Annotated in this window: 100 protein-coding genes and 2 riboswitches (2 of these 102 cut by a window edge); of the genes, 46 read left to right on the top strand and 54 right to left on the bottom strand. The window is 40.7% G+C overall.

Features of this window, described 5'->3' with window-relative positions:
- The 4 genes from ppsA to J2W55_RS16070 all read left to right on the top strand — a co-directional run.
- Positions 1-2,060 carry the 3' portion of a phosphoenolpyruvate synthase gene (ppsA, locus tag J2W55_RS16085; protein ID WP_310097678.1) on the top strand. The gene continues 559 nt to the left of window position 1, outside the view, so the window shows 2,060 of its 2,619 coding nt (coding positions 560-2,619); its start codon lies off the left edge, out of view; its stop codon occupies positions 2,058-2,060.
- A 134-nt stretch (positions 2,061-2,194) separates the two neighbouring features.
- Complete coding sequence (locus tag J2W55_RS16080; protein ID WP_310097676.1) at positions 2,195-2,716, top strand: DinB family protein; 522 nt, start codon at positions 2,195-2,197, stop codon at positions 2,714-2,716.
- A gap of 210 nt (positions 2,717-2,926) precedes the next feature.
- Positions 2,927-3,388, top strand: coding sequence for a DUF4268 domain-containing protein (locus J2W55_RS16075; RefSeq protein WP_310097674.1), 462 nt, complete (start codon positions 2,927-2,929; stop codon positions 3,386-3,388).
- 152 nt (positions 3,389-3,540) lie between these two features.
- Complete coding sequence (locus J2W55_RS16070) at positions 3,541-6,003, top strand: glutaminase family protein (RefSeq protein WP_310097670.1); 2,463 nt, start codon at positions 3,541-3,543, stop codon at positions 6,001-6,003.
- A 66-nt stretch (positions 6,004-6,069) separates the two neighbouring features.
- Here the strand turns inward: J2W55_RS16070 and J2W55_RS16065 are convergent, their stop codons facing one another.
- Entirely contained in the window at positions 6,070-6,735 is a 666-nt protein-coding gene (locus tag J2W55_RS16065; protein ID WP_310097667.1) for a hypothetical protein, read from the bottom strand.
- A 428-nt stretch (positions 6,736-7,163) separates the two neighbouring features.
- Here J2W55_RS16065 and J2W55_RS16060 point away from each other — a divergent pair, with 428 nt between their 5' ends.
- The 7 genes from J2W55_RS16060 to rplT all read left to right on the top strand — a co-directional run bounded on the left by J2W55_RS16060 (position 7,164) and on the right by rplT (position 13,678).
- Positions 7,164-8,483: an MFS transporter gene (locus J2W55_RS16060; protein WP_310097664.1), complete on the top strand. Its 1,320-nt coding sequence runs from the start codon at positions 7,164-7,166 to the stop codon at positions 8,481-8,483.
- 12 nt (positions 8,484-8,495) lie between these two features.
- Positions 8,496-9,224 carry a (Fe-S)-binding protein gene (locus tag J2W55_RS16055; protein WP_310097661.1) on the top strand — a complete coding sequence of 243 codons (729 nt, stop codon included), beginning with the start codon at positions 8,496-8,498 and terminating at the stop codon, positions 9,222-9,224.
- Between the two features lie 210 nt (positions 9,225-9,434).
- Positions 9,435-9,968, top strand: coding sequence for a DinB family protein (locus J2W55_RS16050; protein ID WP_310097657.1), 534 nt, complete (start codon positions 9,435-9,437; stop codon positions 9,966-9,968).
- 441 nt (positions 9,969-10,409) lie between these two features.
- Positions 10,410-12,335: a threonine--tRNA ligase gene (gene thrS / locus J2W55_RS16045; protein WP_310097654.1), complete on the top strand. Its 1,926-nt coding sequence runs from the start codon at positions 10,410-10,412 to the stop codon at positions 12,333-12,335.
- Between the two features lies 1 nt (position 12,336).
- Entirely contained in the window at positions 12,337-12,903 is a 567-nt protein-coding gene (gene infC / locus J2W55_RS16040; RefSeq protein WP_310097652.1) for a translation initiation factor IF-3, read from the top strand.
- Between the two features lie 144 nt (positions 12,904-13,047).
- Complete coding sequence (rpmI, locus tag J2W55_RS16035; RefSeq protein WP_310097649.1) at positions 13,048-13,248, top strand: 50S ribosomal protein L35; 201 nt, start codon at positions 13,048-13,050, stop codon at positions 13,246-13,248.
- 85 nt (positions 13,249-13,333) lie between these two features.
- Positions 13,334-13,678 carry a 50S ribosomal protein L20 gene (rplT, locus tag J2W55_RS16030; RefSeq protein ID WP_310097646.1) on the top strand — a complete coding sequence of 115 codons (345 nt, stop codon included), beginning with the start codon at positions 13,334-13,336 and terminating at the stop codon, positions 13,676-13,678.
- Between the two features lie 77 nt (positions 13,679-13,755).
- Here the strand turns inward: rplT and J2W55_RS16025 are convergent, their stop codons facing one another.
- Both J2W55_RS16025 and J2W55_RS16020 read right to left on the bottom strand, forming a co-directional pair.
- Positions 13,756-14,493 carry an SRPBCC family protein gene (locus tag J2W55_RS16025; RefSeq protein WP_310097644.1) on the bottom strand — a complete coding sequence of 246 codons (738 nt, stop codon included), beginning with the start codon at positions 14,491-14,493 and terminating at the stop codon, positions 13,756-13,758.
- Positions 14,494-14,553: 60 nt separating this feature from the next.
- Positions 14,554-15,816, bottom strand: coding sequence for a serine hydrolase (locus J2W55_RS16020; RefSeq protein WP_310097641.1), 1,263 nt, complete (start codon positions 15,814-15,816; stop codon positions 14,554-14,556).
- Positions 15,817-15,862: 46 nt separating this feature from the next.
- A riboswitch (cobalamin riboswitch) is annotated at positions 15,863-16,071 on the top strand.
- Positions 16,072-16,179: 108 nt separating this feature from the next.
- Between J2W55_RS16020 and J2W55_RS16015 the strand changes: the two genes are divergently transcribed.
- From J2W55_RS16015 to J2W55_RS15995, 5 genes are all read left to right on the top strand, one after another.
- Complete coding sequence (locus J2W55_RS16015) at positions 16,180-18,198, top strand: TonB-dependent receptor plug domain-containing protein (RefSeq protein WP_310097638.1); 2,019 nt, start codon at positions 16,180-16,182, stop codon at positions 18,196-18,198.
- Between the two features lie 10 nt (positions 18,199-18,208).
- The gene (locus J2W55_RS16010) at positions 18,209-19,291 is read left to right on the top strand and encodes a DUF5074 domain-containing protein (RefSeq protein WP_310097636.1); all 1,083 of its coding nucleotides are present in this window, start codon (positions 18,209-18,211) and stop codon (positions 19,289-19,291) included.
- 57 nt (positions 19,292-19,348) lie between these two features.
- Positions 19,349-19,927, top strand: coding sequence for a DUF6580 family putative transport protein (locus J2W55_RS16005; protein WP_310097633.1), 579 nt, complete (start codon positions 19,349-19,351; stop codon positions 19,925-19,927).
- A gap of 77 nt (positions 19,928-20,004) precedes the next feature.
- The gene (locus tag J2W55_RS16000; protein ID WP_310097630.1) at positions 20,005-20,697 is read left to right on the top strand and encodes an SIR2 family NAD-dependent protein deacylase; all 693 of its coding nucleotides are present in this window, start codon (positions 20,005-20,007) and stop codon (positions 20,695-20,697) included.
- Between the two features lie 26 nt (positions 20,698-20,723).
- Positions 20,724-21,440 carry a Dph6-related ATP pyrophosphatase gene (locus tag J2W55_RS15995; RefSeq protein ID WP_310097628.1) on the top strand — a complete coding sequence of 239 codons (717 nt, stop codon included), beginning with the start codon at positions 20,724-20,726 and terminating at the stop codon, positions 21,438-21,440.
- Between the two features lie 225 nt (positions 21,441-21,665).
- Here J2W55_RS15995 and J2W55_RS15990 read toward each other — a convergent pair whose 3' ends face one another.
- From J2W55_RS15990 to J2W55_RS15980, 3 genes are all read right to left on the bottom strand, one after another.
- Entirely contained in the window at positions 21,666-21,914 is a 249-nt protein-coding gene (locus J2W55_RS15990; protein WP_310097625.1) for a hypothetical protein, read from the bottom strand.
- Positions 21,915-21,921: 7 nt separating this feature from the next.
- Entirely contained in the window at positions 21,922-22,620 is a 699-nt protein-coding gene (locus tag J2W55_RS15985; protein WP_310097623.1) for a DUF3291 domain-containing protein, read from the bottom strand.
- A 346-nt stretch (positions 22,621-22,966) separates the two neighbouring features.
- The gene (locus J2W55_RS15980) at positions 22,967-23,323 is read right to left on the bottom strand and encodes a hypothetical protein (RefSeq protein ID WP_310097620.1); all 357 of its coding nucleotides are present in this window, start codon (positions 23,321-23,323) and stop codon (positions 22,967-22,969) included.
- Positions 23,324-23,523: 200 nt separating this feature from the next.
- Here J2W55_RS15980 and msrC point away from each other — a divergent pair, with 200 nt between their 5' ends.
- From msrC to J2W55_RS15950, 6 genes are all read left to right on the top strand, one after another.
- Positions 23,524-24,000 carry a free L-methionine (R)-S-oxide reductase MsrC gene (gene msrC, locus J2W55_RS15975; RefSeq protein ID WP_310097617.1) on the top strand — a complete coding sequence of 159 codons (477 nt, stop codon included), beginning with the start codon at positions 23,524-23,526 and terminating at the stop codon, positions 23,998-24,000.
- The gene (locus tag J2W55_RS15970; protein WP_310097613.1) at positions 24,000-24,647 is read left to right on the top strand and encodes an alpha/beta hydrolase; all 648 of its coding nucleotides are present in this window, start codon (positions 24,000-24,002) and stop codon (positions 24,645-24,647) included. The genes msrC and J2W55_RS15970 overlap by 1 nt, the downstream gene beginning before the upstream one ends.
- Entirely contained in the window at positions 24,644-25,246 is a 603-nt protein-coding gene (locus J2W55_RS15965; protein WP_310097610.1) for a DNA-3-methyladenine glycosylase, read from the top strand. The genes J2W55_RS15970 and J2W55_RS15965 overlap by 4 nt, the downstream gene beginning before the upstream one ends.
- Before the next feature lie 170 nt (positions 25,247-25,416).
- Positions 25,417-26,691: a kynureninase gene (kynU, locus tag J2W55_RS15960; RefSeq protein ID WP_310097607.1), complete on the top strand. Its 1,275-nt coding sequence runs from the start codon at positions 25,417-25,419 to the stop codon at positions 26,689-26,691.
- Positions 26,692-26,755: 64 nt separating this feature from the next.
- A complete protein-coding gene (locus tag J2W55_RS15955; protein ID WP_310097603.1) occupies positions 26,756-27,610 on the top strand; it encodes a bestrophin family protein in 855 nt (284 codons plus the stop codon).
- A gap of 6 nt (positions 27,611-27,616) precedes the next feature.
- Positions 27,617-28,519, top strand: coding sequence for a histone deacetylase family protein (locus J2W55_RS15950; RefSeq protein ID WP_310097601.1), 903 nt, complete (start codon positions 27,617-27,619; stop codon positions 28,517-28,519).
- Here J2W55_RS15950 and J2W55_RS15945 read toward each other — a convergent pair.
- From J2W55_RS15945 to J2W55_RS15930, 4 genes are read right to left on the bottom strand one after another with little or no spacing between them, the layout of a single operon-like run.
- Positions 28,516-29,895: an MATE family efflux transporter gene (locus J2W55_RS15945; protein WP_310097598.1), complete on the bottom strand. Its 1,380-nt coding sequence runs from the start codon at positions 29,893-29,895 to the stop codon at positions 28,516-28,518. The two genes, J2W55_RS15950 and J2W55_RS15945, sit on opposite strands and share 4 nt — an antisense overlap.
- A 53-nt stretch (positions 29,896-29,948) precedes the next feature.
- Positions 29,949-30,572, bottom strand: coding sequence for an RNA-binding domain-containing protein (locus tag J2W55_RS15940; RefSeq protein ID WP_310097595.1), 624 nt, complete (start codon positions 30,570-30,572; stop codon positions 29,949-29,951).
- 23 nt (positions 30,573-30,595) lie between these two features.
- The gene (locus J2W55_RS15935) at positions 30,596-31,057 is read right to left on the bottom strand and encodes a GNAT family N-acetyltransferase (RefSeq protein ID WP_310097592.1); all 462 of its coding nucleotides are present in this window, start codon (positions 31,055-31,057) and stop codon (positions 30,596-30,598) included.
- A 9-nt stretch (positions 31,058-31,066) separates the two neighbouring features.
- A complete protein-coding gene (locus J2W55_RS15930) occupies positions 31,067-31,543 on the bottom strand; it encodes a DUF4442 domain-containing protein (RefSeq protein ID WP_310097589.1) in 477 nt (158 codons plus the stop codon).
- Positions 31,544-31,746: 203 nt separating this feature from the next.
- On the opposite strand from J2W55_RS15930, the gene J2W55_RS15925 reads away from it, so the two are divergent.
- Complete coding sequence (locus J2W55_RS15925; RefSeq protein WP_310097587.1) at positions 31,747-31,941, top strand: coproporphyrinogen III oxidase; 195 nt, start codon at positions 31,747-31,749, stop codon at positions 31,939-31,941.
- A gap of 87 nt (positions 31,942-32,028) precedes the next feature.
- Here the strand turns inward: J2W55_RS15925 and J2W55_RS15920 are convergent, their stop codons facing one another.
- The 9 genes from J2W55_RS15920 to J2W55_RS15880 all read right to left on the bottom strand — a co-directional run bounded on the left by J2W55_RS15920 (position 32,029) and on the right by J2W55_RS15880 (position 43,066).
- A complete protein-coding gene (locus J2W55_RS15920) occupies positions 32,029-33,810 on the bottom strand; it encodes an erythromycin esterase family protein (protein ID WP_310097584.1) in 1,782 nt (593 codons plus the stop codon).
- Between the two features lie 416 nt (positions 33,811-34,226).
- Entirely contained in the window at positions 34,227-35,495 is a 1,269-nt protein-coding gene (locus tag J2W55_RS15915; RefSeq protein ID WP_310097581.1) for a tetratricopeptide repeat protein, read from the bottom strand.
- 3 nt (positions 35,496-35,498) lie between these two features.
- Positions 35,499-36,587 carry a tetratricopeptide repeat protein gene (locus J2W55_RS15910; RefSeq protein ID WP_310097578.1) on the bottom strand — a complete coding sequence of 363 codons (1,089 nt, stop codon included), beginning with the start codon at positions 36,585-36,587 and terminating at the stop codon, positions 35,499-35,501.
- A 33-nt stretch (positions 36,588-36,620) separates the two neighbouring features.
- Positions 36,621-39,191, bottom strand: a complete 2,571-nt coding sequence (gene gyrA, locus J2W55_RS15905) for a DNA gyrase subunit A (RefSeq protein ID WP_310097575.1) — start codon at positions 39,189-39,191, stop codon at positions 36,621-36,623.
- 163 nt (positions 39,192-39,354) lie between these two features.
- Complete coding sequence (locus tag J2W55_RS15900; RefSeq protein WP_310097572.1) at positions 39,355-39,753, bottom strand: hypothetical protein; 399 nt, start codon at positions 39,751-39,753, stop codon at positions 39,355-39,357.
- A 10-nt stretch (positions 39,754-39,763) separates the two neighbouring features.
- The gene (hemF, locus tag J2W55_RS15895) at positions 39,764-40,678 is read right to left on the bottom strand and encodes an oxygen-dependent coproporphyrinogen oxidase (protein ID WP_310097567.1); all 915 of its coding nucleotides are present in this window, start codon (positions 40,676-40,678) and stop codon (positions 39,764-39,766) included.
- Positions 40,679-40,747: 69 nt separating this feature from the next.
- Positions 40,748-41,980: an MFS transporter gene (locus tag J2W55_RS15890; protein WP_310097563.1), complete on the bottom strand. Its 1,233-nt coding sequence runs from the start codon at positions 41,978-41,980 to the stop codon at positions 40,748-40,750.
- A 111-nt stretch (positions 41,981-42,091) separates the two neighbouring features.
- Positions 42,092-42,289: a cold-shock protein gene (locus tag J2W55_RS15885; RefSeq protein WP_310097560.1), complete on the bottom strand. Its 198-nt coding sequence runs from the start codon at positions 42,287-42,289 to the stop codon at positions 42,092-42,094.
- A 141-nt stretch (positions 42,290-42,430) separates the two neighbouring features.
- Positions 42,431-43,066 (bottom strand): peroxiredoxin, encoded by a 636-nt coding sequence (locus J2W55_RS15880; RefSeq protein ID WP_310097557.1) that lies wholly within the window; start codon positions 43,064-43,066, stop codon positions 42,431-42,433.
- Between the two features lie 164 nt (positions 43,067-43,230).
- Here J2W55_RS15880 and J2W55_RS15875 point away from each other — a divergent pair, with 164 nt between their 5' ends.
- Positions 43,231-45,015: a glycoside hydrolase family 15 protein gene (locus J2W55_RS15875; protein WP_310097554.1), complete on the top strand. Its 1,785-nt coding sequence runs from the start codon at positions 43,231-43,233 to the stop codon at positions 45,013-45,015.
- A 34-nt stretch (positions 45,016-45,049) separates the two neighbouring features.
- Here J2W55_RS15875 and J2W55_RS15870 read toward each other — a convergent pair whose 3' ends face one another.
- The 3 genes from J2W55_RS15870 to J2W55_RS15860 all read right to left on the bottom strand — a co-directional run bounded on the left by J2W55_RS15870 (position 45,050) and on the right by J2W55_RS15860 (position 48,927).
- Positions 45,050-47,248: a bifunctional alpha,alpha-trehalose-phosphate synthase (UDP-forming)/trehalose-phosphatase gene (locus tag J2W55_RS15870; RefSeq protein ID WP_310097552.1), complete on the bottom strand. Its 2,199-nt coding sequence runs from the start codon at positions 47,246-47,248 to the stop codon at positions 45,050-45,052.
- 162 nt (positions 47,249-47,410) lie between these two features.
- Positions 47,411-47,890, bottom strand: coding sequence for a hypothetical protein (locus J2W55_RS15865; RefSeq protein WP_310097550.1), 480 nt, complete (start codon positions 47,888-47,890; stop codon positions 47,411-47,413).
- Positions 47,891-48,117: 227 nt separating this feature from the next.
- Positions 48,118-48,927 carry an SDR family oxidoreductase gene (locus J2W55_RS15860; RefSeq protein ID WP_310097545.1) on the bottom strand — a complete coding sequence of 270 codons (810 nt, stop codon included), beginning with the start codon at positions 48,925-48,927 and terminating at the stop codon, positions 48,118-48,120.
- Between the two features lie 158 nt (positions 48,928-49,085).
- On the opposite strand from J2W55_RS15860, the gene J2W55_RS15855 reads away from it, so the two are divergent.
- A complete protein-coding gene (locus J2W55_RS15855) occupies positions 49,086-50,093 on the top strand; it encodes a glycoside hydrolase family 19 protein (protein WP_310097543.1) in 1,008 nt (335 codons plus the stop codon).
- Here the strand turns inward: J2W55_RS15855 and J2W55_RS15850 are convergent.
- The 4 genes from J2W55_RS15850 to J2W55_RS15835 all read right to left on the bottom strand — a co-directional run bounded on the left by J2W55_RS15850 (position 50,090) and on the right by J2W55_RS15835 (position 53,383).
- On the bottom strand, positions 50,090-50,839 hold the full coding sequence (locus J2W55_RS15850) for a menaquinone biosynthetic enzyme MqnA/MqnD family protein (protein WP_310097541.1): 750 nt from the start codon (positions 50,837-50,839) through the stop codon (positions 50,090-50,092). The two genes, J2W55_RS15855 and J2W55_RS15850, sit on opposite strands and share 4 nt — an antisense overlap.
- Positions 50,840-50,852: 13 nt before the next feature.
- Positions 50,853-51,473 carry a histidine phosphatase family protein gene (locus J2W55_RS15845; RefSeq protein WP_310097539.1) on the bottom strand — a complete coding sequence of 207 codons (621 nt, stop codon included), beginning with the start codon at positions 51,471-51,473 and terminating at the stop codon, positions 50,853-50,855.
- Between the two features lie 66 nt (positions 51,474-51,539).
- Positions 51,540-52,736, bottom strand: coding sequence for an aminofutalosine synthase MqnE (gene mqnE / locus J2W55_RS15840; protein ID WP_310097537.1), 1,197 nt, complete (start codon positions 52,734-52,736; stop codon positions 51,540-51,542).
- 125 nt (positions 52,737-52,861) lie between these two features.
- Positions 52,862-53,383, bottom strand: coding sequence for a hypothetical protein (locus J2W55_RS15835; protein ID WP_310097534.1), 522 nt, complete (start codon positions 53,381-53,383; stop codon positions 52,862-52,864).
- Between the two features lie 92 nt (positions 53,384-53,475).
- Here J2W55_RS15835 and J2W55_RS15830 point away from each other — a divergent pair, with 92 nt between their 5' ends.
- The 4 genes from J2W55_RS15830 to J2W55_RS15815 all read left to right on the top strand — a co-directional run bounded on the left by J2W55_RS15830 (position 53,476) and on the right by J2W55_RS15815 (position 58,892).
- On the top strand, positions 53,476-54,591 hold the full coding sequence (locus J2W55_RS15830; RefSeq protein WP_310097532.1) for a trans-sulfuration enzyme family protein: 1,116 nt from the start codon (positions 53,476-53,478) through the stop codon (positions 54,589-54,591).
- A gap of 241 nt (positions 54,592-54,832) precedes the next feature.
- Positions 54,833-54,942: riboswitch (SAM riboswitch) on the top strand.
- Between the two features lie 255 nt (positions 54,943-55,197).
- Entirely contained in the window at positions 55,198-56,523 is a 1,326-nt protein-coding gene (locus tag J2W55_RS15825) for an O-acetylhomoserine aminocarboxypropyltransferase/cysteine synthase family protein (RefSeq protein WP_310097529.1), read from the top strand.
- A gap of 75 nt (positions 56,524-56,598) precedes the next feature.
- Complete coding sequence (locus tag J2W55_RS15820) at positions 56,599-57,654, top strand: homoserine O-acetyltransferase family protein (RefSeq protein ID WP_310097527.1); 1,056 nt, start codon at positions 56,599-56,601, stop codon at positions 57,652-57,654.
- Positions 57,654-58,892 (top strand): homoserine dehydrogenase, encoded by a 1,239-nt coding sequence (locus J2W55_RS15815; RefSeq protein WP_310097524.1) that lies wholly within the window; start codon positions 57,654-57,656, stop codon positions 58,890-58,892. The genes J2W55_RS15820 and J2W55_RS15815 overlap by 1 nt, the downstream gene beginning before the upstream one ends.
- 53 nt (positions 58,893-58,945) lie before the next feature.
- On the opposite strand, the gene J2W55_RS15810 is transcribed toward J2W55_RS15815, so the two are convergent.
- Together J2W55_RS15810 and gpmA are read right to left on the bottom strand one after the other, a co-directional pair.
- A complete protein-coding gene (locus J2W55_RS15810) occupies positions 58,946-59,431 on the bottom strand; it encodes a hypothetical protein (protein ID WP_310097521.1) in 486 nt (161 codons plus the stop codon).
- A gap of 96 nt (positions 59,432-59,527) precedes the next feature.
- Positions 59,528-60,265 (bottom strand): 2,3-diphosphoglycerate-dependent phosphoglycerate mutase, encoded by a 738-nt coding sequence (gene gpmA / locus J2W55_RS15805; RefSeq protein ID WP_310097518.1) that lies wholly within the window; start codon positions 60,263-60,265, stop codon positions 59,528-59,530.
- 38 nt (positions 60,266-60,303) lie between these two features.
- Between gpmA and J2W55_RS15800 the strand changes: the two genes are divergently transcribed.
- Together J2W55_RS15800 and J2W55_RS15795 are read left to right on the top strand one after the other, a co-directional pair.
- Positions 60,304-60,894 carry an acetate uptake transporter gene (locus J2W55_RS15800; RefSeq protein WP_310097516.1) on the top strand — a complete coding sequence of 197 codons (591 nt, stop codon included), beginning with the start codon at positions 60,304-60,306 and terminating at the stop codon, positions 60,892-60,894.
- A 23-nt stretch (positions 60,895-60,917) separates the two neighbouring features.
- Positions 60,918-61,301 carry an SRPBCC domain-containing protein gene (locus tag J2W55_RS15795; RefSeq protein ID WP_310097514.1) on the top strand — a complete coding sequence of 128 codons (384 nt, stop codon included), beginning with the start codon at positions 60,918-60,920 and terminating at the stop codon, positions 61,299-61,301.
- Positions 61,302-61,382: 81 nt separating this feature from the next.
- On the opposite strand, the gene J2W55_RS15790 is transcribed toward J2W55_RS15795, so the two are convergent.
- From J2W55_RS15790 to J2W55_RS15770, 5 genes are all read right to left on the bottom strand, one after another.
- A complete protein-coding gene (locus J2W55_RS15790) occupies positions 61,383-62,759 on the bottom strand; it encodes an OmpA family protein (protein WP_310097511.1) in 1,377 nt (458 codons plus the stop codon).
- 482 nt (positions 62,760-63,241) lie between these two features.
- Positions 63,242-64,078 (bottom strand): maleylpyruvate isomerase N-terminal domain-containing protein, encoded by an 837-nt coding sequence (locus J2W55_RS15785; protein ID WP_310097507.1) that lies wholly within the window; start codon positions 64,076-64,078, stop codon positions 63,242-63,244.
- Positions 64,079-64,104: 26 nt separating this feature from the next.
- On the bottom strand, positions 64,105-64,536 hold the full coding sequence (locus J2W55_RS15780; RefSeq protein WP_310097504.1) for an OsmC family protein: 432 nt from the start codon (positions 64,534-64,536) through the stop codon (positions 64,105-64,107).
- Positions 64,537-64,626: 90 nt separating this feature from the next.
- Entirely contained in the window at positions 64,627-65,043 is a 417-nt protein-coding gene (locus J2W55_RS15775; protein WP_310097501.1) for a DUF3052 family protein, read from the bottom strand.
- Positions 65,040-65,474 (bottom strand): DinB family protein, encoded by a 435-nt coding sequence (locus J2W55_RS15770; RefSeq protein ID WP_310097499.1) that lies wholly within the window; start codon positions 65,472-65,474, stop codon positions 65,040-65,042. Before J2W55_RS15770 ends, J2W55_RS15775 begins: the two co-directional genes overlap by 4 nt.
- Positions 65,475-65,558: 84 nt before the next feature.
- On the opposite strand from J2W55_RS15770, the gene J2W55_RS15765 reads away from it, so the two are divergent.
- The 3 genes from J2W55_RS15765 (at position 65,559) to J2W55_RS15755 (ending at position 68,911) form a co-directional block, all read left to right on the top strand.
- Positions 65,559-66,797, top strand: coding sequence for a spore maturation protein (locus J2W55_RS15765; protein ID WP_310097495.1), 1,239 nt, complete (start codon positions 65,559-65,561; stop codon positions 66,795-66,797).
- Positions 66,798-66,980: 183 nt separating this feature from the next.
- Positions 66,981-67,613, top strand: a complete 633-nt coding sequence (locus J2W55_RS15760; protein WP_310097493.1) for an RNA polymerase sigma factor — start codon at positions 66,981-66,983, stop codon at positions 67,611-67,613.
- Positions 67,610-68,911, top strand: coding sequence for a hypothetical protein (locus J2W55_RS15755; protein ID WP_310097490.1), 1,302 nt, complete (start codon positions 67,610-67,612; stop codon positions 68,909-68,911). The genes J2W55_RS15760 and J2W55_RS15755 overlap by 4 nt, the downstream gene beginning before the upstream one ends.
- A gap of 23 nt (positions 68,912-68,934) precedes the next feature.
- On the opposite strand, the gene J2W55_RS15750 is transcribed toward J2W55_RS15755, so the two are convergent.
- On the bottom strand, positions 68,935-69,603 hold the full coding sequence (locus J2W55_RS15750) for an NAD-dependent epimerase/dehydratase family protein (RefSeq protein ID WP_310097487.1): 669 nt from the start codon (positions 69,601-69,603) through the stop codon (positions 68,935-68,937).
- Positions 69,604-69,751: 148 nt separating this feature from the next.
- On the opposite strand from J2W55_RS15750, the gene J2W55_RS15745 reads away from it, so the two are divergent.
- The 7 genes from J2W55_RS15745 (at position 69,752) to J2W55_RS15715 (ending at position 78,243) form a co-directional block, all read left to right on the top strand.
- Positions 69,752-70,639 carry a glycosyltransferase family 2 protein gene (locus J2W55_RS15745; RefSeq protein ID WP_310097484.1) on the top strand — a complete coding sequence of 296 codons (888 nt, stop codon included), beginning with the start codon at positions 69,752-69,754 and terminating at the stop codon, positions 70,637-70,639.
- Between the two features lie 14 nt (positions 70,640-70,653).
- On the top strand, positions 70,654-72,069 hold the full coding sequence (locus J2W55_RS15740; protein WP_310097481.1) for an oligosaccharide flippase family protein: 1,416 nt from the start codon (positions 70,654-70,656) through the stop codon (positions 72,067-72,069).
- A gap of 75 nt (positions 72,070-72,144) precedes the next feature.
- Positions 72,145-73,827 (top strand): hypothetical protein, encoded by a 1,683-nt coding sequence (locus J2W55_RS15735; RefSeq protein ID WP_310097478.1) that lies wholly within the window; start codon positions 72,145-72,147, stop codon positions 73,825-73,827.
- Complete coding sequence (locus tag J2W55_RS15730) at positions 73,817-74,779, top strand: glycosyltransferase (RefSeq protein WP_310097475.1); 963 nt, start codon at positions 73,817-73,819, stop codon at positions 74,777-74,779. The genes J2W55_RS15735 and J2W55_RS15730 overlap by 11 nt, the downstream gene beginning before the upstream one ends.
- Positions 74,772-75,845 carry a glycosyltransferase family 4 protein gene (locus J2W55_RS15725; RefSeq protein ID WP_310097472.1) on the top strand — a complete coding sequence of 358 codons (1,074 nt, stop codon included), beginning with the start codon at positions 74,772-74,774 and terminating at the stop codon, positions 75,843-75,845. Before J2W55_RS15730 ends, J2W55_RS15725 begins: the two co-directional genes overlap by 8 nt.
- 128 nt (positions 75,846-75,973) lie before the next feature.
- Entirely contained in the window at positions 75,974-77,296 is a 1,323-nt protein-coding gene (locus J2W55_RS15720) for an O-antigen ligase family protein (protein ID WP_310097469.1), read from the top strand.
- Between the two features lie 26 nt (positions 77,297-77,322).
- Positions 77,323-78,243, top strand: a complete 921-nt coding sequence (locus J2W55_RS15715; RefSeq protein WP_310097467.1) for a hypothetical protein — start codon at positions 77,323-77,325, stop codon at positions 78,241-78,243.
- A gap of 40 nt (positions 78,244-78,283) precedes the next feature.
- On the opposite strand, the gene J2W55_RS15710 is transcribed toward J2W55_RS15715, so the two are convergent.
- The 6 genes from J2W55_RS15710 to J2W55_RS15685 all read right to left on the bottom strand — a co-directional run bounded on the left by J2W55_RS15710 (position 78,284) and on the right by J2W55_RS15685 (position 84,977).
- Entirely contained in the window at positions 78,284-79,204 is a 921-nt protein-coding gene (locus J2W55_RS15710) for a hypothetical protein (RefSeq protein WP_310097464.1), read from the bottom strand.
- A gap of 171 nt (positions 79,205-79,375) precedes the next feature.
- On the bottom strand, positions 79,376-80,194 hold the full coding sequence (locus J2W55_RS15705; protein WP_310097461.1) for a class I SAM-dependent methyltransferase: 819 nt from the start codon (positions 80,192-80,194) through the stop codon (positions 79,376-79,378).
- A complete protein-coding gene (locus tag J2W55_RS15700; RefSeq protein WP_310097457.1) occupies positions 80,191-81,663 on the bottom strand; it encodes a B12-binding domain-containing radical SAM protein in 1,473 nt (490 codons plus the stop codon). Before J2W55_RS15700 ends, J2W55_RS15705 begins: the two co-directional genes overlap by 4 nt.
- 2 nt (positions 81,664-81,665) lie before the next feature.
- Positions 81,666-82,715, bottom strand: a complete 1,050-nt coding sequence (locus J2W55_RS15695) for a radical SAM protein (RefSeq protein ID WP_310097455.1) — start codon at positions 82,713-82,715, stop codon at positions 81,666-81,668.
- A gap of 2 nt (positions 82,716-82,717) precedes the next feature.
- Complete coding sequence (locus J2W55_RS15690) at positions 82,718-83,443, bottom strand: class I SAM-dependent methyltransferase (protein WP_310097453.1); 726 nt, start codon at positions 83,441-83,443, stop codon at positions 82,718-82,720.
- A 34-nt stretch (positions 83,444-83,477) separates the two neighbouring features.
- Positions 83,478-84,977 (bottom strand): B12-binding domain-containing radical SAM protein, encoded by a 1,500-nt coding sequence (locus J2W55_RS15685; RefSeq protein WP_310097451.1) that lies wholly within the window; start codon positions 84,975-84,977, stop codon positions 83,478-83,480.
- A gap of 238 nt (positions 84,978-85,215) precedes the next feature.
- Between J2W55_RS15685 and J2W55_RS15680 the strand changes: the two genes are divergently transcribed.
- From J2W55_RS15680 to J2W55_RS15670, 3 genes are read left to right on the top strand one after another with little or no spacing between them, the layout of a single operon-like run.
- Positions 85,216-85,956, top strand: coding sequence for a class I SAM-dependent methyltransferase (locus tag J2W55_RS15680; RefSeq protein WP_310097449.1), 741 nt, complete (start codon positions 85,216-85,218; stop codon positions 85,954-85,956).
- Entirely contained in the window at positions 85,957-87,126 is a 1,170-nt protein-coding gene (locus tag J2W55_RS15675) for an amidohydrolase family protein (protein ID WP_310097447.1), read from the top strand.
- A gap of 2 nt (positions 87,127-87,128) precedes the next feature.
- A complete protein-coding gene (locus J2W55_RS15670; RefSeq protein WP_310097445.1) occupies positions 87,129-88,241 on the top strand; it encodes a glycosyltransferase family 4 protein in 1,113 nt (370 codons plus the stop codon).
- On the opposite strand, the gene J2W55_RS15665 is transcribed toward J2W55_RS15670, so the two are convergent.
- From J2W55_RS15665 to J2W55_RS15655, 3 genes are all read right to left on the bottom strand, one after another.
- Positions 88,227-89,282, bottom strand: a complete 1,056-nt coding sequence (locus J2W55_RS15665) for a glycosyltransferase family 4 protein (protein WP_310097443.1) — start codon at positions 89,280-89,282, stop codon at positions 88,227-88,229. The two genes, J2W55_RS15670 and J2W55_RS15665, sit on opposite strands and share 15 nt — an antisense overlap.
- Positions 89,279-90,859: an ATP-binding cassette domain-containing protein gene (locus J2W55_RS15660; protein WP_310097441.1), complete on the bottom strand. Its 1,581-nt coding sequence runs from the start codon at positions 90,857-90,859 to the stop codon at positions 89,279-89,281. Before J2W55_RS15660 ends, J2W55_RS15665 begins: the two co-directional genes overlap by 4 nt.
- A gap of 213 nt (positions 90,860-91,072) precedes the next feature.
- Complete coding sequence (locus J2W55_RS15655; RefSeq protein ID WP_310097439.1) at positions 91,073-91,606, bottom strand: OmpA family protein; 534 nt, start codon at positions 91,604-91,606, stop codon at positions 91,073-91,075.
- A gap of 638 nt (positions 91,607-92,244) precedes the next feature.
- Between J2W55_RS15655 and J2W55_RS15650 the strand changes: the two genes are divergently transcribed.
- Positions 92,245-92,565, top strand: coding sequence for an RICIN domain-containing protein (locus J2W55_RS15650; protein WP_310097438.1), 321 nt, complete (start codon positions 92,245-92,247; stop codon positions 92,563-92,565).
- A gap of 226 nt (positions 92,566-92,791) precedes the next feature.
- On the opposite strand, the gene J2W55_RS15645 is transcribed toward J2W55_RS15650, so the two are convergent.
- Entirely contained in the window at positions 92,792-93,055 is a 264-nt protein-coding gene (locus J2W55_RS15645; protein ID WP_310097436.1) for a DoxX family protein, read from the bottom strand.
- A 126-nt stretch (positions 93,056-93,181) separates the two neighbouring features.
- Between J2W55_RS15645 and J2W55_RS15640 the strand changes: the two genes are divergently transcribed.
- Positions 93,182-94,159, top strand: coding sequence for a GlxA family transcriptional regulator (locus J2W55_RS15640; protein WP_310097434.1), 978 nt, complete (start codon positions 93,182-93,184; stop codon positions 94,157-94,159).
- An 87-nt stretch (positions 94,160-94,246) separates the two neighbouring features.
- Here J2W55_RS15640 and J2W55_RS15635 read toward each other — a convergent pair whose 3' ends face one another.
- From J2W55_RS15635 to J2W55_RS15590, 10 genes are all read right to left on the bottom strand, one after another.
- Positions 94,247-95,419, bottom strand: coding sequence for a hypothetical protein (locus J2W55_RS15635; RefSeq protein ID WP_310097432.1), 1,173 nt, complete (start codon positions 95,417-95,419; stop codon positions 94,247-94,249).
- Between the two features lie 31 nt (positions 95,420-95,450).
- On the bottom strand, positions 95,451-96,209 hold the full coding sequence (locus tag J2W55_RS15630; protein WP_310097430.1) for an SH3 domain-containing protein: 759 nt from the start codon (positions 96,207-96,209) through the stop codon (positions 95,451-95,453).
- Positions 96,210-96,314: 105 nt separating this feature from the next.
- Positions 96,315-97,631: an ATP-binding protein gene (locus J2W55_RS15625; protein ID WP_310097429.1), complete on the bottom strand. Its 1,317-nt coding sequence runs from the start codon at positions 97,629-97,631 to the stop codon at positions 96,315-96,317.
- Positions 97,632-97,646: 15 nt separating this feature from the next.
- On the bottom strand, positions 97,647-99,401 hold the full coding sequence (locus J2W55_RS15620; protein ID WP_310097427.1) for a hypothetical protein: 1,755 nt from the start codon (positions 99,399-99,401) through the stop codon (positions 97,647-97,649).
- A gap of 40 nt (positions 99,402-99,441) precedes the next feature.
- Positions 99,442-102,612 (bottom strand): eCIS core domain-containing protein, encoded by a 3,171-nt coding sequence (locus tag J2W55_RS15615; RefSeq protein ID WP_310097425.1) that lies wholly within the window; start codon positions 102,610-102,612, stop codon positions 99,442-99,444.
- Positions 102,613-103,869: an eCIS core domain-containing protein gene (locus J2W55_RS15610; protein ID WP_310097424.1), complete on the bottom strand. Its 1,257-nt coding sequence runs from the start codon at positions 103,867-103,869 to the stop codon at positions 102,613-102,615.
- A 12-nt stretch (positions 103,870-103,881) separates the two neighbouring features.
- The gene (locus tag J2W55_RS15605; RefSeq protein WP_310097422.1) at positions 103,882-105,429 is read right to left on the bottom strand and encodes a contractile injection system tape measure protein; all 1,548 of its coding nucleotides are present in this window, start codon (positions 105,427-105,429) and stop codon (positions 103,882-103,884) included.
- A gap of 33 nt (positions 105,430-105,462) precedes the next feature.
- Positions 105,463-108,777 (bottom strand): hypothetical protein, encoded by a 3,315-nt coding sequence (locus J2W55_RS15600; protein WP_310097420.1) that lies wholly within the window; start codon positions 108,775-108,777, stop codon positions 105,463-105,465.
- Between the two features lie 3 nt (positions 108,778-108,780).
- A complete protein-coding gene (locus J2W55_RS15595) occupies positions 108,781-111,840 on the bottom strand; it encodes a contractile injection system baseplate wedge protein (RefSeq protein WP_310097418.1) in 3,060 nt (1,019 codons plus the stop codon).
- Positions 111,833-115,343: the 3' portion of a baseplate J/gp47 family protein gene (locus J2W55_RS15590; RefSeq protein ID WP_310097416.1), read on the bottom strand. It continues 278 nt past the right edge of the window; 3,511 of the gene's 3,789 nt are visible here — the last part of the coding sequence; its start codon lies off the right edge, out of view; the stop codon is at positions 111,833-111,835. The genes J2W55_RS15595 and J2W55_RS15590 overlap by 8 nt, the downstream gene beginning before the upstream one ends.

Below are 115,343 nucleotides of genomic sequence, written 5' to 3'. Positions count from 1 at the left end.
TTCCGCAGGCGGCAGGTATTTTGTTTACCGCCGACCCTGTCACTGCTAACAGGAAAGTGTTGTCTATTGATGCTGGGTTCGGTCTCGGCGAGGCCCTGGTCTCCGGTTTGGTGAACGCGGATAATTATAAAATTCGGGAAGGCAGGATCACTGATAAAAAAGTATCTGCTAAAAAACTGGCTATTAATGCAGTAAAAGGCGGCGGCACGATAACACAGGAAATAGAACCGGAACAGCAGACAATGCAGGTACTGACAGACGAGCAGATGCTACAGCTTGAGCGCATCGGCCGGAAGATAGAAGAGCATTTCGGCAGTCCCCAGGACATCGAATGGTGTTTGGCCGGCGATACATTTTATATTGTCCAAAGCAGGCCAATCACTACATTATATCCCATCCCTGTAGCAGACGATGAGGAGAACCATGTCTACATATCTGTAGGTCATCAACAAATGATGACCGATGCCATGAAACCGTTAGGCCTGTCATGCTGGCTCTTAATAACGCCTGCACACATGCGTATAGCCGGTGGACGGTTGTTCGCTGATGTTACACAGATGCTGGCTTCACCCGGTAGTCGGGATACCATAATAAATACGCTGGGGAAATTCGATCCGCTTGTAAAAGACGCGTTAACCACCGTTATGGAGCGGGGAAATTTTATAAAATCGACACCGGATGATAAAAAAGAACCCAGCCCGGGTAATGGTAATAAAATTGCGCCGCTTCGGAACTATGAGGCATTAAACGAATACGGTCCGGCAGTCGTTTCTGACCTGATCGGGCATAGTCAAACATCAATAGCGGCATTAAAACAAAACATCCAGACCAAATCCGGACCGGATCTGTTTGATTTTATCCTGAACAACATCCAGGAGTTAAAGAAAAGTATAGGTGAGCAGCAAAACATGGGCGTAATTATGACTGGTATGAACGCGGCCTCATGGATTAATGAAAAAATAGAACTGTGGTTAGGCGAAAAAAACGTAGCTGACACCATTTCTCAATCCGTGCCTAACAATGTCACCTCCGAAATGGGGCTCGCGCTATTAAACGTCGCAGATGTAATTCGCCCTTACCCTCAGGTAATCAACTATTTGCAACAGACAAAGAATGATGACTTTTTAGATGAACTGGTTCAATTTGATGGCGGACAGGAAACCAGGGATGCTATCAATGCTTTTCTGGAAAAATACGGCATGCGGTGTGCCGGCGAAATTGACATTACCAGAACCCGCTGGAGCGAAAAGCCTATTACGCTTGTGCCCATCATTCTTACAAATATCAAAAACCTTGAGCCTGGCGCCGCCAGTCAGAAATTTGAGCAAGGCCGGCAGGAATCTTTAAAAAAAGAGCAGGATTTATTAGATAAATTGAAGCAATTACCGGATGGTGAACAGAAAGCGAAAGAAACAAAACGAATGATCGACCTGGTTCGGAATCTTGCCGGTTATCGCGAATATCCTAAGTACGGTATCGTCAGTCATTTTTTCATTTATAAGCAGGCTTTACTCAAACAGGCCGCGCAGCTTGTGCAAGCGGGTGTTATTCATGAAAAAGAGGATATATTCTATCTTAGTTTTGAAGAGTTTCGCCAGGTAGTAGGCACAAATAAGTTGGATTACAAGCTCATCAGCCAACGAAAAGAAGAGTTCAGATCATATGAGAAACTAAATCCGCCACGTGTGATCACGTCTGATGGTGAAACTGTTTCGGGAAGGTACAACCGTGAAAATATCCCGGCCGATGCCATTGTAGGGCTGCCTGTTTCTTCCGGCGTTATTGAAGGACGGGCACGTGTCATTCTGAACATGGAAGATGCGGATATAGAAGACGGGGATATATTGATCACGCCCTTTACCGACCCCAGCTGGACACCTCTATTTGTATCCATCAAAGGTCTGGTTACCGAAGTGGGTGGGCTGATGACTCACGGTGCGGTTATCGCGCGCGAATATGGCCTGCCCGCAGTTGTAGGAGTGGAGAATGCTGTCAGGCTGATCAAAGACGGACAGCGGATCCGCGTAAATGGGACGGACGGATATATTGAAATACTATAAACAGCGATTTTTCGTAAGTGAAGCAAAAGAAGCAGACGATTAAAATTTATTTCCAACCTTCTTTTTTCCTGCTGACATAGGGTTGTCATCGCCCATCAGTTTCTTTGTTTTATAATCAAAAAACAACAGGAACCATGGAAACAACTTCAATTGATCAGGAAATAAACGCTTCAGAGCAGATCATTTCGCCGGAAGCTTTATTAACCCACTGGCAGGGGCACCGTAAATTAACCAGGAAAGTTATTGAAGCTTTTCCGGAGGATAAATTATTCAGCTATGCAGTGGGAGGGATGCGCCCTTTTGGCGAAATGCTTATCGAGATCATGGATATGGCCAATGATGGTATGGATGGTATTGTTACCGGTAAATGGAAAGCCATCCATGATCTTGATCATGCCTCAGGACTGTCGCCGGTAAAAACCAAAGATCAGGCTTTGCAGTTATGGGATCAGGTCACCGAGCAGATCAACCAGGCCTGGCCGCAAATTTCGCCACAGCGTTTTTTGCAGGTAGAGGCGGCTTTTGGCGCCTATGAGGGAAGGATTGTTGATACTATTTTTTACTTTATTGATAACGAGATCCATCACCGGGCGCAAAGCTATGTATATCTGCGTACGCTGGGTATTGAGCCACCTGCATTTTGGGATAGATATTAAACGCTGTTTACGCTCAAAAAAGCAGCCCCGGGAACAGGCTGCTTTTTTTATCTCATTTTAACATTATAAAACAACATTTCAATTTAAACCATGAATGACCAGCACCAAATTATTAAAATCATAGTCCTTATTCTTATTCATTTGCTGAGCGGCGCTACCGGTATTTTTCCTAATTTTGATGCCTTGTAGATAATTAATCCAAACAAACAATTGTATTCAAAAGATCAGGCATCACAGATGAGGCAGGCATTCTGGGCCGCGTTTGGGCGGTACATAGCCCCGCAGTTATCCGCCGACGGCCTGAAAACAAACTGGATAAATTATAAAACGGGTATAAAGCACTTGAACTTTAAAATGCAGGCCGATAACCGGTCGGCATACATTGCTATTGAAATTGCTCACCCCGATGCCGGTATACAGGAACTAATTTTTGAGCAGTTTAAGGAATTAAAAAACGTGCTGCATACCAGTCTTAACGAAGAGTGGGAATGGCAACTGCACACCCATGACGAAAACGGAAAAACCGTTAGCCGTATAGTAAAGACCATGCCTGGTGTAAGTATTTTTAACCGCGACCACTGGCCCGCGCTCATTTCATTTTTTAAGCCACGGATAATTGCCCTCGACGAGTTTTGGAGTGTTGCCCAATATAGTTTTGAGCTGTTTAAATAAATGCGCTGTCTGAAATCTGCACATCCTTCTACATATCGTATCAATTAATCGTCAATTCGACGCTTTTTTTAAATGCCGGGTGGTTTTACAAAGAAAATACAAATATTTACGGCGCTGTAATTTGTAGTATTGTATTAACCACTTATAAACACATGAAAAGGTTTCCATTAGTTGCCGGTTTGTTGCTAACCGGTTTTTTTGCGAGGGCACAGGCTGTAAAAGCGCCGGCCTATCCACTTATCACCCACAATCCTTATTTTAGTATCTGGTCATTCTCTGATGATCTGAGCGAGTCAACCACACGCCACTGGACAGGTAAAGACCAATCGTTACTGGGCTTAATAAAGGTTGATGGCACCGTTTACCGCTTTATGGGTAAAGAGCCGGTTGAACATAAAACCGTTTTGGCAGCCGCTAACGAAACACCTTACACCTGTAAGTTTACCGAAAGCGAACCGGCTAAAGACTGGGCCGATCCTAAATTTGACGACAACAACTGGAAAACCGGTACAGCGCCGTTTAGTGACGATAAATCAGCAGCTAAAACGCTGTGGACAAGCAGGGACATCTGGGTGCGCAGAACCTTTACCATTAACGATCTTAACCTTAACAAACTTTCGCTCAGGCTGCACCACGATGATGAGGCAGAGGTTTACCTTAACGGCGAAAAAATAAACGAGCAGGGCGGCGCCAATGGCGACCTGCAATATTTTACGCTTAGCGATGCAGCGATAAGCAAATTAAAAAAAGGCGAAAATGTGCTGGCCCTGCATTGTACCAATACAGGCGGAGGAGCCTGGCTTGATGCAGGCCTGGCCGATGAGCTAAAACCAGCCGGACATGATGCCCTGCAAACAGCAAAACAAACAAGTGTAACCCTTAACGCTACACAAACCATTTATAACTTTAAATGCGGCAAAGCCGATCTGCAGCTTACATTCACCTCGCCGCTGCTGATGAATAATCTGAGTGTTTTATCAAGACCGGTATCCTATATTACTTATAAGGTAAAGTCAAACGACGGTAAATCGCACGATGTGAAGGTTTATTTAAGCGCATCGGCCGATATTGCCCGCAACACGCCCGACCAAAAAGTAACCACGCAACAATCATCAAGCAATACCTTATCCATTTTAAAAGCAGGTACTGTTGAGCAACCCATGCTGCAAAAAAGAGGCGACGACCTGCGTATTGATTGGGGATACATGTACATTGCAGTGCCCAAAACAGCCAAAGCCACACAATTTGTGAGCAGTAATAAAGAGGCGGTTGATTTATTTTTTAGCGGGAACAGCAGGTCGACAGTGAAAGAGGGAACTGGTGTGGCGTTAAATACGGTGATACCATTTGGCGCTGTAGGCAAAACCGCGGTTGAAAAATTTATAGAGTTAGGTTATGATGATATTAACCCCGTTCAATATTTTCATACCAATTTAAAACCCTGGTGGAAGACCGCGCAAACCAATACTTTTGAACAATTGCTTGCAAAAGCGGCCTTGGATTACCCTGTAGTATTAAAAAAATGTGCCGTTTTCAATGCTTCCATGTATAAAGATGCTCAAAATGCCGGGGGCGAAAAATATGCCAAACTATGTGTTTTGGCTTATCGTCAAAGCATATCGGCTCATGCGCTGGTAAAAAGCCCGCAGGGCGAAACCTTGTTTCTGTCAAAAGAGAATTTCAGCAACGGTTCCATCAATACGGTTGATGTTACTTACCCTTCGGCACCTTTGTTCCTGCTTTATAACCCCGAGTTGATGGAAGGCATGCTTAACGGTATCTTCTATTTTAGCGAAAGCGGCAAGTTTGCACATGATTTTGCAGCACATGACCTGGGTACCTATCCTTTGGCCAACGGCCAAACCTATGGCGAGGGTATGCCGGTTGAAGAATCGGGTAATATGCTGGCATTAACCGCCGCAATAGTAAGGGCTAACGGTAATAACCCGGCCTATGCCAAAAAACACTGGAAAATACTAACCACCTGGACAAACTATTTAGTTAAAGAAGGCCTTGATCCGGCAAACCAGTTATGTACCGACGACTTTGCTGGCCACCTGGCGCGCAACGCCAACTTATCGGCAAAGGCTATTGTTGGTATTGGCTGCTACGCGCATTTAGCCGATCTGCTTGGCCAAAAAGCTGTGGCAACAAAGTATAAAGCCATAGCCAAAGAAATGGTTGCCAAGTGGATGCAAATGGCCGACGCCGGCGATCATTACTCTTTAGTATTTGATAAAAAAGATACCTGGAGCCAGAAGTATAACATAGTTTGGGACAAGATATTGGGTTTAAACCTGTTCCCGCAGTCTGTGTATGACCGCGAGATTAAATATTACCTTACCAAGCAAAAAGAATTTGGCTTACCGCTTGACAGCCGTAAAACCTATACCAAATCAGACTGGATCATATGGACCGCTACCCTGGCAAAAGACCGTGCCGATTTTGAGGCCCTGGCCAACCCGGTTTATAAATACGCTATGGAAACCCCAACCCGGGTACCGTTGAGTGACTGGCATGAAACAACCAATGGTAAACAGGTAGGCTTTCAGGCCCGCAGTGTGGTAGGGGGCTACTATATAAAACTATTGCAGCAAAAATGGAGCGCTAAATAATTAGTATATTTCTGTATAGAAGGCCAGGGTTAACTATAACCCTGGCTTTTTTGTATCAGGGTTATTCTATATGCTGGCAGGCTCGTCCCAACTGTCGGCGTTAAATGACGGATTGATCTCAAAACTGTCATATTGGATGCCAAGTTTTTGTATGCCTGTAGTTACCACCTCATTAAAAGGGATTACGATGCCGTTTACCGTGCGCAGGTCTGACAAAACCGATACCGAAGTTCTGCCGGATGTTTTATTAGCTTCGGCCACAAGCTGGTTTTGATGATTTATGGCAAAAATATAATCGTTACCATCAAGCTTGCACAAAACGGAGTATATGCTGTTGAGTTGCTGCATGTTCACTACCTCCATTTTATTTATAGCGGGTTTTCGCAGGCCAAGCAAGCCGGAATAAAACGTGCTTTTCATCTCCGCTACCCGTTCAACAGGCATTGGTGCTTTGGTATTATTAAACCAGCGCCAGCCTTTATCAGCCTCTAATTGTTCAATAGAGGTCATGGTGTTGTTATCCCAAAGTTCTATGCGCATCCTGTCGTCAGGAATATCAATATATGATATCGCTTTTACGCCCATAATAGCGGCCGAAAAGCGCATTGTTTTGATCTTGTCGAGCTTATTTCCCCCGTGAGCCGCATTTGCCTTTAAAAGCAAGTCCCTCGCACCGGTGTTATCCGTTAGGTATGTATTTTGTGAAGTATTTGTTGTTCTGGTTTCATTCATAGTTAAAAACATACTGATATTGTGGAATTCGCCCCACAAACCATGCCATTAGCGCATTCATCTATTGGGCTACACTTTAACGGGTAACCCACGCGCAAAATTACTATTTGCAATACAATGTTCACTACTTATGGGATCCGTAGGAATACGGATCACAGGATATGCTATCCTTCCCGGGCCTGTGTCCCCACAGACTCTTTTATCCCCAGGGTCGGTGTTTTTGCTTGTTTACTTAAGTGATCCGTGGGGCACGGATCACAGGATATGCTATTCTACCTGGACCTGTGTCCTCACAGGCTCTTTTATCCCCCCGGGGATGTGTCCTTATTTGTTTATCTTATTTCCATAAGTACTAAAATTAACACGCGCTTAAAATACGATAGTCGTCGATTTTGCAAATACCAAAATTTGCATACTTTTATTGTTCAATGGAAATCAAAAACAATAAGAGAACCATAAGGGCCTGGGCTATGTTTGATTGGGCCAACTCGGCTTATAACCTGGTCATCACTTCAACCATTTTTCCTGCCTATTATGTGGCTATTACGGCAAATGACAAAAATGGCGACAGGGTAACATTTTTTGGAAAAAGCTTTATCAATACCGCTTTATCCAACTACGCGCTTGCAGCGGCCTATCTTATCATGGTTTTTCTTTTGCCCATATTATCATCCATAGCTGATTATAGGGGCAATAAGAAAATATTCATGCAGTTTTTTACCTGGTTGGGTTCTATGTCGTGCTGCGGCCTGTTCTTTTTTGGGGCCGATAACCTGGAGTTTGGTATCATTTGCTTTGCCCTTGCGGCTATTGGCTATAGTGGCGGTTTCGTTTTTTATAATTCCTATCTCCCCGAGATTGCTACCCTTGATATGCAGGATAAAGTAAGTGCCAAAGGTTTTACCTACGGCTATATTGGCAGCGTTATTTTGCAGGTAATTTGTTTGGTTTTTGTGCTTTCGCCCAAAACATTTGGCCTAAGCAACGGAAAGGCTGCCCAATTGTCATTTTTATTGGTAGGCATCTGGTGGATAGCGTTTGCCTATATACCCTTTGTTGTATTGCCCAAAGGAAGCCCTAACGCCCAAACCCACCACCAGCATATTATAAAAGGCGGTTTTATTGAACTGCGCAAAGTTTGGACAAAGGTTAAAACCATGCCACTATTAAAAAGATTCCTGCCTGCATTTTTCTTTTACTCCATGGGCGTTCAAACCATTATGCTGGTTGCCGCCAGTTTTGGGGCCAAAGTATTAAAAATGGAAACAAGCGGCCTTATCGAGATCATCCTGATCATACAACTTGTGGCCATAGGCGGGGCTACCTTAATGTCGCGTTTATCGGCAGTTTACGGTAACGTAAAAGTTTTGCTCATGGTGGTTATTATATGGGTTGGGGCTTGTATTGCCGCTTATTTTATAACTACTGTTCCGCAGTTTTACATGCTGGCAATAGTGGTAGGCTTAATTATGGGTGGTATACAGTCGCTTTCAAGGTCAACCTATTCCAAGTACCTGCCTCAAAACATTCCGGATACGGCATCGTTCTTTAGCTTTTATGATGTTACCGAAAAGCTGGCTATAGTAGGAGGTATGTTCAGTTTTGCATTTATTGAAGAGTTAACCGGCAGCATGCGCAATTCGGCATTGGCACTATGCGGTTTTTTTATAGTGGGGATGATATTATTGCTTTCTTTGCTTTCGGCAGAAAAAAACATTAAGAAAAATACTGAATTTAGCGCCGTGTAATTTGTGTAAGAGATGAAGATAGAGTTATTTGTACCATGCTTTGTTGACCAGTTATTCCCGGATACTGCTTTTAATACCGTAAAAGTGCTTGAAAAAGCGGGTTGCAACGTTAGTTTTAATCCTAACCAAACCTGCTGCGGCCAGCCTGCTTTTAATGCCGGTTTTTGGGACGATGCCAAAGCGGTGGGCAGTAAGTTCCTGAACGATTTTTCGGACGACAGCGTGATCGTAACACCATCGGCCTCTTGCACAGGTATGGTTAAAAACTATTATAACGACCTGTTTACCAATACCGCGGTACATAACAAATGCCGCAGCATACAAGGCAATATCTACGAGCTTTCGGATTTTTTGGTGAACATACTGCAGTTTGATTACTTCGGAGCCGAGCTGGATGGTAAGGCTGTTTATCATGACAGTTGTGCCGGTTTGCGCGAATGCAAAATAAAGAATGAACCAAGACAGCTGCTTTCCAAAGTACTCGGGCTCGAACTACTTGAACTGAAAGATAATGAAACCTGCTGCGGGTTTGGCGGTACCTTTGCGGTTAAGTTTGATGGCATATCAACCGCTATGGCCCAGCAAAAGGTTGATAACGCGCTGGCAGCCGGGGCAGAGTTTATCATATCAACAGATGCCTCATGCCTGCTGCACCTGCAAAGTTATATCGACAAAAACAGCCTGCCTATAAAAACCATGCACCTGGCCGATGTATTGGCATTGGGATGGGGAAATGTGTGATTTTTAATTTTGGATTTGGGATGTTCGATTTGGGATTTGTTGTATGGAGTAACTGAAACATGGCGATCATCTTTTGTTCTCTCAAGGTCCCGGAAGAAGAAGCCGGTTAATAATGAATTTCGAATATCCAATACCGAATTTTTACCTTTTGTCCCCTCAGGGTCCCTTGCAGGGAGACCCTGAGGTTGTCGAATTATAATTATTAAATTAATGAGAATAATACAACCACCACAACCCGGCGAGTACCCACCTTATGCCATTATGTATATGAAGCTGCTGCCCGCAGACGGCCTGATACTAAAGCACCTGCAGGATAATTTTGATATGGTAAAGCGACTCATATATTCGTTGCCCGAAAATGTTCTGTATCACCGCTATGCGCCCGGTAAATGGAGCATCAAAGAAACCCTGGTGCATATTATTGACGATGAACGGATTTTTGCTTGCCGGGCCCTGCGTTTTGCGCGCAATGAAAAAAATAACCTGATCGGTTTTGACCAGGACGCTTATGCCATTTACTCGGATGCTGATAACAGACCGTTAGATAATATTTTTGAAGAATATGAAGCGGTAAGAAGATCGACCATCGCCTTGTTCAACGGCTTGCCCGATGATGCCTTTGGCCGGATGGGGCATGGCACCGGAACCGCCAATGATGCCACAGTAAGGGCTTTGGCCTACCACATAGCCGGGCATGAACTGCACCATATTAATATTATAAAAGAAAAATACCTGGCGTTGTAAATAGCAATTATAAAAGCGGAACAGGTTATTGAATTTGCCTGTTTTATCAAAAAATTGTATCTTTATGATAATAAACAGCCCGCTTCTCTATTCAATGGAGAAGCGGGCTGTTTTGTTAAATATAAAACCGTTTTTAAAGCATATTATTGATTTTAACGCTTTGTGGTTTAACTAATTGAGACTTTTTAAATTAAAAGAAAACCTGCTAAAAAATGTTAAAATTGATATTTTTTTAATGGTATGCAACTGGTTTTAATCGCTTGTGATCCTCTTTTGAAGCTGTTTTTCATTAAAATTTAGCTTTAAAAAGTTTCTTAAGCCGACAAAGGAATTTGAAAATTCAAATCAAAATAAAATTGTATTTTCGTGCCTCAAATAAAGATCACTTTGTAGGTGATTGATAAAACGTAATTTTTATAAAAATTTAAATCATAGTTGTAGATGATTAGTATTACACTTCCTGATGGTTCTGTCCGTCAGTATGATAAGGGAATCACTTCCATGCAGATCGCACAGTCGATCTCCGAAGGATTAGCGCGTAACGTATTAGCAGCCGAAGTTGACGGCCAGGTTTGGGACGCAAGCCGCCCCATTGAACAGGACGCGCACGTTAAATTATTAACCTGGAACGATGCTTCGGGTAAGTCAACTTTCTGGCACTCATCGGCACACCTTATGGCCGAAGCTTTGGAAGCTTTATACCCGGGTACCAAGTTTGGCATAGGTCCGGCTATTGAAACCGGTTTTTACTACGATGTTGATTTTGGCGACCGTGAATTTTCGTCAGACGAGTTTAAACTAATTGAGGATAAGATCATTGAGCTGGCCAAAACCAAAGAAGAATATATACGCAAGCCCGTTAGCAAGGCCGATGCCATAGAATATTTTACTGAAAAAGGCGACGAATACAAACTTGACCTGATCAAAGACCTGCCCGATGGTTCCATCACTTTTTATACACAAGGCAATTTTACTGATCTGTGCCGCGGGCCACACATCCCCAATACAGGTTTTATAAAAGCTGTTAAGCTAATGAGCGTTGCCGGTGCCTACTGGCGCGGTGATGAAACACGCAAGCAGCTTACCCGTATTTATGGTGTTACTTTTCCTAAAGCGAGTGAGCTTTCCGACTATCTGCATATGATAGAGGAAGCTAAAAAGCGCGATCACCGCAAACTGGGTAAAGAACTTGAGCTGTTCACCTTTTCTGAAAAGGTAGGCATGGGCTTGCCGTTATGGTTACCTAAGGGCACTGCTTTACGTGAACGCCTTACTAACTTTTTACAAAAGGCACAGGTTAAAGCCGGATATGAGCAGGTAATTACTCCGCATATTGGTCATAAAAACCTGTATGTAACATCAGGGCACTATGAAAAGTATGGAGCCGATTCATTTCAGCCGATAAAAACACCACAGGAAGGCGAGGAGTTCTTTTTGAAGCCGATGAACTGCCCGCATCATTGTGAGATATATAAAACCAAACCGCGTTCATATAAAGATCTGCCGGTGCGTTTAGCAGAGTTTGGTACTGTTTATCGTTATGAACAAAGCGGAGAGTTGCATGGTTTAACCCGTGTACGCGGTTTTACGCAGGATGACGCTCACTTATTTTGCCGCCCCGATCAGGTGAAAGATGAGTTCAAGAAGGTAATAGACCTGGTATTGTATGTATTTAAGGCCCTGGGGTTTGATAATTATACAGCGCAGGTATCATTACGTGATCCTGAAAATAAGTCAAAATATATAGGTACCGACGAAAACTGGGCCCTGGCAGAATCGGCTATCATTGAAGCTGCCGAAGAAAAAGGGTTAAGCACTGTAGTTGAGCTTGGTGAAGCCGCGTTTTATGGCCCTAAGCTTGATTTTATGGTGAAAGATGCGCTTGGCCGCAAATGGCAATTAGGCACCATACAGGTTGATTATAACCTGCCCGAGCGTTTTGAACTGGAATATACAGGAAGCGACAATTTAAAGCATCGGCCGGTGATGATACACAGGGCTCCGTTTGGCTCGCTGGAACGTTTTGTTGCGGTATTAATTGAGCATTGTGCCGGTAATTTTCCGCTGTGGCTGTCGCCTGAGCAGTTCATTATCTTACCTATATCAGAAAAATATGAGGAATATGCAAAAAAACTTTCTGATGTGTTAAAAGATTCCGATATTTGCGGGCTGATTGACTTTAGGGATGAAAAAATAGGGCGGAAGATACGCGATGCTGAAGTCAAAAAGATCCCTTATATGCTGGTCGTAGGTGAAAAAGAAGCCGCCGAAGGTATGGTTTCCGTGAGGAAACATGGTCAGGGCGATTTAGGCAGTATGAGTATAGAAGATTTTAAAGAACAAATAATTAAAGAAATAAAAGTATAACTTGGCATTAAACAAACCTTTCAATAGAGGACCAAGGCTTCCTTTTAAGAAAAAAGAAGCTGAACACAACATTAACCAATTCATCAGGGCTCAGGAAGTTCGTCTGGTAGGCGACAACGTTGAGCAGGGCGTTTACTCTTTAAGAGATGCACTGGCAATTGCGCAGGAGCAGGAATTGGACCTGGTTGAAATATCTCCAAACGCGGTTCCACCGGTTTGTAAAGTAACGGACTATAACAAGTTCATTTACGAACAAAAGAAAAAGCTGAAAGAGATTAAGAACAATGCCAAGCAAACGGTTATAAAAGAGATCCGTTTTGGACCGAACACTGATGATCATGACTTTGAATTTAAATTAAAGCATGCCATCAAGTTTTTAGAGGCGGGCGAAAAGGTGAGAGCCTACGTGCACTTTAAAGGTCGTGCCATTGTTTATAAAGAACAGGGCGAAATATTACTGCTTCGTTTTGCGCAGGCGCTTGAAGAAGTAGGTAAAGTTGAACAATTGCCAAAGCTTGAAGGAAAAAGGATGTTTTTAACCCTGGCTCCAAAAGCGGTAAAAAAATAAATAAGAGATGTTAGATATGAGATTGATAAAATCCCATACCTGACATTTTAATTAAAATAAACGTGAAATATGGGGTTCAGATGCCAGGAGATCATTAGTCTCACATCTCAAATCTCATATCTAACATCTAAATAAATAATAGTTATGCCAAAAATGAAAACCAATTCCAGTGCTAAAAAGCGTTTTAAGCTTACTGGAACCGGTAAAATCGCAAGAAAGAACGCATACAAAAGCCACATCTTAACCAAGATGTCGACAAAACGTAAGCGTGCCCTTGGTCAAACCAGCTTAGTGTCTGAAGCTGACTTAGGAAACGTAAAACGTATGCTTTGTATCGGAAAGTAATTCACAAATTTTTTTAACCAGGTATTAGAGTTTTAAGTTCTGTTATAAAAAAGAAAGCAGGCACTCACTACCAAAATCAAACAAGATGCCACGTTCAGTTAACGCAGTAGCGTCGAGAAGACGCAGGAAAAGGATCATGAACCTCGCCAAAGGTTATTGGGGTTCAAGAAGCAAGGTTTATACCATTGCAAAAAACACAGTTGAAAAAGGTTTACAATACGCTTATCGCGACCGTAAAACCAAGAAAAGAGAGTTCAGAGCTTTGTGGATACAGCGTATTAACGCCGGTGCCCGTCAGCATGGAATTTCTTATTCACAGTTAATAGGTAAATTAGCAGCAAAAGAGATCGGTTTAAACCGTAAAGTACTGGCTGATTTAGCAATGAATCATCCTGATGCTTTTAAAGCCATCATTGATGCAGTAAAATAATACAAAACGCTCAGCGTTTTATGGAAAAGGCCGCTAATAGCGGCCTTTTTTGTTTTTAATTACCGAAGCAACTGCATTTACTCGACCGCTGTAACTTCTGTATAAAAATCATCAGCATCGTTTTCAATATCCATGTATTGTTTAAAGTTCTGCACGTCCTTATCAACCATATTCTTAAATATGGGATTCAATATTTTAGCGATACCAGCACCAAGTCCGCCCGCCGGTGGCTGATAGCTGATCACCACATCAACCACAGTACCCGCACCATCAGGCGTTTCCTGAAAGCGTACTTTACCGGCGTTGCTGATTATAGAGTCGGGGAGTGAGCTCCAGCTGATCATTTCATCTGGTATATCCTTTACAATTTCGGCATGCCAACTTACGGTAGCCATATCGGTAGGTAGCTTCAAAACCCAAAAGGAGAATTTTTCATCAATCGTTTCCACACTTTCCAAATGTTTCATGAACAAAGGCAGGTTATCCAGCCTCCGCCAAAAGCTATAAACCGTATGCCTGGGTTTATTTACGGTAAATGACGACCGGATATTTACATTGACCGGATTGGTTGAGAGTTTACCAATGCGTTTATACAATTCACAATGCCCGGTAATGCCTCGGTTTAAAAGATACCCACCTGCGCTAATTTTAATGACGCTGCTTAAAGGGTTTGAAAAGATATTTTTAAAACCCGAAATTCCCAGCTTAACACCTCCTATGATGGATGTATAACGCTCTGGCCAGTTAATATTTACCCTGTCATCACCATAAAGTACCGGATAGTTATCGGTATATTTTACTATTGTAGTTGCCATAGTATTATTTAATAAGTGTAAGAATTAAACAGTATATACTACGGTAAGTTTTGAGTTAAGTTAATTTTGTTTAACTGTTTTGTAATTAAATTTAAATTTAGTTAAATCTGGCAAGTGTTTTTTGGGCCTTTTCAATTCATACTGATAAATAACACGCCCCAGGTTTTTTAAAAATGGCAGGCAAACGGTAGCATATTCATATTTATTGTCGTTATAAATGCCGTCTTCATTTGATTGCACTACGGCAGTGAGCATAAACTCCGTTTTAGTTTTAAAATCAACAATATAAGCGTTGTCAATATCATAGCCATAACTATCGCCCACTTTATTAAATATCCTGATGCCGGGTTCAGGGGTTGCCGTACTGTCGCCGCCATAGAACAGGAATTTACAGTAGGCCGGGAAAAATTCAGGCCTGTTATAAGTGGGCTTTATATTTTCGGTAGGAAACATGCTCATATAACGGTATATAAAACTATAATCGGCCTGGGTTAAGTTATAACGCTGCTCCTTTGGAAAAACTTCCGGGAAGAGCAGCCGCTTCAATACCTGTTGCTGATCGGCAATGGAGTACACATTCTTTTGGCTAAAATCAAACGGCTTGTTCACCAGCCGGTTGCTACTGTCTAAATAAGCTTTACCCTGTATCAAATTTTCCAGTTGCATGGGGTAATTTAAACTATCGTACATCGCCACCTTTTTATAAATTACATTACCCTTGTTATAAAAAGTTATTGGGTTGGTGTGCCTGGTACTTTCTCCGGCATCGCCAACGGCCAGCCTGCCAATTATGCGGGTGTTATATAAGCGGTATTTTTTTAATTTACGGTTGATCTCGGCACGACCAACAAACTCATAAAGGCGATTAAAAGCATCATTATCGCTTACCAGCAGTATTTTTTTTATATAGTTCTCAATACTTGGCAGACCATCGGCTGATGAGGTATCCGTTGTTACTTTGGTTTGCCCTGTAAACGCGCTATCTGTTATCATTGCTGATTGTTTATTCAATCCGGTAATGCGCAGTTCGTTTAGCTTCTCAAGCGCGAAAATAGCAGTTGGTAGTTTAACCGTGCTTGCCGGGTAAAAGTAATGTTTAGCATTAAGTCGGTAACTGTATGATTTAAAGTGCGGTACGTTATTTTTATCCCGGTTAATTTGCGTGTATAGAATCTGTATCTCGTTTTGGGTAGGATGGTTCAGTATGCTTCCAAATAACTCCGGGTGGCTTTGAAAAAGTTTTTTCAGGAAAACGGTGTCGGGTTGCTGGGCAAAACAGGGGATGCTGCTTAATAGCAATAATAGGATACTATATAATTTCATCTGCATAAATATAGTGATTGTTAATTTGCAGTTATTAATACTTATCCTACTTTTGCTGTGCTTTTGGTTTCATACAGTGTATTTTGCTGTAAACGAATTAAAAGGGAATACGGTGAAGATCCGTAACTGTCCCGCAGCTGTAAGCTCTTTAACCATTGTCCATTCTTATTGTCACTGTCCGGAGATATAATCGGGACGGGAAGACAGGGCACATGGGGAGTAAGTCAGAACACCTGCCAAAGCGCTGTTGTTATTCATAGCTTTCGGGGATTGAGGCTTGAATGTGAAATCATCTTCATTTGCTTGTAGTGTGTTTTCATTTCAAAGTTCTGTTCCTTAGCTTGATGTTTTGGGCTTATCAGGATGAAAAAAACTTTACGCTGTTTTTATAAATGCATATTGATTTCAGGGGCTTGCGGTACTATACTTATCGCATTGCCTGGCAGCGCATGGGCTCAAACAGACACTTTGAAAAAAATAAAAGAGGTAACCGTTTCGGCATCAGGCATCCCCCAAATACAAACCATTAACCCGGCACAACAGGTTTCAACAATTGATTTTACCCGCCAAAGCGCTTTTACCGTGGCCGACGCCATCCGGAATTTTGCAGGGGTGAACATTAAAGATTACGGCGGCATAGGAGGACTAAAAACCGTGCTGGTACGCAGCCTGGGAGCCAATCATACGGGCGTGTTTTATGATGGGGTGCAATTAAATGATGCGCAAAACGGTCAGATAGATCTGGGGAAACTTAATTTGAATAACGTTCAGTCAATAACGCTATATAATGGGCAGCCCGATGATATTTGCCAGCCCGCACGGGCTTTTGCTTCGGCAAGTGTATTGTATATAAAAACCATAAGGCCTTCGCTTAACGATGTCAAACCTTACCAGGCCCTTGTTGGTATCAAGGGAGGGTCATTCGGTTTAATTAATCCATATGTTCAATGGCAGCAGCGTATTGGCAAAAATTGGTCGGCAATTGTTAATTCCTATTTTGAAAAAGCTAACGGTCAGTATAAATATAAAGTTAACGGCGACGGATCTGATACTCTGGCTACTCGACGCAATGGAGATATAAAAGCACAACAGGCAGATGCTGCTTTATATTGGGCAAAATCAGACAGTAACCAGTTTAATCTCCACTTAAATTATTACAACTCAGACAGGGGCTTACCAAACGCCGTGATCTATTATAATCCTTACTCCAAACAGCGGGTACACAATCGTGATATGTTTATGCAGGCCGGGTATGAAAAAATATGGAACAGCAGCCTGCACTTGCTTATAAATACAAAACTTTCCAGACTTTACACGCACTATACCGACCCTGACTTTTTAAACAATGCAGGCGGATTAAATTATACTTATATTCAAAAGGAGGTGTATCAGTCGGCCACGTTAGCTTATCATATACAGAGTAACTGGGAAATATCCTACGCAACAGATTTTGCATACACCAGGCTGGATGCAAATGTTAACAACTATGCTTATCCATCCAGAAGTACGTTGCTTAATGTATTTGCTTCAAACCTGGTGGTTGGGAAATGGCGTTTTCAGGGGAGCTTGCTTAACAGCTACATCAGCGAGTCAGTTAAAGCAGGCAAGTCATCCGGTTCGCGTTCGGTATATTCACCTACTTTGATGGCGAGTTTTAAGCCGTTTGAAAAATCAGGATTTCAATTAAGGGCATTTTACAAAAGCGCGTTCAGATACCCTACATTTGATGAGTTTTATTATTTCGCAACACCGGTAAGAAACCTTCGGCCGGAGTTTGCCAAACAATTTGACCTGGGTGCAACGTATTCCAAATCACTCAATTCATGGCTTGATTATGTTACTTTTACAGCAGATGCTTATTATAACAATATAACAGACAAGATATTATCCATACCTAATCAAAACCCTTACATATCATCTATCACCAACCTGGGCAAGGTAGATGTAAAAGGTATTGACATCGGTGTAAAAACACAATCAAAGCTTAACAACGGGTGGAGGGCCTTATTTACCGCAAATTATAGCTTTCAAAAGGCAATTGATGTGACCGATCCATCAGCTTCGGTTTACCTGGAGCAAATTCCGTATACCCCCAAGCATACTGTAGCTTTTAATGCAGGTATTGATTATAAAAAGCTGGGCCTTTATTATAACCAGGTAATATCCTCATCGCGTTATTATAGCGGCGAAAATTTACCTGAAAACCTGGTGCCTGGTTACGCTGTTAGTGATTTATCGGCTGTTTACAACTTTACAATCCATAATAACACATTAACAACCTCATTAGAGGTAAATAATTTATTTAATACCAATTACGCCGTAATCAGGAGCTTTCCCTTGCCCGGCCGTTCTTACAGACTTACCGTTCAAATAAAAATTTAATCTGACAAATATGAAACAACTCAAACTCAAAAGCTTATTTATCGGCCTTACAGCTGTGATCTCATTTACATCATGCCATAAGGACAAGAAAATAGAACCCGACGACACAACAAATCCCCCTGTAAATGAAGTAGCTGGTATATATGTACTTAATCAAGGTAAATTTAATAGTAACAACAGTTCGTTAACTTATTATGACGTAACCAGTAAATTGCTGGTGGCCGACCAGTACAAAGCAGTGAACGGAAGCGGTATTGGCGATACAGGTAATGACCTTAAAGTATATGGCTCTAAAATGTACATTGTGGTAAATGTATCAAGTACGGTAGAGGTAGTGAACGCTAAATCGGCAAAGCTGATTAAAAATGTAAGTTTTTTTAACGGGGCAGTAGCCCGCCAGCCCCGGTCTGTCGCATTTTATAAAAACAAAGCTTACATCACATCTTATGACAATACCGTTGCTGTAATGGATACCGCTACGTTAGAGGTTAGTAAATACATAACTGTTGGCCGTAACCCAGAGCAACTGGTTGTTTCAAACGGCAAGCTTTATGTGGCCAACTCCGGTGGTTTGGATTTTGGAAATCCTGATAAAACAGTTTCGGTTATTGACCTGGCCACAGATGCAAAGATCAAGGATATTCCTGTTGGACTTAACCCAATTACGGTAGCAGCCGACAGTTATGGCGATGTATTTGTGGTAGGCTTTGGCAATTTTGGCGATGTACCTACTTTAACAATTATCAACAGTACTACTGATCAGGCAAGTGCACCGGCCCCTTTCACGGCTGCTTTTGCCACGCCTATGGCCATATCAGGTGATTTTGCATACTTCATAACCTCTGATAACAAAATACAAAAGTATGACGTGAAAGCGAAAACTATAGTGAGCGGCAACTTTATAACTGATGGTACCGTAATAACTACGCCCTATGGTATTAAGGTAAATGACCTAACCGGCGAAGTATTTGTAACCGATGCTAAAGACTATCAATCAAACGGAAAATTGTTTGCTTTTGACAAATCAGGCAAATTAGAGTATTCTATCAATACTGGTATCAGCCCGGGTGCTGTTGCCTTTATTTATAAGTAATATTAACCGTTTTTATTTAATACATTTATAAGTAATTTTACTGCATAAAATTTGATCATGAACACAAAAGACAATACTACCCGAAATATCGTCATCATTTTAATGATCGTGGCGGCTGCCGCTTTCAGGCTGCTCGCGTTTAAATACAAGGACCTCAGTAATTTTAACCCGGTAGGTGCCATTGCGTTATTTGGCGGGGCATACTTTGCCAGCAAATGGAAAAGTTATGCAACCGTACTATTTACCTTGTTTACAACGGATATTGTTTTGAATTATTTATATACCTCAAAGTTTTCCATGGGATATGATGGCATCATAGGAGTTTATTTAAGCTTTGCCCTGATGGTGCTTTTAGGCAGTATGATAAAGAAAGTAAATGTGCTGAATGTAGTCTTAGCTTCTCTGGGGTCAGTTTTAATACACTGGCTGGTAACTGATCTGCCATGGTTTTATACCACGCTTAACCTTTATCCGCATACCTGGGCTGGTTATATGACATCATTAGCTGCGGCTGTTGACTTTGAAAAAAACATGGTATATGGTACCCTGGTATTTAGTATATTGATGTTTGGCGGCTTTGAATTCGCTAAAAGCAAATTCACCTTTTTGCAGCCCAAAAAACAACTGGCACTTTAGTTAAAGATATTAATACAAAAAAGCGATTTGCCTTGTGGCAAATCGCTTTTTTTATGGACTTATAATTTACAAATGACATGAAAAAACTGGTAGTGCTAACCGGTGCAGGAATCAGTGCCGAAAGCGGCTTAAAAACCTTTAGAGATAGCGATGGGCTATGGGAAGGTTATAATATACATGATGTGGCAACGCCCGAAGCATGGCAGCGTAACCCGGAACTGGTACAGCAATTTTATAACGAACGCCGCAAATCTGTGCTCGAAGCAAGTCCCAATGCGGCTCATTATGCGCTGGCCCGGCTGGAAGAGCAATATGATGTAACCATCATTACCCAAAACATCGATGATCTGCATGAAAGAGCCGGTTTAAGCCATGTTGTACATCTGCATGGTATTATTACCCGCTCGCAATCAAGCATCAACCCCGAGCTTACTTATCCCATTGATGGATGGGAGATTAGGATGGATGAGGTTTGTGAACTGGGTTCGCCATTAAGGGCACATGTGGTATGGTTTGGTGAGGATGTACCAATGATTGAACCTGCAGCGCGTATCTGCGCGGCAGCGGATATTTTTATGCTGATCGGCTCGTCATTGGCGGTATACCCGGCCGCCGGGTTGATTAGTTATGTAAAGCGTGAGGTACCAAGGTATATTATTGACCCCAGGATACCAGATGTTGCCGTTCGCGGCCCGCTTATAAAAATTCAGGAAAAGGCCACCGTTGGCGTGCCGGCGTTGGTAAATGAACTTCTGAAAAACAATATTTAATAACCTAAAAATCATCATTTAAATTAATGCAAAAGTGCATATTCAATTGGAGCGGCGGTAAGGATAGCGCCCTGGCCCTTTACCACTGTCTTCAAAATCCGGATTTGGAAATAAAATATTTGGTTACTACCATTAATGATGCCGCCGACAGGATATCAATGCACGGTGTACGTACCGAACTTCTTATTAAACAAGCCGAAAGCATAGGTATAGCTTTATATCAGATCCGCTTACCTGAAATGCCCGGAATGAAGGAGTATGATGAGGTGATGGGCACGCATTTAACATACCTGAAAAATGAGGGCATTACCCATTCCATATTTGGTGATATATTTTTAGAGGACCTGAAAGCCTATCGTGACGCCAGGCTAAGCGAACTGGGATTGAAAGGGATCTATCCCTTATGGAAGCGTGATACCAAAGAACTCATCAACGAGTTTTTTAATCTGGGCTTTGGCACCGTTATAGCCTGCACGCAGGAGCGTTTGGAGCATATTGCCGGAAAGGAGTTAAGTAGCGAATTGATAAATACATTGCCGCCGGATGTTGATGTATGCGGCGAGAACGGAGAGTTTCACACTTTTACCTTTAAAGGCCCGATCTTTAAAAATGAAATACATTACAAAACCGGAGAGATGGTTTTTAAAGAATATAAAACTCCTGAAAATACCGATGATTCCTGTGTTTCATCTGATAACCAAAAACGTTCAGGATTTTGGTATTGCGATCTTATTCCGGTGTAAGTTCCCGTTTATTTGGCAAAAATGGCTGCCAAATTAAATTTTTTTCAACATTATAACTATTTATATTTCAATATGTTACTTAGTTTATATTAAACTGTTATTTTTTTAAGGCGATATAAACCAATAAAATCCCATAAAACAGAACTGATTTGCCAAATAAAATTCTGTTTTAGATTTTGTGTGTATTTAAATTCTTGTAAACTAAGCATTTATAAAGGTTACCTATTAGTAATTGTACCGATAATAGGTATCTTTAAAGTCAGTACGCATTTCTACAAAGCGGGCTCCGACTTTCTTTAAAAACTCGTCGTCAAGTAATTCAAAAACGCTGTTAACACCATCTGTCAAATCCATCTCGGCAACTTTATAGCTCTGTTCTAAGGTGCCTTGTTCTATCTTCACAATAAATTTTTGGTTCATGTTCAGGATGGATATTTTAAAATCCGGGTGTGGTAATTCCGCAATAATTCTCATATCTTCATTATTTCAATAAATCATTTAACGGGTTCTTTCCCCTGATTGAGCCAAAGGTTTCCAATGGCTTAAACCGCGCGAAAAGTTCTTCGCTATACCAGTTCTCGCTCCTGGTTAATTTAATCACTTCTGCATGCTCCCGGCTCATATAGGCAAAGGCTTTTACATCATCCAGGCTTTTCCAAACCGAAAAGGTGGCTTGCCTGTAGGCTGGCGCCTCGCCAACGCCGAAAGAAGTAATATATCCCGGCGCCTCCAGCATTAAATTTGCAACATCATCCACATGCGACCAAAAGTTCTTTAACCTGCTTATCCTGATCGTGGCGCGTGTTAACACAACCACAGGGCCAGTGTAGGTTTTTACATCAGGTTTGCCAAAAGGTTCTTTGCCGTTCCATTTACCGTGACTTTGCAGGGGCTGGCATAAAACGGTCCAGCTTTCGCACCCCAGTAACCTCCACCAGAATGAAACAACGGAATGTTTATAAAACTGGTCAAAGTCCTCCCGGCTCTCCCAGCAGGCCAGTAGGCCCCATTGCTGCCAATCAGGCTGCAGGTCGAACGTACCATTGCGGCCTGACCCCAACAGCTTATAAAATGTACAACCCTTCTGAAGCAGTAAAGGCAGGCGATGTATTGCCATGGCCAGCAGGGCAAAGGGAATAAATAATTTGCGGTACCGTATTATAGTAAAACTAACGATCATGTATCGCTAAATAAAACATTAATTGTAACACCCGGGCCAAAAAACTTCTTAAAGTATTTTTTTTAACAAAAATCAGACTAAAACAATGTTAAAACGGGTTAAAACAACTAAAAAAAACACTCAAGGTGATAGTTTTAACACTTTTTGGTGTGGTTTTATTGCTTTAAAAAGTATTTGGATTGGAAGGGAAAAATTAACGGTTCCCGGCAACGGCGGGGAGCAAGAGGAGAGATGCAGGGTTGCGATATGATTGCGTTTTAAACGATAACATTCTGCGAAGATAGTCCCGATTGTAGGCCACCTCTGGTTAAAACGCTCAGGAATACCCCCGCAGAAAAGTTACATATTAATAAACATACGCGAAGACCGTAGAGGTAATGTTTACATTATTGAATGTAGCGTGCCCTTCGGCGGTGGTAATGGTCTGATCGGCAAATTTAAAAGTGTGCGTACCTGGTGCGGAAATGTACATGTTTACAGTATACGAACCGGCGGTAAGTGGGCCATAAGAACTGCCCCCTGGGCCAAAATAAGCACTAATGGGAGTGGGGCCGTACAAATAAATGGAGCCATTGTAGGTAGTACTATTACCTAAATTTAAACCTATGCTGAAAAATTTGCTGGTATGCTTTTCTGCGTTGGTGTTTTGTAAAGGCAGTACGGCAAGCGAACAGAACATGAGTAACTGGATGAGTGTTTTCATAATGGTTATGGTTTATTGAGGTAGCTTTTATGGGGATAGCTATGTAATAAGGTTTAATATGGCATAAATGTATAAAATTATTGTTATAATATAATGATACAAAGTGTTTTATAAAATTTTTACAATTGTTTATTTCTCCCATATTTAAATTATGATATTCGTCTTATTTACTTTCGGTATCACATTGTTATTTTTGCATTATGGCAGAGGATTTAAACATAACCGCATCAACCGATAAAACAGAGCAATATGATACGCTGATCCCTCAGATTGAGGCGTTATTATATGGCGAACCCGATCTGGTGGCCAATTTGGCAAACATAACTGCGGCTTTAAAGGAACAGTTTAAATGGTTTTGGGTGGGCTTTTACCTGATAAAGGATAATGAGCTGGTTTTAGGCCCGTTTCAGGGACCTGTGGCTTGTACGCGTATAGGTTTAGGTAAAGGAGTATGCGGAACAGCCTGGCAACAGGCCAAAACGTTGATAGTGCCCGATGTGGAGGCTTTTCCGGGTCATATAGCCTGCAGCTCACTGTCGCGGTCAGAGATTGTAGTGCCGGTATTTCATAACGACGAGGTAGTTGCCGTTTTGGATGTGGATAGTGAATTGCTTGATCAGTTTGATGAAACAGACGCGAAGTTTCTGGAACAGATAGTGAAACTGATAAAGTTTTAATGAGTAAAATATATTTGATTGCCGGTTTGGGTGCTGATACCCGGGTTTATAACAATATTGATCTGCAGGGACATGAAGTAATTCCTGTAGATTGGATAGAGCCAGACTGGTCTGACACTTTAAATACATACGCTCAAAAACTTATCAGTCAGTACCATATATTTCCTCGTTCCGTCATTATAGGCAATTCTTTGGGAGGGATGATAGCTGTGGAAATAGCCAAACAGATCCCCGTTGAAAAAGTGATCCTGATATCAAGCATCAAAACAAAAAACGAAGCGCCCTGGTATTTTAATTTCTTTAGGGCATTTCCTGTTTATAAATTAATTCCGGGAAAAATATTTACTTCTCTGGGCTTCCTTATAAAGCCTTTGTTCGGGCATATGAAACCCGATGATGCCTGGTTATTTAACGATATGCTGAAGAAATCGTCGCCGGTTTTTGTTAAATGGGCGATGGGAACGGCATTGCACTGGACAAATGAAATTATTCCGCCAAACCTGTATCACATCATCGGAAATAAGGACCTCGTATTTTCGCATCAAAGAATCAGCAACGCCACAGTTGTTAATGGCGGTACACATATCATGATATTTAATAAAGCTAAAGACATCAACAAATTATTAAAACGCATCCTTAAAAAATGAAGCTAACAGAAGAATATTATCTTGGGAACGATGTGGTAGCTATCAGTAAAAATTTACTTGGAAAATATTTATTTACCTGTATTGATGGTGTAACTACTGGCGGGTATATTGTTGAAACAGAAGCATATAATGGTATTATAGATAAAGCATCACATTCCTATGGCAACCGCGTAACACCCCGCACCAAAACCATGTTTATGCAGGGCGGCATCGCTTATGTTTACCTTTGCTATGGCATTCACGAAATGTTCAATATAGTAACTTCCGTTGAGGGGCAGCCACACGCTATTTTAATCAGGGCGGTTCATCCAACCGAAGGCATTGAGGCGATGCAGGCCAGGCGCAATATGCCTGTGCTTAAACCAACTATAACAGCCGGACCGGGTTCCGTTGCCAAAGCCCTGGGAATATCCCGCGATATCAACGCCATCAGTTTACAAAGTAATACCCTGTGGTTAGAAGACCGCGGACTAAACTTTACCGACGATCAGATAACCATAGGGCCCCGCATAGGTGTCAGCTACGCCGGCAATGATGCCTTGCTGCCATATCGTTTCTATGTTAAAGGCGATAAATATGTAAGTAAACCTAATAAATGAGATGGTGAGTTAGTGAGTGGTGAGTAGTGAATGGTTAGTAGTGAGATGATGGATAGTTAGTAATTTAATAGGGCAGTAGACTCAAGTTGATTATATGTCCTAAATAACACTAACAACTCACCACTGACAACTCACTACTCCATCCAACCAATTTTCGTAATATTGAGCCGATGAATTACCAGAATAGTTTAGCATTTGCTTCGGAGCAGGATGCGCTTGACCCGTTAAAAGATTTCAGGAGCCGCTTTTTAATTCCGCAACATCATGGTAAAGACGCCATATATTTATGCGGAAATTCTTTGGGCCTGCAGCCGGCTTCGGCGGGTAAATACATAACCGACCAATTAAACACCTGGCAAAACCTGGCGGTTGAGGGTTGGTTTCAGGGCAATGATCCCTGGCTAAACTACCATAAGCAGCTTTCAGCATCCGTTTCAAAGATTGTAGGTGCAAATGAAAATGAAGTTACCGTGATGAATTCACTTACAGTAAACCTTCATTTGTTAATGGTAAGTTTCTATAAGCCAAATACTAAACGATTTAAAATAATTATGGAGGGCGGAGCTTTTCCGTCAGACCAATATGCTATGGAAAGCCAGGTTAAGTTTCATGGCTTTGACCCTAAGGATGCTATTGTTGAGATATTTCCCAGAGAAGGAGAGCTTACATTACATACTGAAGATATCATCCAAAAGATAAATGAACATGCTGATGAACTTGCCCTGGTGCTTTTTGCCGGCATAAATTACTACACCGGTCAGTTTTTTGACCTGGGGGCAATTACCCGGGCAGCCCATAATGCAGGCGCTTATGTCGGTTTTGATCTGGCCCACGCCGCGGGCAATGTACCTTTGAAACTTCATGACTGGGGGGCTGATTTTGCATGCTGGTGTTCATATAAATATATGAACTCGGGCCCGGGCGGTATCAGTGGCATTTTTGTACATGAAAAGCACTTTGAAAATAAAGAGCTTGACCGTTTTGCCGGTTGGTGGGGCTATCGCGAGGATAAGCGTTTTTTAATGGCGCCTGGCTTTGATGCTGCCGCGGGTGCCGACGGCTGGCAGGTAAGCACAAGCCCAATATTGTTATTAGCGCTATTTAAAGCCTCTATGGCTATTTTTGATAATGCCGGCGGTATTAACCTCCGTGCAAAAAGCATGGCTTTAACGGGCTATATGGAGTTTTTGATTAATGAGTTCAACCTACAACATGGCGAAGAGGTTTTTAAGATCATTACACCGGTCAATCCGCAGGAGCGGGGCTGCCAGTTATCTGTAGTATGCAGGCAAAATGCTAAAGCCATTTTTAAACATCTTGCAGACAATGGTGTAATAGGCGACTGGCGTGAACCCGATGTGATCAGACTAAGCCCTGTTCCGCTTTATAACAGCTTTACAGACGTTTTTATGGCAGTACAGCAAATGGCTGCCGCGATAAAATAACTTTGATTTGTATTTGTTTCAGCTCCCGTGCTGATATATTTTGAATTTACTTTTTACTTAATATATGGTTTACTACAATCCAAAAGAATGGTTTTCATTTATTTTCAAGCTGAATAAAGCAGATACCCTGCGCGAGCTTTTTCCGCTGATATTGGCGGTAAGCGCTTACGCGGGGGTGGTTACTTACCTGCTTATTGATTTTTGGCAGGTGCCCGATACAAGCCTGCTAAAAAAAGTGAGTTACATTCATCAAACCATAGGTTTTGTGTTTTCGTTATTACTGGCTTTCCGTATCAATTCGGCCTATGACCGCTGGTGGGAAGGGCGCAAAATATGGGGAAGCCTTACCAATAACAGCCGTAATTTGGCTATCAAGCTAAAACACCTGGTTAACGGGACCGATGCTGATTTTTTTAATTACATGATACCCCTTTACGCCCGGTCATTAAAGAACCATCTGCGCGATGTTTATGTGCCTGAGCAATCCCCGTTTATTGATATTGATCAGGATAAACATGTACCTAACCAGGTTGCATCGGCCATCATAAAAAATATATACAGGTTAAATAAAGCGGGCACAATAAACCCCGAACAGTTGTTTAGTGTAACTGCCGAAATAACGTCTTTTACAGATATTTGCGGTGGCTGCGAGCGGATCAAAAAAACACCCATTCCGTTTTCATACAGTGTGTTCATCAAAAAATTCATCTTTACCTATATCATGACCCTGCCGTTTACCTGGGCATTTGATCTTAAATATTTTATTATTCCTATCATTGGGTTTGTGCTGTTTGTTTTCGCCAGCATTGAACTATTGGCCGAAGAAATTGAAGACCCGTTTGGTAACGATGCGAACGACCTGCCGCTTGATAATATTTGCGAGAACATTCAGAAGCATGTTGATGAAATATTGGCTTAACAAGTAATGCTTAAGATAGCTTTTGATCCCATATACGCGCATCCGCTTCCGGAAGGGCACCGCTTCCCGATGTTAAAATATGAACTGATCCCCGCTCAGCTGCTGCACGAAGGAGTGATAACGCCCGGCAATTTGTTTTCGCCCGATGCGTTATCTGAAGACATTATACTTAAAACCCACGATGGGCATTACTGGCATCAGTTACGCGACCTCACCTTGCCCCAAAAGGAGCAGCGCAGTATAGGTTTTCCATTATCTGCCCGGCTGGTGGAGCGCGAGATCAGGATAGCCAAAGGGACTATAGATGGTTGTTTGCTCGCTTTTGATAACAAAATAGCTTTTAATGTTGCCGGAGGCACCCACCATGCCGGTACAAACTGGGGCGAAGGCTTTTGCCTGTTAAACGATCAGGCTATTGCAGCTAATTATTTGCTAAATAACAATTTAGCTATATCTATCTTAATAATTGATTTAGATGTTCATCAGGGCAATGGCACAGCCCAGATATTTGAAAACGAGCCCCGGGTGTTTACTTTTTCCATGCACGGGGCAAATAATTTTCCTTCGCGTAAGGAAACGTCTGATTTAGACATTCCGCTGGCTGACGGGGTAGAAGACGAAGAATATTTAAACGTCCTTTATGATACGTTGCCAAAACTGATCACACAGCAAAAGCCCGATTTTATATTTTACCTGGCCGGGGTTGATGTATTGGCTACCGATAAATTAGGCAAGCTTGCTTTAAGCAAGGAGGGCTGCAAAGCCCGCGACCGGTTTGTATTTGAACAATGTATTGCTAACAAATTGCCTGTACAGGTAAGCATGGGAGGGGGCTATTCACCGCAAATAAGAGATATTGTGGAAGCGCATTGCAATACCTACCGTGTAGCAACAGATCTGTATTTTTAATCCTGCGCCAGTATGGGAATAGTTTTGTCCCGGTGATTTTTACTGATGATGTTAAACCGGATGAACAATAATATAGAAGCAGTTGCCAGGCCCAGCGTTAAGCCATACCAAACACCATTAACACCCAGCTTAAAGGTGATACCTAATAAATAACCCACCGGCAAACCAACCACCCAATACGCCAAAAATGTTATAAAGGTTGGGATATTCACATCGCCCATTCCGCGTAATATACCCAGGCCTACAACCTGCGTTCCGTCAAATAGCTGGAAGAATGCAGCAATGATAAGTAACTGTGCTGCAATTGCTATAACGCTTTCATCAGAAGTAATTATCCATGGCAGCAAGTGCCGGCCAAAGGTAAATATCAGGGCAGTAACCGCCATAAAAACCAACACAATGTGATAATTGGAAATAGCCGACAACCTCAAATTTTGATGGTGGCCCGCCCCAAAGTAGTTGCCCGATTTTATTGCCGAACCTGCCGATATGCCGCTGGCCATCATATAGGTCATGGCTGCCAGGCTAATGGCAACCTGGTGGGCTGCCTGCGGCACAAGGCCAATGGTGCCAACTAAAATTGCCGCGCCGCCAAACGCGCTCACTTCAAATGTATATTGCAAAGCTACCGGCGCGCCAATCTTCATGATTTGGATACCCCGGATACGGTCGATATTCCTGATGGCAAAGCTTTTTAAATACTCTTTAAAAATTGGCGATCTTAAAACATACGCCGCCATTACTATAGCCATTATGCAACGATCAATAAGTGTGCTGTAACCCACACCGCGGATACCCATGGGATGAACACCAAATAGCCCTTTTACAAAAATTATCCCCAAACATATATTGATCACATTGCCCCATATAGAAATAAGCATGGCCTGCTTGGTAAAGCCCAAACCTTCGGCAAACTGTTTAAAGGTATTGAATATAAGCAAAGGAATAAGTGACAAGCTAAGCAGCAGCAAATATGGCTTAGCTTCCAGCACAACCTGCGGCGACTGATCAAGATGGCCTATTAATAACATGGTGCCGAAATAGATGCAGGCAAACAAAATGATACCGGTGAGTATATTTAAAAACAGGCTGTTTGATAACAATAACCCGCACTCTTTAAAATTGCGGCGCCCATTATTTTGCGCTACAAGCGGCGTTAAACCATAAGAAATGCCCATACCGATAACCAGGGGAACCATGAAAAGACTGTTTACCAACGAAACGGCGGCCAGCGAAACTGTACCGGCAAAATGACCAACAATGATAGAATCAGACATTTGAACCAGGGTATGGCCCAGTTGCGATATGACCACAGGAATGGCCAGTTTAAGACTTTCTGCGTAATAAGGTTTGTATTTCAGGAAAACGTTTTTCATTTACTTTAGGTACAGGGGTACAAAAGTAATGATAATGGCAGTACAAAAAGGAATTAACAGGCCGTATAAAATTCTTCTTTTTCTGTTGTATGGATACAGATAAGGCCCGACAATATCAGATTTACCAGGATGCGCTGGGCGCGGCGGCGGCCAACCTTAAGTAGTTCACTGCACTCTTTAATGGTGATGCGGGTGTTTTGCTCCAGGTACTGTAGCAGGGATTTTTCATTTTCGGAGTATTGAATTAGAACCCCTTCTTCATTTGCCGAACGTTTAAGTACTTCGAGTACTATTTTACTGGCCAGCACACTTTTATCCTTCACCCTTACGTAAGCCCACCATTTTCCATCTTCGGCCAACGCGTAGTGAGGTTTCAGGTCGCTTGGAAGGGTATCAACAACTAATACCAGCTTATCATCTACATAAATTTCCTCAAAAACAGGCTCAAGGGCAGGTCGGGCAAAAAGATGCGCCGCCCTGGTGATCATGTAACGTTCCTCGTCTTCAGATTTCACGCCTTTAATGGTACCATCATCCGCAACACCTATCAGCAGTTTGCCGCCCTTATTATTAGCAAAGGAAACCATGGTACGCGCAATTTTTTCGCAGCTGGTAATTGTTTTTTTAAAGTCGAGTGTTACGCCTTCGCCCTCAAAAATCAGTTTTTTAATATTCATTTTGGCTCCATTATCCTTTTAAACTAATTATCAGGGGTAATATAGGGGGTAAATATTTCCATCCATCTTTCGGGCCTGGTTATTTGTGTAAAACCAAACTGGCTGTATAGACCCTGGGCATCGGCGGTTGCAAGCGACCATCGCCTAAGGCCCTTCAGTTCAGGATGATTAACTATGGTTTGAACCAACCACTTTGATAAGCCTTTTTTCCTGAAAGCCGGTAAAATAAACACATCGCAAAGGTAAGCAAAAGTAGCATTGTCGGTTACCACCCTTGCAAAGCCTACCTGGTTGTTTTGCTGGTAAACTCCAAAGCACATGGAATTTGCAATGCTTTTTTCAAACCTCTCGCGCGAAATACCTTGTGCCCAGTAAGAGTCGTCATTTAAATAATTGTATATCGCGTCAATATTAAGCAAACTTTTATCGGTTGATATTTGGAAGCCTTTTTTTATAAAAGCCTCATCGTTCATTAGTACGGTCATTTAGTAAAATTATAAACTTGTATCAGTAAAATTTAAGTTGCGCAGATATACTTCGTTCATTACCGATACGCATATTTCGCCATCTTTATTATAAATATCAATAGGGTGGTGGGCCATGTATTTCCCTGTTGTGTTTAGTATCAGTTCGGCGTTGTCAATTTCGTCATCGGTTAAACTGATCTTGAAGTAAAGATCAGATGAACCCGGTTTTAAATAATGGATAGATGATGATTTTGACCATACCTTTAATTTATAGCCTTTGCGGCTTAGTAACTGGTGGAATAATACAGGATAAAACGGATCGGCAGCCGAAAAAATGGTTCCGCCAAAAATAGAGTTGTTATAGTTCTTATTTAAAAAGCTCTTTTTGATCTTAACATGAACGCCCTTAAATCCCTTATCAATATTTACTACCCAAATGCGTTGTAAAAAAAGGGGAGGGTAGAGCCGCATTGCCCACTTTAACATTACTTCGGATACTACCATAGACTTTAAATATCTGAAATTATTAATAAAGTAAACATCTTTAAATTGTAAAATATAGGAATACAAATAATTGCCAGCTTTGGAGTTGTTATTACGCTTAAATTAAGATTTTTACGCGCTGGGAAAATTAACTTAAACAATATGTGCTGAACGTGGTTAATAGTATGTTCAAATGACAAATTAATAGCAAATACAAACAACTCATGAAAAAGCAAATTTTAAGTTTTGCACTTGTCGCGACGATGATTGGTGCAATAGCAACGAGCTGTAGTTCTTCAAAAACAGCCAGCAGCGGATCTGACAGTACTAAAGTAGATTCTGCATCAACAACGGCCCCTGCAAGTACTGACACTACTAAAACAGACACGGCAAAAACTGATACCGCCAAAAAACCGTAACGTTTAACGGCACTACATAAAGCCCCGGCCAAAACAATTGACCGGGGCTTTTTTGTAATGTTTCAAATTAATAAAACAAAATGTTCCTTAAAGTTTTCTTACGATACTATCCATTGCCATTTTTTTTGAATAGAAATAGTTCCTTCCATACATGAAGAGTGATGGTTCAATGTTTTCAATCGGTTTACTTTCTTTAATGAATACATAGGCATCGAACTGCCTCTTCAGTGCCGAAAATTTATACAGATCTTCATACCTGCCCGCTCTTGGTATAAAACAACAAGTTAAAATATTATTGCCCAGGTACTTTGCAGGGTAATAAAAATAAGGGACTCCGGTTGCAAGGCCGGCATATTCAAAACTATATAAAGGTGGCATTTTTAAACTATCTGTTATTGTTTTAACGTCAAAAGCACATTCATCCTGGCTAAAGGCACCTTTCGCGATCTGGAAGCTAATTGAAAAATATTGATCTCTGTAATATTTTCTAATGTAAAATCCCAAGGTGGTATCTCCTGCAGATCGTTCTAAGTTTTGAAGGTGCCCGCTATGTGCCAGTACAGCTGCTTTTTCGCCGGGCTTTAAACAAAGGTCCACAAGGCTGTTTACCCTTTTGAACATGTTGATATCTCTATTATCAGAAAGTGATTCCCTTTTTGATGAAACCATTTCATTTTTTAAAACAGACATATAGCACTTGAAATTTTGTTTACCCAGGCTGTTTTGCAGTACCGTATCGAGATGGGAGTGTGCTATTATGGCATCATATTGTTCGTCAATTGTTTTCTTTAAATAATATGCTCCTTTGTCCTTCCCAAGCAATGTTAAATAGAAATTGAAAAGATAGAGTTTCTTTTCCTCCGGATCAGAATCATCAATCCCCGAGATGTAAACCTTAGCAATTGAACGCATATTATATGTTCTTAACCAATCTAGAAAGTCCATAAACAATTTATGATCGATAAAACAGGCCCTCATGTCATCTTCTATTGGTTTTCCGTAGTCTTTGGATATCTTACCCTGTATATATAAATTCCAGGTTAGCGTTGCTGCTATTGACGTTTCCAATAATACAAGCCTGCAATGATGATTGATAATCAGGTTTTTTATAAATTGATAATTAGCTTCTTTACTTGTATTACTTCCGTGTGTGCACTCCGCAATACCAATTATTTTTTTGCCATCCAGCTCTTTTATGCCAGAGAGTAAAGTGCTGTCATTCCCTGTTGCTAAAGCGATAATATGTTTTTTATTAAGGCTTTTTATAGTTTTTAAACTGTCATTGAGGTTATCAGAAAAATAGTTGTTTCGGGTGATATCCTTTTTTCCGGCTTTTATCAAAATCCTATCGATCCAAATATGCTGCTTATCGGAGTTATCGCCATCGTAATAAATATTAATCCTGATTATTTTAGCACCCGCCAGCTTTATTTTAATGGAATTTTCCTTCCAAAGCCTGCTGTTAATTTTAATTGACTTTGAATCCGTTTCAACTGCATCCTTGTCAAGGGCAGTGACCTTAAACCAAAAATCGTGGTTTACATCGTCTTTGGAAATTATGGAAACCTCACAATCCTTTTGTGGTATATTTCTGGGTAGGATAAGCGTTTTTGAGAGGTTAAACCGCATTATATTCCCCTGTTTAAAATTCTGATAAAAAAGTTCAACCGCAGGTTTACCTTGTCTAGTATTCGCTTCATCCTTTAAAAAAACACAGTTATACTTAGAGGAAATCCAGGAATGATGACAGGAGATAACGCCGTTAAAATCCAGATCATATTTTTCGCCAATTGTTTGTGATATGGCAGGAACTGAAGTAAAAACCAGGATCAGTAAGGCGAATATCAGGCAGGTTATAGGATTTTTCAAGTTAGGCAAAAATGTAGTTCTATGATTATTATCTTAAAGAAACTTCCGAGAGGAAGTTACTAATTATTGAAGAAGGAAATCAAATCTGGGACTTGAATTTGATTCACCTGCATGATTTACGCAATGCTGCTCGAACCGTTGCTGGTATCGTCCTGGCTGGGCAAAAGAATTTCCAACCAAGATGGAACACTATGAAAATTTAAAATATCTGTAACCGATGCTTTTACTGAGTTAGATGTGGAACATTTTGTTTTATTAAGGAAAGAACATTTTGTTACGTACAATCCACACTTTTAAGGCCAAAGTCAAGATTCTGACCATCTGAAAGCCTTTATACAATTTGTCTCATAATTAACATTATGTTAAGTAATAATTTATAAAAGAAGGGCCTTTTAAAAGCCCCTCTTCTTTATTTGTTACTGTTGCGGCTGAGCTGCTAAGGCATCAATTTTTTTCTTGGTTGCTTCAGCGTTTACTGTATCTTTTTTACCTAAGTAATAAGTTCTAAGATTTGTTAAAGCATCAATAGATTTAGGATTTAACTCAACCGCTTTTAATAAATAAGGTTTAGCCAAATCAAATTGAGCGTTAGCTTTGTTTATTGCTGCATCATATTCTTTTTGTTTATTGGCTGGCAATTTATTGGCTGCATTGTAAGCGTCAATTGCCGGGTTAAGAATTACGTAGCCTAAATTCAAATTAGCCTCAAAATAATTAGGATCAATTTCTAAAGCTTTTTTATACATATCGGCAGCCTTGGTATAATTTTCTACCTTCTGTTGTTGCAATGCATTTTTAGCCGCGGCATCTTTTGCCTTGCCTTGTTCTTTTATAATTGATTCTGCAGTTTGTGAATAAGTTAAACCTGCATAATAATAAAGGGTTTTATTTTTAGGATCAGCAGCTAAAGCAGTTTGTATTTTTTGAGCTACTTCTTTTTCTTTTCCGGTTTGCAGGCTTATCTCAATCTCTCTCTTGCGCAAATCGGTATTTGCCGGATATTTTACTATACCATCGCTAACAGTCTTAAGCGCATTTGTTGTATCCTTGGTAGCTAAGTAAAGCGACGAAAGGTCCATATAAACGCCTGCGTTCTTTGAATATTTAGTAGTAAGCAATTTATTGTAGTTGGTTATAGCAGCCGGATAGTTTTTAGAGTTTGCTGCTGCCAAACCTGTATAATATATGGCGTTAGTATCTTCAGGTAAAACGGTGCGGTAGTAATCAAATGAATGATATGCCAGATCATATTTGCCGGCTGAGTATTCTGCAACACCTTTGGTTAACTGGTATTGGGCCATATTTAAATAAGCGTTGTTAATCAGGTCTTTGTTTTCACCTTTGGTATCAAGCTCTTTTGCTTTTTTTAATGACTCATCGGCGGTGTTAAACAATGGTAATGAGGTAGCCGCTACAGTATCTTGTACGGCAAGGGCCGCGTAAATGGCTCCTTTTAATGCAAAGGTTTGCGGAAGTGCGGCTGTTTTTTCATTTGCCGCGGCTTTATCTATCGAAGTTTTGGCTGTTTCAAGGCTTTTTGCTGCAACTGCCAAAGTAGCTTTTGAACCCCTTAAGCCTTCGTAATTGTTATACTCACTCTTAGCAGTATTTAATTCACCTTTTTGTGCAAACGTTGTTGCTGAAACTAAGCCTAACAGGCCTGCCATCAAAAGTTTGATTTTCATGATTTAGTTAGTTATCTGTTTTAGTTTGTTATTTACTCTATCTAATTGATCTTTGTTGCCGGTTTTGGCATAAGCCAGTTGTAACGCCTTTAAAGTTTGCACATTATTGGGCGATATTTCGTAAGCTTTTTCAAGCCATTGCACGGCACGGCCTAAATTTTTATCATCGCTCCCCTCTTGTGTGCCTGCACTTTGCTTTAAATAAAGTAACCCTAAATTAAAAACAGGATCATAGGCCGAGCTATTTAACTCAATGGTACGTAAATATAACGATTCCGCTTTGTCAAATTTATTTAAATGGTCATAACAATTGGCAGCTACAAATGCAATATCGGCGTTATTTGCGTTAATGTCAAGCAAAGGACCTATTAATGGTTCCAGAGCCTTATAGTTTTTCTGATTATTGTAAATATTGGCCTCATCAAGCAGCAAGAACCTGTCGGTTGGTAAAAACTTGCGCCCTCTTTGAAGTATCTGCAACGCCTTTGATGTATCGCCTAATGATTTGTAAATGCTTGATGCTGTTTCAATATATTCAGCTTTGGTACTATCAACGGCCAATAAATTACTATAGTATTTAGCTGCATCAACCAAATTACCTGCTTTATTATTTGAATAAGCTATGTAATCATTTAACTGCTTAAAATTGGGGGCGTATTTACGCGCGCTTTCAAAGGATTGCCTGGCATTGGTAAAATCAGAATTATTGGTAAACTCAAAGCCCTTGCGTATATAAACGTTTGCTAAACAACGTTTTGCATAATCAATTTCGGCCTCAAAATTATATACCTTCTTGTTAGCCGCCAATTTATCAACCAATGTTGAGGTTTCGGCAAGTAAAGTTGCCGGCTGCCCTAGTTTGTTTAGCGAATCAATATATAATATGCTTGAGTTAACCAGCGCACGGTAAGTGTTTTTTTCCAGGTCGGCAGTATCAGATTTTGTGATGATCAGGCTATCTGCAGATTTTTTTGCAGCAGCTAAATATTTCAGATCATTTTTCTGCTTATAAAAAGCCAGGTTATTCACTACAACCTTTAGCGCTTCACTTTGGGCAAAGGAAAAGGTTGTAGTAATAAATGGTATTAACACCGATAAGAGAATTTTACGGCACCGCATATTTATTTATTCAGTTGTTTCGTCAGTAGTTGATTCTTCGCTGTTGTTAGCTGCATCGTTATCATCAGCATTGCCTTCGGCATTTTCATCAATTTCCTTTTCTTCATCCTCATCATGCTCAATTTTTGCAACAGAGGCTATCTCGTCATTATTTTTAAGTGTAATTAACCTTACACCTTGTGTAGCCCGTCCCATTGTTCTTAGTTCGCTTATGGCTATACGTATAATAATGCCCGATTTATTGATGATCATCAGGTCTTCTTTATCAGTAACACCTTTTATGGCAACAAGGTTTCCGGTTTTTTCAGTAATATTTAAAGTTTTTACACCTTTACCACCACGGTTGGTTACCCTGTAGTCGTCAATGTCTGTACGTTTGCCATAACCTTTTTCAGAAACTACTAAAACGGTTGTTTCGGCATCGTCAATACTGATCATACCAACTACCTCATCATTTTCCCCATCAAGGGTTATACCGCGAACACCGGTAGCCGTACGGCCCATTGGCCTGACAGTTGACTCATTGAAACGAATAGCCCTACCCGATTTTAACGCCATCACTATTTCGCTGCTTCCGCTGGTTAAATTTGCTTCCAGTAATGAATCGCCCTCGTTAATGTTGATGGCGTTTATACCGTTGGCGCGCGGGCGTGAGTAAGCTTCGAGCGATGTTTTTTTAATGGTACCTTTTTTGGTACACATGATGATAAAGTTGTTTTCAAGATATTCTTTATCCTTGAGGTTGATCAACTTGATATAAGCTTTGATATTCTCTTCTTTCGGAATATTGATGATATTTTGAATAGCCCTTCCTTTTGAGGTACGGGTTCCTTCGGGAATTTCAAATACCCTGAGCCAGTAACATTGCCCCGACTCGGTAAAGAACAACATGTAATTGTGGTTTGAGGCAACCAGCAAATGCTCAATAAAATCGGCATCGCGGCTGTTACTGCCTATAGATCCTTTGCCTCCCCTGCCCTGACGGCGATATTCGGTTAAAGGAGTACGTTTTATATAACCTTCGCGCGATATGGTGATCACCACATCTTCATCCTCAATAAAGTCTTCGGTTTGCATTTCGGCTGATGAATGAACCATTTCGGTCCTGCGCTCATCGCCGTATTTATCTTTAATTTCTAACAGTTCGTCCTTAATGATCTGCATCCTTAAGCCTTCGTCATTTAAAATTGATCTTAAATAATCAATAAGCTTCATTAACTCTGCATATTCATCTTTGATCTTGTCGCGTTCCAGTCCGGTTAACCGGCGCAGCGTCATATCAAGTATAGCGCGGGCCTGTATATCTGTAAGGCCAAACTGGCTCATCAAACCTTCTCTCGCTTCGTCTGGTGTTTGTGACGCGCGTATCAGGCGGATAACCTCGTCCAGATGATCCAGGGCGATCAATAAGCCCTCTAATATGTGGGCGCGTTTTTCAGCCTCGGCCAGTTCAAATTTAGTACGGCGTACAACAACCTCATGCCTGTGCTCAACAAAATGATGTATCAGATCTTTCAGGTTAAGCATCATCGGGCGGCCATTAACCAGTGCAATATTATTTACACTGAACGATGTTTGCAGTGCCGTATATTTAAACAGATTATTGAGCACGATGGCTGCATTAGCTTCCCGCTTAATTTCGTAAACAATGCGGATGCCTTCGCGGCTCGATTCATCCCTTATGGCCGATATACCTTCCAGCTTTTTATCATTAACCAGCTCGGCGGTACGCTCAATCATCAGCGCCTTGTTCACCTGATAAGGTACTTCGGTTACAATAATACGTTCCCGGTCGCTGCCATGTGTTTCAATCTCGGCCCTGGCGCGTATCACAATTCTGCCCCGGCCTGTTTCCAGCGCTTCACGCGGACCCTCAAATCCATAAATGATACCACCTGTAGGAAAATCCGGACCTTTAACATATTTCATCAACTCCGCAACCTCTATCTGGCGGTTATCAATTAACGCGATGGTGGCATCAATAACTTCCGAAAGATTGTGCGGGGCCATATTGGTAGCCATACCTACCGCAATGCCCGATGCTCCGTTAACCAGCAGGTTAGGGAATTTGGAAGGCAAAACGGTTGGCTCCTGCAAAGAGTCGTCAAAATTCAGCTGAAAATCAATGGTATCTTTATTGATGTCAGCAAGCATTTCTTCAGCCAGTTTTTGCAAACGCGCTTCTGTATAACGCATTGCCGCTGGTTCGTCGCCGTCAATAGAGCCGTAGTTGCCCTGGCCTTCAACCAGCAGGTAGCGCAAGCTCCATTCCTGGGCCATACGCACCATCGTATCATAAACTGATTTATCGCCGTGTGGGTGATACTTACCCATCACTTCGCCCACAATACGGGCCGATTTTTTATAAGGCTTGTTGTTATTTAAACCCAGATCAAGCATGCCATACAAAACACGCCTGTGTACAGGTTTTAATCCGTCGCGGACATCGGGTAATGCCCTGGAAACGATCACCGACATTGAATAATCAATGTAAGCGGATCGCATTTCTTCGTCAATATTTATCGAAATTATTCTGTCTTCCTTGCTTGAATTATCGTTTTCTGTTCCTTCGGCCATTTTTATTTATTTGTGGAATCTTCTCTATAATTGTGCGTTAAAAAGTGTTTTTTAAACGACCTGCGAAGTTAAGAAAATAGTTTGTTATTGTGCCATTTTCAGCGGAGAATATGCGCATGGATTTATACACATTAACCAGTTTATTAACGTTGCAGGTATTGCATTATTTCACTTTTATCCAATGATCTTCAACCTTATTACCGTTTGGCAATGTTGCTATTAATTTGAGCGTATCGTTACTGATCTGGTAAAGGTATTTTACCGTTTTACCTAATAATTTTGATGGTTGGTTGCAATAGGTTTGTGTTTCAAAACAGGTGTCGGCCTGTAACAGGTAATCGCCTTTCTCATAAACAAAAGACTTTTCGCCTTTTTCAATTACCAAAGCACTGTACTGATGATCGTCATACGTGCGTTGTAACTTATAGGCAGTTGACGCGCTATCCAGTTTACCATTCAACAACCCTCCCCTGTACTCCCAAACACCTTTGAGCGGGCTTTTACTAAAGGTAAACGAACATAGTATGGCTATAAATAAAAAAGCAAACACATTTTTTTTCATAGGTTTGGTATTAAGCCCAGTTGATACCTTTTTTCAATAACGATAAGGTCCTCTCCTCTTCGCTGCCTGGTTGGGGCTGGTAATTGTAAAGCCATTTGGCCGTAGGTGGCAGGCTCATTAATATGGATTCGATACGACCGTTGGTTTCCAGTCCAAATTTGGTACCGGCATCATATACCAGGTTAAATTCGGTATACCTGCTGCGGCGCAGGTATTGCCATAATTGCTCCTGTTCATTAAATGATGAATGGCGGTTACGTTCAACCAATTCAGTATACACCGGGATAAATGAACGTCCCAAAGCTTTTGAAAAATCAAAAATGGTATCCCATGAAAGTTCTTCATTGGCGGTTAAGCGGTCATAAAATATTCCGCCGATACCGCGGGTCTCATTGCGGTGTTTGATATAAAAATAATCATCGGCCCAAAGTTTAAACCGGTGATAAAAATCATGGTAATAAGCATCACACACCGATTTAATGCTGCTGTGAAAATATTGGGCATCGGCATCAATAATATAGTGTGGTGTAAGGTCAATACCGCCGCCAAACCATCTTACAGGCTGGTGCTCATTGCCAAAAGACGAAGGCATTTCAAAGTACCTGATATTCATGTGGATGATGGGAACCATTGGGTGGTTTGGGTGGATCACAATGGATACACCGGTGGCAAAAAAGTCGTCCTCTGTTACCTGTAAGGCCCTTTTCATGTTCTCGGGCAGCTGCCCATGTACGGCGGAAAAGTTTACACCACCCTTTTCAAATATATTTCCATTCTGAATAATGCGTGTACGGCCTCCTCCTCCACCTTCGCGTTCCCATACTTCTTCTTCAAAGGTGGCTTTACCATCAGTGAGTTCCAGTGCGGCGCATATTTCATCCTGTATTTGCTGATAATCGGCGGTTATTTGTTCTTTACTTATCATTAATTAATTATTGAGTTGTCGAATTATTAAGTTATTGAATTATTCAGTAATTCAATAACTAATTCAAACTTAACTGATCTCCACGTAATTTAAATCCTTGCCAAAAGTTTCTTTTAACTGACTTAACGATAATAAAGCAATTACAGTAAGTATACCCATCATAATATAACCACTGTTGATCATTCCATTATGTTTCACCAACGCATCAAAAGCCCAGTTAATGGGGATCAATGAGCCGCGTACAAAATTTGGTACCGTTGTAGTAACGGTCGACCGGATATTGGTACCAAACTGTTCTGCAGCAATGGTAACAAAGGTAGCCCAATAACCCACTGTGCAACCCATAAAAAAACTCAGCCATATAAATTGCGATGTTGTAATACCCTTGGCACTTAAATACGCGGTAACACTAATAACGGATAATATCAGGAACACAGCCATAGTCAACTTCCGCGACTTGGTGATTTGGGCAAGCAAACCGGCAAAGATATCCCCTACGGCTATTCCTACATAGCTATATAATATGCCCGGCCCGGCGCTAAGTACCTCTTTTGCACCTAATGCCACGCCAAATTCCTTAGCCTGGGTAATTAATATACCAACTACATACCAAAGTGGTGCTCCAATTAAAATGCAATAGAGGTATTTCTTGAGCCTTGTTCCATTATTGAATAGCATGAACATATTTCCTTTAGACACCTTGCTCTGGGCAACATTTTTATACATTCCCGATTCAAAAGTCCCTAACCTTAAAAGCAATAAAACTATGCCTAAAATGCCGCCAACAAAATAAGCGTTACGCCAGCCATACTTGGCTATGGTAGCAGCAGCTACAGCGCCGAAAAGGCCAATAACGGCAACCATCATGGTGCCATACCCGCGTTTTTCTTTGCTTAGGGTTTCCGTTACCAGCGTTATTCCGGCCCCTAATTCACCGGCAAGACCAACGCCAGCGATAAACCTGATAATAGCATAAGTATTAATGTCATGCACCAATCCATTGGCAAAGTTTGCAATGGAGTATAGCAGGATCGACCCGAATAATACCCGTATCCTGCCAAATTTATCGCCGATAATGCCCCAGATAATACCCCCTAACAGTAAGCCAAACATTTGCATATTGATTACATAAACGCCCTGCATTCTGATGTCGGCTTCTGATATGCCAATGGCGTGCAGACTTTCTACCCGCACGATAGAAAAAATAACAAGGTCATAGATGTCAACAAAATAACCAAGTGAAGCAACAAGAACCAGGAAAATGATATTCCTTGTGGCTTTGGCCGAAGAAGCTGGAGTCATAATTTTATAGGCATTTGAACGGCTAAAGTAGCAGAATTATATATAATCAAAAATTTAAACACAAAAAAACCCCTGTGTATGCAGAGGTCTTTTTTTAAGAACATTGGTTAACTATGCTTTTTTTACGTTTACTGCTTGTAATCCTTTTCTTCCTTCTTCCACTTCGTAAGTAACTTCATCATTATCTTTAATGGCATTTACGCCACCCTGCACATCTTTGAAGTGTACAAAAAGATCTTTACCATCTTCGGTAACTATAAAGCCATAACCTTTTTGTGTGTTAAACCATTTTACTTTTCCAGTTTTCATAATTATAATTATCGTATTAAAAAATTCGTGTTAAGATTAAAAACTAAAGCCAAACTGAAAATAAAATGGTTTTAATAATCAGAAGGAATAGATAAACCTACCTTTTTCAAATATATAAAATAATTAATAAACCAAATAAAATTATTTATTTGGTTGCGGAGTTATCCTTAAATAAGGTTTTACAGCTGTATAACCCTTTGGAAATTTGGCAGGAATGTCTTCAGTTTTTATAGCGGGTACAATAACCACATCTTCCCCGTCCTTCCAGTCAACTGGTGTTGCTACACCATAATTGGCCGTTAACTGCAATGAATCTATCACCCGTAAAATTTCCTGGAAATTACGTCCTGTTGATGCCGGATAGGTAATGATCAGCTTAACCGCTTTATCGGGCCCAATGATGAACAATGACCTTACAGTTGCATTTACCGAGGCATTGGGGTGTATCATATCATAAGCTTCAGAAATTTTGCGGTCTTCATCGGCAATTATAGGGAAATTTACCTCTACCCCCTGTGTTTCGTTAATGTCATTGATCCAGCCGCTGTGTGATTCAACCGAATCAACACTTAATGCCAATACTTTAACATTGCGTTTGGCAAACTCATCTTTCAACGCAGCGGTTTTTCCAAGTTCGGTAGTACAAACCGGTGTGTAATCGCCGGGATGCGAAAAAAGCACTCCCCAGCTATCGCCAAGATATTCGTAGAAATCAATATCGCCTGCTGATGTTTTTGCTTTAAAATTGGGGGCCTTATCGCCTAATCGTAAACTCATAATAGTGTGGTTTTATATATAGTGAATGACTACTAAGTTAATATACATTATTTAATAAATCAAAATTTAGAAAACAATTATACTGCAATTTTACGCCAACATTACGGAGAAATTATTGTTGACCTTTTTGATTACACACTTATTGCACAAAAATTGTAAAATTGATGGACAGACATACCTATGATACCGGAATAATTGGAAACTGCGCTTTTTTGGCCCATATCAATAAAAATACTAATGTTGACTGGCTCTGCTGGCCATGCTTTGACAGTACCTTCATTTTTGGCGGCCTGCTTGATAAAAAGAAAGGCGGCGAATTTTCCATTTTACCTGAGGATGAATTCACTTCACAGCAACACTATCTTGAAAACACCAATGTTTTAATAACCGAAGTAAGCCCCAAAAGTGGTGGTAAATATCGTATTACCGATTTTGCTCCCCGGTTTTATCAGCATCAGCGTTATTATAAGCCGTTAATGCTGATCAGGAAAATTGAAGCTATTGAAGGTTCGCCCAGAGTTATCGTTAAATGTGAACCCGTATCTGAATATGGCGCGGTAAAATTAAATGTGAACCGTGGCAGCAATCATATACAATACCTTGGCGGCGAAGAAAATATCAGGCTTACTACCAACATTCCCATAAGTTATGTTTTTGATGAACAGGCTTTTGTTTTAAATGAAACCAAATACCTGGCCCTCACCTATGGCGAACCGCTGGAGGCGGCCCTGATCTCAACCGCTGACCGATTTTTGGCTGAAACCATTCAATACTGGCGCACCTGGATCAAACACTCTTCTATTGCTACATATTACCAGCCCTTTGTGATCCGCTCGGGCCTGGCTTTAAAAATACACCAGTTTGAAGATACGGGGGCAATTATAGCCGCGAGCACTACCAGCTTGCCCGAGTCGCCTGGAAGCGGCCGCAACTGGGATTACCGCTACTGCTGGCTGCGTGATACTTACTATGTAATAACCGCATTAAACCACATTGGGCATTTTGAAGAGATGGAAAAATATTTCGGTTATGTTACAGATATTTCCTTTTCTGAAGATGACCGCTATCAGCCGCTTTACGGGGTGACCGGAAAGAAAAATCTTATTGAAAAAATACTGACCGATCTGGACGGATATATGGGCAATCAGCCGGTACGTATTGGTAACCAGGCTTATGAGCATATACAGAACGATATTTACGGCCAGGTAATGATATCTATGCTTCCGCTATATACCGATCATCGTTTTGTATTTTCGGAAAGGAAGGATTCGGTTAAATGGATCGAGTTCCTGTTGAACAAAATTGAACACACTATTGACGAAAAAGATGCCGGGATATGGGAGTTCAGAAATATGGCCAATATACACTGTTACAGTAATTTGTTTCAATGGGCAGGTGCATCCGCTGCCGAAAAAATGGCCCGTACCATTGAAAACAAGGAGCTTACTGATAAAGCCATTGCTTTAAAAGAGCGCGCCGCCGCTCATATTGAAAGTTGTTACGATCCGGTAAGGAAAGTTTATACTAATTCGGCAGGAAGTTCAAACCTTGATGCCAGCACTTTGCAGCTAATTATGATGAACTATCTTGACCCAACATCGCAAAGGGCTAAAGACCACCTGATTGCATTAGAAAAAGAGCTGAGAACACCTAATGGTCTATTCTACAGATACCTGTATACCGATGATTTTGGTAAACCCAAAACTACTTTCCTGATATGTGCATTTTGGTATGTGGAAGCCTTAGCGAGCGTTGGCCGGTTGGATGATGCGCAGCGAGAATTTGCAAACCTGCTGCAATACTCCAATCACCTGTTATTATTTAGTGAAGACGTTGATGAAGAAACCGGAAGCCAATGGGGCAACTTCCCACAGGCTTACAGTCATGTGGGTTTAATGAACGCGGCCTACAGGATAGCCATAAAATTAGACAAGCCCATATTTTTATAATAAGGGCTTGTCTTAATAAGAAAAAATGAACGGATCAAGATACCGGTTCGTGTGTGTGCTGTACAAAGCTGGTGAGCAGCTTACGTACCTCGGTAGGGTTGCGTAAATAAAATTTCGCTGCCGATAAATTGCTGCCAACTTTTATAGTTATAGCACTTTCAGGCAACGCTCTAAATATGTCTTCATCGGTATAATCATCACCAAAAGCGATAACAAAATCATAGTCTTTACCTTCAGTTAAGGTTAAAGCCGCTTTTCCTTTGTTTATATCCATGTTCTTTACTTCCAGCACCTTATCCCCTGCCAACAGCTGTAAACCTTTATCACTGGCCAAATATTTCAAATTGTTCATCAGCTCACTGGCCCTTAGCTCGCCTAAGCCACTTGGCGCCTTGCGGTAATGCCACACAAGGGAGTAGGTTTTCTCTTCAATAAAAGAGCCCGGGGTACGGTCAACATACGTTTCAAGAATGGGATATATGTCGTGTTTCCACTGGTCTGTAAGACCTGAAATTTTATGCCACGATGTATTTTGCTGTTTAAACCATGATCCGTGTTCGGCAATAAGATACATGTTGGTATCCCAAAACCATTCATCAAGGTTTTCATGCTTACGGCCGCTTATCAGCACTACCTGATTGGCCGGATCATCAACCAGTTTATTAATAATGGTGTACAATTCTTTATCAGGGCTGGCCTGTTCAATATCTGATTTAAAGTTAACCAGCGTGCCGTCATAGTCTAAAAAGATGATCCTTTTTTTTGTTTTCAGGTACCGGTTGATAATGGATTGTTCTGTCGAAAAGCTCACATGCCTGGCTTGCATAGAGCGTTGCATTAGCTTAACTTCTTTTAACCGGTCCATAAAAATTTTAACCCAGTGCGAAATGTTAAATTTAGCTACCAGTTTCCGCATGGAGGTCATCCTTTTTTGCTGCTCCTCAAGGGGCATGTTAACCGCTTCCAATATAGCCCGGCATACCTCGCCGGTATTATTAGGGTTTACAATTATAGCATCAATTAATTCTTTAGATGATCCTGCCATCTCGCTTAATATCAACACACCATCATTATTTATACGACTGGCCACATACTCTTTACTTACCAGGTTCATGCCATCGCGCATGGGAGTTACCAGGCATACGTCGGCCGTATAGTACAGGGCCGACAGCATTTCGATTGGGAACGACCGGTAATAATAATGTATAGGCGTCCAATCCATAGTACGATATATGGAATTGATGTTCCCTACTTTTTTGTCTATCTCGTCGCGTAAATGAGCATACTGAGGCACAGTATCACGCGATGGCACCACGATCATGTAAAGGGCTATTTTCTCAATACACTCCGGACAAAGCTGCAGCATCAGTTCAAAAGCCTGTAATCTTTGCAGTATTCCTTTACTGTAATCAAGTCTGTCAATAGAGAGGATAAGTTTGTTATCTTTAAAGTTGTTCCTGATCAGCTCAATTTGTTCCTTAACATCATCCTGTAATGGCAGTGAAGCGTATTTTTTCTCATCTATTCCCATCGGAAACGATTCAACTACAATGGAGCGTTCATCCATAGTGATTATGTTTGACGAGGTGGTTACCGGTAAAATACGCGTTGTTGCCCCTAAGAAATGACGCACATCATCAAACGTATGAAAACCGATAAGATCGGCTCCAAGCATACCTTCCAATAGTTCTGATCTCCAGGGTATTAACCTGAACATTTCATGTGAAGGAAAAGGTATATGCAGAAAAAAACCTATGGACACATCGGGAAGCTCGTTTCGTACCAATCCGGGTAAAAGCAATAATTGGTAATCATGGATCCAAATAATATCCCCGGGCTCGGCAATACTTAATATAATGTCCTTAAACTTCTCATTTACAGTTTTGTAATAATCCCAGTTTGATTGTTTATAGGTGGCATAGGTGGAAGCGTAATAATGAAAAACAGGCCATAAAACCTCATTGGAAAATCCTTCATAATACTGGTTTATTTCTTCCTGGTCAAGAAATACAGGTACCAGGCTTAACTCTTTTAACTGATCTGTAACACGGTCTTTATCATGCTGTTCGGTTATCTCAATGCCAGGCCACCCTATCCAAACGTTATTATCTTGCTTATATATTGAACCTAAACCTGTTGCTAATCCTCCCTCACTTGGTGATAAAATATATTCATCATCTGCATTTGAAATTTTTACTGGTAACCGGTTAGATACAATTATTGTTTTGGGCATGTCTGTTTACTTATATTAATAATTTATACATATTAATAAAGGCAAAAACAGTGTATTTGTTTGCTATATATTGACAATAAACATAAGGATTTAGCATTTTTTAACATAAAAAAAGCCATTCCGATGTACCGGAATGGCTTATAATTATGAAAACTTTTAGAATTATTTTACTTGTTGAAAAAATTCAAGGTTTGCTTGTTGAGTGATCCTTACCAATACTTCATGAGCATCATTTTTAAGGTCAACAAAGTATGATGTAGGGTCGATAGTATCATTTACTTCGGTGTTAGCCTGATAAACAATCACTTCGGCAATTTCATAACCTTTGTAATCTTTTTCAATTTGTTTTAAGGTTTTTGCAGGGATAGCTTTAACATCAACTCTTTGTGTTACTCCTAAAAACTCACCGTTAAGATTGTAAAAAGCAGTTTTCTTAACACCATCAACAGTGAAGGTTGCTTTTTGGCAATTTTTAGTTACTGTCCAGTTTACATCTTTTGCGTCAGCAAAATCAACTGTAAAGCCATGTAACGCAACGTAAGAAACGTTAGTTCCACCATCTACTCTTTTACCACCATCGGCAGCAAATACATTAACACTTAATAAAGCGGCAATTGCGGTTGTTATAAATATCTTTTTCATGTTCGTTTAAATTTTAAATCCATAACAAAAGTATAGTAATGTTATCAATGTGGCAAATATTTTTTAACTTTTATGAATATTTGATAATAACAGTCAATTTGACGTATAAAATTTAATTTTTGGCAAAGTACTTAGTGTATAATTTACAATATGTTAATATAAAAAGGCATAAAAAAATCGGTTTGCTGAAAGCTAAACCGATTTTTCACTTTTAATCTCCACAAATTTCAGCCGTTGTCGGCAAAACCGGGGTACAAAGTCATGCCGCCGTCCATAAAAATGGTGGTACCGGTAATATAATCGGCCTCGTCTGATGCCAGCCAGGCTGCCAGTTTACCAATATCTTCCGGTTTCCCTATCCGGTTATAAGGTATCAGCGTGAGCAGTTTATCTAAAGCTTCGGGAGTTTCCCAGGCGTCTTTGTTAATAGGCGTTTGAATTGCACCCGGGCCAATTCCTGCAACCCTTATTTTATGTGGCGCCAGTTCCTGGGCTATGCTTTTCATAAACATATTGATACCGCCTTTACTGGCCGCGTAGTTTACATGCCCGCCCCAGGGAATTACTTCATGCACGCTGCTCATGCAAATGATCTTGCCTGCCGCCCGGCTTCGTTCTTCAACTACTCCCCTTCGTATAAACTCTCTTGCTGCCTCACGTGCGCATAAAAACTGGCCGGTAAGGTTTACACTGATCACTGTGTTCCAGTCATCAAGGGTCATATCAACAAATTTTGAATCCTTTTGCAAACCAGCGTTATTTACTAAAATATCTATGGTGCCATACTGGGCATACATCTGGGCAAACATGGCTTTTACTTCGGCTTCGTGACTTACATCTGCCTGAACAGCAATGGCTTCGCCGCCCGCTGCTTTTATTTCGTTAACAGTAGCCTCAGCAGCATCGTGGTTATGGGCGTAGTTTATAACCAGTTTTGCACCCGCGCCGGCCAGCGCCAGGGCCACAGCTTTACCAATTCCGCTATCGGCGCCGGTAACCAGCGCTGTTTGTCCTTTTAATAATAGTGATGGGTTCATTTATCTCGAATTAATGTTTTTTAATATAACCAATGTATTTTACGCCATAAGGTTTTATATCATTATAAATTATTTACCTAACAGGCAAAATACCAGGGATTTAACCAACAAATTTTAATTAAATTTAAATACGTATTTATCATCTTATTATAATAAGAATGGAAGAAGGAAAAACTACCCGATCAAAAGACGCCCCGGAAGAAAATAAAAAAGCAAATAGTTCCGAAAGATTTAAAAATATATCTTTAGGAATTGCCGGTTTAATTTCATCGGTTTTTATACCGGCTCTTGGAATTTACTTCACCCAAGCTCAAAAAGAGAGTGAAATAGCAAAAAGTTATATTGAAATCGGCATTAATATACTCAACTCAAAGCCCCAAAGCAATACCGATAGTTTAAGAACCTGGGCTGCAAATTTGATAAACCATTACAGTGCAGTTAAGTTAACAGGGCAGGCAAAAAGCGACGTAATTAATAAAATTCCGCTGTATGTACCGCAAATTTACTCCGAGCAAACCGGCACTTTACCCACCAGTAACACGCCAGAATACAAAAACATCACCGAACAACAATTGAAATTTATATTTCCAGCTATAAAATTAACACCTGCAGACAGCTTAGTAATCAGGCTAAATAAATTGCTGCCCCTGTACCAAATAACCACTCCCGAAAGAAAAGCAATGTTCATAGCAGAAATTGGCTTTGAATCTGTATCGTTTTTTAGAAAAGAAGAGAATCTTAATTACCCGGAAGCCGGTTTATTACGAGTTTTCCCCGCAAAGTTTAACAAAACAAATGTTAAAGATTATGTAAACAACCCTCAAAAAATAGCAAACAGGATATATGCAGACAAAATGGGTAATGGTAATGAGGAAAGCGGTGACGGATGGAGGTTTCGCGGTCGCGGATATTTTTTTCTGACAGGGAGAAGCATTTATGAGGAGTTGTCAAAATCTGCCGGGATCGACTTTCTAAACAACCCGGATCTGTTGCTTAACTCTTATCCGCTATCGGGCGCTTGCTGGTATTGGAAAAAAAGGGGACTTAACCCTATAGCAGATAAAGGGGATCTGGTTACCGTTACAAAAATATTGTTTGGCGGAAACCACATACCCGAAAAAATGGCTATTTATGAAAGAGCTAAAAAAATGTTTGAAGACAATTAAGCGTCTAACGCCTTTATATAATCTAAAAACATATAAAACGCCTTCCTTTTGTCGTCTGTAAGATCAAAATCTATTTTATGCATCAAGTAATCCGGTATGTCAAAATCATGGCGTACAGGTAGTTCCTTAAAAAGCTCGGCACGGTGGTCAAGTCCATATTTAAGTGCGGCGTTAAACTCATCCATAAAATCCTGGGGGATGGGTTTATTAGCTATCCAGCCGGCAAACATAAAGGGCAGCCCTGTAAATTTTTGCCATTCTCCGGCAAGGTCATACACATAAGTATATTTCTCTTTTTTGCCAAAGGTACGGTCGCCTATTTGCACAAATGCCGTATTGGCGTCGGTTGATTCAGAGTAATCGACCGCATTCTTAATAAGTTCAGGACTTACCTGCCAATAGTTTTTTAATAAAACCCGGGCCAGGTTGTTTGATGAGCGCGACTCAGGATCAAGCTGCAGGTATTTCACAGCTTTAATATCACAATTACTAAATACAAAAACTGAATTTACCGGGCCTACAGCGCCAATACAATATTCAGATACAATTTCCCATTGCGGCAGGTTCAAGGTTGCTGCTACGGGAATAAGCCCGATATCAACCACATCATCAATTAGTTTTTGGGCACAGTCTGACGGCATATCAAGGCTCATTTCAATTTTGTCTGATAATCCGCTATGCTGGATGCCGTATATAAAGGGTTTGGTGTTGGTGTAGCTTACTGCTGATATTCTTATCTTATTCACAAAAATGCTCTCTTCAGGATTGTTTTAAATGTTCGGCATTGTTAAAATCGACGATCTCGAACTTTTCGCCGTCATATATTACTTTATACAGCACCAGGTTTTGATGCGGAAAAGTGTCCATGGCCGTAAGCGGGTTACCGGTTAATATGCAAAGCAATAAGCGCATAGCCCGGCCATGCATACAAATTAATACTGTTTTTTCTTCGGGGTGGCTCATAATCACGTCAAGTGCTTCCCGTTCACGTGCTTCAACTTCGTTAGGGCTTTCGCCGCCTTCAAATTTACTGTCTAACCGGCCGTCAAGCCAATCGCGCATAATCTGTAAAAAGGCAGCTTTATTTTGAGTGGTACTGGGTTGCCCCTCGTGTATTCCCCAGGCCAGTTCATCCAGTCCGGATAATTTTTGATATGGTATGCCCAGCTCAATAAAATGTTGTACGCTTTGCAGGGTGCGCTTTAAGGCCGATATGTATATTTTATCAAAAGGTACGGTTTTATAAGCTTCAAAAAATTGCCGGGCTTGTTTGCGCCCTTCGTCATTTAAATCGGTGTCCATCCCCCGGCCCTGTACAATTCCATGTCTGTTAAGCTCTGTCTGGCCGTGGCGTACTATATATATAGTTTTCTGTATCATTCATTTTTAAGCAAAAAGCTAAAAAGCTGTTCGCCCCGGTAATGTTTTTTGGTTTTGAGTGTTCTGTTAATTTATCACCGGCAACCTGTAATATTGAGGCTTAGGCTCAGTTTCAGGAAATTTAAAGTCGGTAAAATCAGTTACTACATTATATAAAGTATCACGCTCAATAGGCTGGCGGCCCACATTTTTAATAAGCTCAACCAGCTGTTTGGTGCTCATGCCCGGGTGTTGCTCTTCCGCACCGGCCATGGAGTATATCTTTGTGGTATCATCAAGGGTACCGTCAATATCATCTACACCAAAATTCAGGGATAATTGTGCCGTCGTTCGGCTTATCATGGCCCAGTAAGCCTTAATATGGTCAAAATTATCAAGATAAATACGGGCAACCGCATAGTTACGCAGGTCTTCCACAACGGTCGACTCAGGAACATGCGACATCTGGTTGTCCTGGTTGCGGAATTTTAACGGGATAAACGTTTGGAAACCACCGGTTTTGTCCTGCAGCTGGCGTAAACGTTCCATGTGATCAACCCGGTGCCAGTATTTTTCAATATGTCCATAAAGCATGGTAGCATTTGATCGCCCGCCCAGTTTATGCCATTCTTCATGTATAGCCAGCCATTGGTCGGCAGTGCATTTATCCTTTGATATTTGTTCACGCACCTCCGGATGGAATATTTCGGCGCCACCACCAGGAATTGATTGTAAGCCGGCTTCCTGCATCAGGCGCATACCCGTTGCATAGTCAATCTTTGCTTTTTTAAAGATATAATGATATTCAACCGGTGTTAACGCCTTAATATGTAATTCAGGGCGATGCGCGCGGATGCGACTGAAAAGTTCCTGGTAAAAAGGCACATCGTATTGCGGTAAAACGCCTCCTACAATGTGTACTTCCGTTACCGGTTCGCCATCATATTTGGTCACCATATTGAACATCTCGTCCATGGTGTACTCCCAACCCTCTGATTTTTGCTTGATCAGCCTGGAATATGAACAAAATTTACAATCGTAAACACAAAGATTTGTGGGTTCAATATGAAAATTACGATTAAAATATGTTTTATGACCATGCCGTTTTTCGCGGATATAGTTTGCCAAAACTCCCAGATAGCCCAGGTCTCCCTGCTCGTACAATATAACACCCTCGTCAAATGAGATGCGCTGGTTGTTCAGTACTTTTTCGGCAATGTGCTTTAAATCAGCAGATAGATCCTGATTTTGCAATAATAACTGTAAATTACCTTCAGCTTCCATGAAAAAAACTTTGTGCAAAAATAGGAAATGTTACGGTAATGAAAGTGTAATATATGTGTAGAGGCAAAATATTACCTTCTCCATGTGCTTGGAAGCAGGTACAGGTTCATTGCATATTACTGCCTTTATGGAGCCGTAATAGAGGTTATAGTAACGCCGTGAAAGCAATCATCCTGGCACCCCTCCGGAACAAAGCCACAGGTTGATATCATCCCGTTGTTTTTGGCTTCAAAGAAAATATCGTTCTTTTTTGCATCGGCTTTAAGCCAAACGGTGCGTGCTTTTTGATAAATATCATCTAAAGTAAATAACCCTGCTGCGTTTATACCATGGGTATTGATATGGGCTTTGTCCTCATGCCAGCGTTCAACCGTATCGATTTTATGTGAATTGTCCCTGTGTGGCATAGTTGCAATAAAATCCCTCGAAATGATTTCACCATTACTCACCTCAATTCTCGTTTCGGATCCGTAACCGGTCCATGAACCGCTGCTTACCGTATAAGTGTAAGAATTATTAACACTGCTTTTATAACTTAACCAGGTTTTGTAACTCTTGTTAAATTCACTTTCATTAGCAATATCATCTTTTTTGCAGCTTGTTGCTAAAATGGCAATAATGACAATAAACAGGTATAAGGATTTCATGATACAGGTTTTTAAAAAATTACGTAAAAATTATCCACTCCGCTACACCTTATAAAAATTATCTATTTAATTTGGCCAGATATCCATACCAAATGAAAACTGAAACTATAGCTATCCACGCCGGAAATAAAAAAGATGAATCGTCAAAAGCTGTAATACAGCCTATTATCCTGTCAACCACATTTGAACGTGGCATGGCGGGCGATTTTCCGGGCGGTCATATCTACAGCCGTTCGTCAAATCCCAACCGCGAATCGCTTGAAAATGTGCTTGCTCAATTAGAAGGCGGTGCCGATGCGGCCTCTTTTTCGTCGGGAAATGCCGCGGGAATGTCAGTATTCCAATCCTTAACACCGGGTACGCATGTTATTGCACCTGATGATATGTACCATGGTTTGCGTAACCAGCTTAAAACCCTCTTCGTTGGTATTTTAACTTTTGATTTTATTGATGTTAATGATACTGAACTACTGCAGCAATATATTAAGCCCGAAACCGGCTTAATATGGATTGAAACCCCTTCCAATCCCCTGCTTAAAGTAACCGATATAAAAAAGGTAGTGGCTATTGCCAAAGCTAAGGGCATTAAGGTGGCTTGCGACAATACCTTTGCCACACCAATTTGCCAGCAACCATTGGCCCTGGGTGCCGATCTGGTTATGCACTCGGCAACCAAATATTTTGGTGGCCACAGCGATTTAATGGGCGGCGCGCTAATTACCGCCGAAAAAAGCGAATGGTGGCAAAAAATACGTACAGTACAGGAAATGGGCGGCGCCATACCCTCCCCGCTTGATTGTTATTATCTGGTTCGCAGTATTAAAACCTTGCCGTACCGGGTTAAGGGCCACGTACAAAACGCGCAGCTTTTGGCCGAATTTTTAGAACAGCACCCTAATGTGGAAAAGGTAATGTATCCCGGCTTGCCGTCGCATCCGCAACATGCCATAGCTAAAGAGCAAATGTTGTCTTTTGGTGGTATGCTGTCATTTATTGTTAAGGGCGATGAAAATGACACACACAATATTATCAATAAACTGCATTTAATTACCAGGGCCACCAGCTTGGGCGGCGTTGAAAGCCTTATAGAACATAGGGCAACTGTTGAAGGGCCTGATACCAAAACGCCGCGTAACTTACTAAGGGTGTCTGTTGGGTTAGAGCATATTGATGATCTGATAGCTGATCTTGATCAGGCGTTGAGATAGGAAGCTTTAATATCGAACACCAAATGATGGATTTCGAATAAGGGAATGCGACTTTTTTATGCGTCTCTGACATCGAAAGTTCGACGTTCATCGTTTGATATTCCCTTGTCTTTTATCCTTTGCCCTTTTGTCTTTTATTCAAAAAAAAATTTAATTTGGTATTTTAACTAATATCACCTTATCTTTGAAACAATATTTGGTAGCAATACCATGATCAATTCTCCGCGTTAGTTCGGGTTTTGATTTATAAAGAAGCGGCGAGAGATCAGGCTCAATGACCCGCTGGCAACCCTCCGAATTGGAGAAGGTGCCAATTCCTGTCCCGGAAAATAACCCCGGGGAATATAAATTTATAACCATGAAAAGTTTAATTAAATTTACTACAAGCAACACTACAAAATCTGCAAACAATACTATACAGTATACAAGCTTAACTATTAGCTGTATTTGTATGCGTTGCTGCTGTTGATACTGACTGACCGACACGTTCATTTTTCAATCCCTGGGAAAATACGTGTTTTAATAAACTGATAACAATCATTATCAGCTCGCCAAAATTCATCAGACCATCAAAAAATCAATTAAACAATTCAAACCCTTACAACCATGTCTGCTAACAACTTAAAATTCGAGACCTTACAATTACACGCCGGCCAGGAAGTTGACCCAACTACAGGCGCACGCGCAGTTCCGCTTTATCAAACTACGTCGTATGTGTTTAAAAATGCGGAACACGGCGCCAACCTCTTCGCGCTGAAAGAGTTTGGGAATATATATACCCGCATCATGAACCCCACTACGGATGTGTTTGAAAAACGCATAGCGGCTTTGGAGGGTGGTATCGCAGCATTGGCTACCGCGTCGGGCCAGGCATCACAATTTCTTGCTTTAAATAATATACTGCAGGTAGGCGACAATTTTGTTACCTCTCCCTTTTTATATGGAGGCACTTATAACCAGTTTAAAGTTGCTTTTAAGCGCCTGGGTATTGACGCCCGCTTTGCTAAAGATGACACCGCCGAAAGTTTAGAAGCGTTAATTGACGATAAAACCAAGGCTATTTATCTGGAAACCGTTGGCAACCCGGGGTTTACCATTGCCGATTTTGACAAAGTTGGCGCTTTAGCAAAAAAATATGACCTTCCATTAATAGTCGACAATACATTTGGCGCGGCAGGATATTTGTTTCGCCCGCTGGAGCATGGCGCGCACATTGTGGTGCAGTCAACAACAAAATGGGTAGGCGGGCATGGCACCAGCATTGGTGGCGTTATAGTTGATGGCGGAAATTATAACTGGGGTAACGGAAAATTCCCGCAGTTTACCGAACCATCGGAAGGTTACCACGGTTTGGTATTTTCTGATGTATTTGGCGTTGATGGCCCTTTTGGTAATATTCAGTTCATTATACGTGCCCGTGTAGAAGGCTTGCGTGATTTTGGCCCTTCGCAGGCGCCATTTAATGCCTGGCTTAATATACAAGGTATTGAAACACTTTCATTGCGGGTACAACGCCACGTTGATAATGCGCTTGAACTGGCCAAATGGCTCGAAAAGCATCCGCAGGTAGCTTCGGTTAATTATCCGGGCTTACCATCATCGCCTTATCATGAATTGGCCAAAAAGTATTTAAAAAATGGTTTTGGCGCTGTACTGTCATTTGAGATAAAAGGTGACAAGCAGCAGGCAAGTAACTTTATTGACAGCTTGCAGCTTGTAAGTCACCTGGCTAATTTGGGCGATGCCAAAACGCTCATCATCCAGCCGTCGGCCACTACACATCAGCAGCTTTCAGATGAGGAACAATTAGCGGCCGGGGTTACGCCTGCATCGTTGCGTATATCAGTTGGTATTGAGCACATTGATGACATTAAAGCAGATTTTGAACAGGCATTTGCCAAAATAAAGCAGCTTGCTGCACAAATAGTATAGTTTTTTTAAGTGATATAGTAAAGTTGTAACGGGATGCGGTTATAGCAGCCGCACCCGGAATAACAAAACAAAAGAATGAACGCAGAAATATTTAAATACACACAAACATTTGAGTTCGAGTCGGGTCAGCAAATACAGGATCTGGAAATTGGCTTTCACACTTATGGCAGGTTAAACAAGGAAAAAGATAATGTAGTATGGATATGCCACGCCCTTACCGCTAATGCCGATGTGTTTGACTGGTGGAAAGGTTTTGTTGGCACAGGGAGCATTTTTAACCCCGAAGAACATTTTATAGTGTGTGCGAATATATTGGGGTCGCCTTATGGTACAAGCAATCCATTAAGTATTAACCCGGTAACTGGTCAGCCATATTACCATGCATTTCCGCAATTTACCATCAGGGATATTATTAAGGCGCATCAGTTACTGGCCGATCATTTAAAAATAGATCATATCCATATTTTAATAGGCGGTTCGCTTGGCGGGCAACAGGCCGTTGAATGGGCCATTATGGAGCCTGAGCGTATTAAAAATTTGATCCTGATAGCTACCAACGCGCGGCATTCGCCCTGGGGGATTGCATTTAATGAATCACAGCGCCTGGCTATCGGTACCGATCGTACTTTTTACTCCAACACCCCGGATGGCGGGCAAAAAGGCCTTAAAGCAGCCCGAAGCATTGCCCTGCTCTCCTACCGTGGTTATAAAACATACTCGGTAACCCAGCAGGAAGAAACTGATGCCAAGACCGACGATTACCGCGCGGCTACTTATCAAAATTACCAGGGACAAAAATTGGTGAACAGGTTTAATGCCTACAGCTACTGGTACTTAACAAAAACCATGGATTCGCACAATGTTGGCCGTAACCGTAATGGCGTTGAAAAAGCGCTAAGCCTGATCAAAGCCCGTACGCTGGTGATCGGCATTAAATCAGATGTGTTGTTTCCAATAGAAGAACAACAATATTTATTTCATCATATCCCAAAGTCGGCCTTTGCCGAATTAGATTCATTTTATGGGCATGATGGTTTTTTAATTGAAACAGAAGCATTGACAAACATTATTACATCGTTTTTTAAAACTGATGTGAAAGGAAAAATTATAGAATTGCAACGTACAGCGTAATGAGTAAAAAGTTAAATATCGGATTATTTGGATTTGGAGTAGTTGGACAAGGACTATATGATATCGTTAGAACAAAACATTTAAACATTGAAATAGTAAAATTTGCCATCAAGGATCCGCATAAGGAGCGCTCACTGCCCGCGCATTTATTTACAACAGATAAGGATGAACTACTGAATAATCCCGAAATAAATACCATTGTTGAGTTGATCAACGATACCGATGCTGCTTTTGAGATTGTTTCACGCGCATTAAGCAGCGGTAAAAATGTGGTTTCGGCCAGCAAGAAAATGATCGCGCTGCATTTGGAAGAATTGATTGAACTGCAGCATAAACACGGCACTTCACTGTTATATGAAGGCGCGGTTTGCGGCAGTATCCCTATTATCCGCAACCTGGAAGAATATTATGATAATGAGTTATTGCATTCTATAAGCGGTATTTTTAACGGATCGTCAAATTATATACTTTCTAAAGGGTTTATTGAAGGTCTGGATTATGACAGCGCGTTGAGACAGGCCCAGGATCTTGGCTTTGCCGAAACTGACCCAACAAGCGATGTAGGAGGCTTTGATGCTAAATATAAGCTGGTGATAGCTGCTGCGCATGCTTATGGCGTAATTGTACAGCCCGAAGAGGTATTTAACCTGGGGATACAAAACCTGGGCGCGCAAGACATGCAATATGCCCGCGAAAAGAACCTTAAAATTAAGTTGGTACCCGTAGCCAAAGAGCTTGATGAACGTAATGTGGCTTTATTTGTACTACCTAAGTTTGTAAACGAAACCGAGTTTTTATATAACGTGGAGTATGAATATAATGGCGTGACGGTACAAGCCGCTTTTGCCGATCAGCAATTCTTTTTTGGCAAAGGAGCCGGCGGCCACCCTACCGGATCTGCAGTGTTGTCAGATATTGCCGCTTTACGCTACAACTATCAGTATGAATACAAAAAAGCTAAGGAAAAAACCGATCTTAACTTTACCAATAATATCGAACTGAACATATACCTGCGATATAACGACGAGAGCCTGGTAGAAGCGCTGAACTTTGAACATATACAGGAGCGCTATTATTCGGGCAGTTATAAATTTGTTATAGGCAAAATCAATTTGCAAAACCTGATAGATAATCAGGACCTTATAACTGAGAGCAAAGCGTTCATTGCTTTCGCCGACCAGCTTACAGGTGTTAGTCTGGCATCAGCATCAAAACAAACAGCCGGGGTGTTGATATAGAAAACCTTGTGCAATAATAAAAAAGCCCCGGTCTGGGGCTTTTTTATTTGATATCATTTTGCAAAAAAAGCTGCTATTTGTTTGCCAAACCCCACAGTAATGATTCCGATAAATAACCTTGAGCAGGATGATACAACACTTTGCTGATCGCTCGCTGTTGACAAATTATAAATGCGGTAAATTAAATCGGGCAAGGTATTAACTATAAGCAGGCCGCCAATAATCACAATCGCTATTTCATATATCACCTTTCTGTCAGCAAACAGCTTTACATTTTCCTGCCGGTCGGCCGTGGTGGTTACCAGGCGGGTAATAAATTTGGTTCTTGCTATTAAAAATATGGCAAAAATCAGCAGCAAGACAAAGCTCAATCCATTTATCCATAATAAATTAATCTGTTCAGTTCCCTGCTCCGCGTTCATTTCCGGGCCATGCCCTCTTACAAATGTTAACAATCCCGGCAGTTTTGAAATATCGGCCACTAACAGGTAAATACCCAAAATCTTTATGGTAATTTCATAAACGTCAGATTTTTTCATTTTTACTATGGATAAGGTTTACAGAGCGACGAATATAACAAATGTAGCACATGTCCATGCTAAATATCTAACAGTAAAATTCAAACTCAAAATATATTAATCCAGGTAGTAGTGCCTTATTCGGTTTAAGCCGTGGTCAAGCTCATAAACCCAGGGCGTGGCCGTGGGTATTTCCAGTTGGGTAACCTCCTCATCGGTAAGACAGTCAATATATTTTATCAATGAACGCAGGCTGTTGCCGTGGGCCACTACCACCACTTTTTGGTTACGGCGCATGGCGTTCACAATGGTTTCGTTCCAAAAAGGAAGTACCCTGTCCATGGTTTCGCTCAGGTTTTCGGTTAAGGGAAGTTCACGATCGGTAAGATCTTTATAACGCAGATCGTGACCCGGATAACGCGGGTCGTCCTTAGTTATAGCCGGCGGGTGTTCATTGGGGTCGCGGCGCCATTTTTGTACCTGATCTACGCCATATTTTGCTATAGCATCGTCCTTGTTCATGCCCTGTAGTGCGCCGTAAAAACGCTCGTTTAAGCGCCAGGATTTCTCTACGGGAATCCACAGGTGGTCAAGTTCTTCCAACACAAAATGCATGGTTTTGATAGATCGTTTTAAATAGGAAGTAAAACCGGCATCAAAATTATATCCATTTTTTTTTAATATGCGGCCAGCATTTTTAGCCTGCAAATAACCTTGCTCAGACAAATCAACGTCTTCCCATCCGGTAAAGCGGTTTTCGAGGTTCCAGGTGCTCTCACCGTGGCGTATCAATACAATTTTTTGCATAGGTGTAAAAGTAACTGTTCCGGTAAAAAAAAATTGTTTAATATTCATAAATCAATTAGATTGCGGTAAACCAATTTAAAAAACCTATGATCCCTACAACACCGGTAACTGTAAGTGACGGCATTGCCAACCCCGCTCCTCTTGGTCTTTGCGCCTTTGGCATGACCACCGTATTATTAAATATACACAACGCGGGCTTTTTTGAAATGAACACCATGATTTTAGGCATGGGGATATTTTACGGAGGACTGGCCCAGGTAATTGCCGGCGTTATTGAGGCTAAAAAGAACAACACATTTGGTTTAACGGCTTTTACCTCTTATGGATTTTTTTGGCTGTCATTGGTAGGGTTATTAGTGATGCCAAAGCTGGGTTGGGGCGCTGCCCCATCAGAAGGCGCTATGTGCGCTTATTTAAGCATATGGGGGGTGTTTACGCTGTTATTGTTTTTTGGCACCTTAAAACTTAACCGTGCGCTTCAGTTTGTTTTTGCATCGTTAACTATATTGTTCTTTTTACTGGTAGCCGGCGATGCCACCGGAAACAGCAGCATAAAACATGTGGCCGGTTATGAAGGCATAATATGCGGTGCATCAGCAATATATACAGGTATAGCCAATGTGCTGAATGAAGTTTATGGCAGGGTTGTATTACCCGTTGGCCCGGTTAAGGTTTAAAATATTTCTGCTAAATTGCGCAGGTGAAAGATTTTAAAAAATATTATAACATACCGGCTACGCCCGATGAAATTTATATGGCCCTTACCAATCCTGTTACCATAGAGCTGTGGACAGGTGAGGTTGCTGAGATGTCTACCGAGCCGGGTTCTGAATTTTCGATGTGGGAAGGCAGTATAACCGGAAAAAACGTGGAATTTGAACCGGGCAAAAAAATTGTTCAGCAATGGTATTTTGAAGGCGAATCTGATAATTCTATCGTAACCATCAAGATTCATCCAGACAAAAAGGGTTCATCAGTTGAACTACGCCATACCAATATACCCGATGCCGATTTTAATGATATGGTTGACGGATGGAACAATAGCTATTTTGGTGCTTTGACGGAATTTTTTGAAGGAGAATAAATTCCTTATTACCCATAAAACAGAAGAGCCGCTCAACTGAGCGGCTCTTCTGTTTTAACCATTTCTAATGGGAACCTACTATTAATACAAGGTAAACTCTACCCTACGGTTTGCCTGACGGCCAGCTGCAGTTTTGTTGGTTGCAATTGGCTGATTTTGGCCATAACCGGTAGCTTCTATACGTGATGCATTAGCACCTTTGCTTACCAGGTAAGATTTTATTGATTCTGCACGGTCTTTTGATAACCTCATGTTCAAATCCTTTGAACCGGTGTTATCAGTATGGCCGGCAAGTTTCAGACTGAAGTTCTTATCAATTAACAAGTTGGCTACCCTATCCAAACTTGGGTAAGAATGCGGACGAATAGTTGCTTTGCCCAGATCAAACTCCAGGTTCTTAATTGCGTCTTTAACAACTTTTTTGTCTTCTTCGGTTACATAAACAACCGGTTTAGCAAGCGGACAACCAGAGCCGTCTACTTTTGTTCCTGCCGGTGTGTTTGGGCATTTGTCGTTTACATCAACAACCCCGTCTCCATCGCTATCTGTGGTTAATTTGGCAAGGTTGGCATTAGTAGTATTCAAATCATTTCTTAACTGGTCATTTTTTGCTTTTTCCGCATCAATTTGTCGTTGTAATGCAGTTTTGGTTTGTTGATTTTCCCATAAGTATTCCTTACGCATAGACGATACCGGGTTATGCGTTGCCATTTGAGGCTTTTTGCGGCCACCCAAAGCAAACTCCAGGCCTACGTGAGCGTAAGAAAACCTGTCATTGGTAGATCCATGGTTAAAGCCGTCAAAGTTATCAGATTGTACAAAGTTCACGGCATAACCAAGGTCAAGGTTTACACCGGGCGCAATGTCAAATTTCAAACCAAGACCCAGTGGAATAAAAATTTCATTTATTGAAGCTTTGCCATCGGTTTTGAAATTTGTTTCCTGGCCCCCTGGCGTGGTAATTTTTGGAGTATAATTCATGCTACCCGCACCCACCGTTAAATAAGGCTGAATAAATGGCTTGTCATGACGCCAATTAATATTAGCCAGTGTAATGTTGGCACTTAACGCTGCCGACCAATTGATGTTTGTAGTATACTGACTATAAACCGGGTTTCCGTTAGCGTCTGGCTGGCTGTTGTTTCCCCTTACCTTACCCTTAAGGAAATCGGCCTGTAAACCTAATGATGGTAATATTTGTTTTTTAATGTAAGCGCCATAACCAAACTGTTCTGTAGGGTTTTTAAAATCCTGTCTTCCATTAGTACCAAAAATAGTGTAAGGAGTTAACATGCCCCCATGCACACCTATTGACCAGGTACGAAAATTATCTCCACCCGAAAAAGGTTTTACATAGTCATTGCCTGTCGCTGTGGTATCAGGTGTTTGTGCAAATAATTTGCCACCTACCATGATTCCTGTTAGCAGTAGTGTAGCTTTCTTTAAATTTGATTTCATATCGTTGTGTTTAATTATAGGTTTATTGTTCAGTAAACCGTAAACCCTAACAGGCAACATTAATGCCATCAAAACTTAACCAGCCAAAGGCAGGTGTGTTAAAATACTATCAATATTACATTTACAAATGTTAAAATTAAACTATAATTCACTGATAGAGCACTATTTATGTGAAACGGCTTTTAGATATAACAACCGGTTTTTTAGCCAGCTAAACGCGCCACTTATAAGATTTTTGCGCCAAATAGTAATTGAATAAAAAATAGTACAGTTTGTATTAAAAAGATTATTTTTCAATATATCATCCAATACCATAATTAACTATAAGTATATCTTATTGCAATCCTGATAATTTAAAAAATGAAATTTAGATGAAATTTTGAGGTTTTTAGTCCTTTTGTCTTATTGGTTTGATTTTTATATCTTAGTATTTAATATTATATTTATTAATATTAAATACAATATAGATAATAATATTTATATCAAGCCATAACAGCCACCGTGTCAAACATTTTAGCTCCCAGTTTAATATTACCTGTTATTGCAGCGTTTTGTAAAGCATAATCAGGAGTAATTGCTTTTGTAAAAAGTTTCCAGGTGATATCGGGGCTTATAACTATTGTAGTATCTGCAGGTTTAACTTTATTGGTTGTTAAAGTCCAGCTATCAACGTTTTTTTGAAGGTACCACATACCATTGGTTATACCTGAAACGCTTACCTCGATCAAGGTATCTTCGTCAGCTTCCACATTGCGATACGTATGTGGCAATGCATACATAAAAGTGGCTATGCAAGGATAAAAAAGATCCTGGCGCATTATTCCCGGTTTATTTACAGCTTCGCGTATTTGCTGCTGATGATGCCATTTCTCAGTATACTCCCGGGCAATATGAAACCAATTGAAAGACTGCTCCTCTCCTGCCCAGGCTACCGGAAATCTGGCCATAGCAAATGGATCTAAAGTGGCCATATGCTCACAATATTGATTGCCGGTTATCGCTAATAATTGGATGAGCAAAGCCGGGCTTATCCTTTTCATGGCTTTTACCCAGCTTGCATTTAATTCATTAAGATAATTTACCAGGTCGCGGTAGTTATTGATATCAGACGGGCTTTCACCAACAAATTGTTGTTTTGATGATATGGTACGCATGTTCCCATCCAGCAAATGAGCCGCAACATCTTTAACTGTCCACAGCTTTGCTAAAGTGGGTTTGTTCCAGTCTTCAGCTGATAGGGATTCAAGCAGTTCAATAAGCAGTTGATCGAGAACCGGAAAAAGGTGTATCGTTTTTATGGGTACATCCCTGCTTGTCATAAAAAAATGAATTGATCTCGTTGCTGTTATTCAGCAGGATGAACAAAAACCTTTGATTTAATGTCGGCTCCTGCTTTACCCAGGGTAGCAGCAACAGAACAATATTTATTTAATGAAAGCTCAACCGCACGGGCAGCCTTATCTTCATCAATATCTCCATATAAGTGAAACTCAATTTCAATATTCTGCCATAAAGATGGTTCTGTATTGGGTTCCCGTTCGCCGTTCACAACCATCTTATAATCTTTTACATCCTGACGCTGCTTTTTCAGGATGCTGATCACATCAATGGCAGAGCATCCGGCAAGGCCCATCAAAAGTATTTGCATTGGGCGTACGCCAAAATCTTCGCCACCGCTTTCGGGGCTGCTATCCATTTTTACTGTGTGGCCATTAGCGTCAACCGCTTCAAACCCAAAATCACCGTGTACGCGTTTTAATTCTATTCTATTAGGCATATTGAACAATTATGAACGCTAAGTTATGTATTTGTATGCTCTTGGTAAAACATACAGACCTGGTTTGTATTATTTTTAACAAAAATGATCTCAAAGTGATGGTTTCCGATCCTTTACAGGTATAACCAATTTCAAGCCCGACCATGTTTCGTCAACTGCGCAAACTTTAATATCAACCAATCCATTTTTAATTGCCAGTTCTCTTATAATATCTTCAGTTATATTAGTGGGCATTTTAGATGCCTTTTTTGGCCAGGAAATCCATATTAATCCGTTTGGTTTAATCTGTGTTTTAAGCGCAGGCAATATAACCGATAACTCATCCCGTTGAATAGTAAAAAAATGTATCAGGTCTTTTCCAGGTTTTTCATCGTCTTCAAAATACAGTTCAGCCGGCAAGTCTGTAAACAACTGTAAGTAATGCTTAGGCGCGTTGATCAGTTTAATCCTAAACGCGGATTTAATTCCCAGTTTTTTAGCCAGCGGCGTACCCGAATAGCCGGTCATTGTATTTGTTTTAAATGGTGTTTTAAATGTTCAACATAATCAGCTGCCAGCCATTCGACTGTTTTCAGATTAGGTTCAAGCTTGCTGTTATCGCAGCGGACATTAAGGCGGTTGGTGGGATAATTTTCTAATATACGGATTATCTGTTTGTTAAACAAGGTCCACAGGTTAAGCAGATCATTAATATCAGCATCCTGATAATGCTGTGCCGCAACCCATTCGTCCTGTTCGTATGTTAACTTAAAGTTTTCTTCATACGTGCATCGTATAAAACGTTGCAGGTTAACCTGCACGCTGTCAATCAAATGTCCGATAATTTCTTTTTTTGACCATTTCCCAGGCGATGGCCTCGTAATCCAGTCGATATCTGCCGAGTTTATATCCTGAAATTTTTTAACTGTATTGGTTAGCAACTGTATGGTGTCGTTCATTTTACCGGATTCAAATAGTATTTAAATATTGTTATTTCGTATTAAATTACAAAACCATTAACTTCAAAGCCTTAAACACAGCTAATGGCCCTTAATTATATCTGGATAGCATTTTTTGTTATAGCCTTTATTGTATCATTAATAAAACTTATATTTTTTGGAGATACAGAAGCCTTTAAATTGCTGGTTGATGGTCTTTTTAGTTCTTCAAAATCATCGGTAATGGATATAGCCCTACCGCTGGTAGGCGCAATGGCTTTTTGGCTGGGTATACTTAATATAGGTGAAAGGGCAGGCGCTATAAATTTTTTATCGCGTATTGTGGGGCCATTTTTTAGCAGGCTTTTTCCTGACGTCCCCAAAAAACATCCTGCTGTTGGGCAAATGCTCATGAATTTCTCGGCCAATTTATTAGGTCTGGACAATGCGGCTACCCCCTTGGGTTTAAAAGCAATGGGTAGCCTGCAGGAACTAAACCCTGATAAAGAGTCGGCTTCAAATGCACAAATCATGTTCCTGGTGCTGCATACCTCGGGTTTGCAATTGTTGCCAGTAACCATTATAGCTCAACGGGCCATTATGGGCGCCGCCGATCCAGCAGATGTTTTTATACCTTGTATCATAGCAACCTATGTAGCTACCGTAGTTGGCTTAATTGCCGTTGCCATTAAACAAAAAATAAATTTGTTTGACCGGGTAATTATAACCTGGCTGGGTGGTTTAACCGCGTTTATTACATTGGTGGTCTGGTATTTCACAACACATTTAACCAAACAGGAAATCAGCACCGTATCAAAAGTTGTGAGTAATTTAATGCTTTTTACCATACCGGTAATTTTTATTGTAGGCGGGTTGTTAAAAAAAATAAATGTGTTTGATGTTTTTGTTGAAGGCGCTAAAAGCGGGTTTGAAACATCAGTAAAGATCATACCCTACCTGGTTGCCATGCTGGTTGGCATAAGTGTATTTCGCAGCTGCGGGGCACTTGATTATATGAACGAGGGTTTGCGCTGGGCATGTGTAAAACTGAACTTAGACACCCGGTTTGTTGATGCCATGCCGGTTGCTTACCTCAAACCGCTAAGCGGTTCAGGATCAAAAGCAATGATGATCAGTACTATGCAAACCTTTGGTGTTGATAAGTTCGCCGGCCGGTTAGCCTGTATATTCAACGGCTCGGCCGATACTACATTTTATATTGTCGCATTGTATTTTGGCACTGTGGGCATAAAAAAGTCACGTTATGCTATACCCGCCGGATTGATAGCCGACCTAGCGGGTGTGATAGCCGCCATTTTTGTAGCTTATTTATTTTTTGGTTAATATTTAGCTTGGATAACATACTGATTTAATGCAAGTTAATTACAATTATCTTTCTGAACGCTTTTATAAATTCTAATTATTCACTATTTGTCAAAAAAATTAGCAACCCAGGCAACCTTTGAATAAAGAACAACGTGATAACTGTAAAAAAAGCTATAAATTTAACCCATTAGAACCCCGTATATGGGAGAAGCGGAACTACAACAATTAATAGCAGGCTGTTTGCAGCATAGCAGAAAGGATCAAAAATTGCTTTATAAGGCATTTTATGGTTTTGCTATGAGCATTTGTTTGCGTTATGCGGGTAATCGTTATGAAGCTGCTGAAATTATGAATCAGGGGTTTTTAAAAGTGTTCACTAATTTGAATAAATATGATACCAGCCGACCATTTATTGCCTGGGTGGGCCGTATAATGATGAACACCTCGGTTGATTATTACCGCAGTAATCTGAAGCTTTCGCTTACCGATGACCTGGATGCAGCTGAAGAAATTGGTCATAATGATTTACCGGATCAGAAATTGAAATATGACGATCTGATAAGTATGATACAGCAGCTGCCCAACGCTTACCGCACCGTTTTTAACTTATTCGCCATTGAGGGGTTCTCGCATGAAGAAATTGCGTCACAGTTGAATATCAGTACGGGAACATCAAAATCAAACCTGTTTAAAGCGAGAGAAAAGCTAAAAGTTATGGTGCTTAATTCCGGACGGCTTCCGGATAACAATTCTGAAGATATCAGACATAAAATTGTTGCTATAAGCGCCATCAGTATTGGAATGTCATATTTGATTGAATTAATAATAAGATGAAAGGGAAAAACGAAAATAAATTAGATCAGCTATTCAAAGACGGGTTATCCGGCTCTGAAGATCATATTGCTTTTCGTGAGGAGGATTGGACTTCTATGGAACGATTACTGGATGATAAGCCCAGTAAAAAGGCGGGTGTTGCCAGGATCATTTACTATATATCGGGAATAGCGGCTATCTTGCTGCTCGCTATCGGACTGTTTCTTTTTAACAGAGATACCGATAAAACCGACGCGACCAAAAATAATTTGCACACAAAAAACAAAACAAAAAATAACGGAAGTAACGACCAGGCCAGTCGGCCGTTTAAGGACTCTGTTCAAAATCAACAGGCTGGTAATGAAAGTTTGAGCAGCAGCAGTGTTCACCACCAGAAGAATGGACCGGGTTTACCTTTACCTGCTGACAGGAGCGGCCATTATTTTCCAGATAACTCAAAGCAAAACACTGTGACACCAACTCCCGCTATCGTTAAAACAAACGATAGCATTTCCAACAACAATAATTCAGTCAGCAATAATAGTAATGTCGTTGTTGATCCTTCAAAAATAGCATCAACTGAAAACAAGGCGCAAAATAACCTTGTGGTAACTACACCGCCAGACACTACATCAAACAATGTTGCAGTGCCGGAACAACAAGTAAAAAAGCAAAATAAAACATCCATTAAACCCATATTAAACAATGGGCCACGCTTTACATTAAGCATATTGGCAGCGCCTGATATTAATGCTGTTAATTCATTTAACAAAAACCAGGTAGGTACTAACTTTGGCTTACAGGTAGCAGTGCGTTTATCCAAAAAGTTCAGTGTATCAACAGGCGCGGCTTATGCTATTAAGCCTTATGAGGCAAATGGAAGTCAGTATAAAACAGCTTTTTGGCAGGGCAAGGCCGCTTCTGATCTGCCAAACTACATTGCTGCAAACTGTAAGGTTTTGGATATACCTTTAAATATTAACTACCAGTTTTATTCAAAAGGTAAAAACGCTTTTGCGCTGGGAACAGGCTTGTCATCATATATTATGCTAAAAGAAAATTATCATTTTGATTATGCTGCTGGTAGCGGCAAATCGGCATATGATATACAGATCGAAAATCAAAACAAACACTGGTTTGGGGTGCTTAATCTTAATGCTACCTATGAGCGTAAGATCAACTCAAAATTTAGCACTATAATACAGCCCTATGTTAAACTCCCGCTTACAGGGATTGGTAACGGTCGTGTAGATCTTAAATCTACGGGGGTTGCGGTTGGTATTAGCTGGAATATCAACTCAGCTTTGAAACCCAGATAACAAAATATTATAAAGGGCTCTTATTAACCGGGTTTAGCAAGTGAAATGATGTCTTTGCCTTCAATTACTTTTTTGCTATAACCATGTATAGTTACGCTGACCATGGCCAATGCTAATTCATGCAACGTGCAAAACCCGTTAGGATACAGCGCCCGGCCAATTGGAAACAGCCAGCTTATATATTTATAAAAATTGTGGGTGTTTGCCAGACCTTTTATTGGTTTGATAAAACCCGGCCTAAATGCAAATACCTGCGCGAAGGGTAGCTTCATCAGATCATTTTCCGTTTTGCCTTTTACACTGGCCCAGCCTTTCCCTTTTTCGTTACTGTCAGTCCCCGCTCCAGAAACGTAACAGAATGTCATTTCGGGATTTAATTTACACAAGGTTTGAGCTACGTGCATTGTTAATGTATAGGTTAACCTATAATATTCATCCGCCTTCATTCCTACCGATGACACGCCTAAACAAAAATAACAGGCATTATAGCCCGATAGTTCACCTTCGATAGACGAAAAATCAAAAAAGTTGGTATGGACTATTTCTTTGAGCTTTGGATGAGAAACACCCGAGGCTTTTCTATTGATCACCAAAACAGTTTCTACATCCGGATGCTCTAAACATTCATGCATTACCCCCTCGCCTACCATTCCCGTAGCGCCGGTAACAATCGCTCTTATTTTTGTTTTCATAACCACTATACAAGGTAATTAAAAATATTAATTCGTTTTTTTTAATCACTCCCCTCGCCGAGAATATTAAAATAAAAAGACAATACTTCAAGTGTGTGGGCAACCCTTTGCAATAAATCAACGATATAATTAATAGACGATCATTTTAATGCGGGACTATGATGAATTTATAGACTCGCCAAAATTGATAAATATTAATACCGAACTGCATATGATACCTGTTTCTGTTGTTATTATCACTAAAAATGAGGCCGAAATGATCAGTCGTAGTATTGTTATGCTAAAACAGCTAACTGATGACATCATTATTATTGATAATGACAGTACCGACCAAACATTGAACATTGCTGCTGAAAGCGGATGCCGTGTATATCAAAAAACATGGGATGGATATGGCGCCAACAAAAATAAAGGTATTGGGCTTGCACGTCACAACTGGATATTAAGTATAGACGCTGACGAAATACCAGACGTCGCGCTGTTAACGTCAATAAAAGAATTAAAGCTTGATGACAATAATACGGTGTATGATATACCTTTTAAAGCTTATTATGGTGATAAACCAATAAATTTTGGCAATTGGGGACGCGACCACCACATTCGCTTGTTTAACCGTACCCGTGTTAAATGGTCAGAACCTCCGGTACATGAAACCTTACAGCTTCCGCAAAATGTTCGTGTAAAAAAATTAAATGGCCATTTGCATCACTATTCAGTTAAAAACGCGCAGGAACACGAAGCTAAAATTATTCATTATGCACAGCTTAGCGCTTTAAAATATTTGCAAAGCGGTAAAAAAGCTGGCTTTGTAAAATTGTACATTTCGCCCATGTTTCATTTTTTTAAAACCTACATATTTTTATTAGGTTTTTTAGATGGTAAAGAAGGCTGGAACATTGCCAGGATGGCGTTAAAAAATACATGGCTAAAATATTATTACCTCAACAAAGCTCAGCATCTTCAGGACAAACAATCCTATCCCAATAAAATACCGGTTATGGCATACGAATTTAAAGCCGACATTCATACCGAATAAAGTGAAAGCCTTTCATGAAAAAAAAGCTGGTTCAAAACCTTTCAGCTAATACACTGCAACTGGTAATTAACCAGTTGTTTGGGGTACTCATGTTTTATGTACTCTCCGTAAATTTAGATAAAGATTCTTTTGGCATTTTAAACCTTGCTTTAACGATAATATTTACAGCATTTAATATTCTTTCTTTTGGCATAGAGCAAACAGTAATTAAAAAAGTAGCTAATGGCGATAATGTCCGTTCTGTAATATCTATATACGCATTTCATGTAATTTTTACAGGTTTTTTATTTTACGGTATTTTATTGCTGGCAAAGTTTTTCTTTACAGAACAGATTTTGCTATACCAGCTTATATTATGTATTGGCGCTGGTAAACTGATGATATTCTTTTCAACGCCATTAAAGCAGGTAACCGCCGGTATGGAAAAATTTAAACTACTGGCTTATATGCTTGTAGTATCTAATTTTGTGCGCGGTAGCGCTTTGATAACACTGTCGGCGATGCATTTGATAAACATCAACAACATCATATCGGTGTTTATTGCCGGCGATACTTTAGAGCTTGCATTTTCGGTTTATCTGTTTAATAAATATGTAGGCGTGCCGATAAGCCCAAGGTGGAATAAAAATGAATACGCATTGTTGCTGCGGCAATCGTTACCTCAAATGGGAGTTGTACTCATTACATCAGCGCTGGCCCGTTTCGATTGGCTCTTTATAGGATTTATAGTTTCGGCAGTAAAACTTGCCGAATACAGCTTTGCTTATAAGGTATTCGAGATTTCATTGCTCCCTTTGCTGGCTATTGCGCCAATGCTGATACCCAGGTTTACCAAACTGTTTAAAAATGCAAATTACATGCCGGCTAACCTCGCACTGGTTATAAGGATTGAGATGGTCATTGCCGCTTTTACCGGTCTGTTATTAAATATGTGCTGGAATCCCGTTGTTGACCTGTTTACAGGCGGTAAATATGGGCTGGTGAATACCAACACTATTTTTTTATTGTCGTTATGCCTGCCGCTTATATACCTTACCAATTTTTTCTGGACAATTTATTTTGTACAGAATAGATTAAAAATGATCCTCCGAATATCAATGATTGCATTTGGTATCAATGTAATAGGTGACCTGGTACTTATACCCATTTTAAAAAACGAAGGTGCCGCTATAGCGTTTTTAGCCTCGTGCCTGGCTCAGGCTGTTTTATATGCGTTAAAAAACAACATCGATGAACTTTACAGTTCGCTTTTCACTGTGGTAAAATGCATTGTTTGTGCTTTAGCCAGCGGACTGTTAGCAAAACAATTATTTCCAAATCCTTTGCCAGCCTTGGTCACTTCGATCATTTTTTATTTGTTAAGCTTGATACTTGCCGGGCAACTAAAGCTTGATGACCGCCAAAACTTTCGCAAAATATTAAATTGGTGAAATAATAAACATTACTGATTTATACAGGCAACCAATCCAATTTTCAGGTCGTATTGACTATAAATAACCCTGAGAATGTTAACCAGATTAATTGCCTTTTACACCAATAAAATAAAAGATAAGGTAGATTGGAGGCTTCTTGTCTTTTTGCTATTGTTCTTGAATGTAAAGCTCATCGTTAAAATTCCGGTTATCGTTTTTTTTAGCTTATGGCAAGGCAACTTTAAATTCGGGTTCAGTTTTAAAAACTCGCGGCTGCCGCTTTTTTACCCACTAATTATAGCAATAGCCATTTTTAACTGGCTTATTAGTAAAAACTATAGCAATACCAATTATAATGTACTACTACTTTCGGGGATTGTTTTTTGGTTGCTGTGCATATTAGCCATTCACCACATCAAACTGGCGGTTGATAATGATCCTCCCCAAGTTATTCATCAAACCATACTAGCCTTTTTTATTGTCAACGCCGTATTATCTGCGTGTGCCCTTGCTATTATCGTTTTTAAAACACATCACATTAATCCTTATACCTATCAGGGAGAGTATCAAAAATACTTTATCAGTACCGGCGATTATATAAAAGGAGTTACGTTTGATACGTCAATTACCAATGCTATACTTAATGCCATTGGAGTCATTTATTTTTTGACCAGAAAAAATGCGGTAATGTTATTGGTTTGTATGGCCACCTTACTGCTTACCGGCAGCAACTTTATTAACCTGATTTTACTGCCTATACTTTTACTGCTATTTGTATTTAATACCAATCGTTATCAAAAAAGCCTGGTGGTAATATCGTTGGTTTTCCTCGTGGTTTTCATGGCCAGGATATCACCGCAAAACAACAAGTACACTACAGAATCATTATCTCATTTAATTCATAAAAGCGAACGCGCCGACGCGGATTCCATCTCATTTCCACAACCTGCTGCGGTTATTAATATACCGCTAACGCTCAGGCCCGACAGTACCCTGAACCAGGAAGAGCGTAAACAAAAGATAGCCACTTTGTATCTTGACAGCGTTGGTAAAATATTAAGTGCAATACGCTATAAAAAAGGCCTTAGACCCTATAAAAACCTTTACCTGGCCGACGGTGGGCGCATAGCCATTCAGGAGCCGGATATCAACGGGCCTTATTACCAAAGCAGCACACAAACTCCTCCGGAGCAAAAGCAGTTGGTTAATTTTATTAAGATACACAAAGATTCGCTGCCGATATCAGGTAATAGCAATTATGCTGCATTGCTACCGGGAAAAGCAACAGCCTTTTTACAAACCATCAATCTTTTTAAAGGGCATCTCAGCAATGTCATTACCGGTGTAGGTATAGGTAATTTTTCATCAAAACTTGCTTTCCGGGCGGCAGGACTTGGTTTTGCCGGAGGTTATCCGGACAACTACACTTACATCAATCATAATTTTTTGGTTAACCACCTTGATCTGTACCTCAATTATTTTAGTAAAAGATCGGGCTTCCATTCGCTAACCAACAGTCCTTTTTCTGTGTATGACCAATTAATTGCAGAGTACGGCTTAATTGGTCTTATGGTATTTATGATCTGGTACCTGGGCTTTTTTGCAAAGCAATACAAAAAGCTAACATACGGTATACCCATTTTATTTTTAATGCTGGCTGTTTTGTTCACTGATTACTGGTTTGAGCAACTATCAGTAATGGTGGTTTTTGAATTGTTTTTATTGCTCAATATAAAAGAACACAAAACTATTGAATCTCTTGGTAATGAATTTTGATGTCCCTAAAATAACTGTTTTAATGCCTGCATATAATGCCGGTAAATACATCGGGGATGCTATTGAATCGGTTTTGCAGCAAACTTTTACAGATTTTGAATTGCTGATTGTTAATGATGGCTCCACTGATGATACTGCTGATATTGTGAGGTCATTTAAGGACCCCAGGATAGTAATGATATACCAGGCCAATAAGGGTGTGGCCCTCGCGCTCAATGCCGGATTAAAATATGCACGGGCAACATACATAGCCCGGTTTGATGCCGATGATATTTGCCATACGGGAAGATTGCAATTGCAGTATGATTTTATGACAAATAATCCCGATTACAGTATCGTAGGTTCTGCAGCTGATTATATGGACATGGATGGGACCTATCTTTTTACCTCAAACCCACCGGCAATTCACAACGAGGATATTCAACAGTTAGATCGCTCAGTTTGTCCGTTTATACACTCTACGGTGTTTTATAAAAAAGATGTAGTATTAAAGGCCGGCGGATACAATGAGCATGCTTATACTTTTGAAGACCATTTTTTATGGGTAAATATCCTTAAAAATCAAAAAGCCTGTAATTTCTCACAACCGCTTATCAAACTAAGATTAAACCCCGAGTCTGTTACCATTGATGAGAAATGGCGGCCGCGAAAATTCCTTGAAATAAAATATACAACACTTAAAAAGCGCAGTATAACATCACATGATGGTCAGCGGCTTGCTGAGATAGGCGAAAAGCAATATTCGCCTCAAGTTAAACTGGGCTCTTATTATGCGTTATGTGCAAAAAAATTGTTGGTCAATAATTACCATCCGCAAAAAGCACGTATGCATGTAGCAAAGGCCATCAGCGCATCTCCGTTACGGTTAGATAACTATTTATTATACACCGTTAGCTATTTGCCTGAAAACATGATCAACTGGTTACATAAAAGGAGGACAGGAAATGATTAAAGTAGCCTTTATTACCAGGTCAACTATTTATACAGTACCTGGCGGAGATACCATCCAGGCAGTACAAACAGCCCGGCACCTGTCACAGATGGGCATAACAGCCGAAATAAGGCTTGCTAATGAAAGTATCCTCTATCATAAATATGACCTGCTGCATTTTTTTAATCTTACCCGTCCTGCGGATATTTTGTATCATAGTCAGAAAGCCGGTAAGCCTTATGTAGTTTCTACTATTTTGTGTAATTATGGTGAATATGACAAATATCATCGCAAAGGTGCTGGCCGACTTCTGCGTTATCTGTCAACTGATACGATCGAATATCTTAAATCAATAGCCAGATACCTGCTTGGGCGCGATAGTTTAGCAAGCCTCTCCTATACCTGGCTTGGTCAGCGTAAAAGCATTAAAAGCATATTGAGCCGGGCGGCTATGATATTGCCAAATTCCGAATCAGAATACCGGCGTGTAATTCAATCTTATCAGCGCAAGGTAAATCATCTTGTAATACCCAATGGTGCTGATCAAAATATGTTTCAGTATGATCCGTCCATCAAAAAGGATGAAAAACTGGTAATATGTGCTGCACGCATTGAAGGAATAAAAAATCAGTTAAATTTAATACGAGCCCTTAATAATACCTCTTATCGCTTATTGCTTATAGGCTCACCTGCGCCTAATCATTTGGCATATTACCATGAATGTCGCAGCATAGCAGCCAGTAACATAACCTTTATTGATCAAGTGCCGCAGTATGAACTGGTAAAATATTACAGGGAAGCTAAAGTGCACATACTGCCAAGTTGGTTTGAAACCACTGGCCTTAGCTCGATTGAAGCTGCATTGATGGGATGTAATATTGTGACCAGTGACAAGGGCGACGTGCGTGAGTACTTTGCTGATGACGCGTTTTATTGCGAACCATCATCCCCTCAAAGTATTCTTAACGCGGTAGAACAGGCAAGCATGGCACCATACAATGCAAATTTAAGGCATCGTATATTAAAAAAATATACATGGACAAAAGCAGCTTCACAGACCTTAAAAGCTTATAAATCTGTATTGTAACCATGAATTAAACGGAATTATAAAAGAACCAGGAAAGTTTTATGCGTGCATTCTATATGTTCTGTATCGGGTAAAATGTTGACGATCATTTATAATTAGTACGAACGAACGCTATAAACATACAATTGATGAAAGAGTTATTGCTTATTAGTGATACCAAAGAGAATAAGATCAGTTTTTACCATTTAGTGATGCTAATGGCAAGTTTACCGTTCGATCTTTTTTATAGTCATATCATACTCATTAGCTTTACATTACATACATTAATCCATCTAAAAAAAGACAGGCTGAGATCCCTGCGTTCTTTGCGGATGTTGATATTGCCGTCGGTTTTATTTGTTACCATAATTGCCACTATTTATACCATAAACGTTCCGGCCGCATTTACAGAATGGACATTGCGCATACCTGTTTTATTGTTTCCCATACTTTTCTCACTTAATGAACTTGATTTAAAAAAATATAAACAAAAACTTTTATTGATCTTTTCGTTGGTTTGCACGGCAACTGTTTTTTTTCTGTGTGTAGAGGCCTTTATAACAATCAGATACTATCACCTGCCGCTAAATGCAATTTTTGCCGAAGGTTTTACCAATCATAACTTTTCGGGTCCTATTAATATACATGCCACTTTTTTTTCTTTTCAGTTAGTTATAGCATTGGTTAACCTATTGTGCCTTTTAATGCAGGGTGTGCCGTCAAAAAAATTGAAACTGTTCTACACCATTTGCAGCCTTATCCTCCTGTGTGGCATAATACAGCTCAGTTCAAAATCAATATTCTTTGTTTTATTGATCGCGGTTAATATTGTATTGCCATATTACTCACTAAATGGCAAAAACAAAAAGGTGTTCATATTAGCCGGGTTAGGGATTTCATTGATCGTAGCTACTTGTATCTTGAGTATACCAATATTCAGAGAGCGTTATGTAACTCTTTTAAAGGACGATGTTTCCGCAAATAAAAAGGAACCCCGGAATTCAGATTCACGTATTGAACGCTGGCTTGTTGCAGCTGAGCGCATAAAAGCAAAACCTCTGGCAGGCTATGGCTCGGGGTCTGAAATTGGATTATTAAAAGATGATTTTTATAATGCCAAGTTATATAGTTCCTTCCTATACGGATTAAATTGCCACAATCAGTATATCAGCTTTTTACTAAAGTCCGGTGTATGGGGACTATTGGTTTATTTACTAACACTTGGTTACGGTATTAAAGCCTCTGTCAAAAAAAAGGATGGGTTGTTTGTGTGTTTTATGCTGGTGATAATCATCGTTTCATTCACTGAAAACATACTCGACATGGACAAAGGCGTTATGTTTTACAGCTTTTTTTTCTCCTTTTTCATTTTCTCTGATGTTGAAGATCAAATAGTTAATAAAGGCAAACTAACCCCTCATGATTATTTAAGCCCTGTGGCAACCAACGAGTTAACTGTTACGTCATATTAGTAAATGTCTATTAAATCATTGGCACATTGGTAGAAATTAAAAAAAACATATTAGCAACGCTGGCCTACTTTGACGTATTTAACTATCCGCTTACAAGAGAAGAAATAGCTTTATTTTTACCGGTTAAGTATGAATCCGCGTTATTTGATATCGCTATGGCATGCCTCGTAGGCAACAGGCTCATTTATCGTTTTGATAAATTTTATAGCCTAAAAAACGACCCTTACCTGGTACAACGCAGAAATGACGGAAATCAGAAGGCTTTTGAAATGGTAAAAACCGCAAGAAAGGTTGGTAATATTTTAATCAAATTTCCCTATGTGCGCGGGATTGCCATTTCGGGCTCGCTGTCAAAGAATTATGCCGATGACGAGTCTGATATTGACCTGTTTATTATTACTGCTCCAAACCGCCTCTGGATAGCACGTACGTTAATGCATTGCTTTAAAAAGCTGGCCTTTTTGGTTAAGCTCGAAAATTATCTTTGCATGAACTACTATATTGATGAGCAGCAACTGGAAATTCCCGAAAAAAACATTTATACAGCTACCGAAGTTGTGACATTAATCCCCATACAGGGAGATACTACGTTTGCTGATTTTTTTGCCGCCAACGCCTGGACCCGTAATTACTTGCCTAACCATATTATGCGGGTTTCAACAGCAAAAAGTTTAACTAAAATGGCATTAAAAAGTACAATTGAATGGTTATTTAACAATTATTGGGGCGAAAAACTCGATAATCGGTTAATGAAAATTACAACAAGCAGATGGAACCGCAAAACGGCCGAAAAAAAGCTAAACAATCACGGGATGCTTTTGGCCATGGCAACTGGAAAACATTACGCAAAGCCCGACCCTGAAAATTTCCAGTTTAAACTGATCAGCCGGTATGAAACAAAGATAGCGCAACTGTTGGTTGAGAATCACCATAGCGTGGCCAATTAAGTCAAGAACACGACTCATATACTTACTCGCCGGTTTTATTTCATCTCATGGCAAGGGCGTCAGCTTTTCCTTTCACATTAATACTTATAACGCTTGTATGAGGCATATTTAAGGTTTTTCCCGGAATTACCTGTAAATAATACTTAAGATAAGTATTCATAATAGCCTGTGATTCATGAATATATCTTTGCCTGAGAGACTCACCCACAAAGGCAATTAAAGGTTCTCCATAATGCATTTGCCCCTTCTCATCAACATATACAGAAAATGAATACTGAAAGTTTCTGTATGCTTTATTGATAACAATATCAAATGTTGGATACAAGTAATCAGCAGAGGTGTTGAAATTATTAAGGATATCTCCTTCTGTCTTCCTTTTTTCTAATTTAACTGATGGACTTTTGCTTATAAACGTAACTGGTTGTCTCGCTGCAAAAGCCTTTTTAATATCGTTATTAGCTTTATTTACTAATGATCTTATGAACAAAGTGTCCTTTCTGCTGGTATGCCCAAGTGCGGTTGCATCACTTCTAAGTACATTTTTCATGTAATTATCAGCGTAAAAAGTCATATAAACTCCGCCGCCGGAGAGGTCAACCGTATCATTTTGGGCTTTAAGCATTTCCAATACCAGGCTGTCTTTACTCATCTTCTTTACTTTCAGCCAGGTTCGGGCGGTGTTAAAAACAGAATCATATCCCCGTGAGAGTGGAAAATTCAAAAAGCGTTTTTTAATGGCGCTATATATACTTACCGAATCATCTGAAACGAAATTTACTTTCCATTGGGGTTCTAACTGGTAGCCGTCCTCATTAAACGAAAGGCCATTTTTTTGACGGCGATTAACCTCCGTGTAACTAATTCCTTTTATTGATCTAAAAGAGATCAGATCTTTTTCGCCATTATGCTTAACAATCTTAGGATTATTATTGCAGCCAACAGTAATAATTGCATTGATCAATAATAACGTTATCCCAAAGGTTATGGTCTTTTGTTTCATGGCTGGTGTTTTTACTAAGATAATAATATTATCATTTGATATACACCACTTTATTTATAAAATATTTACCCTTTTACAGGTAAATATTTTATAAGGAATGCCACAAGTTGTTTATTAATCTGACTGCCCTTATTATTTCTTCTGCAACGAAATGATAAAATAATCGCCCATGTATTTCCAGGGCCGTTTGTCTTTTAATTTATCCTCTTTATTTTTCAGGAAGTTATAGGCTTTGGGGTGCTTTTCGGCAAATCCTTCAATATATGATGGCGGCACCAGGGTACACAAGCCTTCTAAGCTCAATACTTTATATGATTGCTGTAATGTATTGATAATGAATGACGGGTTGTAATAATAACATTTAAAATAAGCGCCTTCTATGTGGGCTGTTCTGCCTTTGGAGCTAAAGAACCTGCGGAACGCGGTTTTAAACTTTCCTTTAAAAACGAGCAGCGTTTCCCACAGGCAAAATCCGGGGATAATAACCAGGGTTACTTTGCCTCCGGGTTTAAGCAACTTATCAAAAGAAAGCAATACCTTCTGCAATTCCCCGGTACAATTGAGGCCTCCAAAATTGGAAAATATATGATCGAACGGGCCCCGGTTTTGCAACTGGTCAAGCTGTGTGAACGAACAGGTTTCAAAACTGATCCTGTGGCGGAATGGTACCGACTTTTTCTCCAATACCTGTTGCATCCCGCCTGATATGTCAGTTGCATGGATTTTGTGGCCCTCGTTAGCCAGATATATAGCATCTTCGCCGGTACCACTGTTTAGCTCAAGTATGTTGCTGCCTGGCGCAAGGTATTGAAGTATATGTTGCCTTACCCTCGCGCGTTTGTAGTTGATAATGGTATTGCCCAAATATATTTGGTCAAACACCGCCGATTGCCTGGTAAAAGCATCTGCAGCGCTGGCCTCATTATTGGTTGCTATGCTGATATTTGTCATGATGCTTTTTCGAGTTGGCTTAATTTAAAACCCGCTATCATCATGGCCGGCGCATGGTAAAAAACAGAGGCTGCCTTCCTGATGCGCTTTACATTCGTTTTAAAAGGGTTACTAAGCAGTTTTACAAGATTATATTTCGCAAGGTGCGCGTGGTAATTTTGATGTACATATTTATGCAGCTGTTTATAATAAGCCGCGCTATAAGTATTGTGAAACATCAGCGCCATCTCGTCAGAGTCGGTCCAGTTGGTTTTTTGCTGAAGATCGGCCTTTACTTTTTCATAGAACAGAGTGCCGGGTAACGGATACGAAACAGAAATACCAATTTCATAAGGCAGCAGATCATTGATCATGCGGATAGTTTGTGTAATATCCTTTTTGGTTTCGCCCGGATAACCAAACTGGATAAAAAATGATGGTTTTATTCCCTGTGCTTTCATCAGCCGTGTTGCCGTAACTATTTGCTGTATAGTGATCCCTTTATCCATCGCGTCCAGTATTTTTTGCGAGCCGCTTTCGGCACCTATCCAAACATTATCGCAACCCGAGGCGGCTAAGGCTTTTACCGTGTCTTCATCCAAAAGCAAATCGGCCCTTGATTGTATCTTGTACCTGAATTTAAGATCCTCCTGCTCCACTAATTTTGCAAACTGCACAACCCAGTTAGGTTTTAACCCAAAAATATCGTCACAAAACCATATATGTTCCATGTTAAAATGGGTCTTCAGTAATTTAATTTCGGCAATCACATCTTCGGGGCTGCGCGAGTTGTAACGGTTGCCATAAATAGGTTTAGCACACCAGTTACACTTAAAAGGGCAGCCGCGTGTGGTTCCAACGTTTAGTGAGAAATAGCCCCTGTGCTTTAACCAGCATTCGCGGTACGGCGTTATATCTATAAGGTCCCAGGCGGGCAGTGGCAAGCTGTCAAGGTCCTTAAGTACCGGCCTTGCAAAAGTTTTAACGGGTACACCCTGGTTAATATAAGCCAAGCCCTGTATAATGGTGAAATCTTTGATACCGTTTTTGATCGCATTAACCAATTCCAGCAGGGTGTGTTCAGCTTCGCCGATAATCACAAAATCGGCTCCCTCCTGCAAATATTCTTTAAAGCGGTCGGTGGAGTCAGAGCTGGATACGATCACCGTACAACCCCTCGCCTTTGCCAGTTTACACATTCTAAACGCGGCTTCGCGCATATTGGTAAGGCACATCTTGGTAAGGTAGTTAAACCCGTCATCATATATCACAAAAAAGCCCGGCCTGGCTTTATCTATGGCCTCGGTAACTTCATCAGGGGTGTGGCTGAACATGGTATCAAAAAGAGATACCTGATAAGCGTTTTGCCGCATTAAAGAAGCCGCGTATAATGTACCCAGGGGTGCGTAAGGCTGCCCCTGCGCCCACTGCTTGGGATCAAAACGCAAAAAGTACGAATGTGTAAAAAGTATATGATTTAACTGTTCCATAATTAAGCAAGACTGGTTAATGGCGACAGGTTAAGCGAGCAGACGCACTTTACACACGTTGGATTTGTTAACGTATCCAACGACCGGCGAAAAGCGATAGCCTCATCGCTGTTTAAAATATTATTTAATGATGTATCTCTGATATTGCCCATTGATTCCATAAAAAAGCAGGGCCGTACTGCACCGTCGGCTTCCACAACGGCTGATACCCACGGAGCATTGCATTTTTTATAGGGAAAGGCATTCAATCCATAAAATGCAGCGTAATAGTGATATATATTCCTGATCTTTTCGGGGCTTTCGGCAATAAATGCACTATCAAAATCCTTTTTGTATTCTGTTAATAAATAACTGATAATCTCATTTAACTCGGGCAACTCCTGTTCCGGTATCAATATCTCATCCTGCTTGGGTTCAGTCCAGGCCTGCTGGCGGTTAAAGGCATGACTGCTTACGTCGGCAGGCAGAAAGCTTATCTGGTCAAGCCCCATTTTTTTTGATTCGGCAATAATTGCCGGCCAGTTACGATAATTAAGCCGGTGTATCACAGTGCGCCCGGTAATACGGTAATCGGGTTTGATTTTTTTTATGTGCTCCACTCCCTCCCTGAGTTTTCGGAACGCGTTTGGAATATTCCTGATCGCGTCGTGCAGTGCTTCATCACCGTCAAGCGAAACAATAATATCATCAACCCATGTAAGTAATTGCTCCGTATTGTTTTTGATAGACAGGCCAGTAGTTAATAAAGTTACCTTAACGTCAATGGTCTTAAGGATACGGCACAATTCAAAAAAATTGGTATTTAGCAAGGCCTCGCCGCCGGACATGAGTACCTGCCTGGTGCCGAGTTTTTTAAGGGATGATAATAAGCCACTGATGTCTGCTTCGGTTAGTTGTTTCAGATTTTTGTTGTCTTTCCAAATGTCACACATCACACAACGGCAATTACAGGCGCTGTGAGGCATTAATATTACAATGGGCAGTGCTAATATCTTATGCGTTTGCAAGGTGCGGTAGCGCTTAAAAGTATGATATAATGACTGGCCTGCCATGATTAGGGTTTTAACATTATCCAATAAAAACTATCTTTTTTAATCAAGCGGTTCCAAAAGCTGCCGGGGTTGAATAAAATTTTATGTTTAAAAACGTTGAACTTGCTAATGGAATGATGAAAATAATGATCGGCCATGCTGGCAAAGCCCATATCGTCGTAATATTTTCTGCACCTCAATGCCGATCTCTCCGCTTCATGTTTTTGATAAAAAGGCGTATCTATAATATGCACTTTGCCACCTGGATTTAGTAAGGCAAAGGCATCAGATATCGCTGTTCTTACCGATGGAAAATATTGCAGCGAAGCAGCGAATATGATCACATCAAACTTCTGTTTCCCATCAAAAACATCGCGGTTAAACCCTTTGTGTATAAATTGCAGGTTTGATCTTTTAAATACCCGCCTGGCTTGCTCAATTTCAACTCTGTTGGTATCAAGTCCGGTAACCTTAACGTTTGGCATATCAGCAAGCTTTGCAGCAAGCCAGCCATTGCCGCAGCCCACCTCAATTATGTTAAGCGGTTTACGCATATCTTGCAAATAATTCATCAACCGCGAGCTTGAACGCTGCCTCATGTTCCATTCTCTGCAGTGCTTGTGGTCGGCATCAATGAAAGGCAGATGTGCCACCTGCTTATCAGTATATGTTCTTCCCTCCTTTTCGCGTATGGCAATATACATCTCTTCCAAAGCTTCATCGGCAGTCTGGATAGTTGCTTGGGCCATATCAGTTCCGTTTTTTTCCAAATTTGATACGCTATTAAAAACCTTGAATTTCGGGTTGCCGGTACTTCCAGTACTTTTGCAGCAACTTTATTTCATACGGGTATTTATACAGATTTGCTTTATATCGGAGGCTTGACAGTAACTTGATCGACTTCCGCTTCAGGTCGTTAAGCCTTATATCGGTAACGGTTGGATAAACCCCGTTAAGTACCGTTTCAAAGTTTCTGATCTTGTCTATCATTTCGGGCTTAAGCCACGGGGTAAGCGGATTTTTACGCAGGTCGAAGCTTTCCCAGGCCGGGCTCATCCAATCGTCGAGCGTTTGCGGATATTCAAAGCCTTGTTCTAACACCTGTTTAAACAACTCAGATCCTTCGGTCGGAACGGGCGTATAAGTATAGATCACTATCTCCGTGTTCGGATTTACCGCTTTTACCCGTTTAATAAAATTGATGTCAAAATCTATCTGGGCCTGTACTTTTTGAGGTGTTGCCGCGGGGGTGCCCAATACAAAAGAATACTCAGGGGTAATGTCAAACTTTTTTAACCGTTCCGCAAAACGGATGATCTGTTCGCCGGTTTGAGTGCCCCCTTTATCCAGTTGCTCCAGTATCTCATCATTGCCGCTTTCGGCGCCAAAAAAAATGATCTTACAACCGGCCCTGCGTATCTGGGCCAATGAAGCGTCACTAAATTTGTCCATAGTGTCAATACGGGCCATCCCCCACCAGGTCATATTTTCGGGCTCTATGAGCCTTGCAAACTCTACAGCTCGTTTTTCAGATACAAAAAAATTGTTGTCGTGAAATTCAATAGCATCGGCACCCCATTTATCTTTAATATATTTAATATCATTATATACTGTTTTGGCCGACTTAGCTTTCCAGCGGGCCTCGTAAATAGGTACTACGGCACAAAAAGAACAGGTAAAAGGGCAACCGATGCTGGAATGGTAAGCCATAGTGCGCTCTCCCAGGTAAGTTTTACCAAGGTATTTGTTTATTGGATAAAAGGTGCCCAGTTTATCATATGGCAAGGGTGGTAATGAGTCCTGGTCAATGAGGTCTTCCTTAATGGTTTTAGTTATTTTGCCGTCAGCTTTATAGATCAGGTTTTTAATAAACTCATAAGGCTTATGGTTTTCAAGTGCATCGATCAATTGCGGAAAAGCATGGTCGCCCGGGCCATTTATAATAAAATCAACATAACCCGAAGTTAAAACGGCTTTTGGCTGGCTTGATGGAAAGTAACCTCCCCATATCATGGCGGTAAACGGATATTTTGCTTTAATAGCCTTTGACATTGGAATTGCCTCCCTTAATTGCGGCCCCGGCATCACTGTAAAGCCCACATAGCCAAACTCGCCGGTTTGCAAATAGCTTTCTATTTTTTGTAAGGGATCTGTTTCACAATTACCATCAACAATTACCCAGTCATACTTTCCTTCAATTGAGGCAGCTATATTTAAAATCGAATTAGGGATACGGTGTTTAGCCACCGCGCTCTTTGGATTATAGAGTAATACCTTATTCATACCTGTTTTTGTATTTTTTAGTTGATAAAGCCCGTAACTAATTAAACGGGTATATCATTTTTACTTTCAATATGATAAATGCCTTAAACCTGCCGCTTTCATAAACCCATTATTATTGCGCAGAGGGTTCATAATATATTACGCTCCAAAATTCGCCGTGGTTGCCTCATGTATTTAATAAAAAGGCCGGGGCAACCTCAAGCACTGTAAACCCGTAATTGTAATAAAGACCAACAGCATGTTAGCCGCTATAAAACATTACATTCAAAACAGGATATCAACCCCTGCATTAACCGAGAAAAGCGTTGTAGAAGCCTATGACCTGTGGTCGGCCGAATACGATATGCAGCCCGATAACCTGATGCTTCATCTTGATGGCAAATTATTTTCTTACTTATTTGGCCAGGTAAATGTAAAAGGCAGGCAGGTTGCAGATATTGGCTGCGGTACAGGCAGGCACTGGCCTTTAATATTCAGCAAGGAACCAGCCGGCTTAACCGGTTTTGATGTATCGGGCGGAATGCTCAAAAAGCTAACTGAAAAATATCCTGCCGCGCACACCAGCCTTATTACCGACAACCTGTTTTCGGGTATTGCGGATGCTGCTTATGATCTGATCATATCAACCCTTACAGTGGCCCATATTGAAGATATCGACGAGGCTATACACGCGTGGAGCCGTTTGCTGAAAAGCGGAGGCGAAATCATCATCACCGATTTTCATCCGCATACCCTGGCATCAGGCGGTAAAAGAACCTTTAAGCATAATAAAACCGTTATAGCTGTACGCAACTATGTACACCCTATTTATACCATCAAAGAAGCATTGCTAAAAAACAATTTTTATTTGTTGAGCCAGGAGGAAATTAAAATTGACGACGACATGAAATCCTTTTATGCCAGGCAAAATGCCCTGCATGTGTTTGAAAAATATAAAGGGTTCCCGGTGATATATGGTATTCATTTAAAAAAGGCATAAATGATACTCCATGGCTTAAAATTGGCTGATAGCGGACATGCTGTAGACATCAGGATAAATGGTAATAAAATTGACAAAATAGCAACCAAAATCACTGATGATATTACCGCGTTTCAGCTTTATTTTGACGATGCCATTGTTTTTCCCGGACTGATCAACTCGCATGACCATCTTGACTTTAATTTGTTCCCGCAACTGGGCAACCGCTTTTACAAAAACTACACCCAGTGGGGCACTTATATACACCAGCAATTTAAACATGAAATTGCCGAAGTATTAAAAGTACCTGTACATCTGCGTACACTTTGGGGAGTATACAAAAACCTGCTTTGCGGGGTAACAACGGTAGTTAACCATGGCAAACGGTTAACCATGAACAACGCTTTGATCACAGTTTATGAAGATACCCACGACCTACACTCAGCAGCCTTTGAAAAAGCCTGGAAACTTAAGCTGAATAATCCGTTAAAAAAAAATCTGCCGGTGGTGATTCATACGGGCGAAGGAACGGATGAAGCTGCCGCGGATGAGATTGACCGTTTGATATACTGGAATAAGCTGCACAGGCACCTTATTGGTATCCATGCGGTTTCCATGACGGCAAAACAGGCGTCTAATTTCAAGGGCATAGTATGGTGCCCCGAATCAAATTATTTTCTGCTGAATAAAACCGCCCCGGTACAGCAGCTAAAGCAACATACTGATGTTTTGTTTGGCACTGACTCCACGCTAACCAGTAACTGGAACATTTGGGACCATATTGCTATGGCCCGCAAAACAGGATTGTTGTCTGATGAGGAATTATATCATTCGCTCAATTCAACAGCGGCAAAAATCTGGAATATAAATACAGGTGACCTGTACGAAGGTAAAAATGCCGATATTGTAATAGCATGCAGAAAGGGAAACTCAAATGCCCTTGATTCGTTTTATGAGGTTACGCCAGCAGACCTGCTACTGGTGATGCACGAAGGAAGCATCCGTTTATTTGATCAGCAATTCTTTGAACAATTGGCGCGCCACCTCAGGGGCAGGCATTTCAGCCTGATAAAAATAAACGGTGTGTTTAAGTATATAGAAGGGAATTTAGGCGAACTGATTGAATTGATTGTGTCATACCTACCTGCTTTTCCCTTCCCTGTTGAAGTTATTAACCATCAAATACTATAAAATTGATAAAACTGGTTGATCTTACTTACTACACGCACCTTAATTATGATCAGCCTGTGCAGGTTGCTGAAAATCATGCACCAGCTTTGGCTTTTGCTTCCTATCTTAAAAACCGGCTCCATTTTACTTTTGTCAAACATGCCACTTTTCATAAATATGCCGTTGTTAACGGCGTTCATTACTACTTTTTAAAGGGACTTAACCGGTTTTGGTTTGTTTCTGTAAAAACACACCAACTTATAACGGAACTAAAGCCGGATATAATATTGGTGCAGGGGTTTGTTTTCCCTTTACAAGTGATGTTCCTGCGGTGGTTTTGCGGCGGAAATATCAAAATAATTATCCAACATCATGGCGAATTACCTTTTGACGGTATAAAGGGACGGCTGCAAAAATTAGCTTGTAATCTGGCAAACGCCTTCATTTTTACCGCCGCCGGGAATGCCGAAAAATGGAAAAAAAGAAATATCCTGAAGCCCAATGCCCATATATTTGAATTACTGGAAGCATCAACCACTTTTAAACCGCAAGATAAAACGGCAAGTAAAGAACGCACAGGCATGACCGGTAAAACCAATTTTTTGTGGGTAGGCAGATTGAACGCCAACAAAGATCCTATTACTGTTTTAACCGGGTTTGAACAGTATCTGCAAATAAATGCTGATGCAAAGCTTTACATGATCTATCAAACGGATGATATGTTGAATGAGGTGATAGCTATGTTTGCAACCAGTAAAACATTAGCAAACGCGGTAATATTGGTTGGCAAAGTGCCCAATACCGAATTGCCTTATTGGTACAGCGCCGCTGATTTTTACCTGTCGGGTAGCCATAAAGAAGGCAGCGGCTATGCTCTTTTAGAAGCTATGGCCTGTGGCTGTATTCCTGTTGTCACCGCTATTCCATCATATCAAAAAATTGCAGGGGCGTGTAAATCCGTTTTCTTTTATCCTTGTGGTAATGCCGGCGCGCTCGCGCGTTTGCTTGGCATCGTTAATAACCTTGACCGCGAAAAACTCTCCATAAATACTTTAGATCACTTTAATAAAAACCTGACCTTCAAAAATATAGCTGACGGATTATTCGATATCTGCACCCGCTTAATGACCGAATAAAGTGGCTATTTTTGCAGCTATAACCTGGATAGGATAAACCAATACTCTTTCATGCTGCAAATTGTTATCACTTAACAAGTCCGCAATGATCACGGGTAAATGTTCCGCGTTATCGGGCACATGGTGTTGTGGCGGACGGGTATTCATGGCGTTTACCAAGCTTACCACATGGCACCCCGCGTATAGCGCCTCGCTCAAAACAGTGCTGTAGCCTTCGTACTCGGAGGTATGTAAAAGTATTTTAGATTGTTGCATGAGCGCAAGCACCTCAGGGTGTGAGAGCTCTCCGTTCAGTTGGATATTATTCCCCAATTTTAATTTGTGTATCTGTTTTTTTAGGTTCTCCATTTCCGGGCCTTTGCCACAGATAACCGTTTTTATGTTTGGAAATTTATTACTCAGACTTTTAATTACATTGATAAACAAGCCATATTGCTTAAGCGGAATGAGCGAGCCCACACCTATGATATCGATGTCCCTTTTAACGGGTAACGCGCTAAAAAGTGTAATATCTATACCTGTGGGAATAACGTGTTCGGGTGTTATACCGTAATTAATTCTGAACTCTTTTGCCAAAAAATCAGATATAGCTATCAATGATCTCCCTTCGGGTTTTATTTGCTTTACATAATGATTTCCCGCTTTTGCGTCCTGCCCGAGCAGCCAGGTGTAGTGGGGTAAATTGTATTTTTTAGCAAACCTGTTGCCCATAAAGGCGGCTTCCCCTATCCAAAAACTTAACAGCCCCTCAATTTTATACCTGCTATGATGTTGTTTCAAAGCTTGCCACACACGCCGCCAGGTAACTAACCGGAACAACTGTCCCCGTCCTTTACCGGCAAGCGCTATCACCTCAACCCCATACCAGGAATACGTTGAAGCAGTAAAAGGGTATTGAAAGCTAATGACAACAACGTGCAACTGAGGCTTGCTTTGTTTTAGCCCCCTTACAAAAATTTGCATAGATGGTATACAGGTGGTGTCATCTTCATTGGCCGGGAAACCAGGAGTAAGTATCACTAATGTTTTTTGCTTGTTCATTCCAGCGTTATCAGTTTGTTGCAATAATTAAGGCTTGCTTTATTGTGGGTAATAAACAGTATTATCCTGCCCGATGCGGCCAACTGCTTTAATTGTAATAGTATAGCGTCTTCTGCCTGTTGATCCATTTCGCCGAAAGGTTCATCAAGTATAAGCATATCAAAATCATGGTATAATGCCCGGGCCAGCATAATCCGCTGCCTTTGGCCGCCGCTAAGGTTCCTGCCATTTTCCCTTATCATTTTATTTAAGCCTTCGGCATTGCCATTTAACAGGGTGTCAAGTCCGGAAATAGAAATCGCCATAGCCAATTTTTCAGGATCACAGTCGTTATCGCTTAGCGTAACGTTTTTAAGAATAGTATCATGTATAAAATAGCCTTGTTGTTTTACATAGGATATTCTTTGCAAATACTGCTTTCTTGTGCTCGTGTCAGTTTTTTGATCATTGATCATGATACTGCCCGCGTTGGGCGTTAAGAAACCCAGAATTAAATTGATAAGCGTTGTTTTACCTCGCCCTGATATGGCTGATATGCCTGCGAAATCGCCTTTGTTAAGTTGCAGATCGGTATTTACTAATATTTGCTGGTCTTTATAATTGAAACTAACCCTATCAAATTTTACAGATGAAATAACATTTGGCAAAGGACTGACTACCGCTGCAATATCCTCTATCGCCAGCAGGTCATTTAGTGTAAACTCATAGGTCTTTATCTGACCGGTGCTATTTAGTATTTTAATGATGCCCGGTATTATCTTGTAGGCAGATGCCATAAAGATACCAATGGTTAACAGATCAATAACCGCCCCGTGAGCCGACCATTTATTGACGAGCACTAATATAAAAAAGCCAAATACCGCAAAAATTTCAACCAGGCGTGATGGTAACACCTGCAGGGTTTGCTGCGCTGCCAGATTGTTATTTAACTGTTGCTGATAATTGTGATACCGGTTGGTTAAAAAGTCGCTTTTGTCATAAATATTGCTTTCGATGAATCCAGCAAGAGATTCTTGCAGATGTTGAATTGTTTTTTCGCTGGCAAGTTTTGTATGCCCCCTAACTTGCTTTGACCGTTTCCTGATGAAATAGGCCAACACAAAAACCGGTGGAAGCAATAATATGAGCAATAATAAAAACAATACCGGCCGATAGATAAGAATGGCGCTCACCGTAAATATGATAAGGATGCTTTGAGATATTACCTGCTGAACATTGGTAAGAATATAATGACTAAACTCAACGGGCTGCTGGCTTATTTTCCGGATATGGATGGATGAATCAACAGTTACAAAATTTATGTAATCATCTTTGAGGTAATTGATGATATTCTTTTTAGATAATCTTGAAGCTACCTTATAAAAAAAATGGTGCTGAAAACGTAATATAAAAAAACCAAAGCTGTTTTTGAGGCTAAAAAGAACAAGGAATAAACCAATCAGCAGTAAAGAGTTTTTATTAAACCATCCGGCCGGTAAAAATGAATAAGTGGGACTCACCGGTTTGTTGGATGTATAAAAGCCAACTACCAGCAGCAACATCCCCAAAAAAGCGATGTCAAGTATACTGATAAGCAAATCGTACAAAATAAGTTTATACAATCCTGCTTTCTCCCGAGTATTCAGAAGGGTTAAGATGCCCTTAATAATATGCTTCAATTGCCGAACAAATTGTTTTTACCACGTATTTATCATTACGGGTTAACACGCATAATGGTTGCCAGCCATAAAGCATAATGCCCCGGTAACGACAGTTACCGGGGCATTATATAAACAGGAGGTTTATATCAATTATTGATTAACCTTGATTTCAACCCTGCGGTTTTGTACCCGTCCCTCTTCAGTTGTATTGTCAGCTATAGGATTAGTTTCACCAAGGCCTTTAACGGTTAAATTGTCTCCGTTGATGCCGCTGTTCACTAAGTATAGTTTTACAGAATTAGCTCGTTCTATTGACAGTTCCATATTGTGTTCTGGCGTACCTTCGGCAGAGGCATTTCCATTTAATATAAACTTTACGGTTTTGTCTTTCTTCATTTCGGCAGCAGCCTGATCTAAACTCTGATAAGACGCTGTTTTTAATACAGCCGAATTAAATTCAAACTGGATATTGCTGAAATTGTAATTAGGCTTAGGAGCCGGTGGAGGTGGCGTTTCCTTTGGTGCAGGAGCTGGCGCCGGAGCAGGTTGAGGCTTCGGAGCGTACGTTTGCTCGTTTTCAACAGGCACTGGTTTTTGTGCCAGTTTTTTTGATTTACATGATAGTACTGTAATTGTTAATAATGCAAGGATCAGGGGAAATAAGGGTGTTTTTAAAGCTTTCATAGCTAAGTTTTGTTTTTTTGTAAACATAAAAAATATTCGTGATTTCAACCTAAGTTGAATGTAACACATTGATAAATATCGGATTTAACACTCATTTTGTTTAAAATGCGATAGCCCTCCTATTATCTTATACCGGTAACTAAACGGCAAATTTATCGGGCAAGTATGAAGCAAAATTAGCCCGATGAATAAAAAACACGTTGAATTTTAACAATACAGAAAGGTAGAACATTGATAATTAGGTGATTATACGTGCCGCTATAAGTTAATCTACTACGGTTTTATTTTGATGCTTTCTGTTGCTTAGCCTGATCTAAACCGGAGATCATCATAAAAAGTAATACTCCTTTTGAAAAAATCGAAACAAGAGAGAGGCTTTTATATAGATTTTCTATCGTCCATCTTAAAACATATTTTTATATTAAGCCTTAGTTTTACAGATAGTCGTTTATGTTCATGAAAAGCGCTTTATTCTTATCATTGCTACTGTTAATATTTACAGGCAGGTGTTTCCCGCAGGATATTAAAGGCAATTATGCTATTAAAAATGTGCAAACAGGGATGCTTTACGTGTAAAAGATGCGGGGTCTAAAAACGGGACGCCCCTTGTTGCCTACTATCCTGAAAATTGGAAATGTATGACGTGGAGCTTTAAAAACACAGCGACCAATACATATCAGTTACAAAATCTTTTAACTAATAAAACATTTCAACCATCCACATCGCCCGAAGCCAATATTCCGCTGAATGAGCAACCATTGGTTGCTGGGACTCTCAATCAACAATATGAGTTTATTGCCGTTAAGAAAGATACCTATCTTATTAAGCTTAAAGGAACCGACCTTTACATTACCCCTGCCGATCCTAAAGGCAGCGTAAATTCGGCTATTGTATTAGCTCCAATGCTTAATATGACCTATCAGTACTGGAATATTTATCAACAGGCACCCACAATGTAAATGACCATATCCAAATTAAAGTGTAATAGACATTAGCAATTATTGCAACCTGCTTAACGTTGGTTAAGCCATAGATTGGTTTATTCCTTCTTTCAAATTACTATTTGCCTGGTAACCTGCATCCGCACCATCGGTTTTAATTTTTTTATGATAATAAATGTAAGACGCCGCTGCAAGGGACAAAATGATATACATTGGCGCCCAGTTAGCAACTGATTTACCTGAATTAATAATGGAATAGGTAGCACCAATCAAATGTTAATCCGGCATAGGCCCATTCTTTAATGCGCGGATAACCAGGGATCAAGATAGCTATGACACCTAATATTTTAGCGAACCCTAAAAATGGTATTAAATAAACAGGATACCCCATTTCCTTAAAACCTCCAATAGCAATAGGCATAACAAGGGCATCTGGTATTGCGGACCCTAACATAAAGAATGCAAATAGTCCGGTTAAAATCCAGTAAATAATTCTTGTCTTTTTCATGATGATTGATTTATTTTAGTTTAATAATTAACTCCTGTAAAATTAAAGTTACATTGGCATATGTATTAGGTGCTAATGCGGCTATTTTAGGGGCTGATTACGACTATTTATAAACCTATTTATCTTATGAAACATATATCAATACTGGTTCCTAAGCGGGCCATACTCGGGAGCCTGGAAGGCTCGCGCCAATTGCTTACGCAGGTGAACCAGTTTTTTATGGCCGCTGGCAAAGAACCCATTTTTAAGGTTGAGCTGGTAGGCCTTACCAAAGAAACACCTGTTAGCGGTGGTTTATTCACAGTTAATGCTAACAAAACAATTGGAGAGGTCACCAAAACCGATCTGGTTATTATCCCTGCAATCGATGGTGATATCAGTATAGAAGTTGAAAACAATAAAGAGTTTTTACCCTGGATAACCGAGCAATATAATAATGGCGCCGAAATAGCCAGTTTATGTATGGGTGCATTTTTACTGGCATCAACAGGGTTGCTTAATGGAAAAAAATGCGCTACTCACTGGATGGCTGCTAATGAGTTCAGAAAAATGTTCCCGGAAGTTAACCTGGTTACTGAAAAGATTATTACCGATGAGCAGGGTATTTATTCAAGCGGTGGTGCTTTCTCTTATCTTAACCTTATTTTATACCTTATTGAGAAATTTGCCGGCCGGGATATGGCAATTTTAAGCTCAAAGGTATTTGCAATTGAAATGGAACGAAGCACCCAGTCGTCATTTATTATTTTCCAGGGACAAAAAGACCATGCCGACGATCCCATTAAAAAGGCCCAGGAGTTTATTGAAAAAAACTACCAGGAAAGAATAACGGTAGAACAGCTGGCATCGATGTTTGCCCTGGGCCGCCGAAACCTGGAACGCCGTTTTAAAAAGGCAACAGCCAATACCGTGGCAGAATATATTCAGCGTGTAAAAATAGAGGCAGCCAAAGTGAGCCTTGAAACCTCCCGCGAAAACGTGAACGAAGTAATGTACAATGTGGGTTACACCGATACTAAAGCTTTTAGAACCACATTTAAACGCATCACTGGTTTATCACCAATTGATTATCGCAATAAATACCAGCGGGAATATGCCACATAAGCCAATCCTGCCACTCTCGGTTTAAAAACATCGTTAAAAGCCGGATAACCCTCCCTGTTATCCGGCTTTTTTAAACATGAAGAATCATTATCCGGCACCTGTTGTTTTGTCCAGTTCTAACTGGAAAATTTTATTGCTATCACTCACCTCAATGTTTTTACTTGCAGCCAGGTTTACAATAGTATCGCCATTTTTTGATGCCATGCTTGCGTAAAGGGTATATTTACCCGCGGGGGCTTTTGTTGTAAAACTGTCGCTTTGATCATCTGCCGGTTTGTCAAGTATTATCTCATCGCCTGTTTCCGGTTTCAGTGTAACAACCGCGGAGTTAAAGCCACCGTCAATAATATTTGCACCATCGGGCGTTGACGACAGATCAGATGCTAACTGGAGCTCAACGGTTACATCAACCATATTTGTATTATCAGAAGGTTCATTTGTGGTTGGAGTTGTGCTGTCGCTGGCGCCTATCGGAAGGACAAGGTCTTTAAGCTTATCGAGAAATTTCATGACACGGCCAGAAAAGAAACCGGATATAAATGAAAATAACAACAATCCCTTTCCTATGCTGATATCGGTCATTTTTGAGGAGCTATCGCCCAATAAATCATAACCAAGCACCAAAACAAGAGCACAAACCGGGGCATAAAACAATTTTGATACCTGCCCCGGTATTTCGGCTTTATTGAATGGCCCTGTCTGCGCTGTATCAGCTGTGGCGGCATCAGCATCCCCACTCTGGGTTATTTTTACGCCATTGGCATTACTTACGTAATAAATTAAACTCACCAACACACCTATAAGCGACCAAAATAAAACTTCAGCATAAGTTCCGGATCCAACAAACCAAAAGAAACTATTAACAATAATTTCCTTGCCATTGAGGTAGGTTTTTGCATCCTTATTATTCAGGTTGACCAGCAAACTGTCCATTTGTTTTAGATAGCGTTCCTGTATCTGACCGTTATATTCATTTTTTAACAAATTAAATAAAGCCAGGTCGCGCTCTTTTCTTTGAGCCAGCAGTGCTTTTTTTGCAGCCGGATCATTTAATTTCAACTGGACCGAATCAGGCTCGGGGTATGCTGCAAGTACATTATCTATATTTAACAGTTGAACGTTATCTAATTTTTTATGATCAGATCCGCCATAACAAACGTGCAACAGCATATATATTGCTACCACCAAAACAAGAGTAACGCAAAGAGTTAGCAACCAACCAGCGCCGGTCCACATTTTTGCTTTAATAAATGACAACATAATTTCTTTTTATTTAGGTTAAAATTTGTTTTTATGATAAATAGGCACTAAATACCCATTCCTCGACAGTGTTACTTATTTTGCTCCATTCGCCGGTGGTAGTAAAAACTGTTACCCTTGAGCCCTCTGTTATCGTACGTATAACTGAAAATGATTTACCTGGGCCCGAACGCACATTCAATATGCTTGCATTTACTGTTAGCACTGGTGACTCAGGCGCGGCTGTACTGCTTAACTGATCTATCCGGTTAGCTATCAAGGGGAAAAAGTTGGCTTCGGCCAATGTGATGGTATTAGTCCCGAAAAAGGCATTACCCGGACAAGTTTTCTGCTCATCGCCTACCTGGTTATTGTTAACCTTACTCTCCGGAAATCGTTTCCCTTTCTTGTCGAACCAATGGTGATAAACAACCTGTTCCTTTACCGGTTTAAGATTAAATTTTACACACAACAAAGCGTTTAAAAAAATAATAGAGTCTTTGTGCTCCAGGGTCATCTGATCATGACCCGAATCAAAATTCCCTAAGTTTTCAATACAAATAGCGCCGGTATTTGCCCCAAAAATACCTGCCGGCGTTGAATTTATTGGCCGGCACAAACCGATGTTTCCTGATGGGAAAGTGGTAATATTTTGCCCAATATCCCGCCATCCATTATCATGGATATGATAATCACGCATTGATTCAAGCCAATACATTTCGCCGTGATTAACAGTTAATGAACTATAATTGGGTTCCCAGGTATGGTGGTTCTGTATAACTGTAATCTGCCGTGAAAAATCAGTATTCATCAGGGTATTTTTGAAATTCCTGTGGTGAGTAAATGTGAAATTGGGCTAAGGCCATATAATTTTCCTCCTTTGATAATGTGGTTTAAGTATTTAAGATTTTATTGATCAGGTCATTGTTCGCTCCTCTTTACGGTATTCTTTCCTTATAGCTTCCATTAAATCGTCATTACGTATAAATTTATCATTTTTTGAAACGGACTGCAGCGCAGCATAATGAAGAATATTCAGGATAGCAGCGCCATTCAGTTCATATTTATCAGCCAGGTTTGGCAAATCAATGGCAGGTTCTGGCTTGTATGCCGCAGGAAATGACTTTTCCCAGAGTTTTAACCGCTCGGAAGCATTGGGTACAGCAAAGTGTATGATGGTATGGAAACGCCTTAAAAAGGCGTCGTCCATATTGCTTTTTAAATTGGATGCCAGTATCAACAGGCCCGGATAGTCCTCAATACGTTGTAATAAATAGCTCACTTCCTGGTTTGCATACCTGTCATGTGAGTTTTGTACATTGGTACGTTTGCCAAACAAGGCATCGGCCTCATCAAAAAATAATATCCAGTTTTTATTTTCTGCTTTAACAAAAACCTTTTCCAGGTTTTTTTCTGTTTCACCAATATATTTACTCACTACTTGTGAAAGATCAATACGATAAACCTCTTTATTTAATTGTTTGGCCAGCAAGGTAGCGGTTAAGGTTTTGCCTGTTCCGGAGGGGCCGTGAAAAAGGGCGCGGTAACCTGGTTTTATCTTCCTTTTTAACACTTCGTCCTGCATCAGGGTATCATTATGCTGCACCCATATCATGATCTCGTTAAGCTGGTTCTGCGTATGGCTGTTCAGTACAAGGTCGTCCCAGGTCATGGCAGTGCTTATATTTTTTGCAGGAAAATCAGGGCTGAACTTTGGCGGGGACTCTGTACCTGTTATTAAACGGGTAACCAGTTCCTGATCAAGTATAATGCGTCCGCTCATTAAAGGTTCGCCATCTTTTACCGGTTCAATAGATAACATCCCGTGTTTGGCCAAAATTCCGCTGGTTAAAAGGTACTGAACCGATATCCGCTTTTCAACATCATTGCCCGCCATAATAAACTGGGCCGTTTCGCCGGTGGGCAACAATCCTCTGTGATTGGTTCCTTTTATGCCACCAAATTCAGGAAAATCGCCCCCTTGCGGTAAAAACTCCTGTATAATGTTTTCAAAAAAAGTGGCTTTTACGTGCGGTATTAAAACTGTTAAAAGTATAATGTATTCTTCAAGCGGAAGTTTGTTCCTTATAATGAAGTTATTCAGGGGAGTACCATCATCCTCTATTTTAACGGCAGGAAAAACAATATCGGCATTATTAAAATGCGATTGCAGCCGGTTGTATATCACCTGGTGCAGAACCTCCAAAGAGTTTGTTATGGATTGAGCTTGCATTATATTTTATGTTGATTAAGGCTTTTTGGTATCACAGTCTTTTATTATTTCTGCAGATGGATGTTGTCCTACATCTGGCAAATTAGCTGCACTTAAAAGCATGATCGCTTTTTGGCAATGTTCATCAACTTTTGTTCTTACAGATTTGGGTGAATGCCACTTTTGAGTGTCCCTCTCCTTTGTTTTTGAGGCAAGGCACCAGAAATAGTTATTCCATTGATCCGGATGAACGCCGGTTTGTTTTTCCAGATATGTTTTGGCTATAGCGTCTGATCCAAATTGTTTACCTGCGGCGTCATTTACCGCATCCCTGAATTTGGCTAAACTTAAATTGAATGCCAGTGTAAAATCACTGCAATGCTCCTGTTCTCCTGCTTTTATTTTATCCGAACCAGATTGATTTATCTGCCAGTATTTATCATACGTTCCTTTGGGGCAATAATTTTGATCGGCGCCTCCACCACCTTCCTGTATGGTTAGCGAGCCCTTATCTTTAAACGTTTGTGGTAATAAATAAAACGAACTGACAGGCATACCTGCCGTTGTTGTTTGTAAAACCCCGTTTTTTAAAACAACCTCCGGATTGGTTAAATCAGCCCTGTTGAGTGTTGTTTTTCCAAATGAGTCATCGGTATTACCTGATTGTTTTAAAAACTCATCAATAGTTACTCCTTTGGGATCGCAGCTGGGGCCGGTACTTGCTTTAATTTCAGTTGGTTTAACCTCAGTAACACCGCCATCTTGTTTTACCTCGCCATTGTCAAACGTTTCGGTGTTATCAACAGCTTTAACATTTGTATTTCCCTCCTCGCCATCCTTTGATACAAAAGCGTCGATCTGGTCTTGCCGCGGGTCGGCAGATTTTCGTTGTACATCTGCTCCTTTAGGTTCGTCACGTTTTAAAAACTCAGGGATTCGCGCTATATCTATCGATAAAAATACTCCGCTCCCCTTTGGCAACTGATCATCAAACTGACCGGGAAGCGTGCGCATAATCCACATGGGCGACTGACCATCACCACTTACCAACATTGGTGTTGTAGGCAGTGTCTGGTTTAAAAACCCTTGCAAGTTAATAATGCCCCCGGCAAATTTTAGTTTAACAGAACCTCCGGTAATGTCAAATCCACTCTTTGGTGAGTATTCGCTGCTTACACCTAATGTAAGGTCAATTTTAGGAACGAAACTCCATTTTTCGTGCATCAGGTCTAAATAAGGCTTAAATTCAAATTCTGTATCAAATGAAAGCGCTTTGCTAGCTTCGGGTAATTTGTATTTAAATGACGATAAGGGAAAATATTCATGATACGGAATAAGAGAAAGCGGAAGGGCAATATTCTTATCGTCAAGCAACTTTATGGTATCGGCCCTAAATTTTGGATTATTAGCAAACGCCGCCCCTAATATACCAAGCGATCCTAAGCCAAAGCCAATTATGCCCGCTTTAAGCTCGGCAGGTTGTTTGTCCCATACTTCTTTTTTTAAGGCATCAGTTTGTTTTTCCTTCCATTCATCAAAACCCGGCTTATTGCTCAACTCATCCTTTACAACCGAAGCGCCCTCGGTAATCACTTTTCCGGGGTCATCCTCTCTTTGAACCAGGTTGGCGTTGGGCTTTAAGAATGTATTTTCACCCGGACCACCGGCGGGCATGCGCATTATTTGCCCATTAGCACCATTTAACTGGTTTACCGGCTGTTTGGGCTGAAAGAAAGCCTTAGCCCCAGCAGCAGTACTTGTTGATCCTTTATTTTCAATTTTAGTGTACATCCTGGTTTTGGTATCGATGATGATTGTTTTATTTATTCATTTATTCTGTTTTAAATCCTTTGTCGCCAGATAATTTACCGCTTGTTTTGGCGCCTTTTCCGGCCCCTCCAAGGGTAACTACCCTATCTATCCCATGTTTATCCAGGATCTTGGCAAAATCTTTTTGCACGGCCTCAGAGCCCAATTGCTCGGGTGCAAGTTTATTCTTCAGTATATAAGCATCAATTTCGGCTTTAGCCGCTTCAAGCCGGGGTAGTACTTTTTCTCCAATTTCTTTTGGAACACCCGGGTCGCCGGAATATTTTTTTATATCAGCAATATCATCAGCAAGGTTTTTAGGGAGGTTTTTTTCTAAAGCTGAAACCTTTGAAACCGTTGCGTCTGGTTTAACCGATTTATTATCCAAAAGCTTTATACGGTCGGCTTTGGTGTCATAGCTTATAGAATCTGTACCGGGTTCGGTAACCTCCGCTTTTGGAGATTTTACCAAGATTTCATTAGGACCACGGCCAAAAGCATCATCCAGTTCTCCGGAACGACCCCTGAACTCTGATTGACGCGATCTTACATACTTGCCAAAATCCTTTGTTTTAATACTTCCGTCAGCCAATCCGGCTTTCCATTTGGCATACATTTGTTTAAGCAAGCCTGGGTTTTCCAGTGCAAAGTCTTTGAGCGTGGTTTTGCCATCGGCCATTGTGGTGTTGTTGGTAGTTACCTCGTTGTGCAGGTCGGGCGCTTCCTGTTGTAACTGTGCCAGGGCTTTAGCTTCTTTCTCGGCAGCCATTTTTGCTTCTAAGGCTTTTGACGCGGCGGCCTTTTCTTCGGGTGTTGGTTCTGTTTTTGGTTGGTTTGAACCCGTTTCATCAGCAGGGCCGGAGCCTCCTCCGCCTGTTGTAGTACCTCCGCCAGTGCCTCCTTTCGCGGCTGTTGCCAGTACACCTACATTGGTAACAATTACAATGGTGCCATCAGCCAAAACCTTTATCCCATTTACCGGTACGGCATCGGGTATTGGCATGGTCATGCCTTTTGGCCCACCAGCTACAGCCCCCATGCCAGTTCCGCCTCCTGTACCCGGAGGGCCTTCAACAGCTGCAGGCGGACCGGGCAGCAGTTTTCCGGCAAGCATGGTAGCGATAGTAACTAAAACACGTGCGAGTATACCGCCCATAGCCTTGCCAAAGTGCTCAGCAGCTTCTTCTATCTGGTCAATATTTTTTGCCTTCGAACTTTCATCGCTGAGCCGCATCCACGCGACGGCAAAATTTTTGATCTCGCTAACTGTAAAAAGTGTTAAAAGCGCGGTTGTTATAGTTGCAGCTGTGGCTTTTGAAAAAATGGGTTCAGGTGCCATCCAGGCAGCCACATACAGGGTAATGCCAACCATTGTGCCACCTATAAAGATAGGATCGTTCACCAGCTGGATAAGTGCTTCCCGGCCACCGCCCCTAACATAGGCAGGTGAAGCGCGCAGCGCCATGCTCATCTTCATACCGTCATTAATATGCAGATCAGCATCATCAGTAATACCGTTTTGAATGGGGTGTTTCTTTAAATATTCCTTCCACAGGTCTTTTTCCCATTGCTGCAAGTCGTTCCAGCTTTTGCGTTTTTCGGGGTCAAAGTCTTTTTTATCTGTATCTCCCTTGGGCATATCTTTCACGCCCACATATTCCTTGTATTTAGCAATAATTTCTTTTACTTCATCAACCGTCATTCCTTTATCTCCGGTTTTTGATTTACCAGAAATTTTATCCTTGTTCTCCTGAACAAACTTTGCCCATTTTAACCAGCTTTCTTTGGAAGGGCCGCTTTCTTTTTCGGGCTTCTCAGTAACTTTGTTAAGGCCGTCCATTAAAGCAGTTACCTCATCAACAGACAAAACTTCGTTTTTTTCAAGCTTGGCTGTAATATCATCCGCGGTTTTGGCGGGAATAAGACCTTTATCTTTGAGTTTTTGTACCTCGGCAGCATTGTTAACCTGTACAACAGGCGCTTTTGTATCTTCAGGAACGTCGGTAACCGCATCTGGAATTGGCTCATTATCGCCTGTACCGGTGCCTCCCTTTACGCCATCTTTCGATCCGCCTTTAACTCCGTCAATTTCGCCACCTCTAACCGCGTCTTTGTCCCCTTTTTTCTCCTCCGGCTTTTTCTCATCTGATTTGTCATTTCCCTTTGGCGTATCTTTTTTATTGTCAGGGCTTTTAGGCTGATCGCCTGAACTATCACCGCTGTTTCCATCGCCTCCGCCTGGTCCAACAGGTACCTGTGATGGAGAATCATGTACTTCAATAGGAAACTCACCTGTAAACACCAGGCTACCCGGTGCAGGTGATTTGTCGTTCCCAGTAAAATATAATACAAGGCCTGATTTTTCAACATCAATTGTCAAGCCCTTACCTGTTTTCTTTCCGGTATGATGACCAACCGGAATGTTATCTTGGGAAGAAGCATAACCAAATGTGCGACCTGTTGAAGTAGTTACAGAAACTGATGATGGGGAACTTGAACCCGGCGGGTTTTTAACCACACGCATAGATACAACGATTTCACCACTTTGCAGTTGCGGCAGTTTTTTACGGGCCAGGTACAGCGGAGCAGGAGTAAAAGCTTTCCTAGTTACACCCGAGGTACCTGGCGCCGAAGATTGCTGCATTACATGGGTTAGCTCGTGAGCCATTAATCTTTTACCACCATCGCTATCGGGCGAATATTGCCCGCTGTTAAAAACGATGTTATTACCGGTGGTGTAAGCAAGCGCGTTAACAGACTGTGCTGATTTTGCCGCTACCGAATCGGTATGGATGCGTACGTTTGAAAAATCATGTCCAAACCGCGGCTCAAAAAACTGACGGCTGCTCTCGGGCAGGGTTTGCCCGGATGACCCCAAGGATCCAACATAACTATCCAGTTCGGCGCTTCCCTTAACTTCTGAATTTGACTCCTCTTTTCGGTGCAATTTTTCCTCATCTTCACAATGCTGGCATTTACGCCGTATACTGTCAGATGTGGGCCTAAAAAAAGGTTTCGTGTTTTGAACAGGATCATTCATACGCATCACATGATCGGCCATAGCGTCAGCTTCCTGTTCATAAATATCATTGGGTTGATTTACCGTAAGCCTGGGTTGAAAAAATACAGATCCTGAAGACTGTGGAACTTTCAGCTTCTCCGTTTGGGCTCTATATCTTTCCGTTGAATTCATTTAAATAATTGGGCAACTTGGATCAAATGGCGTTATTCCATAAATATCGGCAACAAGGCTTGCATAACATTCGGGTTCGGTTCTTCTGGCGGCAGATGATTGAGCAAATGGAGCAGCGTCATGATCACCAAAATGCAATGTCATGTGCGAAACTTCGTGTATCATGCCAATTGCCTGCTGGTCGGGTGCATTAATTCCCCAAAAACCTGAGCATATCGCCATTTCGTTACCATGGCCGGCAGAACATGATGCCAGTATAGTGTTTGTGCCGCAATGGTGTGTGCAACTACCTATAGTGGTATGACTGGTACCTGTGCATTTAAAGTTTATATTTCTTTCCAGGAAGTGACTGATGTTTCCGATGCGGGTTGATAAAAATTGCAGTTCCGAAGCCTGTGCTTTCAAAAGCGTATCATGCAAGGTATTGTTAAACCTATTTTTAAATCTTGCACCTGATGCAACCGGGTCGCCAAACCTTCTTCTATAAAAACCAAATGTTGTTGAAGCGCCAAATGTAGCATCCTGGATAAATAAAGATTCGCTAAACAGCAGTAACGAGGCACCAAGGGCCATTAACACAGCCCTGTCATTTGCTGCCCGTATAACCGTTAATGGGTCTGACGGGGCACTATTTGCGTTGGCGGTGCAATGGGTGTGTGCACCAACCGCACGCTGGATCTTTCTGCTTACGCTTGCTCCCTGTTGTACAACATGGGTTAGCTCGTGAGCCATTAATTTTTTACCGCTATCACTTTCAGGTGAATATTGGCCGCTGTTGAAAACAATATTATTGCCGGTAGTATAAGCAAGCGCATTGATTGACTGTGCTGATTTAGCGGCTACCGAATCGGTATGGATGCGCACGTTTGAAAAATCCTGACCAAACCGTGGTTCAAAAAACTGGCGGCTGCTTTCGGGCAGGGTTTGCCCGGTTGAACCTAATGATCCTACATAATTATCCAGTTCATTGCTTCCGTGCGCCGCGGCCCCGGAGCTTTCTTTGCGATGCAGCTTTTCTTCCTCCTCGCAATGCTGGCATTTGCGTTGTACATTATTTTGAGCTGGCTTAAAAAATGTAGATTCGCTCATTTGGGGCATGCTCATGACCCTGTCGGCCATGCTATCAGCTTCCTGTTCATACTGGTCGCCGGGTTCATTTACCTGTAATTTAGGCTGCACCAAACGCCCGGGAAAAAACGCGGCGTTATTTTGAGCTTTAGCTGCGTTTTGAGATTGTGTTTCTTTTACTGCTAACATAACTATTTCATCTTAATACCAATCCACATTTAATATTTGCTCCATCCACGGCAAGCGTATGGTTGAAAATCCCCAGGGGAGTTTGTTTAACAAAACATCAACTGTTTTTTGCTCAACGGTTAGCAGCCATCCATTTTCTTTTTTGGTTAATTTCCCGTCACGTTCAAAAAAAGCACTTCTAAGGCCTTCGGCCGAAGTGTTTTTTAACGGTATCCAATGGTCTGTTACCGCCTTTAATAATTTTTTTGATTCCGCCTTTTCCTTCCTGCTTAAAATTATGGATGCCGGTAAGGTGTCATTAAAAGGGTAACCGCATAATATCTTTTCAAGTATGAGGTCAAATTCAGCTGCATGCCCATTTCCGGTAGCTAAGTAATGAAGCAATAACACAGCCCGCTGGCGGGATCCGTTATCTGCGAATTTTTCATCATTTAGTAATTTAAGATCAGCAAAAAAGGGTTTTAAGAAATAATGGAGAATTACCACTCCGCAGTTTTTAATATATAACGATTCCTGCCCCACAAGGTTATCGTGTTTTGAAATGGAAGCACTGCGTGATTTATCTCCTGTTTTATTTTTACTTATAACATCTTTATCATTAATAGATTGAGGTTTTTCTGTAGTTTTCGGTTCATCTGCAACGGCGCCAGTTTTGGGATTTTGGTTAGAATCCTCCTGCATTACCAGGAACATTTTAAGCTCGTTAAACCCATTTTTTACAATGTCTGTTTTAAGCTGTCTGTTTACCAGAGCTTCTATAGGCGCCGAAATATCTGTGCCGGCTATCCCGAAATGCATGGTTAGTAAATTCAATGCCCTGAATACAAGCTCACTATCTTCCGCACCCGCAAATGCCGGATTATTTCCTAAAGCCGGATCGTTGACTAAAGCTTGAAAAAGGCATGTCCATACCTCAGTACGAACCGGGCCGATCTTTTTTGTGCAATTACTTAATATACAAGTAAGGTCATTATAAATATGACCCCATGCATCATCTGTTGAAGGAACAACGGTTGATAATAACTTTTCCAGAAAAATGTCACTGAATTGGAGAATAAGTCTTTGTAGCACAACCGGATTAGTTTTATAATTATCCTTGAACCAATCAAAAAAGTACTGGTTTTTATTACCGTCAAAGGATTTTAAAATGTCTGCCTCCCAATCAGTTATTGCCTTTACAGAACAGTACCACGGAAGGGTACCGTTTTCAAGAAAATATATAAAAGCGTTTAATGCCGATTGGTTGCTGTCTAATATTTCATCATTATTACCATCGTTTATCGTGTCTTTTTTTGCCGACAAGCTCTTCCGGAGCGTTTCAGTGAAATTATCTTTAAAGTCCTGCTCAAAATTTTGAGAGCTAATATTTCCTAAATCCAGCTGAAGCGAATCAATGCGTATAATGTCGTCGGATGGAAACAATTCATCAAAAATAGCTTCCATCCTTCCGGCTAATTCATGCTGCAGTAAGGCACTGACACGGTTTTGAAAAGCGTGCGCATCTTCCAGTTTAAGGACATTTAAAATAACCTTTTGCTTATGAATAATATGCCTTGACATTTGTAAATTATTTACCGCCCGTTTTTATTCGGTCTATTTTTTCTTTTTCCTGGTGAAAAGTTTTTCAATATTTCCTGGCCTTCTTATTGGTTCAATTGACGGTTCAAACAAACCATTTGCAGAAACATGCAGTATTTTGGTAATTTCGGTTTGATGACAATTTCCATTAGATACCAAAAGAGTTACTTTCACTTCTTTCTCGCCTTGTTCGCGGTTATATTTGAGCATCACGGTGGCAACCCCCAGTGTTGAAAGATCCCGTACCTCCCAACTTGGATCAAAGGTCCATTTATAAACAAAGCTTGCATCCTGATCTTTCGGAGTAAATTTTGCATTTATAATAGCATCTGCATTAATACCAGAATCAAATGAGAACTCACTTCCCGGAGTTGGAAGCACCGTAACTATGAATGGATCGGAGCTAACACCATTTACAGTATAAACTATGGTGTATTTGCCTTTTCCGGCGGTTGCAGGTGTAAAGGTTTGATTTTTTTGGTCAAGCCCGGGCACTGTATTAAATGTGCCATTGGGTATTGATACTCCAATTTTTTCCTGATTGGCATCGTTATCACAAAAAGTGCTGTCCATTGTTATCACCGGTTTTTCCTGAACAGGCGGCGGGGTTTCCTTTTCGGGCATAACATAGGCTACCGGCGAACAATCAGAGCAACATAGATAAGGGATATAGAAATCGGCAATTACAGCGCCATTTGGTACCTGAAATTTTGATGCAGCGGCGGCTCTTCCTGTCAAAATATCAATTAAGCTCTGTTTGTCTGTCTCGGAGATCTCCTTATTATCAACAATGACTTTTTTAAACCGGTTAATTGTATTTTCATCCAGGTTTGTAACGGCTGCTGCTTTAGCATTTTCCACAGAGGCAGATGCCATCATTGCCGATCGTTCGGTTACTGTAGACTTTGCCCTAAAAATAGGTGATCGCGTGTCACTTATAACAGTACCCGCAACATCAATTAGCCCGTCGGGTACCCTTGTGGTTACCGACACGTTTTTATAAACCAATACCAGGGTGCCTCCTTTTGGCACACCTGCCTTATGCTCAAGGCCGGCATGATTTTTATAATACTTTAAAAATGTGAGCTGCTGTTTGTATTGGGTAAGCCTGCTGGTGTATTCATCTTTTAATACCTGCAAACGTTCATCAATGCAGATGCTGGTAAGTACACCAAAAGCTTCAACCAATAGATCTATTTCATAATCTTCAATAAAAGTTACTGTAGTTGAGTCTTTAGGGCCCACATTTTTTACGGTAAGTATTATTAAGGCATTAATTGCCAGCGTGGTGTCTCTAAGGTAATTCTGGTATTTTAAGCCGAAGTCGTCCATATCAATATTGGATATGGTATGTGTGTTTAAAGCAAACATCAGCTCCTCAACCGTATGTACAAACTGGAAAAAGTAGTAATACAAAGCTGAAAGCGGATTATTCTGATCTATAGATACCGGATTATCAAACACCCCCGCATTATTTAACGAACTTAGATAACCGCTGCCTATGGTATTGGGTAAAGCAGGGCAGTATTTCCGTAAAAAATCGCCCTTTTTATAAGCCGTGTTCAATACCATTGACATTTCGGCACCGCGCGCAGCCGCCAGCTTAAATTCAGAGAACTTTATTGTTTCGTCCTTTGGTACGTTTGTAAATACACCAGGCGTTGTTGGATTTGTTTGTGGCGTATATGGCAGCTTGGTAACAAAGCAAAAAGTAACATGTATCTTACACATGGCTTCGCTAACAATCAGGTTATAATCAGTTTCTAAATCACGGATATTGCAATCGGGCAATGTAGCGTCACCGCTTAACTGCTCGGCTGATATGGCAACTACATCAAAAGGCAGGTTATAATTTAACCGCTGCGTAAGGATTTCTGATAAAACTGTTTGATAATTTTGACCAATATGTCCTTCAACCCTAAAAAAATTATATTGCTCAATATCGTATAAAAGTGGTTTTACTACAGCCGCATTGGTGCTATATAAACTTGAATTATAGCTTAAATTGAGCGTTGCGTTGCCCTGGCTGGTTTTATAGTAACTCCATGATTTATATAATTCGGCACCGGCTGCATTGAGGTTATAGTAATATGGAATGGCTCTTTCTGAAAGCCATGGCCGCCTGTAAAAGCTGGGAGTTATCCTTATAACCGCTCTGCGTGAAAGCTCCTGGCTTTGTATTGTAAAATCCTTCATCAACAGCACCATGCGTTGAAATAAAAGGATAACCTCGGCCGATTCCGTACTCATCTTTGAAAACAGGGGCGAGTAAATAAAATAATTACGATAACTGTCTTTTGCATAAGCATTGGTAGACAGTGATGCATCGCCTAAAATTAAATGGAGAGGAAATAAGTTTTCGTCAGGGCAACATGTGGAAATGATGTTGGATACTTTAGCTGAAAACTCATCATATGCCTTGATCAAGTCGTCTATAAAATCATAAAAATATTCAATAAATACCGGGTTTTGTTTCAATACCAGATCGCGATACTTTTTCAGGTCATTAAGCATAGTTACAAACGGATTTGAACTTACTTTTGAAATTGCGCTGTATTTTTGCCAGGTGTTAGTATAAGCATTTGACACCTGGCTAAGTGTAGTGTCATCTACCAGCTTAAAAAAAGCATTCAAGATGTCGTCCGTATTATTTAAATCGGTATAGGGTACGTTAAAGCGTTTTAAGGGTATCTGAGGCGGTAATATTATTTTACCGTCAGTTCCGGGCATGGGTGTCCCCGTAATTTTAGTAATATCCGGCAGATCAGTCTTAGCAACCAGCAATGGTTTCACTTGGAAGGCCATCTTTTCACCTTTATTATTGCAATCCTGAGTGTCGCAATTTTTAAGGTCAGTTTCCCTGGCTTCCAAAAACAGGGCAACTACATAATTACTTAAATTGCTCGCTACGGACGACAGCGTTTTTGCATTAAGTTTTTGAGCGTTTTCCATCGCATTAAACTCATCATCGGAGAGCAGTTGCCAAACTTTTTTACCCGTACAATATGGTTTGTAAAATGGCAGATCGCCTTTATCATAAATAAAAGGCAAATCATTAGGTACATCAATAGCCGCATATGGCAGGAAGTATGTATACCGGGTTGTATCTTGCGTTATCAGGTAACCTTGTGAGGTAACCCCGCAACCTTTGGTTATTTCAATAACTCCTGTATTAAGCACAATATCAAGCCCGCAAACAATACCAATACCTATCAGTTTGTTGCGTGTCCACCGATTTTGCTGATCAAGATAATTAAACGTTTCATTGAGGTGGTCATTGGTGAGCACCTGATCTGGTTCGAATACGATGTATTCTATTGGATTTGCCATATATCATTTTTTTAAAGATCCTAAAATGGTTTTACCCAGCATTACCGGGTTGGTATCCTTGCTTTCGTCACAATCGTGCAAAGTGGCTACCGGGTATTCACTATGTAAATTAAACAGCAGCTGCACCATGGTGTTATTTGCCGTTAGCAGATTAGCTATAGTTGTTTTATCGAATGAATAATTTGCCAAAGCCGTTATCCAGGCTTTATAAGCGTTTTCAAAATCAAAAAGCGACTGATCATTTATCCAGCAAACCTTTACCATGGTGTGAGCAGGTACTTCCTGCCTGATGATATCCTCAAAATAATTTCTGAAAGCCATACTGCGAAAATGGACAGGCCAGTAGGGCAATACAATTGACATTTTGAAAGAATAAGGGTCTTGCTCGCCGCAGAAATCGCAATTGGGATCCAAACACACAGGCGGAAAGTTAAACTGGTTGTTACGCGGCCTCAGTAAAAGATGCTCAATAAGGTGAAGCCCATCAGCATCACATTCCGTATTGAATTCGGTTATGAATTGTGCCAGCGCAATATTTGCTTCCTGTTCTGATGTAAAATCGTTGCTTATAGCCAGTTTATTGTCTTCATCATCTGTAATATAAATATTCCAGTTAACGCCTGTTGCCCTAACCCTGTAACTTTGACCGGCCAATACCCTATCCATAAATGAAGGCAACTCATTGTTAAGTTCATCCTGTGTGGCATAGGCCTTTACAGAGGTAAGTGTACCTCCATGCTGATTACTGAATACAAACTTATATTTAACCGGAGTATCGGCTGTGGTTATAATAGTAGCATTACCTATACAGTACAAAAAGCGGCGATAGTAGTTGTTTATACCTCCCAAATGGCAAAGCTTTTTTTCCAAACCCGAAACATTATCGGTATCCCATAATTTACTAACGTCAACCGTAAAATCAGGATTAGGCGGAAAGTAGTTTTGAGGGAAATAATTAAACGCCCGGCCTCTTTGGTAGCTGATGGAAGGATAGTCTTTTAAAAATGAGATCTTACTATCTATCAGGTTGGCAGGGGTTATATGTGTTTCTTGTTGGGTTGTATAATCGAGTGAATAATTTAGTAAAACATATTCATTAAACGATTCGCCAAACCTGCTCATCAAATGATCAAGAAAGCGATTGCGGCGGTCTGAGAAAACATCATTTGACTCATACAATTTTTGCCAGTCGTTCACCGGAGAAGCCGTTGAATCCTGATTTTGCATAACCAACTGGTTAATAGTTTTTAATGAGCCGTCTTGTTTATAAATTGGTTGAATGTTTTTGATATCGCCCAAAAACTGAGCATAATAGGTTTGAACGATGTTATCAGTTGAAAATAATTCCCTGGCGCCGCTTAACTGCGAAAAGAAATCGGCAAGTAGCTGGTCAAATAACAACAAATAAGCCTGTAATTGCCTGGCCTGCGCTTTTCGTTCGTCACTTACTGTTGATGGTAGTCCTGCCGCGCCAATACCGTATGTTTGGGGAAAAAGATATTCTATCGAGGTATAATTCTCCAGCGGCGAATATTTACCGGTTGGAACGGCCAGATCATCGGTATGCCCCGAAAGCTTGTTACGAGCCTTTACCGCTCGCAGCCATTTTAAGGTATCACGAACTTCGGCGAGGGCTGGCAAATACGGAAATTGATTTTTGTAGAACAGTAGTTTTGACTTGGTTTCTGAAAACACAGGTTTGCATCCGGTTGTAACCGGCATACACCAGCTCCTTGCGGTTTGGCCTGCAACAGGTTTATCATCAGCCCCATATTTTGTCATTAAAAAATTGCGCGCTGCCAGTACCCCATCAATATCCATGATCAAGCTAATGATATCTGAGGCGTATATTTCCTGGCGTAGCTGGGTTTGTTCCAGTTCGGCGGTATCAATAAACCCATGTTGCAAAACAGGGCCTTCAAATATGGTATCAGTGGTATAACCCTTGTCCTGCAATTCGCCCAACAGGTAAAAATTTACAGATGGGTTCAGGTATTCTTCAATGGCATAAAATACTTTAGCTTGTATTTGTTCCATATCAGCCGATGGCGAAACCTCTATATCGCAGCAAATAGCTATTTCTTCGTCTTTTATTGTGGTAACGGTCACAAAATCCTCACACAGGTTACGGTTTTCGTTCAATGTGCGGATAGCGGTCTGGACAATGTGTTTTGAGCGCTGGATCTTTAACAGGTATAAGTTTAATACCTGTGCTGTAAAATTGGCGCCAAAAAAATCCTGAATATCGCTTGCCGTTACCTGCTTTCCCGATGGTTGCAGATCAATATCAATAATGCCGGTAAGTGAAGCTGAAGCACTGGCCCCGCCTATTGTATAACTAAAATCAATTTTAATAGTGATGTTATTACCTGCAGGAAAGCTGGTGCTTATTGCGGTAGCCGAATCAGGATCAGCGGCTAACAAAGAGGCTACTTTGGCATCGTTCCATACCGGAAAAATGACTGATAAGCTGACATCGCCGCCTTTGAATTTACTTGAAGAGGGATTTAAAACCTGCAATTCGCCGTTGTTCATGTCACCAAATTGCTGATCGAAATCCAGGTCTAATAATACCTTATACAAACCCGATAAATAAACAGGATGGGGCGTTTGCTTGTATGATAGCGCATCCAGTTTACAATCAGCAAATAGGGCAATTTCACCAGCTGGAATACCTTTTTTACCTACGGTATAAAAATCATCGTATAAAAACCAGGCATTGTGTACCCCTACTATATCTATCAATAGTTTACGATAATCATTAACGGTGAGTGGCGATTGAGTAAGAATGTTTTTAGCGGTAAATAATGTTTGTGAAGCGGCTATTTTTCCATTGGCATCGGTAAGCAGGTCTTCCATGGGCAAATCAGTCCTGTAGCCTAATTCAGTAATGGCATAGCAAAGTGCTTCTAAAATGGTTATACCAGGATCATGCTCGTTATAGTCGGTCCATATTTTGCCACTTAATTTTTCAATGTAACTCAGGCCAGCCTCTCTCAGAAAAGCGTAATCCTGGTCGGCAATAAGGCCCGGATCTTTTTTTATTACTTTTGGCTTATCCATTACAATCACAGTTAGCTGGTGAATTAATCAGGTGTTTTACCTTTGTTTCTTCGTTATAATATGATACTAAGATCGATCGGGCAGTGCTTGCCACAGCTTCCTCTATATTATAGAGCGCCTGTTTAACAATTTGTCCTTCACGAAGGATAATGTGGTTCATCTTAAAACAGGTTACAAAATCAACATAGGGCCTTTCTTCAATAAAGTTTAATACCACAGATTTTTCGATGGTATTGCCAAACTGAATTGCCTGCGGGTTACCAAAAGCCCATGGTGTTAAAAATTGCTCAATTTCATTGCTTAGCTGGTTACTGAAATAAGTGGGATCGATATTTTCATGGAATGTGACACTAAAATCAAACTGAACTTCCTCAAACTGCGGGTTGCATAAATGCAGTTTAACAAAGGGTGATGTGAGTGTTTTTACGTACTTCTCTATTTCGGTTAATAACCCGATGCTGGTGTAAGGCCTCAATGGATTGGCCGTGTTTAAATGCGTAAGATCAGGAATAGTGATAGCCATAACGTGCCCGGCCAGCGTTTCGCTGTATTTTTGTTGATTGGTATTTTCATCTATTAAAAAACCGGTATGTTCAATACATTTTACCTTGAAAATTTGAGGGAAATACTGCAATATCAAACGTTCGTAGTCCCAGGCAGTAATAGCACGGTGTTTATGGCGTAATCTTTCGCTAACACGCTGATAAAACTGATCATCAGTTTCCTGCACGCGGCCGTCAAATGAGGTATAGGGTTGCAGTGTTTTTTTTAATGCGGCATCTGCTACGGCGGGTTTACTGATTGTATTTGGCGGTAATGCCTTAGTAAATACAATATTTTGGGCAATATCCTGCGTAAATTGTGCTTTGGCTGCGTTGGTATCAACAGCAATTAAATTACATATGGCATCGGTATCATGCTGAACAACTGCTTTTATCCATATAAGCCCGTTATCAGCGCGGGTGTTATCTGATGTAGCGTCGGCAGGTACATTAACAATTACAAGGCCTGATCGGGTCAGGTTATTGGTTTGATCTGTTATGGATTGTTTTTTAAATAACAGCCAGTTATTATTGCTTAAATAATACCAGGCTACCTGCGTCATATTTTTTAATGGGTTAGCGCTACCATCAGACAGTTGAAACAGCATCGAGAAGGTTTCGTCGGCTTTAGCATTACCCAAACCAATCCATAGTTCGCCCCCATCATCTGTAACTATCCCATCTTCCAGATCAAATACGGGCATTAAAGTAAGCGCATCAGTTGTAACACCCGGGTGCATTTCTCGAAATCCAAAAGGTTCCAGGTGATAAAAGAAATTGCTGCGGTCATTAAAGCCGGCTTTATTAAAGGTCACGGTGTCCTGAGCCGAGTAAGTTATGTTGATAGACTTGAGAACAGGGTGATTGGGAACCGGCATATCGGCGGTATCAACAGTATAACTGGTAACCACCCCATTAGTACTGTTTACCTTGACAGATGGCTTAGGTATTTTACTCAAAAATGTGCTCAGGCTATAATCATTCCCTATTAACTCAAACTTTAAATAGCCGTCCACAGCGGTAATCGTATAATCCTCATTGGCTGTAAAATCCTGAGGGGATTGTACAATATTTTCCAACCCGCTGATATCCACTTCCGCCGGCGGATCAATATGCCATATACCGGTTGATATAATACCCTGTATCACATCATTTAGGCTCAATGACAGATCATCTGCGAAAATATTTTCGAACTGAAGGTTTTCAGCCTGTAACAAGTTTTCTTCAACTACGCTATCAGCGGCAAGCATTAAAGTGTTGTCTGCCGCAAATTCATTTGAGATTGTTAAATTATCACTTGAGATAAATCCTTCAGCTATTTGAAAATCAAATGATTCAATTTTAGAATCAGTGATCACAATGCTTGATGCATATATACTTCCCTTATCATAAACAGCTGCCCAGTCACCCTTAGCCAATGAAAATATATTTGCCTGGGATGTGGATATAGGGACTTGCTGCCAATCAAGGTCGATAGTTAATTTAGTGAGGTTTTTTTGAAAAATTTCTTTACTGCCAATAATGAATGAAGCCCCCGCTTCCGGAAAATCACCAAATGGTTTAAACGGTTTGGCGGGGTTAATTTTACCATCATCATTTTGCAGGATCAGATTTTTAACCGCGTTAACACTTACGGCGACTGTTACCTGAGTTAATTTGGGAATTTTTATTTTTTGGTAGGTTTTATAATCATTGAGCAATACTTGCACCATAGGCAGCGCAACCTCAAAGTTACCGCCATGCAGCTTTGCAGAATACGGAACTATAGCTGGTGCATCGCCCTGTAAGATCACAGATAATGAAAAGGTGTTATTATCAATTACTATAGCTGTATAGGCGGGCGCGGTATACCAGTTTTTTTTACCGGTTAATTGAATACTGAATATTCCGGAAAGATCGGCTGCGGTTATATTTGTTAAATTGTCACAAGTAAAAGTCAGTGTTACAGTGCGTTCACCTTCATTCAAGTACAACACATTTGATGCTATGGCAAAACCCACAGCAGCGGGTTTGATATTTTTGGGATTGCCAAACGGGAACCAGGAACTATCAGTACTTAATAGCTTTGCCCCTTGGCCGTCTTCTGAATTAGCAATTGGTGAGGCATATAATGTTGTTGGAGCAATATCTTTATTAAGATATATGGATTTTAAAGCCTGCACACTGGCCTTTTGCACTACGAGATCGTCGGTAAGAGAATAAAACAAGTCCTTATTGTTAGCGTCTTTCCCGGCCTTAAATGAAGTCCCTTTTGGCAATAAATGCTGGTCAATATTTTTTTGCAGCTCGAAAACAAGGTGCACGAAATCGGCCTCAGCAACATTATTGCTCAGCTGCAAAACTTGTTTATAATAAAAATCCAGGTGTTTTTTAGTGTATTGGTTTAAATGCTGTTGCGCAAAGCCAAACAGTTTTAAAAATGCAAGGTATAATGCATAGTGCGGCGTATGAGTTGGATAATCATCCAATGTTTCGGCCAGGTAAGCCGGGGTACGACTTACTATATTCACTATAGCCGCTATAAATGACTGTAAAGCACCGGTAAATAAATTGTGCGTAAGAATATGGTTAATATCATCATGCACCGTTCCACTTAAAGTAATTGGAAACGCCGTAACAGGCGGATTAACCGTAAAAGGTTCATTCAGTGCAACAATTTGAAAATTTTGCGACAAAGTAATTTTGTCAACCGGTGTTGAAGTATCAATAAGCGTTGAGTTTGCGTCAATAAGCCCGGCAACAACAAATTTTTCATAATATTGATGTAGTAAGCTCAATGGAACTGCCACCTTTGACGAAATAGAAACCGCCAAAAAGGTTTTGTAGCTTATATTGTCGGTTAAATGCTCATAGGCATCATCAAGAGCTACGGTAACAGAAAAAATAAAGTCAAAAAGTATTTTAAAGTTGTTTTTGGTATCTGTGTCATTGGCCGCGGTTATAATTTTATCGTTTAAATAC

Origin of the sequence: Mucilaginibacter pocheonensis, assembly GCF_031456535.1 — a bacterium.
GTDB classification, from domain to species: domain Bacteria; phylum Bacteroidota; class Bacteroidia; order Sphingobacteriales; family Sphingobacteriaceae; genus Mucilaginibacter; species Mucilaginibacter pocheonensis.
The sequence above is the reverse complement of the archived record's forward strand: the minus strand, read 5'-3'. Positions and strand labels throughout refer to the sequence as shown.

Excerpts from the sequence above, each read along its gene's own strand:
- J2W55_RS16080 (WP_310097676.1), top strand. The coding sequence starts at position 2,195 with ATGGAAACAACTTCAATTGATCAGGAAATAAACGCTTCAGAGCAGATC.
- J2W55_RS16070 (WP_310097670.1), top strand. The coding sequence starts at position 3,541 with ATGAAAAGGTTTCCATTAGTTGCCGGTTTGTTGCTAACCGGTTTTTTT.
- J2W55_RS16065 (WP_310097667.1), bottom strand. The coding sequence starts at position 6,735 with ATGAATGAAACCAGAACAACAAATACTTCACAAAATACATACCTAACG.
- J2W55_RS16060 (WP_310097664.1), top strand. The coding sequence starts at position 7,164 with ATGGAAATCAAAAACAATAAGAGAACCATAAGGGCCTGGGCTATGTTT.
- J2W55_RS16055 (WP_310097661.1), top strand. The coding sequence starts at position 8,496 with ATGAAGATAGAGTTATTTGTACCATGCTTTGTTGACCAGTTATTCCCG.
- J2W55_RS16050 (WP_310097657.1), top strand. The coding sequence starts at position 9,435 with ATGAGAATAATACAACCACCACAACCCGGCGAGTACCCACCTTATGCC.
- thrS (WP_310097654.1), top strand. The coding sequence starts at position 10,410 with ATGATTAGTATTACACTTCCTGATGGTTCTGTCCGTCAGTATGATAAG.
- rpmI (WP_310097649.1), top strand. The coding sequence starts at position 13,048 with ATGCCAAAAATGAAAACCAATTCCAGTGCTAAAAAGCGTTTTAAGCTT.
- rplT (WP_310097646.1), top strand. The coding sequence starts at position 13,334 with ATGCCACGTTCAGTTAACGCAGTAGCGTCGAGAAGACGCAGGAAAAGG.
- J2W55_RS16025 (WP_310097644.1), bottom strand. The coding sequence starts at position 14,493 with ATGGCAACTACAATAGTAAAATATACCGATAACTATCCGGTACTTTAT.
- J2W55_RS16020 (WP_310097641.1), bottom strand. The coding sequence starts at position 15,816 with ATGAAATTATATAGTATCCTATTATTGCTATTAAGCAGCATCCCCTGT.
- J2W55_RS16015 (WP_310097638.1), top strand. The coding sequence starts at position 16,180 with ATGAAAAAAACTTTACGCTGTTTTTATAAATGCATATTGATTTCAGGG.
- J2W55_RS16010 (WP_310097636.1), top strand. The coding sequence starts at position 18,209 with ATGAAACAACTCAAACTCAAAAGCTTATTTATCGGCCTTACAGCTGTG.
- J2W55_RS16005 (WP_310097633.1), top strand. The coding sequence starts at position 19,349 with ATGAACACAAAAGACAATACTACCCGAAATATCGTCATCATTTTAATG.
- J2W55_RS16000 (WP_310097630.1), top strand. The coding sequence starts at position 20,005 with ATGAAAAAACTGGTAGTGCTAACCGGTGCAGGAATCAGTGCCGAAAGC.
- J2W55_RS15995 (WP_310097628.1), top strand. The coding sequence starts at position 20,724 with ATGCAAAAGTGCATATTCAATTGGAGCGGCGGTAAGGATAGCGCCCTG.
- J2W55_RS15990 (WP_310097625.1), bottom strand. The coding sequence starts at position 21,914 with ATGAGAATTATTGCGGAATTACCACACCCGGATTTTAAAATATCCATC.
- J2W55_RS15985 (WP_310097623.1), bottom strand. The coding sequence starts at position 22,620 with ATGATCGTTAGTTTTACTATAATACGGTACCGCAAATTATTTATTCCC.
- J2W55_RS15980 (WP_310097620.1), bottom strand. The coding sequence starts at position 23,323 with ATGAAAACACTCATCCAGTTACTCATGTTCTGTTCGCTTGCCGTACTG.
- msrC (WP_310097617.1), top strand. The coding sequence starts at position 23,524 with ATGGCAGAGGATTTAAACATAACCGCATCAACCGATAAAACAGAGCAA.
- J2W55_RS15970 (WP_310097613.1), top strand. The coding sequence starts at position 24,000 with ATGAGTAAAATATATTTGATTGCCGGTTTGGGTGCTGATACCCGGGTT.
- J2W55_RS15965 (WP_310097610.1), top strand. The coding sequence starts at position 24,644 with ATGAAGCTAACAGAAGAATATTATCTTGGGAACGATGTGGTAGCTATC.
- kynU (WP_310097607.1), top strand. The coding sequence starts at position 25,417 with ATGAATTACCAGAATAGTTTAGCATTTGCTTCGGAGCAGGATGCGCTT.
- J2W55_RS15955 (WP_310097603.1), top strand. The coding sequence starts at position 26,756 with ATGGTTTACTACAATCCAAAAGAATGGTTTTCATTTATTTTCAAGCTG.
- J2W55_RS15950 (WP_310097601.1), top strand. The coding sequence starts at position 27,617 with ATGCTTAAGATAGCTTTTGATCCCATATACGCGCATCCGCTTCCGGAA.
- J2W55_RS15945 (WP_310097598.1), bottom strand. The coding sequence starts at position 29,895 with ATGAAAAACGTTTTCCTGAAATACAAACCTTATTACGCAGAAAGTCTT.
- J2W55_RS15940 (WP_310097595.1), bottom strand. The coding sequence starts at position 30,572 with ATGAATATTAAAAAACTGATTTTTGAGGGCGAAGGCGTAACACTCGAC.
- J2W55_RS15935 (WP_310097592.1), bottom strand. The coding sequence starts at position 31,057 with ATGACCGTACTAATGAACGATGAGGCTTTTATAAAAAAAGGCTTCCAA.
- J2W55_RS15930 (WP_310097589.1), bottom strand. The coding sequence starts at position 31,543 with ATGGTAGTATCCGAAGTAATGTTAAAGTGGGCAATGCGGCTCTACCCT.
- J2W55_RS15925 (WP_310097587.1), top strand. The coding sequence starts at position 31,747 with ATGAAAAAGCAAATTTTAAGTTTTGCACTTGTCGCGACGATGATTGGT.
- J2W55_RS15915 (WP_310097581.1), bottom strand. The coding sequence starts at position 35,495 with ATGAAAATCAAACTTTTGATGGCAGGCCTGTTAGGCTTAGTTTCAGCA.
- gyrA (WP_310097575.1), bottom strand. The coding sequence starts at position 39,191 with ATGGCCGAAGGAACAGAAAACGATAATTCAAGCAAGGAAGACAGAATA.
- J2W55_RS15900 (WP_310097572.1), bottom strand. The coding sequence starts at position 39,753 with ATGAAAAAAAATGTGTTTGCTTTTTTATTTATAGCCATACTATGTTCG.
- hemF (WP_310097567.1), bottom strand. The coding sequence starts at position 40,678 with ATGATAAGTAAAGAACAAATAACCGCCGATTATCAGCAAATACAGGAT.
- J2W55_RS15890 (WP_310097563.1), bottom strand. The coding sequence starts at position 41,980 with ATGACTCCAGCTTCTTCGGCCAAAGCCACAAGGAATATCATTTTCCTG.
- J2W55_RS15885 (WP_310097560.1), bottom strand. The coding sequence starts at position 42,289 with ATGAAAACTGGAAAAGTAAAATGGTTTAACACACAAAAAGGTTATGGC.
- J2W55_RS15880 (WP_310097557.1), bottom strand. The coding sequence starts at position 43,066 with ATGAGTTTACGATTAGGCGATAAGGCCCCCAATTTTAAAGCAAAAACA.
- J2W55_RS15875 (WP_310097554.1), top strand. The coding sequence starts at position 43,231 with ATGGACAGACATACCTATGATACCGGAATAATTGGAAACTGCGCTTTT.
- J2W55_RS15870 (WP_310097552.1), bottom strand. The coding sequence starts at position 47,248 with ATGCCCAAAACAATAATTGTATCTAACCGGTTACCAGTAAAAATTTCA.
- J2W55_RS15865 (WP_310097550.1), bottom strand. The coding sequence starts at position 47,890 with ATGAAAAAGATATTTATAACAACCGCAATTGCCGCTTTATTAAGTGTT.
- J2W55_RS15860 (WP_310097545.1), bottom strand. The coding sequence starts at position 48,927 with ATGAACCCATCACTATTATTAAAAGGACAAACAGCGCTGGTTACCGGC.
- J2W55_RS15855 (WP_310097543.1), top strand. The coding sequence starts at position 49,086 with ATGGAAGAAGGAAAAACTACCCGATCAAAAGACGCCCCGGAAGAAAAT.
- J2W55_RS15845 (WP_310097539.1), bottom strand. The coding sequence starts at position 51,473 with ATGATACAGAAAACTATATATATAGTACGCCACGGCCAGACAGAGCTT.
- mqnE (WP_310097537.1), bottom strand. The coding sequence starts at position 52,736 with ATGGAAGCTGAAGGTAATTTACAGTTATTATTGCAAAATCAGGATCTA.
- J2W55_RS15835 (WP_310097534.1), bottom strand. The coding sequence starts at position 53,383 with ATGAAATCCTTATACCTGTTTATTGTCATTATTGCCATTTTAGCAACA.
- J2W55_RS15830 (WP_310097532.1), top strand. The coding sequence starts at position 53,476 with ATGAAAACTGAAACTATAGCTATCCACGCCGGAAATAAAAAAGATGAA.
- J2W55_RS15825 (WP_310097529.1), top strand. The coding sequence starts at position 55,198 with ATGTCTGCTAACAACTTAAAATTCGAGACCTTACAATTACACGCCGGC.
- J2W55_RS15820 (WP_310097527.1), top strand. The coding sequence starts at position 56,599 with ATGAACGCAGAAATATTTAAATACACACAAACATTTGAGTTCGAGTCG.
- J2W55_RS15815 (WP_310097524.1), top strand. The coding sequence starts at position 57,654 with ATGAGTAAAAAGTTAAATATCGGATTATTTGGATTTGGAGTAGTTGGA.
- J2W55_RS15810 (WP_310097521.1), bottom strand. The coding sequence starts at position 59,431 with ATGAAAAAATCTGACGTTTATGAAATTACCATAAAGATTTTGGGTATT.
- gpmA (WP_310097518.1), bottom strand. The coding sequence starts at position 60,265 with ATGAATATTAAACAATTTTTTTTTACCGGAACAGTTACTTTTACACCT.
- J2W55_RS15800 (WP_310097516.1), top strand. The coding sequence starts at position 60,304 with ATGATCCCTACAACACCGGTAACTGTAAGTGACGGCATTGCCAACCCC.
- J2W55_RS15790 (WP_310097511.1), bottom strand. The coding sequence starts at position 62,759 with ATGAAATCAAATTTAAAGAAAGCTACACTACTGCTAACAGGAATCATG.
- J2W55_RS15785 (WP_310097507.1), bottom strand. The coding sequence starts at position 64,078 with ATGACAAGCAGGGATGTACCCATAAAAACGATACACCTTTTTCCGGTT.
- J2W55_RS15780 (WP_310097504.1), bottom strand. The coding sequence starts at position 64,536 with ATGCCTAATAGAATAGAATTAAAACGCGTACACGGTGATTTTGGGTTT.
- J2W55_RS15775 (WP_310097501.1), bottom strand. The coding sequence starts at position 65,043 with ATGACCGGCTATTCGGGTACGCCGCTGGCTAAAAAACTGGGAATTAAA.
- J2W55_RS15770 (WP_310097499.1), bottom strand. The coding sequence starts at position 65,474 with ATGAACGACACCATACAGTTGCTAACCAATACAGTTAAAAAATTTCAG.
- J2W55_RS15765 (WP_310097495.1), top strand. The coding sequence starts at position 65,559 with ATGGCCCTTAATTATATCTGGATAGCATTTTTTGTTATAGCCTTTATT.
- J2W55_RS15760 (WP_310097493.1), top strand. The coding sequence starts at position 66,981 with ATGGGAGAAGCGGAACTACAACAATTAATAGCAGGCTGTTTGCAGCAT.
- J2W55_RS15755 (WP_310097490.1), top strand. The coding sequence starts at position 67,610 with ATGAAAGGGAAAAACGAAAATAAATTAGATCAGCTATTCAAAGACGGG.
- J2W55_RS15750 (WP_310097487.1), bottom strand. The coding sequence starts at position 69,603 with ATGAAAACAAAAATAAGAGCGATTGTTACCGGCGCTACGGGAATGGTA.
- J2W55_RS15745 (WP_310097484.1), top strand. The coding sequence starts at position 69,752 with ATGCGGGACTATGATGAATTTATAGACTCGCCAAAATTGATAAATATT.
- J2W55_RS15740 (WP_310097481.1), top strand. The coding sequence starts at position 70,654 with ATGAAAAAAAAGCTGGTTCAAAACCTTTCAGCTAATACACTGCAACTG.
- J2W55_RS15735 (WP_310097478.1), top strand. The coding sequence starts at position 72,145 with ATGTTAACCAGATTAATTGCCTTTTACACCAATAAAATAAAAGATAAG.
- J2W55_RS15730 (WP_310097475.1), top strand. The coding sequence starts at position 73,817 with ATGAATTTTGATGTCCCTAAAATAACTGTTTTAATGCCTGCATATAAT.
- J2W55_RS15725 (WP_310097472.1), top strand. The coding sequence starts at position 74,772 with ATGATTAAAGTAGCCTTTATTACCAGGTCAACTATTTATACAGTACCT.
- J2W55_RS15720 (WP_310097469.1), top strand. The coding sequence starts at position 75,974 with ATGAAAGAGTTATTGCTTATTAGTGATACCAAAGAGAATAAGATCAGT.
- J2W55_RS15705 (WP_310097461.1), bottom strand. The coding sequence starts at position 80,194 with ATGACAAATATCAGCATAGCAACCAATAATGAGGCCAGCGCTGCAGAT.
- J2W55_RS15700 (WP_310097457.1), bottom strand. The coding sequence starts at position 81,663 with ATGGAACAGTTAAATCATATACTTTTTACACATTCGTACTTTTTGCGT.
- J2W55_RS15695 (WP_310097455.1), bottom strand. The coding sequence starts at position 82,715 with ATGGCAGGCCAGTCATTATATCATACTTTTAAGCGCTACCGCACCTTG.
- J2W55_RS15690 (WP_310097453.1), bottom strand. The coding sequence starts at position 83,443 with ATGGCCCAAGCAACTATCCAGACTGCCGATGAAGCTTTGGAAGAGATG.
- J2W55_RS15685 (WP_310097451.1), bottom strand. The coding sequence starts at position 84,977 with ATGAATAAGGTATTACTCTATAATCCAAAGAGCGCGGTGGCTAAACAC.
- J2W55_RS15680 (WP_310097449.1), top strand. The coding sequence starts at position 85,216 with ATGTTAGCCGCTATAAAACATTACATTCAAAACAGGATATCAACCCCT.
- J2W55_RS15675 (WP_310097447.1), top strand. The coding sequence starts at position 85,957 with ATGATACTCCATGGCTTAAAATTGGCTGATAGCGGACATGCTGTAGAC.
- J2W55_RS15665 (WP_310097443.1), bottom strand. The coding sequence starts at position 89,282 with ATGAACAAGCAAAAAACATTAGTGATACTTACTCCTGGTTTCCCGGCC.
- J2W55_RS15655 (WP_310097439.1), bottom strand. The coding sequence starts at position 91,606 with ATGAAAGCTTTAAAAACACCCTTATTTCCCCTGATCCTTGCATTATTA.
- J2W55_RS15650 (WP_310097438.1), top strand. The coding sequence starts at position 92,245 with ATGACGTGGAGCTTTAAAAACACAGCGACCAATACATATCAGTTACAA.
- J2W55_RS15645 (WP_310097436.1), bottom strand. The coding sequence starts at position 93,055 with ATGAAAAAGACAAGAATTATTTACTGGATTTTAACCGGACTATTTGCA.
- J2W55_RS15640 (WP_310097434.1), top strand. The coding sequence starts at position 93,182 with ATGAAACATATATCAATACTGGTTCCTAAGCGGGCCATACTCGGGAGC.
- J2W55_RS15635 (WP_310097432.1), bottom strand. The coding sequence starts at position 95,419 with ATGTTGTCATTTATTAAAGCAAAAATGTGGACCGGCGCTGGTTGGTTG.
- J2W55_RS15630 (WP_310097430.1), bottom strand. The coding sequence starts at position 96,209 with ATGAATACTGATTTTTCACGGCAGATTACAGTTATACAGAACCACCAT.
- J2W55_RS15625 (WP_310097429.1), bottom strand. The coding sequence starts at position 97,631 with ATGCAAGCTCAATCCATAACAAACTCTTTGGAGGTTCTGCACCAGGTG.
- J2W55_RS15620 (WP_310097427.1), bottom strand. The coding sequence starts at position 99,401 with ATGTACACTAAAATTGAAAATAAAGGATCAACAAGTACTGCTGCTGGG.
- J2W55_RS15615 (WP_310097425.1), bottom strand. The coding sequence starts at position 102,612 with ATGAATTCAACGGAAAGATATAGAGCCCAAACGGAGAAGCTGAAAGTT.
- J2W55_RS15610 (WP_310097424.1), bottom strand. The coding sequence starts at position 103,869 with ATGTTAGCAGTAAAAGAAACACAATCTCAAAACGCAGCTAAAGCTCAA.
- J2W55_RS15605 (WP_310097422.1), bottom strand. The coding sequence starts at position 105,429 with ATGTCAAGGCATATTATTCATAAGCAAAAGGTTATTTTAAATGTCCTT.
- J2W55_RS15600 (WP_310097420.1), bottom strand. The coding sequence starts at position 108,777 with ATGGCAAATCCAATAGAATACATCGTATTCGAACCAGATCAGGTGCTC.
- J2W55_RS15595 (WP_310097418.1), bottom strand. The coding sequence starts at position 111,840 with ATGGATAAGCCAAAAGTAATAAAAAAAGATCCGGGCCTTATTGCCGAC.